We start from the raw sequence: 115,343 nt of genomic DNA, 5'->3' as shown, positions 1-115,343 counted from the left end.
TGTGTTTTTTCCATATCAATTGGGAATCGACATATAACAACCAGCGGAAAAGAACATGTCACTTCTTTCGTCTTCTCCCATAAGCCTACACAAAACACCTACCATTACTGACGCCGAATTTCGTAATTTACGGGATTTTATTTATCAGCGGACAGGGATTCATGTTTCTGAACGTCGAAAGTATCTTCTTGAGACACGGCTTGGGACCAGGCTCAAGGCACTTGAACTGCGCAATTTCTCGGAATATTTCCAATATTTGACAGCATCACCCCATCGCACAAAAGAGCTGGAACTGCTTTTTGAAAAGATTACCACTAATGAAACAAGTTTTTTTCGAGATATCAGGCAGCTTGATGTTTTTAAGACATATGCCCTCAAACCTGTTCTGGATGCCCAGATCAAGTCAGGCAACAAGGAGCTTAATATTTGGTGTGCTGGCTGTTCTTCAGGAGAAGAAGCCTACACCCTTTCCATCATGCTGTACGAGGTGTTGAAGATGTCCATCATTGGCTGGAAAATCAGCATCTTTGCCAACGATTTGTCCGCAGCCATGATTGCCAAGGCCAAGCGCGGATTATACAGCGAATATTCCCTTCGTAACACTCCCAAAGAAATCATTGATAAGTATTTCATACCCGAGCCAGGCGGTTTTAAGGTTCATCCCAAGGTACAAAAATTTGTCACCTTTCAGATGCTCAACCTTAACGACACCTTGGCTATCAAGCGGATTCCAAGATCACATTTTGTTTTTTGCCGCAATGTTATCATCTATTTTGATGATGTCATGAAACGCAAGGTGGTCAATCAGTTTTACGACAATCTTTTGCCCAAGGGGTATTTGATTATCGGTCATTCCGAAAGTCTTCACAAATACGCTCGTTTTTTTATCCCCCAGGCTAATCCCGGTGGGATCATATACCAAAAGGCAAAATAACTCCCACTTGCCAAGTTCGAAACGGAGGGCAGTTGTGCATAAGATCTGTACAGAACATCTCCAGCCTGAAATGGTCTTGGCCAAAGATGTTCCTGGTGCCGACAACAGTACTTTGTTTGCCAAGGGACGTTTGTTAAGCGATGACGATATAGTCATGCTGCGAGATTTGGACTTGGGGTACGTGTACATTGCATCACGAGGCAAACAAAAGGACCACGAAGATTTGTTGCGGCGTTGTGACGAATATACGTATCAATTTTTCATGTACGTCAATCCCGAGAGCAATCTTTTCAATGAATTGTATCGTCTTAGTTTGAGCAAGGTGCTTGCGGAGGCTTCTATTAATTGGAATCTTCCCTGTGCCAAGGATTTACGCGCAACCGATGTTGAATATATGCGCGATCTTTTTTTCAAGGGTGAAGGCGTTCCCGAAGACATTGTTAGGCATGAAACATCCCTGGTTTCGTTTCCAGACATTTATTTCAAGATCAAGGATCTCCTGGAAAGCCAGGACTGCTCGGCATCGGAACTGGCTAAGATCGTGTCCACAGATATCGGCCTTTCAGCGAAAATATTGCGATTGGTAAACAGCTCCTTCTACAATTTCAGTTCCACAATCGATTCCATAGACAGGGCTATTTCCCTTGTGGGCAACAGGGAAGTCAGCACCTTGGCTCTTGGTGTTTCCGCAATCAACTTCTTCAAGGACATCCCCCCGGAACTCATCGACATGCGCGTCTTCTGGCGGCATAGCTTGAGTTGTGCCATCTATTGCAAACTCATTGCCTTGGTCATGGGGCATTCTGGAGAAAGATTTTTCACGGCGGGACTGCTTCATGATGCCGGAAGATTGATCATTTTCAAGAATATGCCTTATGGTTCGGTTCAAACCTTGTTGACAGCACGTAGCGAGATGCTACCCTTGGTGGAGGCGGAAAGACAGGTTCTAGGCTACGATCATACTCAGGTGGGCGACCTTCTTTTTAGGGAATGGCAAATGCCTGAGTTTTTGCGGGATATTGTTGCAAATCATCACGATCCAACAAACGCTGGGGATCCTCAAAACGCAGCCATTGTCCAATTGGCCGACAATCTGGCCAATGCTATGGCCATTCCCTCAGGTTCCACGTTTGTTTTGCCAGGGATGCAAGAAAATGATTGGAAGCTACTGGGTTTACAAGGGAGCCAACTTCAGGAAATATGTAACGAGCATGACCGCTGCATTGAGCAGGTTTTGAAGGCGTTTCTCACAAATAGTTAAGAACAACTCTATTGTCACACGTAAATGACAGACCATGTCTTCTTATAATGTTAATTTTATAAATCCGTTGCTTGACGCCGTATTAAAGGTGCTTTCGACCATGGCAGGGGTCGAGGTCAAACCGGCTACCCCATATCTAAACAAGAACGGCAAAGCCGTTGGCGATATTACCGGGCAAATAGCCATTGAAGGATTTGCCCAGGGGGTCATTGCTGTCAGTTTGAGCAAATCCGTTATTTTGAAAATCGTCAACAATATGCTTTTTGAAAATTATACGGAAATCAACGACGACATTGCGGATGCCGTAGGCGAGTTGACCAACATGATTTCCGGCCACGCTCGCAGCAGTCTCTCTGAAATGGGCATGACCTTTCAGGCGTCAACTCCATCGGTGGTCACGGGCAAGGGTAAACCCATTGCCCATATTCCGGCTGCCCCCATCTTGAGCATTCCCTTTACTTCAGACGATGGTGATCTTGTGGTGGAGATCAGTCTGGCCGATCCCGAATAATCCCCTTTCCCTTCCCTGCTGACGTATCTGCAGTCCAGGTACGCTGTTTTTCCAGTCCATGGAAAAGCATGTCCTGTCCGCGATCCGGAAACATGACCGTCCCGCTTGCTTTGCCCTGAACACCTCTTGTCCCGGGCATCCCTGCCATGGCTGGCTGGGAACCCTGCCTTTTCCCTTTTTGCACTTCAGCTCTTGTGCCAAAGAGGAAGATTTGCCATAACCGGATACATGCATCCATCAGTCGCCAACCCCATCGGGCTCCCCATGCAACCCACCCCTTGTATTCTTGCCGCCGACATCGGCGGAACGTTCAGCCGATTCGGATGGTTCGCAATCCGCAATGGTTGTCTTGAATGTATCGAACATCTGCGGTTGCGTACCGCAGACAGCGCGTGTTTCAGGGATATGCTCCGGCATGTCAGTACTTCCGGTCCTGAGGGGGACATCCGGCTGGCCGCGTTTGCCGTGGCTGGTGCCGTTGAGCCCGGTGGTGGTGTGCATCCGCCCAACATCCCGTGGGACATGCACCGGGACATGATTGCCGCCTACTTTCCCAGGCATATTCTGCTCAACGATTTCCAGGCCCAGGCCTTTGGTTGCCAAACTCCCCTGGCCGACCATGCCATGTCCATCCAGCCGGGAGTACCCGATCCTGATGGCGTGCTGGCCGTGTTGGGCGCGGGTACAGGTCTGGGCCATTGTCTCCTTGTTCCCGACGGACATGGGGGCCACGTGGCGATTGCGTCCGAGGCGGGTCATGCCGCTTTTCCTCTGTATGGTCCTCATGAGGCTGACTACCTGGATTTCCTGCGTGCACAAACGGGTCAGGACTATCCGGTGGGCGACATGATTGTCTCGGGTTCCGGGTTGTCCATGCTCCACGCCTTTTTGAACGGCCCCCTTCTCTCCCCTGCCGAGGTGGCCCGGCATTTCCACCGGTTTCCCAACACCCTGGAGTGGTTTGCCCGGTTTTACGGCAGGGCCTGCCGTCAATACTGCCTCAATGTTCTGCCCACACGCGGGCTGTTCATTAGCGGAGGCCTGGCCGCCAAGCATCCTGAAATGATTGCCCACCCCGCATTTATTGCGGAATTTCTCCATGTCATGAATTATCGGGATTTTTTGAAAAACATCCCGATTGTGTTGAACCGTGATGAGGACATGGGTCTTTGGGGAGCGGCCGAGTGTGCACGGCAACAACTGCACAAGGAAGGCAATTCATGAGCGGACTGCCTGATACGACCTCGCATGCCTGGAAAAAATATGTCATTCTCGGAATAGGTGTTGTTGGGGTGGCCCTGTTTTTCGCCCTTGACCTCAACGACTATCTGACCCTGGAAACCCTCAAGCAGTCGCGGCAGACCCTGAGGGATCTGCAGGTGACCCATCCTTTTCTGGTGGGCATGGGCTATTTTTGCTTTTACATTGTGGTGGTTGCCCTCAACCTGCCTGGGGCTACGGTCATGACCCTGGCAGCCGGCGCGCTTTTTGGTTTCTGGATGGGCTCGATTCTGGTCTCTTTTGCCAGCGCCATAGGCGCGACCATTGCCTGTTTTGTGGCCAGATACCTGTTTCGTGATCTCATCAAGATCAGGTTTGCCCGGACCCTTGATAAAATTGATCAGGGCATTGTTCGTGAGGGGGCCTTGTATCTGTTCACCCTGCGGCTCATCCCTGTTTTTCCCTTTTTTGCCATCAACCTGCTCATGGGGTTGACCAAACTCCCCCTGTCCCGTTTTTACTGGGTCTCCCAGCTGGGCATGCTCCCGGGGACCATGGTTTACGTCAATGCGGGCCGGGAACTGGGCAAACTGGAATCCCTGCAGGGTATTCTTTCGCCTTCATTGATCATCGCCTTCGTCATTGTGGGACTGTTTCCCCTGGCAACCAAGAAAATCATGGCCTTTGCCCGCAAAAAGTCGCATGATGATACGTAATCCACTTTCTGACGGGTGGGTTCATGCCCAACTGGTGGGTAATCGAACGGAGGAACAATTATGGCATCGTATGATTATGATATAGGCATTATTGGCGGGGGCGCTGCCGGGCTGACCGTTGCCGCAGGTTGTGCCCAGGTGGGAGCCAAAACCATTGTGGTGGAAAAAGAAGCAGAACTTGGTGGCGATTGTCTGCACTACGGGTGTGTGCCCAGCAAAACCCTGGTGCATACGGCACGGGTCTATCACCTCCTCGGACAAACCCGGTCCCTGGGGTTGCCCGCACTGGACGTTCCTCCGGTGGATTTCAAGCGTATTGCCCGACGTATCAGGGAGGTCATTGAACAGATTCAAAAGCACGATTCCAGGGAACGATTCTGCAAACTGGGAGCTGCCGTGCACACGGGCAAGGCGACCTTTGCCGACGAGCACCAGATAATCCTTGAGGATGGAACCCGACTCTCTGCCGACAAATGGGTGGTGGCCACGGGATCAAGTCCTGCACGTCCGGATGTACCCGGACTGGATGAGGTGGATTTTCTCACCAACAGGGATCTTTTTTCCCTGGAAAGCCTGCCCCAATCCATGATCATTCTGGGCGGCGGTCCCATTGCCGTGGAAATGGCCCAGGCCTTTGCCAGACTCGGCACCAGGGTAACCATCATCCAGCGCAGTGCCCAGCTCCTTTCGCGCGAAGATCCGGACATGGCGGCCATCATCACCCGGTGTCTGGAAGAGGAAGGCGTGCTGGTGCGTACGGGCCTGGCCATAGCCCGGGTGAGTGCCGAGGATCAGGTCATCCGGGTCAAGGCCCGGGATGGGCAGGGGAAAAACCTCCTTTTTGAAGCTGAAAAACTCCTGGTGGCCCTGGGACGAACACCCAATATCATGGATTTGGGACTGGATCAGGCAGGGGTGGACTATACCTCCAAGGGCATCAACGTGGATCAGCGACTGCGCACCAGCCAGTCACATATTTATGCGGCCGGAGATGTCACAGGCAGGTTTTTGTTCACCCATGCAGCCGGGTACGAAGGAGGCATTGTGGTGTCCAATGCGGCCTTTCACCTGCCCCGCAAAGTCGATTACACGTTCATGCCCTGGTGCACCTATACGGACCCTGAATTGGCAGGGATCGGTTATACGGAAAATCAGGCCCGGGCCAACAATATACAATACAGGGTGATCACGGAAACCTTTGCCGCCAACGATCGTTCCCTGGCCGAAAACAACACGACAGGCCTGCTCAAACTTGTCCTGGACAGTAAAGATAAACCCATTGGCGTCCAGATCATCGGTCCCCATGCCGGGGAACTTCTGGGCGAGTGGGTGGCCTTTTTCAACGCAGGCATGAAGCTTTCCACCCTGGCCGCTTCGGTCCACCCCTACCCCACCCTGGGCGAAATCAACAAACGGGTTGCCGGGTCGTATTTAGCACCCAAGATTTTTTCAAAAACTGTAAGTAGAGCTTTAACTTTCTTTTTTCAATTCAAGGGAAGGGCGTGCCCCCTGCCCGAGGATAACTAGGAAACACGGGTAAGGGGACAACCTTTGTGCGCAATAGGAGGATGGCATGGATATAGGGATAGTCGGGCTTGGCCGCATGGGCATGAACATTGCCGGACGTCTTCTGGGTGCAGGACACCGAGTAGTTGCCTGGAACCGAACCCATTCCAAAGTCGAGGAAATCGTTACACAGGGGGCGATCCCCTGCGAACGACTGGTTGACTTGAAGACACTGCTTCCTGTTCCCCGTATCGTCTGGATCATGCTTCCTGCAGGGAATCCAACGGAACAGATCGTCAACTCCCTGGCCGAAATCCTTGAACCCGGGGATATGATCATTGATGGCGGCAATACCAATTATCAGGACGATCTCCGTCGTAGTCGGTCCCTGAATACGCAACAAATAGCCTATGTGGATATTGGTGTGAGCGGCGGCATTTGGGGGCGAAAACTCGGATTCTGTCTCATGGTGGGAGGAAACCCTTCGGACTTCGAGACCCTGATGCCCATTCTTGATGACCTGGCAGCCCAGGACGGCTACATGTTCTGTGGCGATCACGGCGCCGGGCACTTCGTGAAAATGATTCACAATGGCATCGAGTACGGGATGATGCAGGCCTATGCCGAAGGCTTCAATCTGCTTGAGCATTCCCCGTATGGGCCAACCCTTGATTACCAGGCCCTGAGTCATTTGTGGAACCAGGGCAGCGTGATCCGTTCCTGGCTTCTGGAACTCGCTGAGCAGGGTTTTGCCGATGATCCCAAACTGACCAAGGTGCGCGCCTTTGTGCAGGATTCTGGCGAGGGGAAATGGGCGATTCAACACGCCCTGGCCTCATCGACTCCGGCTCCTGTATTGACCATGGCCCTGATGGAGAGATTTAGGTCTCGTGAAGAAAACAGCTTTGCCGACAGGCTCCTGGCCACCTTGCGCAACCGGTTCGGGGGGCACGCCGTGTTCCCGGCTGATTCCGAAAAATGATTCCGGAGGTGCTCATGTCCAAACAAGCCACCGACATCACCTTTTCACAGGTGGTTTCCGATGGGACCAATCAGGACTGCATGCTCGAAACCGTCAAGGATCCGTTGATTCTGGTCATTTTCGGGGCAACCGGCGACCTTACCGCACGCAAGGTCTTTCCGGCCGTGTACAATCTAATGCGCACCCATACCCTGCCCCACCCTTTTCTGATTCTGGGCATAGGACGATCCGAGCTGACATCGTCCATGTTTCAGCACAACATGCAGGCTGCTCTGGCCAAAACGCACAAGGTGGATCCCTCAGCCTGGGAGGTCATGGCCCGGTCCATTTCCTATCTGCAGATGGATTACACCCGTCCCCAGGATTACGCCAAACTCAAACGCACCCTCAAAGCCCTGGATCCGGACGGACGGACACAAGGCAACATCCTCTTTTATCTGGCCGTGCCCCCGGACAGTTATGCACTTATTGCCGAACAGCTTGGCAAAGCAGGTCTGTCAAGGGAATACGTCAAGGGCAATGGGCGCATCAGCCTTGTTGTTGAAAAGCCCTTTGGCAGGGACCTCGAGTCGGCCAGAAAACTGGACAGGACCTTGCACACATGGTTTGAGGAGCATCAGATATTCAGGATTGATCATTACATGGCCAAGGAAACCGTGCAAAACGTTCTCATGTTCCGATTTGCCAACGCCATGTTCGAACCCATCTGGAACCGGAGCTATATTGATTACATTGAAATAACCGCCTGGGAGTCTCTGGGCGTGGAGCACAGGGCCGGGTATTATGACCGGGCTGGTGTTTTGCGGGACATGTTTCAAAATCACATGATGATGCTTCTGGCCCTGTGTGCCATGGAACCCCCGTCCCTTTTCGAATCCGAACGGGTGCGTGACGAGCGTTCCAAGGTTTACAGGGCGATGCAGCCCTTTCCCGTGGACAGAATCGACCAACGACTGGTACTGGGCCAGTATGCAGCAGGCATCATCAACGGTCGGCCCGTGCCCGGCTATGTGGAGGAACCCGGAGTGGATCCCCGATCTCTCACTCCAACCTATGCCCGAATGAAGGTCTTTATTGATAATTGGCGCTGGCAGGGCGTACCCATGTTCCTCACCTCGGGAAAACGCATGGCCGAAAAACGGACCGAGATCGTGATCCAGTTCAAGGAAGTCCCCTGTTCCATGTTCCACCGCATTCTCGGCGATCATATTACTGCCAACCGCCTTGTCCTGGGCATTCATCCCAACGAATGCGTTGACTTGACCTTTCAGACCAAGGCCCCGGGAACCCGCGTGTGCCTGCGGCCCGTGAACATGCACTTTGATTATGCCAAGGGATATGGAGGGCCCCTGTTCGACGACTATGAAAAAATCCTTCTGGACTGCATGCTGGGCGATCAGACCCTGTTCTGGAGACAGGATGCCGTTGAATTGTGCTGGGGGTTTCTGACACCCATTCTGGAAGAATGCGATTGTCCGGACCGCAGAAAGACCATTTATCTGTACCGGGCAGGGACCAACGGACCGCAGGAGGCCCAGCGCATTAAACCGTGATCATGCCTGCCCTCTGTCCCTTTTGGCCGGTGCCGGGGGTCTGACTTCTGCAGTCGGACAACCCGGCCCATCATCAGGAAATTTGGTATTGCTGAATCATCCCGGAGTACACCATGCGCATCCCCTCATCCTTGCAACGCCTTTCCTTTTCAAGCTCCGAGGCCATGGTCGATTTTGCCAGTGACCTCATTGCCAGGCGCGCCCAGGAACATGTGGTTGCCAACGGCATCTTCCGCCTGGTTCTTTCCGGCGGGACCTCGCCTCTTCCCTTGTACCGGCGCTTTGCTGATACCGCGAATCCTCCGGACATTCCCTGGGAGCAGACCGAAATTTTCTGGGGGGACGAACGCATGGTGGATCCGGAATCAGAACACAGCAACTACGGACTTGCTGCCTCGATTTTTCTGAACAAGGTGCGGGTGGCGCAACGGAATATTCATCGCATGCATGGCGAGTCCAAGCATCCCGAACTGGCCGCTCAGAACTACGAATACACCATTGCCGGCTCATTCGGACTGCCGGCCTTTCCGGCAGCCTGGGATCAAAGCGGCCCTCTCATGTTCCCCAGGTTCGACATTGTCCTTTTGGGTATGGGTCCGGACGGGCATACCGCTTCCATTTTTCCGGGTTCCCCGGCCCTTGATACGAGACGGTGGGTTCTTCCGGTATCCTGTCCGGAAATTCCTCCCCGTGTTCCCCGCCTGACCATGACCGCTCCCCTGCTTTCATCAGCCAGGACCGTGATCTTTCTTGTGGGGGCCAAGGGCAAGCAAGCAGCCCTTGAACGGGTCCATGCATCTTCGTCTGGTCAGCGAACATGGCTGCCAGCAGGATGCATTGGCGCGGAAAAGGAGCTCTTCTGGCTCATTCTGCGATAAACAAGCCGGATCTTGTCCTCCAGCAAGCAGGTGCACCGGCTCCATTCCCCCTTGCCATTGAACGTTTTCCCTTGAACGGCATGAACAGGGCCGTTTTGTCCGGTACCTGCTGCATGGGGTAACCGGACCCGGGCAGGCATTCCGGCCCGGTCATGGCGGCATGCTCGAACGTACACCTCCATGAAGCTTCCCTTTGGTGATGCGCTCCTGGGAGCGCCCTCACACCGCCAGATCCTGCAGCCCGCTGCTTGTTCAGCCCATAAGCTGCTGCATAAAGGCGCATGCCCGTTTTTCCATCCAATACACATTGTCCCTGCCGGGAAGATGAAAACCCACATGGCCTCCATATGGCGGTATTTCAAGATACAGGTTCGGGTTGTTGGTGGCGCATGCAACAGGATAGCAGGAAGGGGACATGAAAGGATCATCCCGGGCCTGAACCAGCAGACACGGGATGCGGATGGTCGGGAGAAAGGGCTTGCAGGATGCCTTGGTGTAATAATCAAGGGCATTGCGAAAGCCGTGGATGGGAGCCGTGTACCGATCATCGAACACGGAAAAGGTCCGAATGCTGTCCAGCCCTTTTGTGTCGATCATGCCGGGAAACATGGCCGCCTTGGTCCGAACTTTCTGCCTGAGCCCTTTCATGAAATATTCCATGTAGATCCTGTTTATCGGCCTGTCCATGACCCGGGCAGAACCCTTGAGGTCGCAGGGTACGGAAAAGACGACCGCCCCCCTGACCTCCTGGGGAACCATGTCGGGTTCTTCCCCGAGATACTTGAGGGTCTGATTGCCGCCCATGCTGAAGCCCACAAGCAGAACGTGCTGATACGTGCCCTCTGTGAGGGCATGCATGATCACGGTATGGAGGTCATCGGTCACCCCGCTGTGGTACATGCGCAGCAACCGGTTCGGTTCCCCGGAGCATCCCCGGAAATTCAGACACACGGCATCGTACCCCATGCGGTTCATGGCCCTGGCCATGCCCAGGGGATATTTCTTGCGGGCATTTCCCTCGAGTCCATGGCTGATGATGACAACGGTATCCGCAGGTTGGCGGGAACCACGGTGCACATCGATGTCCAGGAAATCACCATCCGGTGTTGCAATGCGTTTGCGCAAGGGCCATGTTTGTGGCGTGGGTCTGAACAGGGTGGGGTAAACCGTGTGAACATGGCCGTTGGTCAACGGCCAGACAGGCTTGTAGGCAGGAGTGGGTAAAAGAGGCATGGCAGGATGGGGGATAGAGATGAACGAAAAAGGGTTCGCATGGAATCAGATCCCATGCGAACCCCTGATGTGGTTGAAAACGCTACACCATCCCGGGAAGACTACCGTTTGGTACCCTTCATGAGCAGGTATCCAAGAACCAGAATCACCAGGGAAATGATCAGAAAATGCATGAACATGTCCTTTTGGATGGCTCCCCAAATAATGTAGAGGGAGCCGGCACCGGCCATGAGGGGGCAGGCGTAGCGGCTGAATCCGCCAAGATTGGTGAAGGTCCTCATGACCCATATGTAGATGGAAATGTAGATGACATAGAGAAAGGCAATGGGCAGTTCGGAAATGTCCATGAACTGACCCCACCATCCGGCAAAGTTACCGTACCAGACAACCAGCCACATGCTGGAGAGGATATACCCGAACAGGGCCGAATGGATGGTACTGTTGGTTCTGGGATTGACAACGCTGAAAAACTCGGATTTCGGCCCCAGATTCCGGGAGGCAATGGAGTACATGCCCCGGGCCGAACCCATGATCAGTCCATTGAGGGTCCCCAGACAGGAAATGATGACAAAGATCGTGAGCACGGTTCCGCTCAACCGGTCGAATATGAGGGCAATGACCCTGACGGGAGCGGCATCGCCTTCGGCCAGAACCTGGTCGTTGGTCAGGACCCCGGAGATACCCATGTAATAGAGCATGTAGAAACAGACCACGGCAATGGTTCCAACCACCAATGCCCTGGGAAGTGTTTTTTTGGCATCCTTGAGTTCGGCGTTGATGGACGTGGCAATGATCCATCCTTCATAGGCAAAGGCCGTGGACAAGGTGGCCACGGCCAACCCTCCTCCGCTGGAAACGGTTTGGGCGGCCTGAGCGAAATTGGCAATGGTCTGTCCACTTTCAATCCCGACAACTCCGCCGACCACGGCCACCAATGCCAGGGGAATCAGCTTGATGACCGTTGAGGTAACCTGCCATTTTCCGGCCAGCACGGGCGAATAGTAATTGAGCAGGAAGAATCCGGTCAGATATACGAAGGAAATCATCCAGACGGCCTGGGGCATGGCCAGAAGATTGGCGGTATAATTGGCAGAGACCCAGGCCAGAACAGCCACAAGTGTGGGATAATAGATAAAGGTCATGAACCAGGCGACCAGGTAGCCGGCCTTTTGACCGTAGGCTTCTTCAAAATAATCGACCACGCCATTGACCCGTTCGATGCGCGTGGCAATTTTCGAAAACACATACGCGGTGACGACCATGATTGATCCCCCGATCAACCATGCGAAAAGCGCCGTGGGCAGATCACCGCCCGAGGCCTTGAGAACGTCATCCGCCTTGAAAAAGACCCCCGATCCGATGACAATGCCCACAACCATGGCGGTTGCGGTCCAGAATCCGTACTTTTTCTTCAAATTTTGCATCATGCAGTCACACCTGTTGTTGGCCTGGACGACTTTCACTTCGGTTGTAGCAGCAACAGGACTGTTCCATTTCTTTGCCTGACACAAAAAATGTCAGTACCTGTATCGCATTTCCCGTGCGCCGAGCAGGGACAGGCAAGGGACACCAGTGTGAAACAAGCAATCCAGAGTGAGAGACAAACCAGAAAACGAATCGCTTACCCGCCTTGCTGATTACAACAAGGTCATAAATCGGACTTTTTGCGCTCATCCGGAAGGAATGTCCAGTATATTTTTCCCGGGACCATGTTCATGGCCACGGGTGCACGCGCTTGTTTTTCCTGTGAATTTCAGGAATTGCGCCTGATTTGCGTATCCGGAACCATCTTTACAACAGCGTGGCGTCATGGCATGTTTTTGCTTTGGCTAGGGGAGCCGCAAGGCTGAGAAGGGCAAGGCCCGACCCTTGGACCTGATGCAGGTAATGCTGCCGTAGGAAAGCCGGTTGAAGACATTTGCATGCCATGAACCGGACTTGTCGTCAGACAAGTCTTTTTTTTCGGAAGGTTCCGAAAAAATCGCCCCCCTGCCCTGTCTTGCACGACAGTTGTGGCCGCCCTGCTTCCTGCGGGTCGTTGGTGGCACCTCCTTTCCCGTTTCTCCTGAGCCATATCCCCCGTTTGTGCTGCACACCACCCAACCGGGCACATGTCCGTTCATCCCCGGCACCCGTGCAACAACCCATCCTCTCACTTTTCAGGAGTTTCCAATGAGCTTCACCACCCAAATGGACGCCGCCCGCAAGGGCATTGTCACCCCCCAGATGCAGACCGTAGCCGCCAAGGAAAAGGTGCCCATGGAAGATCTCATGGATCGCATGGCCAGAGGTTCCGTCATTATCCCGGCCAACAAGAACCACGCCAGCCTGCAGGGCGAGGGAGTCGGCGAGGGGTTGCGGATCAAGGTCAATGTCAATCTGGGCATTTCCAAGGATTGTCAGGATATGGAGGCCGAGCTTGACAAGGTCAGGACCGCCTTGAGCATGCACATCGAGGCGATCATGGACCTGAGCTGCTACGGCAAGACCGCACCATTTCGCAAACGGCTGGTGGACATGTCCCCGGTGATGATCGGCACCGTGCCTGTTTACGATGCCGTGGGCTTTTGCGACAAGAATCTGCGGGACATTACAGTGGATGACTGGTTCAGGGTTGTTGAGCAGCATGTGGTGGATGGGGTGGATTTCTTGACCATTCATGCCGGGCTGAACAGGGCCACGGCCGAAAAGATCAAAAAGCAGCAACGGATCACCAACATCGTCTCCCGCGGCGGTGCCCTGCTTTTTTCCTGGATGGAACTCAATGACGCAGAAAACCCCTTTTTCCAGCACTATGATCGTTTGCTGGATCTGTGTGAACAGCATGATGTCACCTTGAGTCTGGGAGACGGATGCCGTCCCGGGTGTCTGCACGATGCCACCGACGCCTCCCAGGTCCAGGAGCTGATCTCCCTTGGTGAGCTGACCAAACGGGCCTGGGAACGCAATGTCCAGGTGATGATCGAAGGACCGGGGCATATGGCCATGAACGAAATCCCGGGGAACATGATGCTGGAAAAACGGCTCTGCTTTGGCGCGCCCTTTTATGTTCTCGGCCCCCTGGTCACGGATGTGGCCCCGGGGTACGACCACATTACAGCGGCCATTGGCGGCGCCATTGCCGCCCAGCACGGAGCCGATTTCCTGTGCTATGTCACCCCTGCCGAACATTTGAGATTGCCCAGCCTGGACGACCTGAAGGAAGGGATCATGGCCACGCGCATTGCCGCCCATGCCGCAGACATTGGCCGGGGCATTCCCGGAGCACGCGCCTGGGACGATGCCATGGCCAAGGCCCGGGCCGACCTGGACTGGGAGACCATGTTCCAGCTGGCCATGGATGACAAACGTGCCCGGGAATACAGAAAATCCTCCATGCCCGAACACCAGGATTCCTGTTCCATGTGCGGCAAGATGTGTGCGGTCAGGAACATGAACCGGATTCTGGCAGGCAAGGATATCCAGCTTGACGATTGATCGGGAAAGAAGCCTGGAGAACAGGCATCATAAGTCCTGTACCTCTTTCAGGCCGTGCAGCGTGTTTGTCACTCATCGGATGATCGGCAGATTCACGGAATTGTGGCCATTTTGTGCTTGACCTGGGGTGCTGTCTTGGCTATCAGCTTTTTTCCGATTTTTGCCGGGCTAGCTCATCTGGTAGAGCAACGCTCTCGTAAAGCGTAGGTAGTCGGTTCAAGTCCGATGCCCGGCTCCAGAATACCGAAAAGGGTGCGATAATCTTATCGCACCCTTTTTTCATAGGTTTCAACGGAAAAACAGGAATGGGCTTGGCCGACCGGTTTGCGTATCGTACAGCAGGAATCAAAACGATGCAGGACCCGGCTGGTCGTTATCCGATGGGTTCTCCCGTGGCAAATGAGGGTTCGTGCAGGGGAATGAGGATGTCTGCCTGCTCCTTGATCTTCTTGACCATGTCATAGGCCGCATAGGTATTGATATGGGTTCCCGGGGGGATGACCTCCATTTCCATGCCCGTGATGGCCGGCGGCGGGAAAAAGTTTTCCATGATCAGACAAAAGCCCGTGATAACGGCCGTGCCCCTGGCCGTCTTGACGAACACGCTCATGCCTCCGGGAGTGTGCGCCGGGGTGTGGACCATGCGGATACCGGGCACGATCTCCCGATCCCCGGTGAGCACCTCGATCTGTCCGTTTGTTTCCACATCCTCAATATAATCCTCCAGGTATCTGAAATCCAGGGGATGGGGGTTGTGGATATGTTCGAGTTCCTTTTCATGGACATAAAAGCGGGCCTTTGAACACTTGTAGTCATTTTCGCAATGATCATTGTGCAAATGGGTGTGAAGGACCATGTCGATGTCCTCGGGCTTGAGATTGAAGCGCGCCAGTCCCTGTTCAAAGGTGTAGATGCGGCCGCCAATGGCCTCTTCCCGCTGGGCGGACTGGATGGGATGCATTTCCCCCGTGTCCACCAGAATCGTGTGCTCCCCGCCCTCCAGATACCACGCATAGATGGGGATGGTGAACGGCTTGCCGTAGTCATGCTGGTAGGTCATCATCCCCTTGTCAAACTGCTTGGTCCCCAGAACAATGGGATGGATGCGATAAACACTCATGAAACGCTCCTGGTTGTTGTGCTGATTTTGGATATTGGGCACCGGAATTTTTTTGTCGAGGAAAGAGCAAAATGGTTGAGGAGAACCCCCCTTGGTGCCCCCCTTTATTTTTGGGAGCATACAGGCTAGGAGAGCACGCTTTGCGCATGGCATGCCCCCCGGGTCCGTGCGCACGAGACTCTAGAATCAAGCAACCCATGGAGTGATCACGTGGCCTCGAAAGGAAAACGCAAACAGGAAAAAGCCTTAAAGCGACGTCTCCGCAAAAAAAACAACGCCATTCCGGTCCTTGACGACCTTGGTTCCTATTTTACGGAATTTCTCCTCAGATCCGTGTACCTCTACAGCCTGCGCCATGGCCAGGAGAGTATTCCCCAGGTGACCGCACGCATCAAGGAACTGGTCAGTGAAAAACGATTTGACAAACTTGCCCTTTTGCTCGGCGTGGACAAGATGCCCCGGGAAAAGGCTCAAATTCTGGCCTATCGGGCCATGGCCGCCCAAGATCCGTTGCGTGCCCGACAATTGATGCTCAAGGCATTGGAACTGGATCTGTCCAATATGGATGCCCTCATGTGGCAGACACGGCATGATTTTGAGACATCCCAAGGGGATTGTGCAGAAATCCTGGGAAGGATGCAAGCCATCGTTGATCTTGGGGCCCGCATACACGGTCCCCAAGTCAACAACATGCAGGGCAGACTGCATGAAATTCCCATTGCCCGCCCCTATCTGCGGGCCCTGAATACCCTGTTCACCACCCTGATGGATTGCAAACAGGGCCAGGAGGCCCTGGCGGTGGGTCAGCAGCTTCTTTCCCTGTGTCCTGGGGACATGTTTGATATCCAGAATCGCGTGAAGGCCCTCAAGGACCGGCTGGGCATGGCCCGAACCGATGCGGCAGAAGACGATGTGGAACGTCCGGTTGATGCCCCACCCTCTGGCACGCTTTCCTCCCTTGACCCGGAACGGGCCGTGGTACTCGAGGAGATCAGCGAGCTTTTGAAGGATTTTTGCCAGCACCGGGAAAACACGGATTTTACCGCCTTGACCCTGAAGGCAGCCTCCCTGTTGTGCCAGGACCCATCCTGCCCGGTGCACAGGGGCAAGCGTGCATCCTGGGCCAGCGGAATCGTGTACGCCCTGGCCCAGGTCAACGGCATGATCGGTTCATCAGGCCAGGAATCGTTTCAGCCCGTCCTGATCCATACCCATTTCAAGGTTTCCTCGTCCACGACAAGCAAAAAATCCACCCAGATTAAAAAGTTTTTGCAGATCGGTCCGGATAATCCCCAATGGCTGCTGGACAGCTAGCCCGTCTTTGCACAGCAGGTCCTGGACAGTCCCCAGGAAAAAGAGGCAGATACCCCTCTGCCTGCATGTGAAAGCAAACCATCTCCCTTTTGCGGCAGCCTGCCCAGGCATGATGTGCGGGCTGCCGCTTTTCCGTTCCCATCCACGGTCCTGCCGTCTGGTGACATTCCTGGCAAACTCCGATGACAAAATGGTAGTTGCATCTCCTGCCCCATGGGCATGCCACCCTTGTGACAATAATAAAAAAGGTTTAAAATCATTTAGTTGTCAATTTGTGGAGCATGCATTGATCGACTTGGTCAGTCCCTTGCTAAGTATCCATCTCATCATGCATGAACCTTTGTAAAAACCATCCTCCAGAGACCTCCATGGAATACCTGTCCTACCCCAAGGATATTTCTCCCCTCCTGAGCCAAAAAGCCTTTCTTGCCCTTTTCCATGCCTCGCCCTGCCCCATTGTGCTCCTGAATGAACCAGGCTGCATCCTGAAAGCCAATGAAGCCTTTTGCGCCCAGTTCGGCTTCACATCCACCGCCATCATTGGCAAGAATCTGAATTCCCTGTTTCTCACGGATTCCCAAAGGGAAGAGGGCGAACACGTGGACACCACCATTGCCCGGGGCATGCCCGTGTACAAGGAAACCATCCGGCACATGGCAGACGGCACGCCCCTTCAGGTCCACCTGTCGGCCATACCCATCATGCATGCTGGCAGGCTCATTGCCCGCATGGCCGTGTACTGGGATATCACTCCCTTGCGTACAGCCGAACGCAAGTACAGGGACATCTTTACCCATTCGGTGGAAGGGATCTTCCAGACCACCCCCCAAGGCAGATATCTGGAGGCCAATCCGGCCCTGGCCCGGATCTACGGGTATGACTCCCCCGAGGAACTGATCAACGATCTTCAGGACATCAGCAAACAGCTCTATGTGGATCCCGGCAGGCGGGATGTTTTTCTGGAACACATGCGTACCCGGGGCCGGGTTTCCCATTTCGAATCCCGTATCCGCCGTAAGGACGGAACCATCATCTGGATCGCTGAACACGCCAGGTCGGTATATGATTCGGAAGGAAAACCACGGTATTTCGAAGGGGCGGTCGTGGATATCACTCAGCGCAAGCATGCCGAGGCTCTGCTTCAGGCCAGTGAAGAGGAATACCGGACCATCTTCGAGACAACAGGCACGGCATCGGTGATCCTTGAAAAGGATGAACGCATCAGCCGGGCCAATTCGGAATTTTTCAGGCTGACGGGATATGGACCCGACCACATCTCCCAGGGGTTGTACTTTGAAGATATTGTGGCCCCGTCCGACAGAAAGCATATCCTTCATGCGGGAACAACCGGACCGGAATATTGCCTGACCCAGACAGGACCTCATGAGCTTTGCATCAGAACCATTGGCGGCGACATCCGGGATGTGGTGGTCACAGAAGCCACTCTCAGCGGATCCCACCGCAAGGTGGTCTCACTGCTGGACATTACGGAACGCAAGAAGGCCGAGCTCATGCTCAGGCATCAGGCCTTTCACGATCCCCTGACCAATCTGCCCAACCGCTTTCTGCTCATGGACCGTCTTGAACACGCCATTCGGCGCGCCAAGCGGGGAAACAACCATTTTGCGGTTCTGTTCATGGACATGGACCGGTTCAAGCTCATCAACGACAGTCTGGGCCATATCATTGGAGACAGGTTGCTGACCCACATGGCGGCCAAGGTCCGCTCCTGCCTGAGGGAAGAGGATACACTGGCCCGATTCGGGGGAGACGAATTTGTCATTCTTGCCGAGGACCTTCGCGATCCCCCGCAGCCCGTACGCATTGCCCAGCGCATTCTTCAAGGTCTGCAGACGCCCGTGGAGGTCAACGGCAACACCATCCATATCAGCACGAGTATCGGGATCGTCCTGGGCTCATCGCGTTACATGCGTGCCGAGCAGATCATTCGGGATGCGGATACGGCCATGTACAGGGCCAAGGCCATGGGCAAGGGGTGTTATGCCATTTTTGATGAAGACATGCACACCATGGCTGTCCAGCGACTGGACATTGAAAATGAACTCCGCAAGGGGATCAAACACAGGGATTTTGTTCTCTATTATCAGCCGATCATCAACCTGACCGACCAGTCCATCATTGGTTTTGAATCCCTTGTGCGCTGGAATCATCCCCGCAAGGGCCTTGTGGGACCCGACGAGTTCATTCCCATTGCCGAGGAAACAGGACTCATCGTGCCTTTGGGCGAATGGGTGCTTTTTGAATCCTGTCGACAGATGAACGACTGGCTGCAGCGCTTTCCCTCCCACCAGGAGATGCTCATTCATGTGAATGTTTCGGGCATCCAGTTGAAACAGGCCGGATTCCCGGACCGGGTCCGCACGTGTCTGCAGACAACCGGACTGCCTTCCCGTTGCTTGAAGCTGGAAATCACCGAAAGCATGCTCATGTCCCTTGAAGACAGGGCCGTGACCATTCTGGATGCCATCAGGAAACAGCACGTCCAGATCGGCATTGATGATTTCGGAACCGGGTATTCCTCCCTGAGCTACCTGCACCGCTTTCCCGTGGATACCCTGAAGATTGACCGGTCCTTTGTGCTGGGGTTGGACAAGAACAACGACAATGCCAAGATCGTCAAGGCGATCATTTCCCTGGCCCATGCCCTGGGCCTCAATGTGGTTGCCGAGGGTATTGAAACGGCCAGACATCTGACAATGCTTGGCTCCATGCGCTGTGAATATGGACAGGGCTACCATTTTTCCCATCCCCTTCCGGCGCATCAGGTAGCGGGAATGCTGGGCCGTGCATGAAGAAGGGTACATTTGTTTTGGGGATACCAGCACCTTCCTGCCAGCATGGCCCGGTTTTTTTCTTGCCCTTGGTCCCGGTGAGGACTAAAGAGCATGGCCACGTCAGCAGTACAGGGACACTCCGAGCCGGATGGGACCGACCCGCCGTGGCCTGTTCATTCCTATCATTCCTAACGACAAGGCCGTATCATGCGTAGAAACATAGAACACGTTGGATGGGGACAACTCAGCTATGAAATCAGGGGAATCGTTGCGGTTGCCCATGAGCTTCAGAGCATGGGCGTGACCATCACCTGGGAGAACATAGGAGATCCCATAGAAAAGGGGGAAAAACTTCCCGTCTGGATGAAGGAGATCATCAAGGGACTGGTGGATGAAGACCGAACCTATGGGTATGTGGCCACCGAAGGTGTCTGGGAAGCCCGGGCGTTTTTGGCCGAACAGGTCAACAAACGCAACGGATACACCATGACCCCCAAGGACATTGTTTTTTACAACGGTCTTGGAGACGCCGTGGCCAAGATTTTCGGCTTTTTGCGCAGGGAAGCCCGGGTCATTGGCCCCTCACCCGCCTACTCCACCCACTCTTCGGCCGAGGCGGCCCATTCCGGTTATGATCATCTGACTTACGAGCTCAACCCGGACAACCATTGGATGCCCGATCTCCAGGACCTGGAAAACAAGGTCAAATACAACGACTCCATTGCCGGGCTGCTTCTGATCAACCCGGACAATCCCACGGGCGCGGTCTATCCCCGGGATATTCTGGAGAAGATGGTCGATATTGCAAGACGTTATGATATTTTTGTCATCTGCGATGAAATCTACGCCCATATCGTGTTCAACGGTGCCCAGACCTGTCACCTGAGCGAGGTCATCGGCGAGGTTCCGGGCATGGCTCTGCGCGGCATTTCCAAGGAATACCCCTGGCCGGGTGCCCGGTGCGGTTGGATCGAGGTCTTCAACCAGGACAAGAATCCCGCCTTTCAGAAATACATAGCCAGCCTCTTGAACGCCAAGATGCTTGAGGTCTGCTCCACCAGCCTGCCCCAGTATTCCATTCCCCGGGTCATTGGCGATCCCAGGTATCTGGACCATCTGGAACGGCGCAAGAAAATATTCGAAGCCAGGGCCAACGAGGCCTTTGATATCATCAATTCCTATGATTACATCCATGTGACCCGTCCCCAGGGGGCCTTTTACATGGCCGTCCTGTTCGACGAGGGCGTGCTCAATGACCGTCAGACCCTTGAGGTGGCCAACCAGGAGATCAGGGATTTTGTGGAAGAAAAGGTCAAGAACGTGGCCGTTGACAAACGTTTTGTCTATTACCTTCTGGCTTCCGAAGGCATTTGCGTGGTGCCCTTGAGCGGGTTCTGCTGCCACAGAAACGGCTTCAGGATTACCCTTCTGGAAACCGATGATGACAAACGACGCTCCACCTGGCACCGCATCGGCAAGGCGGTCAAGGCCTATGTGGAATCAAGCCGTTAAACCAGATTCCCATAAGATACGTACAAAAAAAGGAGGCTCTCAAGCCTCCTTTTTTTGCATCTGTTGGTTCCCGGTGCCAAGGGGAGATAAACAGGCGTTTAAAATTTTTTGATGAGCACCACGCCCACAATGAGAAAGATGACCCCCAAAACCCGCCAGGGATTCAGGGTGTGCTCGGGAAATCCCAGAATGCCATAATGGTCAAGGACCAGGGAGGCGAGCATCTGGCCGGCAATGAGATAGGTGAGCATGTTCACCGCCCCGAGACGGGGAGCCACAACCACCGTGACCGTGACAAATATGGCCCCCAGAAGACCACCGGTCCAGTACCACCAGGGAACCTGGGCCACGGTGTGCATGGTGGGAAAGGCAAGACGGCATGCCAGGCACCAGCCGAGCAGGGCCAGGGTGCCCACGGTAAAGGAAATGAGGGAGGCCATGTACGGACCGCTGGTCACCTCGGCAAGCAAAGAGTTGATGCCGGGCTGAACGGGCATGAGACAGCCCGCAACAATGGTCAGAAAAATGTAGAAAAGATCCATGAAAAAAAGCGGGTTGAGGTGGGTAAACGTGCAATGATTCCTGCCGGGTCATGCACAAGGAAAACAAGCGATACAAGATCGCACGGCAGCAATCTGTCCACAAGGAGGCGTTACAAAGGCCGTGGCCCTTACTCTTTGCTCCCTGTTTCCTGCACCTTGCGTGTGCAGATGTCGATGAACCGTTGTGATCTCCCCGTATGCTCAAAGGGCAGGAAATGCTCCAGGGCCTCCTGGAACCGCCCCTGGTTCATCAGGGCAATGCCCATGCACTGATGAAGATTCTCATCATGGGGAAAATGTTGCAACCCCCTGGTGAGCAGGTCCATGCACCCGGCCATGTCCCCTTGCTGTTGGGCCAGCATTGCCAGACCGAGATAGGCCCGGGGTGAGGGGCCATAGTCCAGGGATCGCTGGTACAGGATGCGCGCTGTTTCCTGCTTGTCGGGCACGGCCGGGATGGCGGCGTAATCACCATGGGAAAAGGTCATGGCCAACCGGGACAGGAAATCCGCATGAAGGGGGCTCAATTCCCTGTTTTCCCGAACCTGCAGGGAAAGGGCAAATTGGGGCAGATGGGTGTGAAAGGCGTTTCTGAGCTTTTTGCCCCAGGCCAGCACCATGTCCCGGGACATGGCGGGATCGCTTTCAAAATAGAGCACATCCTCCATGGGTTCATTCCAGATCTCGTCGCCCAGGTGATGGCGGGCCTGCCATTGTTCATACATGGCCGTGCCCGGAAAAAGGTGCATGATATAAAAGATGACGCTTAAAGGCTTGATCCGCTTGATGAGGCGGATGTGTTCTTCAATGGTGGCCTCGGTCTCCCCCGGGCAGGCGTAAATGAAATAGGCCCTGGCCAGAATACCAAAGGATTGGGTCAGGTCAAAGGCCCGGATGATCTGTTCCTCGGTGATGTTCTTGTTGAGCAGATGGCGGATCTTTGCCGATCCGCTCTCCACCCCGAAACTGATCTGAATGCATCCGGCCCGGCGCATCCAGTACAAGATGTTCTCGTCCACGCAATCCACCCGGGAAATGGCGTACCAGGAGATATCCAGCTTCCGGTTCACAATCTCCTGACACACCTCAAGGACCAGAGACTTCTTCATGGTAAAGGTGTCGTCGGACACATAAAAGAAGCGAACGCCCTTGCGATACAGCATTTCCATCTCGTCCACAAAATAGCGGGCCGAATGAAAGCGCACCTTGCGCTGCCAGAACCGGGGGGAACCGCAAAAGGTGCAATTGCCCGGGCAGCCCCGGCTCAGGGAAAGGTGGTCATAGGTGAAATAGCGGGCCGCCATGGGCAGGGAATCAAGATCCCGGATAAAGGGACGGGGTGGTGTTTGCACAGGCCGCCCCTGGTGTCTGATGGCCAGTCCGGGAATATCTTTCAGCCCGGCAGAACACGTGCCGGCTTTGGCGCCTTCCAGACGATCAACCAGGGCCGCAAAGGTGACTTCCCCTTCTCCCAGGACAATGCAATCAAGGGCCGGACACTGGTCCAGCAGATGCTCCCAGAGAAAGGTGGCTGCCACCCCGCCAAAAACCGTGGTACATCCGGGAAGAACCTCCTTGGCAGCCCTGGCCCACTCCATGGCCCCGAACCTGTTGGCATTGAACACGCTCACGCCCATAATGTCCGGCTGTTTTTCCTGAAGGACCTTTTGGGGGGTCATCCTGGAGGGATCAAGATCGTACTCATTGACAACCGTGACTTCGTGGCCCTGTTCCATGAGCACGGCACCAATGGAAAAGAGCCCCATGGGAACCACGGTATCGTCATGGCTGGAAACCCGTTCCTGCAGGCATCTTGGATAGACAAGAAGAATGTTCATGGCAAAGAAACAGGCCGGACAAGGGAACATGTTGCACCTTGTCCGGCCCGGGGTGGTGTAGGGAATTTACATGCTGAATCGGGCCTTGAGGGCTGCAACCTCCTGAAGGGAACAGGGGGACCGATGCCAGTGCGTGACCCGGTGATTGGCGCAGACCAGATCCACCCGGGTATGGATCCCTGTCATGGGGTTGTACTCGAGCCAGATCATGGACTCGGGTTCGTAGCCATACCAATGGTACAGGGTCTGGGCAATGACTCCCGGTCCCTGGCTCACCGGGAGACCGGTTGTCTCATTATCCGGGCGCTCCGTGGCCACAACCAGGGTTTCATGGTCTGTTGCCAGAATATCCACATCGCATTTGCTGGCCACGGAGAATTCCGGAGACACCCAGGTCATGGGTTTGATGGCTATATGCCGGGCACTCATCAGGAATTGTTTTTCCTGTTCATGGCCTGCTTGAGCAGATCCCCCAGGTTGCCCAGGGACGAGGTGGCTGCCGGTCTGGAAAAGGATTTCCATTCGCCGGTTTCCTTCCCTTCGCCAGGGGCCAGGCTGATCTTGCGGTCTGCGGGATTCACGGCTTCAACACGCACGGTAATGGGTTCACCCACCTGCTTTTTTTCAATATCTGCGGCATGCTTGGAGGCACGCAGCACCGACTGGGGCAAGAGACCGGTGATGCCGGGTTCGAGTCGGACAAAATAGCCAAACGGCTCCTTTTTTTCGATAACGCCCTGCACCGTCTGTCCCTTGGCATACTTGTCCGCAACATCGGCCCAGGGATCGCCAGGGGTTTCCCGGATGCTCAGGGAGATGCGTCGTTTGTCCGGGTCAATGCTCTTGATGGTCACGGTAACGGCCTCGCCCGGGCTGACCTCGTCCTCGGGCTTGAGGACCCGTTTGGTGTAGCTCATTTCGCTGATGTGCACGAGACCTTCAACTCCGGGTATCAGTTCCACAAAGGCACCGAACGGAGCGCAGCGCATGACCTTGCCGACAACCTTGTCCCCGGGCTTGAAGCGTTCACTCACCTCGTCCCAGGGATCGCCCATGGCCTGTTTCATGGACAGGGAAAGTTTGAGCTGGCCATTATTCAGTTGTTCGCTGCCCAGCAGGCGGACTTTGACCACGTCATCCAGGGCAACCACGTCTTCGGGACGGGCAACGCGGGACCAGGCCAGTTCGGAAATATGCACCATGCCTTCCACACCGGGCACCAGTTCGACAAAGGCGCCAAATTCCTTGATCCGGACCACCCTGCCCTGGAGGATGTCCCCCACGGCCACGTTTTCCATGAATTCCTTGGCCGCTTCCTTTTGCTGCCGCTCCAGAAGTGTGCGCCGGGAAACCACGATGTTGCGACCCTTTTCCTCGAGCTTGGTGATCAAAAATTCATAGGTGTTGCCCACAAAAGCCTCGGTGTCTTCCACATAATGGGTATCCATCTGGCTCACGGGACAAAAGGCCCGGCGCTGCATCACCTGGACTGTGAAACCGCCCTTGCAGGTAGCCGTAACCTTGCCCTCCACAGGAACCTGGCTGGCAAACGCATCCATGAGAAGATTGAGGCCTCCCACACCGGAAATGGCCTTGGACAGAACGATTTCGTTTTCCGTACGCTTGACCACAAACAGGGTCAGGCTTTCGCCAACGGCACAGGTCAGATTGCCTTCCTCATCAAGGAGTTCGTCCCTGTCCACGACACCATCGATCTTGGTTCCCGTGTCCACGAACACGCTTTTTTCTCCAATGGAAATGACCGTTCCCTGCAGCTGATCCCCGATCCGCACGGTATCACCGGCACCTTCGGTATAGGATTCGAACAGCTCTGCAAAATTTTCCTCCGGCTGGACGGGGGTCTCGTTCTTTGTGCCCTCAGACATGGATTCTACCTCTATCTGGCTTTTTCTTGAAATGGTTGCGTGCAAACAGGTCCTTGATCCTTGGTCATGGCGGTTTCCCGCCATGATGAGGCAGGTAGCACCACCCGGGACATGACGTCAAATGGAATTTATTGAGAAAATTCCAAAAATCGACTAGGTGATGCATACATTGGTGCTTGATGCGCACAGAACGGTCACACAATCCCGCGAGAACATGATATGGCCCCAAGACTCCTGCATATTTTCCGCAATACCCCCATGGGACGGGAGACATTTCTCCAGTCCTTGTACTTCTGCCGGCAGATGCACCTGGACATCGACATCTATATTCCCCGGCAAAAGCAGTTTCTCATGTACTTTGATCATGAGGCTGTTCAGATCAATCTGGACGATTCCTATCTTTTTGCCCCGGAAACCGCCAGGGAGCATGCCGAATCTCTGGTCAGGCCCAAGGAAATAGGATACCGGTTTCTCCAGCCCGAGGAACAAACCGCTTCCACCCTGCCGGATATCCCGTCTGATTATGCGTTCATGTGTCTGCCCCGCAGCGTGAGCGACCGGACGTCCAAGATCGGACTGGGTCACCTCGGTCCCAAGGTGAGGGCCATCCTGCGGGCAGCCCATTTTCCCGTTCTGATCCCGAGTGCGGTCCTCAAGAAATGGAACAAGGTGACCGTGTTTTTCGGCGGCTCGGCCAATGCCCTCAACGCCCTGCGGGTCGGAATGGCCGTCAACCAAGTCACAGGAGCGCCTCTGACCATTTACATCCAATCCGAGGGCAGACCTCTTGATGCGTACAGGTCCATCATTGAAGATGCCAGGCTCCTGGAATCCCTCAACCATTGCCAGGCCAGGTGGGCCTTTTTTTCGGACACCGCGTTTGAAAACAATTTGTACACGGTTCCGCACGACGCCCTGGTCATTGCCGGTGCATACGGCCATGGCATGATCAAGACCGTCATGTTCGGCAGCAAGATGGAATTGTTGCAGTCGACTCTTCCCAACAATCTTCTCATTGTCGGACCGGGGTATACCCGATGAAACCGGCCCATGTGGACTACCGCGTGTATCTGGTCACGGATCGCCCCCTGTGCCTTGGGCGGGATCTTCTGGATATTGTCAGACAGGCCGTGCATGCGGGTGTCGGTCTGGTGCAGCTCCGGGAAAAACAGGCCTCAACGCGGGCATTTGTGGAACTGGGCAGGTCGGTACGGGCCATTACCAGCAAGGCCTCGATTCCCTTGCTGATCAACGATCGGATCGATGTGGCCCTGGCTGTGGGAGCTGACGGGGTGCATATCGGGCAAAGCGACATGCCCTTTGCCGACGCCCGAAAGATTCTCGGCCCGGACAAAATCGTCGGTCTTTCCATTGATACGTGGGAACAATTGCTCCAGGCCAATCAACTGGATCTCGATTATCTGGGCATCGGCCCGGTTTTCCCCACAACCACCAAGACGGATACCTCCGGGGAATGGGGCATTGCCGGCATCACCAGGGCCCGCGCAGCATCCGTGCACACCCTGGTGGGCATCGGCGGCATTACCAAGGACAATGCCGGTCAGGTCATTGGGGCAGGAGCTCATGGAATCGCTGTTGTTTCGGCCATTTGTTCAGCTCCTTCACCCGCCAGAGCAGTGAAGGATCTGCGCACGGCAGTGGAGCAAGGAAGAAGGTCGTATCAAACAAGGTTATGAACTTCCTGTCATACATGGCATGTACGAAAATCGATTTGCATCGGTCTGACAACGGTCACGACTCCCTGTTTGCTCAACCCCTTAAACCCTTATGCAACGTCATACATCTCCTGTCCACAATAGGGTGTTCCATCCAGGGTCTTTGGTCCTGGCCTTTTTACTTTTTATCCTGCTTGGCGGACCTTCCACGGCTGGATCCCGGGAAATCTTCCTCGGCATGTCGGCCGCGTTTACCGGACCGAGCCGCGACCTCGGATGCAAGCTCTACCAGGGGGCCATGACCTATTTGCACCATGTCAATCAACAGGGAGGTGTGCACGGCAACACCATTGTCCTGCTGACCCTGGATGATGGCTACAATCCCGAACCAACCATTGCCAACACCATCCGTTTTGTGGATTTTGACGATGTATTCTGCCTGTTCAATTACGTGGGCACACCCACAGTGACCCGCATGTTACCCCTGCTGAGCAAGTACGTCTCCCGCCCCCTGTACCTTCTCTTTCCCTTTACCGGCGCCCAACCACAACGAAAACCTCCCTACGAACATCTGGTCTTTGATTTCAGAACGTCCTATCAGGCCGAAGTAAAGGCCCTGACCGATTTGTTCAGACAACGCGGGTACTCGCGTTTTGCCATCCTCTATCAAGCCGACGCCTATGGGCGTTCAGGCTGGCAAAGCATGAAAAACGCCCTGGCCCACCACGATCTCACATTTGTGGGGCAGGCGTCCTATCGACGAGGGCAGGCCTTTGAGGATTCTTTTGAGCCCCAGGTCACGGCCCTGGCCGCCACCAGCCCCGAGGTGATCATTTCCATTGCCGCATCCGAGGCGGCTGCCGGATTCATCAGGGATGCCCGTGACACGGGCATGAACGTCCCCATTGCCAATATTTCCTTTGTGGACCCCAATACCCTCATCAACCTGCTAGCGCCCCTGCGTTCACCACAGGGCACCAATTATTTTGCCAACCTGATCAACTCCCAGGTTGTTCCCTTTTTTGCCGATCCCGACCTACCTGCCAGCCGGGAATACATGACCCTAATTGCCGCCAGTCACGATATTCCCTCCCGACCCGGTTGCAAAATGCCCATCAACCATTACATGCAGTCCGGGCCCATCAGTTTCGAGGGATTCCTGAACGCCAAGCTCCTGGTGCGCATGCTGGAAACCATGGGCTCCTTTCCCGACCCCAAGGATCTGCCCCGGGCCTTTGCGGCCCTGGACGGCGAGGATATCGGCATTGGCCATCCCCTGCGTATTGAACCCGGGCACAGTCAAATCTCCAATGCCGTGCATTTCATCGCGTTTTCCAACGCAACCATGTTCCCGGTGGATGCCCAAACATTTCAGGTCACCGAGCCATGATATCGACCGTCAAATCCAAACTCTTTCAAAGAACCCTGATCATCATGGTCTTTGCCTTCGGGATCATTGCCGCGGCCTGCTCCATTGTTGCCGGCTGGATTCTGTACGATCATCTCACCAGCGAGTACGAATCCAAGGCCATTGCCATCGGCAACAGCATCACTACCTCCCTGCCGGAAGTCTTTCTCAAGAACGATGCGGCAACCGACCAGTCCATCATTGATCAGTATCTCTCCATCAAGGGGGTGGCCTATGCCCTTGTCAAAACAGCTCAAGGCGAGATAATCGCCCACACCTTTTCGCCGGATATTCCCGAAGACATTCTGGAGATCGTTGAGGCCAATACGCCCTCGGTGGATCCCCGTACCGGGCTCGTGGAAACCCGTTTGCTCCAGACTCCATCCTATATTGATGTCTGTTCACCCATTCTCATGGGCGAAGCCGGATACGTTCACATCGGCATGGACATGAGCATGATCAACACCTACATCTTTGACGCCATCGTCAAGATGCAGGCCATTTTGTTTGTTGTTCTTCTCATCTGCGTGATCATCGCCTTCTTTCTCATCCGGCGGATTTCCCACCCCCTGACCACCCTGACGGAATATGCCAATCAACTGGCCAACCACCATTTTGACGCCATGGTTCCCATTGCCTCCAACGATGAGCTGGGATTGCTCGCCCGGACCATGCAGGGCATGGCCCAACGCATCAACGGCCTGATCCAGGGTCTTGAGGCAAAGATCCAGAACGCCACATCAGAGCTTCAGGATACCAACCTGTATCTGTCCACCTTGGTGGACAATATGGCCGACGGCCTTCTGGTGACCAATGAAAAGGGCGAAATTCTCAGTTTCAACCCGGCCATCCAGAATATCTTTGGTTTGGAAGCCAATAATATGGACATACACTCCCTGACGGAGCTGCTGGATCCCGAGGCCATGCATCATCTGGAGCAGCAGGGCATTCTCGACTATACGTCCCAACTCCGATCCATGGTCTTTACCCCCGAAACCCTGCGCAAGGGCGTTGTTCAAAGCGAACTGGCCACCCATACCCAAGATGGCACGGCCATATGGCTTGAATTTTCCTTGCGCTCCATAACCCTTAAATGCGGTGTTCAATGTATTCTGGTTATTCGGGATATCACCGCGCGCAAACAGGCCCAGACCGAACTGGAGACATTAAACAACGAACTTGAGGCTCGTATCAAACGCAGAACTCACAAGCTCGAAGCCTCCAACGCCCTGCTCAGGAAAGAGGTGCAAACCCGCAAGGCAGCCGAAGACGCCTTGCAGGTGGAAAAGGAACTGTTCGGGACAACATTGCGTAGCATTGCCGACGGCGTGATCACCCTGGATAATCAGGGCAAGATTCTTTTCATCAATCACGCCATGGAACAGCTTGGAGGATGGTCCGCCAAAAAGGTTGTCCATACCCAATTTTGCACTCATTTCAATGTGATGATCAACGGCCATCATCCCCTGTACCTGAATCGTGATTCCCAAGACCGGATGATGCTCAAACGTTTGGAAACGGAACAAAACGCCCTGTTCACCACCCATGACGGTCGTGTTCTAGAGATCGCCCTGCGCGTCTTGCCTTTGTATGACAAACAGAGCAATATTAAGGGGCAGGTGCTCATCATGCGCGATATTACCGATGTCAAACGCCAGGAAAAGGAACGCCTCAAAACGGAAAAACTCGAATCCATTGGCATTCTGGCCGGAGGTATAGCGCATGATTTCAACAATATTCTCACAGCCGTGCTCAATTACATCCTGCTGGCCATGAAACATCCCATCCTTGACACTATTCCCTATGAGTATCTCAACAAGGCGCACAAGGCGGCTTTAAGGGCCCAGCAGCTGACTCAACAGCTGCTTACCTTTTCCAAGGGGGGAGCGCCCATTGTGGAGCTCACTGGTATCAAGGATCTCATTACTGACTCGGTCACCTTTGCTTTACACGGTTCGAACATCAAAACATCCATTTCCATCGCCCCGGATATCTGGAACGCGGAAATCGATACGGGCCAGATCGCCCAGGTTTTGGAAAATATTGCCATCAATGCCTGTCAGGCCATGCCCAAGGGAGGTACGCTTACCATTACGGCCCATAACGTCATGGTTGGCAACCGCTCGACACTTCCCCTACGGCCCGGCAAGTACATCAAGATCATGCTCGCAGATAACGGCCCTGGTATTGCTTTGGAAAACCTTGAAAAAATATTTGATCCTTATTTCACGACCAAAAAAACCGGCAGCGGCCTCGGGTTGGCCACAAGTTACTCCATCATCAAAAACCATCACGGTCATATCGGAGTGACCTCTAATCCGGGCCAGGGCACTACGTTTTCCATTTTCCTCCCGGCCATCGACACCGAAATCTGTACATCAATCCCCCGCACGCCGCTCCAGATCGGTGAGGGGCGCGGTACGATTCTCCTCATGGATGATGATGCCTCCATTCGGGAAGTCATGGAGGAAACTCTCGGTTTTTTGGGATATGAAGTGATCACGACACCCGATGGTGCTGCAACCATCGAAATCTACAGGCAGCATCTCGCATCGGGAAAACGTATTGATTTAGTGATTATGGATCTGACCATTCCCGGCGGCATGGGCGGCAAGGAGACCGTGGGTAAGGTGCTAGACCTTGATCCCGATGCCAAAGTCATTGTTTCCAGCGGTTATTCCCAGGATCCGATTATGGCCGATTACGAATCCTACGGGTTTATCGATATTCTGGCCAAACCATACAGTCTCGAAGAGGTGGGCAAGAAGATTGCGCACATTCTGGGCCGACCAACCACATCATGACCATGAACCATTCGCGCAACAGACAATCTTCACCACCATCCCCGCAGGGGCCTTCCGTCCGGATCAACAAGGCCATTGCCCAAGCAGGAGTGTGCTCCCGGCGCAAGGCTGACGAGCTCCTTGCCCAAGGACGGGTCAAGGTCAACGGGCGTACGATCACCTCGCCGGGTCTACAGGTCGATCCATCCAGGGATACCATCTGTGTTGACGGCAAGCCTGTGTCCCCTGCCGGACAGACAAGCCGCCCGGTCTATCTTCTTTTGCACAAACCCATCCGCACGGTGACTACCCTCAGGGATCCCGCAGGGCGGCCCACAGTGATCGACCTGCTCCCCCCCTTTTTCAGAAAGAAGCGTGTTTTTCCGGTGGGCAGGCTGGATTATTATTCCGAAGGCCTTTTGCTCCTGACCACGGACGGGGATCTGACCCAGAAGATGACCCATCCCAGCTACAACCATCCCAAGACCTATGAGGTGGAAATCCTGGGCATGCCCACCCGGGGCATGCTCCATGTCATGCGACAGGGCATGACCCTGGCCGAGGGAGAACGTCTCAGGCCGGTGGACGTGACCATCCTTGGCACCCGCGGCAACAGGACCACCCTGTCCATGGTCCTGCGTCAGGGGGTCAACAGACAAATCCGGCGCATGTGCAGGGATCTCGGCTTCAAGGTGCTCAAGCTCAAACGAACCAGTCAGGGCCCCCTTCACCTGGGCGATCTCAAACCCGGCGCTTTCAGGGAACTCACCCCGGAGGAAGTCCGACAGCTCAAAAAAAGCGTGCAGCAAAAAAGGGATACCCCTGTCAAAGACTAGAGGTATCCCTTGAAGACGACATCCTGCAGGAGATGATCACCCTTTTACGAAGAGGAGGCATCCTCCACATCGACCCCTTTGGGGGGCGTAAAGGTGAAAATCGCGGGATCAAGCGCTTTGTTCATGACCATATTGCTCAACTCCAGCTCATTGCCGTTGCCAAAGAAGTCCACGACAAGCACCTTGCCGAGCATGTTTGTTGTCGGCTGAACCCAGATGTAGGCCAGCACCAGATTGGTCTCCGGCTCCCTGGGAATCAGCTTGAGCTTGATCAGCCCGGCATCATCCCCTTGATTTTCAATGACGAAATCTTCTTGCAGATTGGCCTCTCCCGAAATGAAGCGCAGCATGGTCTTGGACTGCAGAACCTGCTCCACCGCATATTTGTAGGCCACGTTTTCATCGGGAAAATAATCCCAGACAACATCCCTTCCCACCAGCAGCAGTTCCTTTTCCGGCTCCGTGGTTTCCCACCTGATCCGCCTGGGTTTGGCAAAGGTGATCGTGCCGGAACGAACCTCCACCTCCTTGGTCGCGGCATTGGTCAATCGTTGGACAAAGGAAGAGGAAAAGGATTCAAGATCCTGATATTGTTTCTGAATATGTGCGCTTATCTCCTCGGCAGCCCCTGTCAGGGGCACCAGGCAGAGCATCACCACCATGAGACACCATTTTTTCATCATACGTACAACCTGTTGCTTGTTGTCGGTCGTATGCCTGCCAGCCATCCTGGACATACGGTCTGGATGAGTAATTTCACGTGCTCGTGCAGGCATTTTTTCCAATGAAAAACAGGGAACCCGGCAGGCTTTCGCCGCCTCTGTCCCCTACTCGAAACTGTTCCAGGGCAAGGCGGTCAGGGGTTCATATCCCTCCTGCTGTGCCTTGATATCCAGGGGAATCAGGCCGATGGGTGCAATGTTCATGTTGGGCTTGGCCGCCATTTCCCGAATATCAATGGTCAGAAGATATTTCTTGCAGGTATGGCAGACATAGGCACGTTCGTGCAGCCTGTCGTCCACATAGAAATACTCAAGGCCCTTGGCCGCGTTGTCCCCGCAGGCAGGGCAGATCTGACGCCTGAACCGCCAGTCATGGCCACATGTTGAACAGTGCAGCCAGCGCTTGCCGCCTTCACCCGCGAGATAGGCAACCGAAGGCATGGATCCGCACACGGGACAATAGCCCTGCGTCCACCCGGACAGGTCGAAATGCGCAGCCAGGGCCTTGGACTGGCTGCGGAGCAGCGGGGCCACAAGTTGGGCAAGCACGAACGCAAAGCCATAGGGAGTCACCCCCTTTTCCCGGGCCGTTGCCTCAAGGGCTTGTTCGTCCCCTTCCAGCACATGACACATGGATGCATACAATCCGTCCTCACTGGCAACAAATTCCTTGTCCTGCATGATGTCCACAACAGGACCAAGGGTGGAGAAACTCTTGGCCAGCACCGGAAACATGACCTCGCTTACCTGGGGGACCCGGGACGCAAAATCCGTCAGCGGCAGCATTTCCAGCAGGCTTTTTCCCTGGACAAACTGATTTTTGTCCATTTCCAGCCCGCTCATGTCCCAGGGAGCCGATTGGGCCTCAATTGTTTCAAAGGCCTCGAACAATCCGACAAACGAGGTCAGGACATCGTGCAGATCAGGCTTTTCAGCTTCAATGGCAGTTGCGGTCTTTCGGACGGACTGGAAAACAAGTTCTTGGGTATCGTTTGTGAGCATCAAATCCTCCTTGAATAGAATCCCGACCTGGTGGGGCTCAACCTCCGATGGTGGACATCATCCTCGAACAGACATGCACGCCCTGCCGGGCTTCGAGAGCCTGCAACAGCATGTAGCCCATGGGTTTCTTCAAGGTCACATCGTGAAGAAACCGGACGATTTCCTCCTTGTTTCTTTCATCTTTTCGCAGCAAGGGCAATACGGGATATTCTTTGTCGGAAAAGAGACAGGGTCTGATCCTGCCGTCGGATGTCACGCGCAGTCGGTTGCAGTCTTCACAGAAATGGTCACTCATGGCCGAAATGATCCCGATTCTGCCCAGGCCTTCGGGCAGGGCGAACATGCGGGCCGGCCCCTGTGTGGCCTCGTGGCCGGGTACCGGTACCAGTGGGGTCAGTTTTTTCAGGGCGTCACGAATGTCCCTGGCCGACCAGTAATGCTCCTTGTCCCAGGGGCAGGTTCCACCAATGGGCATGAATTCGATGAACCGCAGATCCAGGGGGTGTTCCCGGGCAAAGGTCACGAAATCTTCCAGTTCATCGTCATTGACCCCACGCAGGGCAACCACGTTGATCTTGGTGCGCAGACCAGCTGAGAGGGACTCATCAATGGTCTTGCGGACATCCGCATAAAAATCACGTCCTGTGATCTGCTTGAACCGGTCCCGGCGCAAGGTGTCCAGGGAGATGTTCAGTCCGGCAAGGCCCAGGTTTCTGAGCAGGTGAATCTTGTTCTTGATCAGGGTACCGTTGGTGGTCACATGGATGGCCAGATCGGGATAGGTCCCGGCCAGTTTTTCCAGAAAGGGGATGAAATCCCGCCGGGCAAAGGGTTCTCCTCCGGTGAATCGGACCTTGCGTACACCCTCGTGCCACAATATATTGATGAGATAGTCCATTTCCTCGTATCTCATGATCCCCTCGTGGGGGATGAAATCCCAGTCCTGCACCGAACGGCAGTACAAACAGCGCAGGTTGCACCGGTCGGTAATGCTCATGCGAACATAGGTAACCTTTCTTCCAAAATGATCTTGCAGCACGAGGCAAAGCTCCTTGAAGGTATGGGGGTGAACACGGTTCTTCACATGATGGCCGGTCGGCTGCTCGGCACAGTAACCGCATGTTTCAGGTAGTGCTTAAACGGTGCGATGACAAGAGTTCCGTTCCTTTTGGTTGCAAAATATCTTTTGTGGTGGAAAAATGCAAAAAACTCCTTGCATACTTGACAGAAATGTCCCATAGAAAAAAAAGTTTTTTTGCCAATGTGTGGCTTGCAATCATTTGAGGAGGAAGAGTTTCCATGAGTTATGAAGGAACAGTGAAGTGGTTCAATGAAAAGAAGGGATTTGGTTTCATCGAACAGGCGAACGGCGGTGAGGACGTTTTCGTGCACTACTCTGCCATCCAGAAACCAGGTTTCAAGACCCTTCGCGAAGGTGAAAAGGTAAGTTTCGATATTATTGAAGGTGAACGCGGAACAAAGGCCGAGAATGTTGTCACGGTCGAGTAATATTCGACCCTATACTATTTGCCCACAAAATAAACCTTCGGTCTGAACAGGCCGAAGGTTTATTTTGTGGGGGACTGATCACCGGCACAGCAGTGGATCACCGGTGTTTGTTTTCAAAAAAAGAGTCGTACACCTCAGGGCGTGATGTCCAGCCTGCATCCGTGTTCAGCAGGCGAGGTGACCCGCCCGATGCGTGCAGCCAGCGCGCCACCAGCCTCCAGCATGTTCACGGCAGCATCCACCTTGGCCTCGGGCACGCTCAAAATAAGCCCTCCTGAGGTCTGGGCGTCAAACACGAGGTCCACCAGCAGGGGATCGCATCCCGAAGCGACCTGCACCAGGGATGAACAAAAATTTCTGTTGGCAAAGCTGCCCGCCGGGATCATGCCCATGCCGGCCAGTTCCACGGCCTCGGGAATGAACGGGATGGCTGCCAGGGAAAGGGAAACCCGCACACGGGAGGCCCTGGCCATTTCCAGCAGATGGCCTCCCAGCCCGAACCCGGTCACGTCGGTTGCCCCGATGAGGCCCAATTCCCGGATGACCTCGCCCCCTGCTTTGTTGAGCATGCCCGCCCATGTATACAGAAGATCCTCAAACCCATCGGCCCCGTCCCATCCGGCCTTGATGCCCGTTGCCAGCACTCCGGTCCCGATGGGTTTGGTCAAAACAAGCTGATCGCCAACGCGCAGTCCCTTGTTGGACGCGAACCGGTCCGGATCAACAATCCCGGACACGGCCAGCCCGTATTTGGTTTCCTCGTCCTCAACACTGTGCCCGCCTGCTAGAACCGCCCCGGCTTCCCGGATTTTGTCCATGCCGCCATGCAGGATTTCACGGAGCATTTCCTTGGGATATTTCTTGATGGGAAAGCAGACAATGTTCATGGCCGCATAGGGAACCCCGCCCATGGCATAGACATCGGACAGGGCATTGGCCGCAGCGATCTGGCCGAACCGGTAGGGATCGTTCACAATGGGCGTAAAAAAATCCACGGTCTGCACCAGGGCCTTGCCCGCAGGAAACCTGAGAATGGCCGAATCCTCGTTGTCCGAAAGGCCGGTCAGCAGTCGGTCATCCTCCTGGTGCAGGCAATCAGCCAAAACATCCTCCAGGTCCCCTGGAGAAATCTTGGCCGCTCAGCCGGCCGCCTTCACTGATTTGACCAGTTCTATCTTTTCCATTGAATCCTTCCTTGGTTGATGCCCTGCACGCATGCACGCCCAACGGCTTGAGCCACGCAGGATACGAGATCAGATGCTCAGCACCTTGTCGGCCAGCTGCATGCTGGTGACCACATCAAGCATGTTGGTTGTCTCTCCGACCTTTTTTTGTTGCAAAAGATCGAAAAAATCCAAACAGGTACCGCAAACCAGGATGGAAACCCCCTGTGCCTCCAATGCCTGGAGGTTGGCAAGAACCGGGCTCCCCTCAACCGCCAGCTTCACCCCGGCATTAACAAGGATGATCCGCCAGAGATCATCACCCAGTTCGGGCAGAACGCTGATGAAATTTCCCATGAGCTTGTGGCCGAGCTCATCGTCTCCCGAACCCATGCAGGAGGAAGAAATAAACACCAGGGTCCTGTTCCCCTGCTCTGTCTTCTCCTTGGCCACATGCTGGCTGCCGGTTGCAACACCCGTGGTCATGCCAGCACCCGGGCGGGCCATAATCTTCCAGACAGCTCCGTCCTTTTCCGCGGACACGACTTCATATCCTTTGGTGCCCACAAACCGCGTCACATTTTCCTTGGCCGCATCATTGTCAACATACACGACCAGTTCCACCCCGGGTTCCTTTTCAATGGCCTGCTTGCATTGCAAAACAGGCTGCGGACAGGGCAATCCCTGACATGTAAGGGTACAACAACTCATAAATCAACTCCTTGTTGGCTTGGGGATGCGCACAACATGCCTGCCCCTGTTTCCTGGCAGGCGGTGCAACGTCACCATGTAAAGGCAATCATCTGATCGGACGCCATGAGGGCGGAGGTATTGTCCTGCCAGATCCTTGTCATGACATGGCAATCCCGATCGGCTTATCCGCCTGAAAACTATGGAACCGGGGTAGTAAAAAATCCAATCGATTATACTGATACACAAATTGGATGTTCATGGAAAAAGCCTATGACAAAGCAGGCTGTCCTCTGTCGCCGACAAACTTTTCAGCATGCCGAATTGGTATTTTCCATGTAAAATCAAATGATTGAAATAAAAGCAACCTTCAGGTGACTTGCCCCTGCTGCCTGCGCATGAATGCAGCCAGTGTCATCTCTTCCCTGCCCTGGAGTGGTGCCGCCCGCACCATTTCGTTGGCCTGGTGCGCGTGGTCAAGACAGAAACGATATACCGATTTATTGTGACCAAAGCTTGCGGTTCATAAGAAGATTTGATTATACTCACGGGAATGTATCAGAATACTCTATATTGCACCATCATTTCAATTGTTCACCCCAACCCATGAGGAGGCTGCATATGGCTGAAGAAAAGTCCATAAACTGCGCTCGCCCCACGGGCGGCCTTGTCGGAGAAGCCCCCGTGGAAAACAACACCCCAACCCCATCACCAACCGTACAAGGAGATGTCCCTATGGTCACTGTCGGCAAAAAAGCTCCCGATTTCAGCTCACCCGCCTTTTTTCAGGGGGAATTCACCTCTGTCAAGCTGTCCGACTATCTGGGCAAGTGGGTGGTGCTCTGCTTTTACCCGGGTGATTTCACCTTTGTCTGAGCCACGGAAGTCTCGGCGGTCGCCGAGAAACATGCGGAATTTGAAAAGCTCGGGGTTCAGGTGCTTTCCATGAGTGTTGACAGCATGTTTGTCCACAAAATGTGGGTTGATCATGAACTTTCCAAGATGATCACCAAGGGCAAGGTCCCCTTTCCCATGCTCTCCGATGCCGGGGGCAAAGTGGGTCAGGCCTACGGTGTTTATGACGAAGACGGCGGCGTGGATATCCGCGGCCGGTTCCTCATTGATCCGGACGGTATTGTACAGGCCATGGAAGTGCTCACGCCTCCTGTTGGCCGCAACGTGAACGAGACCCTGCGCCAGATCCATGCGTTCCAGCTGGTGCGTGAGAGCAAGGGAACCCAGGCCACGCCATCGGGCTGGAAACCCGGCAAGATCACCCTCAAGCCCGGCCCCGATCTGGTGGGCAAGGTCTGGGAGGCCTGGACCGTGGACAAGGCCTTTGATTAAGCTGCCACGTTGCTGTAACCGATGCATACCAAAGGGGATTGGACAGGGATTCGATCCCCTTTTTTCTGTTCAGCACAAACCCCTTTTCGTGACCATGAATATCCAACTCATCCAGGGCGATATCACCCGGGCCCGGGTGGACGCCATTGTCAATGCGGCCAATTCCCGCCTTGCCGGCGGGGGCGGGGTCGACGGAGCCATTCATCAGGCGGCCGGACCCGAGCTTCTGGCTGCTGGTCAGGCCCATGTGCGTGCTCACGGTCTCCTGCCCCCGGGCAAGGCCATGATCACCCCGGGTTTCAATCTTCCGGCCCGGTATGTCATCCACACGGTGGGTCCCATCTGGCATGGCGGTAACGACCGGGAACCCCTTTTGCTTGCTTCCTGCTACCGGGAAAGTCTGAATCTGGCCCGGGAGCACGGGGTGCAATCCATTGCCTTTTCCGCCATCACAGTTGCGGGGTGTACGGGTATCCCCCGCACAAGGCCGCCCGCATAGCCCTGACCACCCTTGCGGAAAATGGGCCCTCATCTGGGATCAGCACCATCCAGGTCTACCTCTTTACTGCCTCCATGTTCACCATCTGGAACACAACCCTTGGGACAATTTCCCCTTCACACGCGTCAACCAAGGGGTAGTCTGCCGCTGTGGGTCCATTGACAAGGGGTCATCATCGCGTCTATCCAGATCGTTCGCTAGGGGAGTTGGTAACTGAGAGTCCGTTTTCGGACGACCCTTTGAACCTGATCCGGGTAATGCCGGCGGAGGGAAGCGCAGATCATAGCGGCACCGTGCCCACACGTGACGGCACAACGTTGCTGTATCCTCCCCTGTGGCTGCCCTTTCCTTGTGAAACGGCGGCTTTTTTCATGGCTGCACGCTGGGCTGCCGTGCGCCACCCCGGGATCAATGACCACGGAGCATGACCAATGAACGCAACGGACGGATCACAGGCACACGCGGCTGTTTCTTCTTCCACCGGCCTGATCAGCCGGTTCGGCCCGGCCTGGGTCATCAGCGCGGTGGCAGCCGGACCAGCAACCATGGCCTCGGTGGCCATGGCCGGAGGAACCTTTGGCTATTCCCTGTTGTGGGTCGTGGTCCTGAGCGGATTGCTGGCATGCGTCAACCAGTACATGGCTGCCAAGACCGGGATCATTGCCGGCAAGGGGATCATCCGCATTGTTGAGGAACGCTGGGGAAGGACCTGGGCCATGATTCTCATGATCGACGCCCTGGTTGCCACCTGGCTGGCGGCAGCAGCCCTGATGAAGGCCCTGGTGGGAGTGACCGGGCTGGTCACCGGATGGTCCACACCCTGGTGGGGACTGTTCTGGACAAGTCTGCTGGGTTTTCTGCTTGTGCGGGGCGGATACGGATTACTGGAAAGGGTGAGCAAGGTTCTTGTGGCCCTGGTGGTTCTCTGCTTCATGATCACGGCCATCACCATCCGACCGGATCCCATGGCCATGCTTGCCGGACTTGTGCCCTCCCTGCCGAATCAGGATCAGGCCGCCCTGATGATGGCCGCCATCATGGGCGGAGCCGTGCACATCACCATCATTGCCATGCACTCCTACACCGTGAACCAGCGGGGTTGGCAGACCAACAATCTTCCTCTGGCTGCCCTGGATACCTTTCTGGGCATGTTCGTGGCCTTTGGCCTGTACAGTACGGCCATTTTCATCACCGGAGCGGCCTGGCTCCATCCCCGGCATATGGCCATCCACAATGTTTTTGATCTGGCTCACGCCCTGACCCCGGTTCTCGGCCCCCTGGCAGGTCCAGTCTTTCTGGCAGGGCTGCTGGCGGCCGTGCTTTCGACCATCACGCCAACCTTCATGGCCGGCGGTTTTTTTATGGCCGACACCTTTGGCTGGAAGGCCAGCCGGGAAGACAAGCGGTTCCATCTCGCCATTCTGGCCGGATGTCTGGTCAGCCTGGCCGGTCCCCTGCTGCCGGGCGGCTGGCTGATCATGCTCGTGGTCATGCTGGCCATGGGCCTGTGCGGCACTCCGCTGATCATCGCCATGAACCTGATCCTGCTGAACAGCCCGTCCTGGGCCGGCAAACACACCAACGGCTTGACAGTCAATCTGCTCGGGGTGATCAGCCTGATGCTGACCCTGTTTCTGGCCGGCCGGTGGATTCTGATCAAACTCGGGGGCATGTCATGATCCCGGACTGGCCCCCGGCCAGGCTCATGGGCAGGCGAACCCTCATCACCGGCGAGGTCAACACGGGCAAGACCACCCTGACCGGACGCTGGGCCGATATGCTATGGGCGTACCTGGACACGCCCCGGCTCACTGTTGTGGACATGGCCCCGACCATTCCCGTAAACCTGCAAAAACGCACCGGTTCACAGGGCATTGGCGGGTTTGTCACGTTTTCGTCCGCCATCCCGGACCTGGTCTTTCGAAACGGCATCCTTCCGCCCCGGCTCATGGGCCTGTCACAAGAACATGTCCTGACCCTGGCCCGAAAAAACCAGAAGCGCATTGAAACCTGGTTTGCGGCCGTTCTGGCAGCTCCAAGGCCTGATCTGCTAGTCATCAATGACATGAGCATCTATCTTCAGGCCGGAAGGATCAAAAACCTGCGCGCCGTGATGCAGCACGCCCATACGGTCATTGCCAACGGGTACCAGGGACAGACCCTGGGCACGGACGAGCTGAGCCGGACCGAGTCATGTGCAATGGAAAAGATCACCGCGATATTCCAGAACTATGTCCGCCTGACGCATCCCCTAACAGGCCCCTGGGACTGATCTCTCCCCTTTACTCCTCTCCTTCAAGGGCGTAATTTGCTGCGCTTGTTCACTTTGCAACCTGCCAGGCATTGTCATATGCGCATTTATCTTCTTTTGATCGGATCGGTGGCCATCTGGGGCGCGACCTGGATTTCCGGACGGATCCTGGCCCAGGACATAGGGCCGTTTTCAGCGGCCTTTCTCCGTTTTCTGGCCGCCTCCGTGTTCCTCTTTCTTTGGTCCTGCCGGATGAACCGACGGCTGCCCGTCTGCAGCCGCGATCACTTTCCCGGCCTGCTCCTGCTGGGGGTCAGCGGAGTCTTCTGCTACAATTTCTTTTTCTTTTCCGGGTTGCAAACCGTTGCCGCAGGTCGGGCCGCCCTGATCATCGCCTGCATCCCGGTAATCATCTGCGTGGCCTCGGCCCTGATCTTCAAGGAACCCCTGACCCGGAAAAAGATCGCGGGCACGCTTCTCTCCCTCACCGGCGTGGCCATTGTTCTGGCCAAGGGGAATCCCCTGGTACTTCTGCAATCCCCCCTGTCCAGGGGAGATCTGTTCATTCTCGGATGCGTGGCCAGCTGGACCGTCTATTCCCTGGCCGGCAACCGGGTCATGCGGCACATCAATCCCCTTGAGGCCGTTACCTGGTCATGCATCCTGGGTGATATTCTTTTACTCCCCTTTGCCCTGTATCACGGTCTGGTGCACGACATGGCCAACGCTCTGCCCAGGGACTGGGGACATGTCCTCTTTCTCGGGGTCATTGCCACGGGGTTGGCCTTTACCTGGTACTATCAGGGGATCAAGGCCATTGGTCCGTCCCGGGCCGGGATCTTCATCAACCTGGTGCCGGTTTTTGCGGTTCTGCTCGGGTTTGCCATTCTCAAAGAGCCTGTTTCCCTTGCCCTGCTTGGCGGGGGCAGCCTGACCCTGACCGGGGTATGGCTGACCAACCGATAACACCTGCCCCTTCTAGTTCCTCCTTTTTATTGCAAAGCAGCAGATTTTTATGGACAAGCAGTGCAATTCGTTTCATAGGATCAATATATTTCCTGCCACATGATTTGGTCCCATTACCAAGGAGGAAAGTACATGAACCTTTCGTTGCATCTCCTGGTGGCTGCATTGTTGATGATGGTCTTGACTGCTTCGGCCCAAGCCATCATGCACTATCCTCCCATCATGGAAGGCAAAATAGCCCAATACCCGGGATCCGAGATTGTCCAGACCACGTCTGTTGAAGTCTCATCCCAGGTCATCCTGCAAACCAATGATTCCATGGACAAGGTGACGGCGTTCTATAAACGGGAACTGTTGAACAACGGTCTGAAAACGGAAATAGAGACCAGCCATGCAAAGGGGTGGAATGTTTTTTTCAGCCATAACGAGGCCGGAGGTATGATCGGTGTTACGCAGCAGAAACCAGGAAAGATCATCATCACCATAGTCTACAGTCTGCAATGAGCCCGTGCGTGGCTGCATGCCCCAGGAAAGACCGGGAATGATCTCCAAGGGGCCAACCGGTTACTGTACTGGCGACCCCAAGGAGAACAAACCCTTTTGCTTACAGGAAAGCCTGCATCAGATCTGATGCAGGCTTTCCTGGTTGTGACGAGGAGCATGGATTCAGATCATGGTGACTAAATGCAATCCCTTCAAGTCGGGACAATGATTCAGATAGGGGCGCTTGCTCAGATAATTGTCTAATACGTTAGTAAAGTATCACGCAGGAGTTGAAGAAAACTCGTAAACCATAAAACCAAAAAGGGCCGTTCGCATGAACGGCCCTTTTTGGGCAATCTATTGACTAACCAGCCTAGATCGCAAGGAAATATGTGGTGGGCAATGCAGGATTCGAACCTGCGGCCTCCAGCTCCGGAGGCTGGCGCTCTATCCAACTGAGCTAATTGCCCACAAAGGAGGATTTCTCTAGTCCCTTCTTTTGCATGTTGTCAAGTGATCAGTTTGGGGGTAGACGTTTTTTTCTCGTTGTCAGGGAGTATGCATTGCACATCGGGCGTATCCCCTGCTTTTCCCGTGCCGGCCATGTGATTCAGGAATTCATCCCCAAACAGCGGCCCTTTGCCTGCATGAACGGCTGGCCACCACTACCTGTTGACCTCCAAGACCTCCAACAAGACACTTTCATGCCATCATCCGCCCGTCCTCGTTGTCATGTTCTGGCTGTTACCGGAGCCAGTGGCATGCCCTATGCCCTCAGGCTGGCCCAGGTCATGGGCTCGGATTCCCTCCGGGAACTCCATGTCATTGTTTCCCAGGCCGCCCGCCTTGTTCTGGAAACGGAGACAAAAAACGGCCTCGCCCTGCTTACCCGGTACGCCACGGCTGTTTGGGACGAAAAGGATATTGGCGCACCCCCTGCCAGCGGATCCTGGCGCCACAACGGCATGGTGGTGTGCCCGTGTTCCATGGCATCCTTGGGGGCCATTGCCCACGGGCTTGCCTCCAATCTGATCCACCGGGCCGCTGACGTGAGCCTCAAGGAAAAACGTCCCCTCATCCTGGTTCCCCGGGAAACCCCTTTTTCACGCATCCATGTGCAGAACATGCTCACGGTCATGGACGCCGGAGCAACCATCATTCCCCCCTGCCCGGGATTTTATGCCCGCCCCCAAACCATTGCCGACCTGGTGGACCAGGTTGTCGGGCGCATTCTGGATCATCTGGGCATTGACCACGGGCTGACCTCCCCGTGGACCGGGGTATAAAAGCCTTGCCCGGCCAACGGGTCCATGATAGCCGCTACGTCCATGTTTAACGAATCTTTGGCGCATATCATACAGCAGATCGCCATCTATGCGATCCCGCTTTTGTTGGGCATCATCTGTCATGAGGTGGCCCATGGCTATGTATCCTGTCTTCTGGGAGATCCCACGGCCAAGAACGCCGGACGGCTGACCCTCAATCCCCTCAAGCATCTTGACGTCATGGGCACCCTGGTTTTCGTGCTCACCCGGATGATCGGCTGGGCCAAACCCGTGCCCATTAATCCCAGATATTACAAGAACCCGCGCAGGGATATCGTTCTGGTCTCCCTGGCCGGTCCGGCCACCAATTTTGTGCTCGCGGCCCTATTTTATCTTCTCTACCGGGTCCTTGCCGTGGTCATCATGACCTCTTCCCCGGCAGTGGCCACCTATGTCATTTTTCCGGTCATCAATATTGCCGCGGCCGGTACCATCGTCAACATCATTCTGGGAACGTTCAATCTGTTTCCCATTCCCCCTCTGGACGGGAGCAAGGTCCTGGCCGTGATGCTGCCCCCCCACATGGCAGCCAGCTACATGAAGCTGGAACGTTACGGGTTCATCATCCTCATTGTCCTGGTCATGACAGGGATGTTCGAACGTTTTTTCCAGGTGATCATCGGTTCGGTCTACACCCTGCTCTTCTGAGAACATCGCACCACCCCAGCACAAGGAATCATCATGAACAAGGAAATCATTCTCACCGGTATTACGCCCAGTGGCACGCCCCATCTGGGCAATTATGCGGGCGCCATCCGCCCGGCCATTGAAAACAGCAAACGGGACAATGTCTCCTGCTTCTATTTTCTCTCGGATTATCACGCCCTGATCAAGAATCAGGATCCCGAGCTCCTCAAGCAGTCCACCAGGGAGATCGCAGCCACCTGGATCGCCCTGGGCCTGGATACGGACAAAGCCATTTTCTACCGCCAGTCCGACATCCGTGAAATCCCAGAACTGACATGGATTCTTACCTGCATGACCGCCAAGGGGCTCATGAACCGGGCCCATGCCTACAAGGCCAAGGTGGCTGAAAACGAGGAAAAACGGTCCAAGGATCCGGACAAGGGCATTACCATGGGTCTGTTCTGCTACCCCGTGCTCATGGCCGCGGATATCCTCATGTTCAGCGCCAACAAGATCCCGGTTGGCAAGGATCAGATCCAGCACATCGAGATGGCCCGGGACATTGCCGCCCGGTTCAATCATCATTACGGCGAGATCCTAACCCTGCCCGAACCCCTGGTGAGTGATGATTCAGCCATTCTCAAGGGTCTTGACGGCCGCAAGATGAGCAAAAGCTACAACAACACCATCCCCCTGTTCGGCCCCGAAAAAAAGCTGCGCAAGATGATCATGAAGATCAAGACGGATTCTTCGGAACCGGGCGAACCCAAGGAGACCAAGGACAACACCCTGTTTGACATCTACAAGGCCTTTGCCACGCCCGATCAGGTGGAAGAGATTCGCAAACGGTATGCCGAGGGCATTGCATGGGGGGAGATGAAGCAGATCCTGTTTGACTGCATCAACGATCATCTGGCAGAGCCCAGAAAGCGGTACAACGAGCTGATGAAACATCCCGGGGATATTGAAGAGATTCTTGTGAAGGGAGCCCAAAAGGCGCGCGCCATCAGCGGACCGTTTCTGGACAAAATCCGCCGGGCCGTAGGGCTGGTTCCTATTCGATAGTCTCGAGCCATTGTTCAAGGGTTGGAGGTGTTTCCACACAACTGAACACGGGCTGTCGCCATTGGCATTGAGCCGTGAGTTCAACGCCATCCTGAACAACCGATACCGGTCGGTCTGAAGAGACCACAACGGCGATCATGTTGGCGTGTTCTGCCGTGAACCTGAGTGCTGAATTGAACCGGGCCCCTCGGGCCCGGTTTTCGCCTGTTACGGCATGGCCATCCAAAAGACAGGCAAACCCGTGCAGACAGAGATCCGAACCAATGTGCAGGGCTCCGTCCACCCGAGAAAGGGATTTGGCAAATTCCCGGTTTTCGGGATCGCGCAAGTCAAGGATGGTATCCAGATGCTGTCCGGCAATGGTTCTGGGAACCGGGTTCAAATCAACCACCAGGGTACACCCGAATTTCTGTTCTTCGGCATTGTGCACCAAATCGGATACTATCTGGAACAGATCTGTCTGCTCTTCGGAAGGCAACCCGGTTTCAAGAAGGATTTCTTCCACCTGAACCAGTTTGGCCTTGCGCATGGATGAATGGAACATGCCATCGGAAAAACTGCATACAGGCATGTCGTCCAAATGGACGAATCCGTACTCCCCACGATAATCGGCTATGACCGAGCAGCAGGGAATAACGCCTCCCCTGGCAATGCCCACAATGCGCCGCCCTTCGGAAACCAGAATCCTGGCCGAATGTTCCACTGCCAGCAACAGCTTGCGTACGTGCCTGTAATTTTTAAGGGATGGCCGTTCCTGCTGGGCAAAGCAGGCCAAAAAATCAACCTCTGCCAGTTTGGATGGGTCCACAAACACCAGTCGGCCCCGGGGCCAGGCTCCTTCCTCTCGGGTTTTGGATATAGCCAGTATGGCGTCCAGAACCGGATACACGCGCAATTGGGTATCCAGGCCCATGATCTCGGCCCGCTTGTCCACCAGGAAGTCGCGGACCGCATGGGTGGCACAATTCTGCAGCACAAGTCCGGAAGTACCGATATACAGGGGGCTGTTGGAGGCGATATCCTGACTCAGCAGCCAGGCTGCATGTTCCAGCCACCGCTCTGTGGGACCCGTGGAACACATGTCCGGATGCTCCTCGGTGAACCACATCTGATAGAGCAGGGAATGGGACCGCCCCCCGAAACTGACAATCCCGGCCAAGGCCAGAGTATCTGTTTTATCGTGTTCAAGAACGCGTATATGCTTGGGACATTGCACCTTTTTTTTCCACGCGTCTGATGCAAGAAAATGATTCTTCAACTTGACGGCATGGCCCTGGAGAAGATGCTGAGGATCACAGATGCGAAGAGGGGCGTGCTCGTCCAGTGCATAGATCAGGGCGGCCCGGCTTGGCTGGGAATAGTGCGATAATCCCTGTCGCAGGCCGTCCAGTACATGGTAGATGCACAGATTGATGAAGGATGCATCGCGCACAGCAATCTCCCTTTTGGAATGCCCACGGCGATCCCGGATCATGGTGTTTTTGGGTTGTCAGGTCAGGCGGAGAGATCTGTCTGATTCGTCTGGACCCCCGCTCTGCCCGGTATGAGAATCATCCAGGGGAAAGAGCACACAAATGGCAACACCCTCCCCCGGACTGGAATGAACACGGAATTCACCGTGAACAGCTTCCGCCCGTTCACGCATTCCCGAAAATCCCATGCTCAACAGTTCGATTTCGTCACGCTCAAGGTCCATACCCTGACCATCGTCTTCCACCCGTACCTCGAGAACATGGTCGTCCGACTTGATGGTAACCATGATGCAAGAGGCATCGCTGTGTTTGACAATATTTTTCAACGCTTCCTGAACAATGCGAAACACGGCTGTGCCGACATCCTCGGGGATGGGAACGTTCGGCGTGTCCATGTCAACAGATAAGCGAAATTGAGCGTACGTTTTCGAAAATTCGCGACAATACCATTCCAGGGCCGGGATCAGACCGAGATCGTCAAGAATGGCCGGTCTCAGCCCCATGATGATCTCACGCAATTGAATGATGGCCGTGTTGATATAGGCCAGGTTCTGTTCGAATCTTGCCAAATCCATTCCCGGATGACTTCGTTGCAGCGCGCGGATAGCATTTTCCTGGTGCAGTTTCAATCCGACCAGATCCTGTACTACGCTGTCATGCAGATCACGGCCAATCTTCTTGCGTTCCTCCTCCAGAACGGTCATCATCTTCGATGATAACGCCTTGAGGGAAGATTCCTTTTTTTTAAGCTGGAGTTCGACATCTTTCCTAGCCTGTACTTCACGAATCATTGCGTCACGGGAAACAGTAACAACCCGGAGTTGATGGGCCATTTCCACGAACGATCGGGTAAAATCACCGATTTCATCATGGGAAACGACATCCATGGTTAAGTCGAAATCGCCCTGCCCAATCTGTTTGGTCTTTGCCGCTAACAAATTCAGGGGAAAAACAATATTTTTTTCAATGAACCAGAACGCCCAAACAAGAGAACATGCAAAAAAAACAACGACAAGTACTATGGTAGACTCACACCATTTTTCTACTTGATCTACTTTTTGCAACGACGCATCAAGAAGAATATCGCACGATGTTGAAACATTTTTTAAAATAACATTAATATTATTTATGTTGTTTTTATTGGTGTATGTTTTGCCGTATGATTTAATGTGTTTTTTTGAAAAAGATTTGATGATATCATCTGCTCTTTGTATATCAACGAGAATATCAAGGATGATGCGTTCTGTCTTGTTATCATTATTGTCAATATGATAAAGATTTTCTCTTACATGTGACAACAAGACATCCCATTGATTGAACACTCTGTTTTGATTGATCTCATTGATTTCATCAGCCAACTGGATGAGCTCGGAAACATTCTTCACGATCGTATAAACACGCGCGTTCTGCTCAATAGACCGGTTTATATAATTCACTGTAAAGAAAAAAATACCTATGACTAATGCATGCTCTAAAAGAAGCAAAACATACGCCATAAGTATTTTTGATGAAATTTTCATCGATTTTCCAATTTTTTTCTTGTCATGAAAACGGACATGCCCATCACTCCTTGCGTATGATAGTCACACGGCCGGGATCCATCTGTTCCAACAAGGAGTAATCTATCAAATTCAAGGAGTCGGGCGCGTTTTCCCTCTCCCCCAAGCCCGCAGAAATGGCCCAGAAAGTTGCATACTCTATTTTGAGAAGTAGGGACTGGGAGAGGCCAAGACCCCTGAAATTGAAGGTATGCTCGAGGAAATGACAGGCATTCTCTTTGGAAATGTTTTTTCTTCGGGAAAGAATTTCCACGCATTCGTCAAGATGGTCTTGCATGTACTGCCAGGCGTCGGTAATGCCGCGAAGTACAGCCTTGACCTTTTGGGGATGGGCCTTGATGAATGGCGTTCTAAAAAGCAGGACCGTTATTTTTCGGGTCAATGCCTTTTCCTCAAATTCAACGGTCTGGTTGTGCAGGGCCTTGCGCACCTTCTCAGTCACGGGCTCATGCTGACAAATGGCGTCCACGCGTCCCTGGGCAATGGCCTTAACCATTTCCTTTTTGGACAGGAAAACCACATCAACCATATTGACCGGAATATTCCATTTTTCCAGATAGCTCGTGAGAAAGAAATGGGCCGTACCTCCCCGTGGGACGGCAAGCCTCTTTCCGATGAGATCCCCTGGGGAAGTGATCCCCCTGTCCGTTCGGGCGATGATGGTATCCTGGTTGTCGGTAAAAGCCATCTCGGTAACAATTTTGAAGGCATGGGGATGGGAAAACGCCTCAAGCGTGGCCACAGTGGCTCCGCCAAGAGCGCCATCGCACTGATCCCGGATCATGCCGTCCCTGATAGCCAAAATGCCGCGGTTGTAGGTATGCAAGGCAACCTCGACCCCGTGCTTGACAAAAAAACCCTTTTCTTCGGCCACCACCAGCAGTACGCTCAAAGGCCCCTTGCCTTGAGCGATATTCACACTGGCGGGCTCCTGTGCTGCCCCGGCCAGATGCACGCCCACCAACGCGAGGTAAAGGGCTAGGGTAACGATCATGCGAACAATTTGCATGCTATTCTCCTCAGACGGTATCTCGTCTGATCATTGAAGGGCCTCTGCCCCATCCTGTGTGTCAGGCTTTACCTGGTTGGCCAGCCGGTCACTTTTGCGCTCCAAAATTCACTGGAAAACCATGAAGGGTCGTGATACTGAAAAGTCATACGAATTCTGCATGATTTCATGACGTGTCGAATATCCCCCACATACAGAGCATGTACCCCAACCAAGGTTGCGTTTCTCATGACCAATCAACATTCAGCCATGACCTCGGCCCCGTATTCGATACTCATTGCCGATGACCACGAAATCGTCAGGGATGGCCTCAAGAGTATGCTGGCCATGTTTGATGAGTTCAACGTAGTGGGTGAAGCAAAAGATGGCCTGGAAACCATACAAGCCTTTGATTCCCTGTGCCCGGATATCCTGCTTTTGGATCTTTCCATGCCCGGACTCAACGGGGCCCTGACCACCAAGAAAATCATGACCGACCATCCGGATGCAAAGATTCTCATTCTCACGGCCCATTATGCCGATGAGTATCTTTACTCCACCCTGGAGGCCGGAGCCATGGGATACATTCTCAAGGAACAGCCAAGCGATGAACTGATCCACGCCATCAAAACCGTGCTCAAGGGTGAACCCTACCTGAGCCCCAAGATATCATCGCACATCATCTCGAGTTTTGTGGCGGCCAAACGGGAGCAGCAATACTCCCCGAGTTTTGCCACCTTGACGGTACGCGAACGCGAGGTATTGTCCCTGGTCGCTCTGGGCAAAACGAGCAAAAGCATTGCCGAACAGCTCCATCTCAGCGTCAAGACCGTGGAGAAACACCGTTCCAATCTCCTGAAAAAAACAGGCCTTCACAATGCATCGGCCCTGACGGAATATGCCATCAAGCATGGCCTGGTCATCAAGACCCAGAAAAACATCATGGAACTGTAGACAGACCCGGTCTCTGCAGACCGGGTCCCACTTCATGACAGATAGAGTTCCTGCAAAATCCTTCTCCCGCCTGCATCCAGAATCACATCGGCCAGTTCCCGGCCCATCTGTTCCCCTTGGGCAACCGGTCCTGTTGTCGAACGCAGGATGCATTCCCTGCCCGTGACGTCGGCCACCATGCCCGTGATCCTCAACTCCGAACCATGCATCACGGCATGGCAGGCAATGGGAACCTGACAACCGCCTTCCAGCCGGAACAGAAAGGCACGCTCCGCAAGCACGCATACCCTGGTGGGATGGTCATCCATAAAGGCCAGTACAGAGGCAAGATCGGACCGGTCGGCCCTGAACTCAATGCCCAGGGCGCCCTGGGCCACGGCAGGCAGGAATCTGTCCGGGGCAAAGGTGTGCATGCAGGGGGCACTCAGATTCAGTCTGTTGAGCCCGGCCCTGGCCACGACAATGGCGTCAAAATCTCCCCGCTCAAGCTTGCCCAGCCGGGTATCCAGGTTGCCGCGCAAGGCAACGATGTTCAGGTCTGGACGCATGTTCAAAAGCTGCGCCTGCCGGCGCAGACTGCTCGTTCCCACAGTGGCCTTTTCAGGCAGCTCGTCAAGCCCGGTAAACCGCATGGAAACAAGACAGTCCTCGCAGGCCTCACGCTGGGGAATGATTCCCAGCATCAGTTCCTCGGGAAGTTCAGTGGGCACGTCCTTCATGCTGTGGACAGCAATATCCGCCCTCCCGTCCAAAAGGGCCTCCTCGATTTCCTTGACAAAAAGACCCTTGCCGCCCACCTGGGCCAGAGGGACATCCTGAATCTTGTCCCCCTTGGTCTTGATGATTACCAAACCCACCTTCATGTCCGGGTAGGTTGCCTGCAGAAGTCCCTTGATATGCTCGGCCTGCCACAGGGCCAGTTTGCTTCCTCGGGTGGCTATGCGAATCTGATCCATTGATTCCTCGTTCATGGCGCATCCATGCAGTCCTGCATCCCCCATCGGGGATGGTGCCCCCAAGGAACACCACAGATGCTCGCCGTTGTTTCGGGTTGCTCCCATGAAGGGATGCATTGAAGCGGCAATACTCTGCGCCTATTTCACACCACACGTTGCACAGCTCCCGCCCCGGCAGGAGGCACAGGGGCTGGATCCCCTGGTGGTGATGGCGCTTGAACCGGCTTTGCCCATGACAATGGGGCCACCCGTGACAAAGGACCCTGTTGACATGAGCTTTTTGACCTGGCTCGAATCGCAATGGGGGCACTTGATCTGATCACTGTCTCCAAGAACCACTTCTTCAAACTGACTTTTGCATTTCAAACATTCAAATTCGTAAATAGGCATATGCGTCAAACCTCAAACTGGTTGTATGTTGGCATGCTGTCCCGGGCTGTACCACAACGTGTTCGTCCGGCTCCAAGGGATCATCCACCGAGATAGGGCTGGATCAGGGCGACATTTTCAAACAGATAATAGTCCACCAGCCTGCACAGGAGATGTCCGGCAGCTATGTGTATTTCCTGAATAAGCGGCGTGTTCCTGTCCTCAACAAGGAGGAGATAATCGCACAGGGGGGCCATGGCACCCCCATCCCGACCGCTCAGGCCCACAACAACGATCCCCATTTCCCTGGCAGCCTGCACCGCATTGACAATATTGGCACTGTTTCCAGATGTGGATATGGCCACCAGCACATCGCCCGTACGCCCGAGGGCACGCAGCTGTTTCTCGAAAACCTGATCAAATCCATAATCATTGCCAATGGCGGTCAGGGCCGAGGTATCCGTGGTCAAGGACAAGGCTGGCAGCGGAGGCCGTTCAAGAAGGAATCGATTGGTGAATTCGGCGGCAATATGCTGGCAATCCGCCGCACTGCCGCCGTTTCCGCAAAGCAGGATTTTGCCTTCACGCGCCATGGTCACGGCCATGGATTTGGCAATTTCGGCCAGAAGATCGGCGTTGCGTTCAAAAAAACGCTGGCGAAGGGTTGCGCCTGCTTCGGCATGTTCCTTGAGAATCGTCAGGGTACGATCTTCCATGCACCATCCTTGGGGGCTGAAATGATGAACCGTTGGCCGAGTATATCCTCACGGTCACGGGAAAGACTCATGTGGTTATCCAATTTCCTGATAAACTTCAAATTGAGAATGCGCTTTTCATTTTTGACACTTTTGTGTACGAAACCACTACCTGTTTTATTTCATCCAACTCGAGGAGGCGCCCGTGAAAAAATGGTTCGCAATGTTGGTTGTGGTCTTTGCTGCATCAGTCCTGTGCCTGACAGCCTGTTCCAAAAAAGACAGTGCAGCCCCCAAGGAAATCAAGATCGGTTTCAACATTCCCCTGACCGGCGACATTCCCAAGGTTGGCGAGGAATCCAAGTTTGCAGGCGAGATGCTCAAGGAGGCCATCAACGCGGCCGGAGGATTGGAAGTCGGCGGCCAGAAGTACAAACTGAATTTTGTCTACGCGGACAACGAATCCAAGGCCGAGTCAGCCGTGTCCGTGGCCCTCAAGCTCATTGAAAAGGACCAGGTTCTGGCCATTGTGGGTCCCAATTCAAGCAAGCAGGCGGTTCCTGCCGGCCAGGCCTGTGACGACAACCGCACCCCCATGATCTCACCCTGGTCCACCAACCCCGACGCAACCCTGAACCGACCCTGGGTTTTCCGGGCCGCCTTTCTTGATCCCTTTCAGGGGCCTGTTGCTGCTGATTTTGCCATGGAACAGTTCGGCGCCAAAACAGCGGCCGTGCTCTTTGCCTTGGCCAACGACTACAGCAAGGGACTGGCCGAGATCTTTCAGGCCGATTTTGAAAAAAAGAACGGACCCGGTTCGGTGGTGGCCTTTGAAAGCTACGGCGACAAGGATCAGGACTTCAGCGCCCAGCTGACCAAGATCATTGCGGCCAAGCCCGATTTCATCTTTTTACCCAACAACTATAATGAAGTGGCCCTTATCGTGAAACAGGCCCATGACCTTGGCTGGACCGGTCCCTTCATGGGTGCCGACGCCTGGGGCAACTCCGAACTCATGACCCTGTGCGGCGATGACTGCAAGGGCCAGTACTTCTCCACCCATTACGCTGCTGCCGGAGCCACCGGTGCCACCAAGGAATTCATCGACAAGTACACGGCCAAATACGGGTACGAACCCGCCGACGTGGCTGCCCTGACCTGGGATGCCACCAACATTCTGCTCAAGGCCATCCAGGACATGGGTTCCCTTGGTAACGACCTCAAGGAAAACCGCAAGAACCTGCGTGACGCCCTGGCCAATGTGGCCGAATTCCATGGGATAACCGGAACCATGAAGTTTGATGCCCAGGGTGATCCCATCAAATGCGCCGTGGTTGTCAAAATCAATGACAACGGCAAATTCGAATTCACCAAGTCCGTCTGCCCCTAAAGGTTTCCCATTGCGCGTCCCTGTCCCCGGGTCAAAACCATCCGACCCGGGGACAATACCTTCATCACCCAGGTGCGCCTGCCAATCACGACTCTTCAAGAGGGGATTTCTGTGCTCGCAAGTATTCTTCAAAACATCATCAACGCCCTGCAATGGGGGAGCTTCTATTCCCTCATCGCCCTGGGATACACCCTGGTGTACGGTGTCCTGCTGCTCATCAACTTTGCCCACGGCGACATCTTCATGGTGGGGGCGTACATCGCCTTTTTCGTGGCCACCTTTTTCCTGTCCATGACCACCCTGCCGGGATGGATGGTTCTTGCCCTGACCATTCCCTTGGGCATGATCCTCACGGCCCTGGTGGGAGTCTCCCTGGAACGCATTGCCTACCGCCCCCTGCGCCGCAAGGGCGCTCACAGGCTCTACGTGGTCATCACCGCCCTCATGTGCGGTCTTGTGCTGGAAAACGGCAACCTGGCCCTGCTGGGCGCCAGCCGCAAGAGTTTTCCCGAGCTCATTGACAAGGTGGTCTATACCGTGGGCACCGTGACCATGACCAACCTCAAGGTGGCGGTTATTCTTTCGGCCCTGCTGACCTTTGCCATCCTCCAGTTCATCGTCACCAAGACCAAGATCGGCATGGCCATGCGGGCCATATCCTATGACAAATTTGCTGTCCCCCTCATGGGCATTCCCATTGACACGGTCATCGTGTTCACCTTTGTGCTGGGATCGGCCTTTGCCGGGTTGGCCGGGCTCCTCTTTGCCCTGTCCTATCCCATTCTCGACCCCTATATGGGAGCCATGATCGGCTGGAAGGCCTTTATCGCGGCTGTTGTGGGCGGCATCGGCGACATCCGGGGCGCCTTTTTCGGCGGCTTTTTGCTGGGATTCGTAGAAATTCTGGTGGTGGCCTTTTTCCCGTCCACCTACCGGGATCTCATCGCCTTTTCCATTTTGCTGGTCATTTTGTGCATCAAACCCACAGGGCTTTTTGGCGTGGCCAAGACAACCAAGATCTGATGCCGCACCTCCGTATGCGAAACATGATCTTCGTATTCACCCCTTAGCAGGAAACAAGTAAGGTCTATGCAAAAGTATTCAGTTCCATTTCTTGTGGTTGTTCTTCTTGTCGGCCTTGTGGCCTGTGCACAAACAGGATTCATGGATCTGTACATCCAGTCCATTGTCCTGTTCATGGGCATCAACATCATCCTTTCCAGCAGCCTGAACATCGTCAACGGGTACATGGGAGAATTCGCCTGCGGCCACGCAGCCTTCATGGCGGTTGGGGCCTATGTGTCCTCCACCCTGAACGTATGGCTGTTCACCCAGGACAAGTTTTTCGGGCCTCCGGTGCTTTCGCCGGATCTGGCCCTGTATTTCTTTCCCGTGGTGCTGCTGGCAGGCGGGGTTGTGGCCGCCCTGGCCGGCATTCTCATTGCCATCCCCTCGTTTAAAACCAGAGGCGACTATCTGGCCATCATCACCATTGCGGCCAACTACATTGTCACCAGCACCATCATCAACATGGACAGCATTGGCGGGGCCAGGGGATTTATGGGCATGAAGAAGATCCTCTTTGCCATGTCCGATACCGTGGATCTTCCCTGGATCCTCATCTGGGTGGTTATCAGCACGGTGTTGACCATCTGGATCATCCGCAGGTTTGTCAGTTCCACCTATGGCAAGGGCATCATAGCCATCTGCCAGGACGAGGTAGCTGCGGAGATCATGAGCGTGAACACCAACAAGATGAAGCTCATCGCCTTTATGCTCTCCTCGGGACTGGCCGGCATTGCCGGAGGACTTTACGCCCACATCCTGGGGTACATCAATCCCGGTTCCTTTGGCATTCTCAAGTCCACGGAATGCCTGGTCATGGTTTACCTCGGCGGCATGGGCTCCCTGAGCGGGTCGGTTATCTCGGCCATTTTGTTCACCCTGCTCCTGGAAGTGCTCCGGTTTGTCATCCCCTGGATGGATACGGTGATGCACTGGGCGTACCTCCTTCCCGACGGGTATCACCTGAGCCAGGTCTGGAAATGGGTGTTCATCCCCATGATCCTGATCCTGCTCATGCAGTTCCGGCCCGAAGGCATCATGGGCAACCGGGAATTGTCCGATTTTTTTCCAAAATTGAAAAAATTCTATTCTTTCAAGTAATTTTGGATAATTGAGAACGTGCAGAGATGGCGGAATAGCCAGCAAACAGGATACAAGGAAAGATAATGCCATTATTGGAAATACACGAGTTAACGCAGTATTTCGGCGGGCTGTGCGCTGTTTCGGATTTTTCCGTGGCCCTAGAATCCGGTGAACTCGTCGGACTCATCGGACCCAATGGCGCAGGCAAGACCACGGTATTCAATCTTGTCAGCGGATTCTACAAGCCGACCCAGGGAAAAATCATCTTCAAGGGCTCGTCCATTGCCGGGCTCAAGCCCCATGAAATAACCGGCCGGGGCATAGCCAGAACCTTTCAGAACATCCGGTTGTGGAATCACATGACCGTGCTGGAAAACATCTGCGTGTCCCAGCACTACAACATGGGATACAGCCTCATGGACGCCCTGCTGCGCACCAAAAGATATCTCAAGCAGGAAAAGCGTATTGTCACCGAGGCCATGAACATCCTGGAAGCCCTGGATCTTGCCCGGTACGCCGATGAAGTTCCTCCCAACCTTCCCTATGGTTTGCAGCGCAAGGTGGAGATCGCCCGGGCCCTGTCCATCAAGCCGTCCCTGCTTCTGCTGGACGAACCCGCAGCCGGCCTCAATTCCGCCGACGTCAAGGACCTCATCAGCCTGATCCAGCGCATCCACCGGGAATTCGACATCACCATCTGGATGATCGAACACCAGATGACCGTGGTCATGACCCTGTGTTCCCGACTCAAGGTCATTGATTTTGGTGCGACCATTGCCGATGGAACCCCGGACGAGATCCAGAACAATCCCGACGTGATCAAAGCCTATCTTGGAGACGATGCAATCTGATGCTGCTTGAAATCAAAGACCTTTACGTACGATATGGCAATATCGAGGCACTGCACGGCGTTTCCCTCACCGTTGACAAGGGCGAAGCCGTGACCCTTATCGGCGCCAACGGCGCCGGCAAAACCACCACCCTCAACACCATCACCCGCGTTCCCCCGCCCGAAGGCCCCAAGGTCTCCGGCGGCGACATCCTGTACAATGGAGAGAGCCTGCTGGACATCGAGGCCCACACCATTGTCCAGAAATACAAGATCGCCCTGGCTCCCGAAGGGCGGCACATCTTCGGCAACCTCACGGTGGAGGAAAACCTGCAGCTGGCCACCTATGCCCGCAAGGATACCGAGGCCATCAAGGCCGATTACAAGCGGGTCTATGACCTCTTTCCGCGGCTGGTGGAACGCAAGAAACAACGCAGCGAATCCCTAAGCGGCGGGGAACAGCAGATGCTTGCCGTGGGCCGGGCCCTCATGACAGGGTGCGATTTTCTGCTTTTGGACGAGCCCTCCATGGGTCTGGCCCCCCTGCTCATGTACGACATGTTCCGGGCCCTCAAAAAGCTCAACCAGCAGGGCATGACCATTTTGCTCATTGAGCAGAACGCCCGGTTGGCCCTGCAATTTGCCCACCGGGGCTATGTCATGGATACCGGTGAGATCGTGGCCCATGGCACGGCAAAGGAACTGAGCGAAAACCCCGATGTCAAAAAGGCCTATCTGGGCGGGTGATTGACGCCATCCCGTTTAGCCTGTCCCCCATCATCTAAAGCCCGAAATTTCGTGCAGGAATTTCGGGCTTTTCATTTGCCGGGAAAGTGTTTAATCCACAACCGTTCCTGTTTGATCCCAGACCTTCCGGCATCAAACCGCTTTCCCCAATCTTCAAAGGGTTTTCTGGCATGTCTGCACTTGTTCAGCCTGCAACACATACGACTCGTTCCCTTGTTCTCATCGGCATGGCCGGTGCCGGCAAGTCCACCCTTGGCAAAACATTGGCCAGGACATTGGGATTCGCCCATGTGGACACGGACCACCTGCTCGAGGCCTGGTGGGGCATGGATTTGCAGACCCTGGCTGATACCCTTTCCAGAGAACAGTTTCTCAATGCCGAAGCCCGCCTCATCCAGTCCCTGGACATCAGGCGAGCGGTCATTTCCACGGGGGGAAGCGTTATCTATGACCCGGCATCTGTCGCGCATCTCAAGGAGTTGGGCATCTGCATCTACCTCAAGGCTCAACTATCGACCATTGAGCAACGCATTGCCCAAAACCCTTTGCGGGGATTGGCCATGGCCCCGGGCCAGTCCATCAAAGACCTGTACAGGGAAAGGGAGGCCCTTTACGAACAGGCCGCAGACATGATTGTCCGTACGGACACGCAGAGCGTCCAGGCCTGTGTGGCGACCATTCTTGACCGCCTGCCAGCTCCCCGGACCGACACCACCACCTGATGCGTCAGATCCTGGCCGGCCAGCCTCACCAACCATCAACATTGATGAACCGATCATGAAAACACACAAGGAAAACAGATCCGCCGTGTTCAGGAAACTGGCCGCATTGTATCAGGACATGGAAGATGCCTACAGCCATGTGGCCAGAAACATGGGATTGTCCTGCAAGAATTGCGAGGACAACTGCTGCACCAGTTACTTCATGCACCATACCTATGTGGAGTGGGCCTACCTGTGGAAAGGCATGAACACCCTGCCCCAGGCTGACCGGGACATGTTCCTGGACAAGGCCCGCGCCTATGTGGCCAGGGCCAATCTGGATCTTGCGGCAGGCAAGCGGCCGCACATCATGTGCCCCCTGAACCAGGACGGCCTATGCGGACTCTATTCCCACCGGCTCATGATCTGCCGGATGCATGGCGTCCCCAACAGCATTACGACCCCTAATGGCACCACACGTTCCTTTCCGGGCTGCTTCAAAAGCCAGGAACGCATCCGAACCATGGCATCCCCTCCCATCCTTGACAGAACCCCCCTGTATATCCGTCTTGTTCAACTGGAACAGGGATTTGTGGGTGCCAAGCGATTGCGAACCCTTCCCCGGGTGAACATGACCCTAGCGGAAATGCTTGTACAAGGACCTCCAAAGATGTAATGGCGTTGCATGTACTCTCGAAAAGCCCTTTTTCCTGTTGTTTTTCTTGTCGCCTGCATCTTTCTCGGGGGATGTTCCACCCTGAACGTCAACCATCTTTCTCCCAGACCATGGCAGGCTGACACCCCCACACGAGTGGCCCTGAAATTCTGGACCATGGATTATTCCTGTGCCCGGGACGGCAACCGCTTTGTCATCACAGGCACGGCCCTGCCCAGAACCGAACGCTTTCCCGCCTGGTCATCCTGGATGTCCGAGCTGGTCATTACCGCCTATATCAGTGATCCTTCCGGCAGGGTCCTTCTCCGGCAGACATTCAAACACCCCCCCATGTCGTTTCCACCGGCAGCAGGGATTCCGTTCACCTTCACATTGACCACGACCAGGCCCGTGGATACCCCTGCCATCACCTTTGGATACAGAATGATCCTTTTGGCCCAACGGCCTTCTACGGAAAAGCGCAATCCCCTAAAGTCCCAGAACGCCCAGGTCTTTTTCGCCAGCCAGGAAGCCCTGCGCCAATAACCGCCCAGCCGGTTCCCCCTTCCGAAAGCTCCCTTGTGCCTTGCAGGCCAAGGAATCCGCATGCCTTTTTTCCCGCCCTATCTCCAGACACCAACAGGACTCCCGTGTCTCCCTGTCCCAGACACCCGGTGACGCCCGGTCAGAGGCGTACACCGCATGGGGTGAGAGCATACCCGAGTGCCGTACACGCGAAAAAAGGGATGGTCCCTGCGGGGACCATCCCTTTTTTCCGACTCGACCTGAACGATGTGAAAAATCAATGGACCGTTGACGAGGAGTCATCTCCTCCTGCAGTCGAACCCGATTCCATGGAAAGCAGAACTTTTTGTCCCTGTTCCGAATTCTTCCATGCTTCGTAAAGTCCGATCCATTCATCATATCCAATGATCTGTTCACCAAGCTGCGTGTCGTGCAGTTCCAGCCACATATTGAAAAGATACATCTCCGTGGAGAAGTCCTTGCTGTCCAATGCCTTGTGGATCTGCGTGGACTTGTACTCCTGGCCGTCAAAATGATCTCTGATGAAATCGAGAATCAGGCGCTGAGATGTTTGGGGGGTCATCTTGACCAGGCACATGGCTTCAGCAAGCTCGTAATATTCGGCGTATAACGTCTTGATTCTATTCATATGCTCGGGTTCCGGTGCGATAATCAAATCATCTCCATCCTTTTTGATGAAGTAGAAACGCATCCATTGTTCAAATTTGACCACGGACGAGAGGTCGCTCACAATTTTCTTTGTCGGTGCCATGTACGCTCCTTGCATTGAGTAATGTATTCGATTCAATAAAATGTGATGATTCAAAAATAAAAAGCATTGACAATTATTTTTCAACAAATTATTCTTATAGATGTTTTTGTGATACTACAATATCATGGAGGAAATAATGGAAGATTATCTCAAAGAAGCTTTGGAGATTGTAAAGGCTCAGGCGAGTGTGCGGACCATGACGGAAGAAGAAATTACATCCATGGTCCAGTCTTTGTCCAAAGGAATTCGCAATATTGCCGAAGACAACGCAGAAGTTGCCACCAATGTGGAACCCCCTGTTGATCCCAAAAAGGCCATCAGGGAAAAAAGCGTTATCTGCCTCGAATGTGGCAAAAGCTTCAAGGTGCTGACCAAAAAGCATCTGGCTTCTCACGGCCTCACCCCTGAAGAATACAGAGCCAAATGGGGTTACAAAAAGGGCACGTCTCTTGTGGCCAAAGCCCTTGCCCGTGAACGCCGCAAAAAGATGAAAGACATGAAGCTCTGGGAAAAAAGACGAACGCACTCCAGCTAGATGATCACAGACAGGATTCTTCATGGCTGACCACAATCAGCCATGTCTTGTACCTGCAATGCAGGATAGGAGGCCTCTTAACAAAGAGGTTACTCCTATCTTGTATTGCTCTCTTTCTCAAGCTTTTCCTCTGCCACTCCCCAATTTCTTCCCTGTCTCACTCCCTCCTGTTGGCCGGCAGGGAAACATCCTGGGCTGTTCAAGCTCAAATACTCCAGCAAATTTCCGTGTGTTTTCACTCCGTATTCACCCCTATCCCTGCCCGCATACATGAAAAAAGCATGTGGCAAGATGCAAGTTCCTCTGGTGCAGGCAATCATTCTTGTGACACACCATTGCAACGCCCAGGTATCACATTCCTTTTCAAGAAACTTGGCGCAGGAACAGGTCGCATGGGACGAACATCCAGCTCCTGATTGCCCTTCCACACCACTTCAATGGCACCATGCATGCCCGTGCTCAACACCGGGACACCGCGTTCAATGAGTGACGCAACCACCTTGCTGGAAGGAAAACCATACCTGTTGTTCCACCCGGCCGCGGCCACGGCCAAGCGGGGACTGACCCGATCATACAGGGCTTCGGACCAGCTTGATGCGCTTCCGTGGTGGGGCAGGATCAATACATCGGCCTGAAGATCGTCATTTTTGGCCAGCACCTCCTCGATCCCCCGGGCCTCGATATCCCCCGGAATGAGCAGCACGCCCTTGCCGTCAATAAGAAAACGCAGAACCAGGGAACCGTTGTTCCTGGACATGGCGGCTGCGTCCCGAGACGGATGCAGAACCTCTATCTCCACGCCTTCTCCCATATCCACACGCATTCCACACCGGACCTGATGCACAGCCATCCGCTTGCTGGCAAACACATCTTCAAGCAACTGCCTGTCCCACGGGTTGCGGGGAAACTGCCCATTCCAGTACATGGCGCCCACCGAACAGGTGGCAAGGGGATGAAAGAGGCCACGCAAATGATCGCAATCACTGTGGGTCAAAAAAACCGCATCAAGCCTTGGCGGTCGGCCCCAGGTGAGAACCGGGGTGACCACGGCCTTGCCCATGTCGAAATCCCTGTTCCACGACCCTCCCCCATCCACGAGTACCCGTTGATTTCCCGGCAGTTCCACATACACGGCCTGACTCATGCCGGTATCCATGACCAGAATCCTGGATGAACGGGTTGTCAGGGAACTTTCCGTTACCATGGCAGGCAGAACCAGCAGGCACAAGGCTGCCCCCCAGGCTGCCATGCCCAAACGCCGGGATGTAAGTCCCTGCTTCCAGATTACAAGGGCGAGCACGCCCATGGCATAGAACCCGAGCATGGTGGGCCATCTTGGCCGCACAACCTGGATCATCTCCAGCCAGCCATGTTCCTGGGCTATTCCAAGCGCATGACACCACAGGTTCATGACATGATTGACCGCAAGCAAGGCCCCTGATCCCAGCCACTCCATGCCGGGGACCAGCGACAGCATCAGGCCCATAAACCCCAGGGGAAGGAGCACAAAACCCAGCAGGGGAATCCAGACAACATTGTAGTACTGATGCAGGGTCAAGGTGCCAAAGTTCCAGACCTGGACCGGCAGGATCGCCAGACTGGCCACCCAGCTCACAACCATGAGCATGGCGGTCGAAACAACCAGTTTTTTGCAAACGCTTTCACCGGCCCAGGCAGCACAACGCGACTGGATGGGCGGGACCAGAAGAACAATACCTGCAACAGCCAGGACCGAGAACTGCAGACTGAGGGAAAAAATCTCCTGGGGTGACCAGAGTACAATGACCAATACGGCCAAAAACAGTCCATCCAGAAGAATCCGTGTCCTGTTCAGAAGAAGCAGCAGTCCCCACGATCCAAACATGATCCCGGCCCGCAACAGGGACGGGGTCCACCCGCCTATCCACATGTAGAATACCACCAGGGGACTGGCCAGGATGACGGCCAGTTTGGGACGGGCAATGACCAGATAAACATTCGGCCAGAGCCATCCCACACCCCGGGCCAGAACCCACCCGAAAAAGACCATGAATCCCAGATGAAGGCCTGACAGGGCCAGGGAATGCACAATGCCCGCCCGCTGCAACACTTCGTACAGCTTGTTGTCGAGCTCGGAACGTTCTCCCAGAAGCAGAGCCAGCGTCAGGGCCCTGCCTTTTCCCGGAGGCAGCGTGCTTCGGATGCCATGTCGCAGCTCCCGGCGCAGGGCCTGGAGAGCATCAACCTTTTGGGGTTCAAAGGTAAGACAGGACAGATCATCAATATACGTCCGGAACCAGATGCCCTTGCGTCCCCAATAGGCTTCACCATCCCAGCACCCCGGATTTTTGAGTGCATGCACGGATCGCAACCGGACCTGTCCATGAAACCGTTGCCCCAAGAGAGGGGCACTCTCCGCATGGCGAACCGACACAAGGAGCCTGCCCGGAAGAACAGGACCATGTTCTCCGGCAACCCGTACGTCCCGGGCCACAAGGTACAACCGGTTGGCAAAGCGCCATCGGGTATCATGGACCTGCCCCGAAATGAACACCCGTTTTTTTGTATCCAGGTGCATCTGTTCCATGGACGGAGGATGGGGAATACGCCACCAGGCATAGACAAGGCCAAGACAGGCCACAGCAGCGATCACCAAAAGTCCCGGTGTCCGACTACAACTTCGCAGCAGCATGTACGCGAGCACGGCTCCGGAAACAGCCGGGACCGGGTAGGCATGGCCCAGACATCCCACGACAAAAAAAATCAGCAGTATATGCCAGGGAAGCAGGGAGCAGCTGGATTCCGAGGCGTATTTTCCCAATCTATCTCTCCGGAATTGCAATCAAAATAGACATATATCATTCATTTACATTCTGTAAAATTTTCTGACATGTCACATTTTTTTTTCGTTCCATAACGTTTCAACTGGGGATACCTGTACCTGTTTTTAATTTGATTTCAAGGGACTGCGAAAAATCAAATCAACAAAACGTTTTGGCACGGGCATTGCCCTTTGTTTTGAAACAGGTATAGGCAAACAGCGTTTAGCTCTCGACTTCGTTCGATTTCCCCGGGCCTTGGCCGGGACAGGGCGCACAGCCCGGGAGTTGTACTCCAGCAAGGTCGGGCAAGACCGGAGAACCGAGAGAACATCAGGAAAGAGGACAGGACATGAACTGCGAAGAAATCACCCACGATGAAGCCTATTATCACAATCTTACCAGGAATCTTGTCATCAAGATGATCATTGCCTCGTTCACGCCGCTCATCCTGATCACCTTCATAACCTCGTACAAGTACAACAATGCGTACAAAGCCAAGGTCATTGCCCACATTCAGGAACTGGTGGAGAAACACAAACAGAATATCGACAATTTCCTCAAGGAAAAACTGGCCAACATCCTGTTCCTTTCCAAAACCTGCTCCATCCCGCAACTGGATGACGAAAACGCATTGCAGTCCAAACTTGAACAACTCAGAGAGGAATACGGCCCCTTTTTCGTGGATATCGGGCTGATCAATGACGAGGGCATCCAGACCGACTATGTCGGCCCCTTCAACCTCGGCCGTGTCAACTACTCCCAGGCCGAATGGTTCAGGGAGGCCATGGAAAAGGAGTTCTACATCAGTGATGTCTTTCTGGGCATTCGGGGACTACCGCATTTCATCATCGCCATTCGGAAGACAGACGGCACCAGGAACTGGATCGTGCGGACAACCATTGATTTTGTCCTGTTCAACGAACTGGTCAAAAACATCCGCATCGGCGAGACAGGCCGGGCGTTCATCGTCAACCGTAAGGGAGAGCTGCAAACCAAGCTGCAGGCCAATCAGCCCGATACCGAGACCATCAAGAAGCATATTCTCAGTAAAAACATTCCTGCTGAAGGCGTCGAGGTCTTCGAGGGCTCCTATTCCGCTGACCACCAGTCCATATATCTTGTTACCACGCTTAACAACGGCAAATGGGTCCTGATCTTCCAACAGGATGAAAAGGATGCCTTTTCCGATCTTTATCAGACGCGCAATCTGGGCATTGTCATCTTTTTCCTGGGCAGTTGCAGCATTTTTGTCATGGCCATCTTTCTCTCCCGCAAGATGGTCGATCAGATCAGAAAGTCCGACCAGGAAAAGGAATTGATGAACGAACAGATCATCGAGGCCGGCAAACTGGCGTCCTTGGGCGAGCTGGCCGCAGGCATCGCCCACGAAATCAACAATCCGGTGGCCATCATGGTGGAGGAAGCCGGCTGGATGGGCGATATTCTCGAGGAGGAAGAGTTCAAGAACAGCGACAACTTCAAGGAATACCAACGCGCCCTCAACCAGATCAGGAATCAGGGCATCAGGTGCAAGGAGATTACCCACAAGCTGTTGAGCTTTGCCCGCAAGATCGATTCGCGCATCCAGGATGTCCAACTGAACACCATCATCGAGGAAGTGGTGGGATTGTCGGAAAAAAGGGCCCGGTTCGGCAATGTGGAGATCATCAGCAATCTTGCCGCCAACCTGCCCACCGTGCATGTTTCCCCGTCGGAAATGCAGCAGGTCTTTCTCAACCTGATCAACAACGCCGTTGATGCCATAGATTCCAAAAAAGGTGGATCCATCACCCTGTCCACCCGTCTGGAAGACCAGATGATTGTTGTTGATATCGAGGACACGGGTTCGGGCATTGCCCCGGCCAACCTGCAACGGATCTTTGATCCCTTTTTCACCACCAAGGCCGTGGGCAAGGGGACGGGCCTCGGGCTGTCCATCTGCTACGGGATCATCAAAAAAATCGGCGGAGAAATTTCAGTCAACAGTGCCGTGGGCAAGGGAACCGTCTTCCACGTACACATTCCCGTGACCCGGCAAGATACATAAGGAGAGGAGGCATACATGGCGACAACAGTTCTTTTGATCGACGATGAAGAAGGCTTTGTTCAGACAATGGCCAAACGGCTCGGCAAGCGGGAAATGGAGGTGATCAAGGCCTTTAGCGGCCAGGAAGCCCTGGATGTCCTGGCAGGGAACAACCTCATCGACGTGGCCGTGCTGGATGTGAAAATGCCCGGCATGGACGGCATTGAAACCCTCAAGGCCATCAAAAAGGATTATCCCCTGGTGGAGGTGATCATGCTCACCGGTCATGCAACCGTGGAATCGGCCATAGACGGGATGAAGATGGGGGCTTTTGATTACCTGATGAAACCCTGTGACATCGACCAGCTCATAGCCAAGATTGACGAGGCCAAGACCAAAAAACTCAAGCATGAGGAAAAGATCATTGACGCCCAGATGCGGGAAATAACCTCAAGACAGTCCTGGGATTGAACCATGAAACAAGAACCATCAGGTGACCCCATCTCTTTGCTGCTCGTGGACGACGAAGATGGATTCGTGAACGTTCTGGCCAAACGCATGGCCAGACGGGGTATCGAGGTTACCGGGGTGTTGACGGGCACCGAGGCGTTGCAGGTGCTACGAAAAAAGGACTTTGATATCGCGGTGCTCGACCTCAAACTCGAGGACATGGATGGAATCGAGGTGCTCAAGATCATCAAGAAAATGGCCCCGGACCTTCCTGTGATCATGCTCACCGGGCATGGCTCGGAACAGGCGGCTGAAGAAGGTCTCAAGCACGGAGCCATGGATTATCTGACCAAACCCTGTGACCTCGATGAATTGATCGCCAAGATCAACAAGGCCATCCCGGCCGGGAGGTGACAGCCATGGAACGCGATTTTTCCGTACTGATCGTTGATGACGAGGACGATTTCCGCTCAACCCTTATCAAGCGACTTGCCAAACGCAAAATCGACATTGCCGGAGCCTCGGGGGGTGAGGAGGCCCTGGCCATGATGCGCGAGAATCCCCGGGATATTGTCGTGCTGGACGTGAAGATGCCCGGCATGGACGGCATCGAGACCCTGACAGCCATCAAAAAACAGCATCCCCTGACCGAAGTGATCATGCTTACGGGGCATGCCAACATAGAAGCGGCCCTGGAAGGGATGGAATTTGGTGCCTTTGACTATCTCATGAAGCCCACGGACATAGACGATCTCCTGTTCAAACTGGAGGACGCCTATCACAAACGTCTGCTTCACGAGAGAAAAACCCTGCAACTCAAGAAGGAGGCAGAACGCAAAAAGATGACCACATGAAGACCACCCCATGTTCGATACGATATAACGTTTTGATGCTTTTTCGCATTTCCAAGGAGGAATACGTATGGCTTTTGGAAAAAGAATCTATGATGCTCTCATGGCGGCTACTACCGCGCATGCACGCTGGGACTATGAAACGTCCATGTCCATTTTGCACAACAAGAAAAAACTGCGCTTGCTCGCCTTCATGCTCGTTCCGATCATCCTCGCGTCCATCGCCTTTGCAGCGGCCGATCCCGCTGATCTTCCATCCATTCTCGGCGGCAAAAAGGCCTATGCCCCGGCCTTCTACACCCCGGGAATCTTTATCGCATCCATGCTCATCGGCCTGTGTGCCGGTCTGATTACCGGATGCATCGGAGCCGGCGGCGGATTCATCATCACCCCGGCCCTCATGAGTGCGGGTATCAAGGGTATCCTGGCCGTGGGCACGGACCTTTTTCACATTTTCGCCAAGGCCATCATGGGCACGACCATCCACAAGAAACTCGGTAATGTTTCCGTGGCCCTGGCCATTGCCTTTCTGGTCGGTTCCATGGGGGGCGTATTTGCCGGCGGTATCCTGAACCGCTGGATCTATGAACTCAATCCTGTCATGAGTGACACCTTCATCAGCATTATCTACGTGGTGCTCTTGGGATTTCTGGGGGCCTACGCCCTTATCGACTTTCTCAAGCTGCGCAACGCAGAATCCAAACCGGCAGCATCCAAGGGAAAAGGCGCTGCAGAAGGAACCGGTCTTCCCGCCAAGCTGCAGTCTGCCGTCATCCCTCCCATGATCACCTTTGATGAGGATCTTTTTCCGGGCGGCAAGAAAATCTCGGCCTGGTTCGTGGCCCTGTGCGGTGGCCTTGTCGGCTTTCTGGCCGCCATCATGGGTGTGGGCGGTGGTTTCGTGACCTTTCCCATGTTCGTGTACGTGCTTGGCGTATCCTCGTTCACCGCTGTTGGAACGGATATCCTGCAGATCATCTTCACGGCCGGATTTGCTTCCATCAGCCAATACGCCATTTACGGATTCATTTTCTATACCCTGGCCATGGGCATGCTCATCGGATCCCTGCTCGGCATCCAGGTGGGCGCCCTGACCACCAAGGTTGTCAAAGGTATCTACATTCGCGGATTCTATGCCACGGCCATTCTTGCCGGGTTCATCAACCGATTGTTCGCCCTCCCCGGAAAACTGGGAGAGATGAAGGTCATCACCATTTCCGACACGACCACCTCCCTGCTGGCCAATGTCGGAAACTGGGCTTTCTTTGTCATTATCGGGTTCTTTGCAGTCTGGGTCATCGGCAAATTTCTCGTCAATATCAAATTGCTCAGAGGGGAGGTCTAACCATGCTTGTTTACGACAAGAAACACTTTTCCATGGGAATTATTCTCACTATCATATTCTTTAGTGTTCTCACGTACATGTTTTCTCCTTCCTTCAAGGGAGCACATGGAGAAATGGTAAACGCCTTCCACGCTTCGGACAACCTGTTCAATTCCATTGCCAAGGGATCGACCAATTATTTCCCCCGGCTCAAGGAAGGCAATAACGCATATAAGGGACATACCATCGATCTGACCCTGCACCTGGGCACCGAAGACTTGGCTGAAAAAAGCGCCCTCATCCTGAATCAGGCCGGCATGATGGCCCAAAACCAGGGAGCATCCGTTGTTGTCAACGGGGATCTGCACACGGCGATACATCAGGCCATCGAGGATGCCCAGAACATGTTCAACAACAAGGACGACCTTCTTGAAGCCCAATACGGGATGTCAGGCAAAGAGGCCCTTTATGTCTGGTGGAAGACCTTCACGACCATGGATGTGGAGCTCAAGCATGCCAAGGACTTCAAGGCGGCCAAGTTTGTCTCCGAAGTGGTCAAGCGGGGCATTGAGGTGGGGTACAACTTTTTTGGAGTCGTTCCCCAAAGTTCCACCAGCAAGGCAGGAATGCTCGTGTTTTCGCTGACTTTTTACGTGATCTACACCCTGCTATGGGGATTTGCCATCTTCTACCTTTTCGAAGGCATCGGATTGCAGATGAGCTCGGGCAGCAAGAAGGAAATGTAGCAACCACCACCAACCAGATGCACAAAGGCCGGTTCGGGTATCCCGAACCGGCCTTTGTGCATCATTGTCTGTCTGGTCACTGGGAAGATGGCAGATGCATCAACGGGGTGTGCCCTTGCCACGAAGGTGATGCCGTGGACGTTTTGTGCGTGCTTTGCAGGCTGAACCGGGGGTATGCTTGTGCATGCGGCGATCTGATGGTTGGGAAGGAACCAGAATGCGATGCTGCCGGATACGCTCGGCATCGGTTGTGGCAACAGGGATCCGGGTGCCGTCTGGGGCACGCCGGGTGTAGAACATGGCCGTTGCAACAGCACCGGGAATGGGAATGAAACATTGCACCTGTCGGGGTCGCCAGCCCCGCTTGGCAAGCCAAAGGGCCAAGGCGTGCATATCCTTGTCCGTTGTACCGGGAAAACCGCTCATGAGATAGGGAATCACATACTGCTTTTTCCCTGCCCTGGCAGCCTGCCGTGCAAAAATATCCAGAAAACGCTCGAACAGGACATGTCCTGGCTTGCGCATCAGCCGCAAGATATGGTCGCAGACATGTTCGGGGGCGATCTTGAGCTGCCCCCCCACAAAATCATCCAGATAGCCGGTCAGGGCCTGCAGGTCCTTAAGGGCGAGATCGAACCTCACCCCGCTGGCCACGCGAACATTGCGGATGCCGCGACGTTGTCGCACCGACCGAAGCAGATCAAGATGGGCCTTCTGATCCACCCGGAAATGGGAACACAGGGTCGGGGTCATACAGCTGGAACGCTGGCACGGCCCCTTTGTCCGGGTGCACCACCCTCCCCACATGTTGGCGCTTGGCCCGCCCACATCGGAAATGTTTCCCTTGAATCCGGGCATCCTGGCCATGCGATCGACTTCGTGCATGATGGATGCACGGCTGCGAGAGGAAATTCGCCGCCCCTGATGCAATGCCAGGGTACAAAACGAGCACCCCCCGCCGCACCCCCTATGACTGGTGATGGAATCCCTGATCATGGCCTCGGCCGGAATGTTCTTCGAGTACAGAGGATGGGCCTTTCTGGCATAAGGCAGGGCGTAGAGCCCATCCATTTCCTCCTGCTGCAGAGGAGCTGCAGGTGGCGCCAGCACCACGGTGCGATTGCCGACCTTTTGAGTGGCCCATTTGTTGCCCTGATGAACCAGCCGTTCCATGGTCAATGTTGCCTGCATCAGCAAGAACGGATCCGCGAGCATGGCTTCGTGAGAGGGCAGTTCCTCACACTCCACCCCCTCGGGCACGGGCTCATCAACCATGACCGTCCCGCATATCCCTGAAGGATCAACCCCCTGCTCGAGCTGCCGGGCAATCTTCACCAGGGCTCGTTCACCCATGCCATAGACAACCATGTCTGCCTTGGCATCAAGAATGATGGGTTTACGCAATTTGTCGGACCAGAAATCATAATGGGTGATGCGCCGCAAAGAAGCCTCAATGCCGCCCAGCACAACAGGAAGTCCGGGAAATGCCCGATGCACGAGATTGGTGTATACGATGCACGCCCGGTTGGGTCGGGCACCGGCCAGACCTCCTGGCGTATAGGCATCGTCGGAGCGTTTCTTGCGAAAGGCCGTGTAATGAGCGAGCATGGAATCCAGGGCACCGGCCCCAATACCGGCAAACAGCCGTGGCCGGCCCATGACAAGCAGATCCCGGGTGGTGTCCCACCTGGGCTGAGTGACAATTCCGGTTCTGAAACCATGGGCAATGAGAAGACGCCCGAGCAGGGCCATGGCAAAGGAAGGGTGATCCACATAGGCATCACCGCTGACCAGCAGAACATCAAGTTCATCCCAGCCAAGCCGGTCCATTTCCACCCGGGTCATGGGCACAAATCGGGGTTGCTCAAGGGAAGGGGATTGCGAAAAAAGAGAGGACATGCAGGAGGTATAGACGCGGGTGACGCCGGGGGCAAGGGGTAAAGTCCACAGGAACCCGTTTCTGATACCGTCATGACTTGCACACATGGTGTAAAAGCATTAACAACGGGCTCATCGTATGAAACAGGCAAGACCCGTTGGGTGCATGGAAACCATGCTCCGGGTTCAAAAAAATGCAGCCGGGAATACAGGATTACTGTCCATTTCCTGGCAGGTACATCACGATGATGTTCAAAAGGATCTCCCATGCCCAACCGTTCAACGTTGATCTCCTACCTTGTGCTGTTCTTCTTTCTGGTTCTTTTCATCCTTGGCATCAATCTCGGGGAAGTGGACAGCGTCTTTGAAAAGGGCGTGGCCATCTGCCTGAGTTGCATCGGGATAGGGTGAGCCATATGACCCGACGAATCGTCCAAATCCTGGCCACGTTCATCACCAATGCCTACTGGCTTTTCCCGCTGGGCCCCCTGGGCATCTACACGGGCAAGCTCAAATCCGTGTGTGTTCCCGGGCTCAATTGCTGGTCCTGTCCGGCTGCAGTGGGTGGATGCCCTGTGGGCGCGATCCAGAACTTTCTGGCCTCCATCCGACTGACATGGGCCAGCGGCCAGTACCGATTCGGCTTGTATGTTGTCGGATTTCTCGGAATCATTGGCAGCCTGGTCGGCCGCATGCCCTGCGGGTGGCTGTGTCCCTTCGGGTTGTTCCAGGATCTGATGCACAAGATTCCTTCCCCGAAATACGGGATCTGGAAACCCCTGACATGGATCAAATACGCGATCCTGGCCCTGTTCGTGATCATCCTGCCGCTGGTTGTGGTGGATGAATTCGGTTTTGGTTCCACCTGGTTTTGCAAATATATCTGTCCGGCAGGCACGCTGGAAGCGGGTATTCCCCTTTTGGCCATGCGACCGGACCTGAGGGCCCTGGTGGGTGGACTTTTTTTCAACAAAATGACCATCCTGATCCTGCTTCTGATCTGGATGGTCGTTACCAGTCGGCCCTTCTGCCGAACCATGTGTCCTCTGGGGGCCATCTATTCCCTGTTCAACAAGGTCAGCCTCTTTACCATGCATTGGGACAAGGACGCGTGCACCCATTGCAAGGCCTGTGAAGCCATCTGCCCCATGGGGGTCAGCTTTTACGAGACCCCCAACAGCCTGGAATGCATCCGATGTCTCAAATGCTACCAGGCGTGTAAATTCGATGCGATTTCCTTTGAGATCAAGGGGATCGATCAACCCGGCCTCGCCCGCAACCAAGACAGACGGCCCGCGTCCCTTTCGTGAGGCACGGGAAGTTTCTTTCCCTGACCTAGTTTCCCTGATCCCCTGACGATCCCAGCGTCTCCGGACAGACATCCCGGACGTGCTGCCGGCACCGCTCGCACTCCTTTTTTCCCAATTCCCGACAGATCTCCTCGGGAGTCATGGCTGCATGCCAGACATACAGGCCGTAAAAATCCACATCACTGCCCAGGGAATCCTGACAGGATTCCCTGACAATGCGTGTCTGCAATCCGGGAATGATGGCAACAAGCCGCTTGGCCAGGGCTTCGGCATCGGCCCGTTGACTTGCGCAGCAGAGCTGAAAGGGGGTGTTCACCTCTCCCATGGCCGGCTGCCCGGTCTGCTGGGCCATGCAAGCGCATGACCAGAGCATGCACAATATCCCGCTGATCCCCACACAAGCATGGCGCCACATTGTCATGACTCTTCTCCCTTGGCATCGGCATCCAGCAATGACTGGATCACTTGGTTGAGGGTGTCTTTCGGTATGTATCCCACGTGACTGGCCCGGAGCTTGCCATCGGCAAACACGAGCAAACGCGGTATGGCCGTGACATTGAAGGCCGAGGCAATCTCTCCCCCATCAAGATAAATGGGATAGTTGAACCCCACCCGGTCCGAGAAAAACCGTACCGCTTCGGCATTGTAATCCAGAGAGATGCCCATGAGCAAAAGATCCTTGTCATCATACTGATCGCGCAGCGCCATCAGAGAGGGAAACTCCTGCCGACAGGGCCCGCACCACGTGGCCCAGAAATTGACCACAACCACCCGTGCCGTGGTTTGGGTGACCATATCCACAAACTGCTCGCCCGAAAGCGTTCCCCTGTACTCGGCCCGGGCCGTATCAGGAACGGCCCAGCCAAGGCACCCGACAACCAGCATCGTGATAATCAATGAGCGTATCAATCCAGTGTCCTCGCATGTTGTAAGCCCGGATGGCCGGTCATGGCGATCCGAACGGTTCGCATTCCCGTCTCTACCATCCAAAGGGCCATCCGTACAAAAGCCGTCGGGTGAAGGCAAGACAGATCATGTCACTGCAATCCTTCCAGGGCCTCGATGATGGGCTGCAGTTTGGGCCGGGAGTTGATGTCATGAACATCAATGTACCGGATGATGCCCTTGACATCGATGATGAAGATGGCCCGTTCCGAGATCCCGCTCGATCGGAGAACCCCGTACATGCTTGCCACGGCCCCATGGGGCCAGAAGTCGGACAGAACCGGAAACCACAACCCGCCCATGGCCGTTGTCCAGGCATACAGACTGGGTATATTGTCCGTACTGATGCCCAGAATCATGGTATTGTGACTTTCGAATATCTCCTGGATCAGATCATAGCCCGGCCACTGATCCGAACAAACCGGGGTGAATGCTGCCGGAACAAAGGAAAGCATCACGTTTTTCCTGCCGCGATAGTCTCCCAGGGAAACCCGGCTGCCATTGGTGGACGGAAGGGTGAAATCAGGTGCCATCTGCCCGACCTGAACCTTGAGAACGCTATCAAGCGGTTCGAGCTGGCCTGTCTTGTACACCGGATGTTTGGGGAACTGGGCGGCCCATCCCTGAACGCTCCCGGCAATCAGCATCAGACAAATCATCAGGGTTGCGCAACATTTCATGAACGTCTCCATACGATTGAGGATGCATGCGGCCATCTTGTGCCGTGTCTACAGGTATTTTTTGACCTTCATCAAAAACCACGAGGCACTGTCAATTCTTCCGATGTGGGTGAAGGCCACCTTGCCCACGCCTTGATCCAGGGTGACAAAGACAAAATAAGGGGTACCCACCTGCCCGACCTCCGCATGCCAGATGTAGTCTTCATCCGCAAAAAGAGGAAAGGGAATCTCGAATTTTTCTTGGAAAATGCCCACTTCATACGCGGAATTACCAATCCCGATTCCCATCATCTTGACCTGCGCGTCCAAGCCTTCCTTGCGAAGAAGGTCATACAGGTCGTTCAACAAGGGGGCCTCGTGCTGGCAGTGAGGGCAGTACATGCTGAAAAATTCCACCACGATCAGATCAGCCTTGATCTGGGAAACGTTGAATTCCCTGACCCCGTCGGCAAGACCAAGATACGCAGTCATTGCCTGTTCGCTGGGTCGGGGCAGAAGAAGACCGGGAAAATCCTGACCGATCTCCAGCTCTCCTCCGGCAAAGGCTGAGGGAACGAACAAAAACATGCAGAAGACCAACCACCATTTTTTCATGAATGCTCCCTGGGCTGAAAAGTCTTTGTCTCGGCATCCCGAACGCCTGCACAACGTGCAACGCGCAGTCATGCTGCTCACGAAACCTTGCGGCCTGTGTTCGGGATGCCGTCTCGGAATTTCTGCCTCTCTATCCTGAAAACCTGCATCAGGTATTGCTTTTGGCCATCTGACATGCCTTGTCCCATTCAGGACAGGCCTCGGCCATGTTGGCCTCGTATTCGGCCTGGCATGCATCACAGGTCATGTGAATGTTGGGGGCATCCCCATACCGTTTTTTGATCTCTTCCTCGGTCATAACAGCCGCTGCGCTGCAGCCGCATTGGGGACAGGCAGTCTTGATGCGATACTTTGTGTCGGACATGGCAACCTCCTTGGTTGATGGAGTGGATGCTTCCAGATCACAATGATTGACAAGGGAACCGTTTGCCATTTCACTGGAGGGAGCAAACAATTTGCAGATTGGTCTTCCGTTATATCAAACTGACGCATAACGCAATGCACGGCATGTAAATATGCACTCTCCTGCCAACAGGTTGCCCCATGATCGACGATTACATCTCCAGGCTCAAAAACTATCCATCCCTTGCTCCCGACCTGGTTCACCATGCCGTTCTGCCGGCCAAGAACGCCATCTACGCCGATCCCGAGCGTCCCTGGCATCCGCAGATCAACGCCATGCTGGCCACACTGAAACTGGACAGGCTCTACACCCATCAGGCAAGGGCCGTTGATCTTGTTCGTTCGGGCAGGCATTGCGTGGTTGCCACGCCCACAGCCAGTGGCAAGACCCTCATCTATGCCCTGCCGGTTCTGGACACGTTACTCAGAAAACCGCAGGCCAGGGCGCTGTTTCTCTTCCCCCTCAAGGCCCTGGCCCAGGACCAGCTCAAGAATCTGCAGAACCTTGCCGGGCATCTCATGGGATTGCCCCATCCGCTGGCAGCCATCTATGACGGGGACACCTCCTCCTGGCACCGGGCAAAAATCAGAAACAATCCACCTGGCGTGCTGGTGACCAACCCGGATATGCTCCATCTGGGCATCCTTCCCCACCACACTACGTGGCAAACCTTTTTCAAAAATCTGGATTTCGTCATTGTGGACGAGGTACACACCTATCGCGGGGTCATGGGTTCACACATGGCCTGGGTGTTCAGAAGGCTGCTCCGCATCTGTGCGGCCTATGGAAAGCATCCGACCTTTATTTTTTCCTCGGCAACAATCGCCAATCCGGGCGAACTGGCCTCGGCCCTGACAGGCCTGGATGTGGAGGTCGTGGACAAAAGTGGAGGACCATCCTCCAAGCGGCATGTTGTCTTTCTTGACGGCCAGAGCGCAGGCGCATCCCAAACCGCCATTGTTCTCCTGCAGGCGGCACTGGCCCGCCAACTCAGAACCCTGGTCTTCACCCAGTCCAGAAAAATGGCCGAACTCATCTCCGTGTGGGCCGCCCAGAAAGCGGGAAAACTTGGCAAACGGATCAGTCCTTACAGGGCCGGGTACCTGCCCGAGGAACGCAGGGCCATTGAGGCGGATCTGGTCAGCGGTCGGCTCCTGGCCGTGGTCAGCACCAGTGCCCTGGAACTGGGTATTGACATCGGCTCCCTGGATCTGTGTATCCTGCTGGGATATCCCGGATCAATCATGGCCACCTGGCAGCGGGCCGGTCGGGTCGGCCGGGCCGGGAAAACATCCGCGGTCATTCTCATCGGCCACGAGGACGCCATGGACCAATACTTCATGCGCCATCCCGAGGAATTTTTTTCCATTCCCCCTGAAGCAGCGGTGATCAATCCCTTCAATCCGTTCATCATGGCTTCCCATATCACCTGTGCCGCAGCAGACATGCCCATTGCAAGGGACGAACCTTTTGCCGAATCTGCACGTGTTCAGACCACCCTGCAGAAACTGGAACGTCAGGGAAAACTCCTGTGTTCGGAAGATGGTGCCACCTGGTATGCCGCACGCAAATACCCGCAGCGGGAGGTCAGTCTGCGCGGCTCGGGACACGGTTTTTCCATTGTGGACGCCGTCTCGGGCGAGGTCATGGGCCAGATCGACAAAATGCGGGCCTTTCACGAAACCCATCCCGGTGCGGTCTATCTGCACAACACCAGAACGTATGTGATCGAATCCCTGGATCTTGAAACCTCAACGGCCTTTGCCACACCCCGCAAGGTGGGATTCTATACCCGTCCCCACACGTCCAAGACAACGGAAATCCTTCAGGTCAGGGATCGCAAATCTATCTGGTCCACCACCCTGTATCTGGGACGGCTCAGAATCACCGAACAGGTCACGGAATATGAAAAACGTTCCAACAACGGCACCTTTCTGGGCACGATCCCCCTGGACCTCCCTCCCCTGGTTTTCGAGACCGAGGGCATCTGGTTTGATATTCCCGACCGGGTCAGACAGTCCTTGGAACAGGACAACCTGCATTTCATGGGCGGTATCCATGCCTGTGAACATGCGGCCATCGGCATTTTGCCCCTGCTGGTTCTCACGGACCGCAACGACCTGGGTGGCATTTCCATCCCCCTGCATCCCCAGACAAACCAGGCAGCCGTATTCATTTACGACGGCACTCCCGGAGGAGCCGGGCTATGCAGGCAGGCCTTTGACCGAGGCCGGGAACTCCTTGCAAGGACCCTGCAGGTCATTGAATCCTGCCCCTGCAAGACAGGCTGTCCGGCCTGCGTGCATTCGCCCAAATGCGGATCAGGCAACCGCCCCATAGACAAACATGCGGCCCTGGAGATCCTGAAACGTTTGCGCCGGGGTCCTGCCAGGGAACCGGGCAAGGTGAACATCCTGCCCCAGGATCAGCCCGTGCACGTTTCAATGCCCAGCCCTCACCCCTCAACAGACCACCAGTCCCCAAGGGAGGAATCCCCCAGGCATCACCCTGTGCACTATGGCGTCCTGGATGTTGAAACCCGGCGTTCGGCCCAGGAAGTCGGCGGCTGGAACAAGGCCCACAAGATGGGGGTCAGTTGCGTGGTGGTGTATGATTCCCTGAAAAAAGACTATACGGCCTATCTTCAGGAAGACATGCGATCCATGGTTCACCATCTGCAAACCATGGATCTGGTGGTGGGATTCAATATCAAACGCTTTGATTACAAGGTGCTTTCGGGACTCGTGGATTTTGATTTTTCAGGGTTGCCCACTTTGGACATTCTCGAACACGTCCACCGGCAACTGGGCTACCGCCTTTCCCTGGACCATCTGGCCAAGGCCACCCTGGGCGAACAAAAAACCGCCAATGGTCTGCTGGCCCTTCAATGGTGGAAGCAGGGAAAACTGGACAGGATCATCAAGTACTGCACCCAGGACGTTGCCGTGACCAGAGGGCTGTACCGATACGGACGCGACAACGGGTATCTTCTTTTCACCAACAAAGCCCGGCAAACCGTGCGCCTGCCCGTTGATTGGAATAAGGCATAAGCACACCCCTGACCATGCCCCTGAACCGACAATAAGTGAGGAGGAACACCATGCAACGCACCCTGATCATCATGGGCGTGATCATTGTAATCCTTGGCCTTGCCTGGCCCCTGGTGAGCAAACTTCCCCTGGGTAGACTGCCCGGGGATATCCTCATCAACAGGGAAAACGTGAAAATATGGTTTCCCATCACCACGTCGCTGGTGATCTCGGTGGTGGCCTCCCTGATTTTCTGGCTGATGAAAAGATGAATGCATGCCGCGCTGGTGGACGTCACCTGCACCAGGGCGACAACAGGATGCAGGATCAGACACCAGTCTGGTCTTCATGTTTCTGCCCCCCGGGACATGGATGGCCGCCCTTTTCCTGTCCTGACCCAATTCCTGTCCTGACCCAAGGAATCATTGTGCGGTACAATAGATATCTCCGTAATAGGCCGTTACATGGCCACCGCCGTTGTCCGTATCGGTCATGATGGCCACGCCATCGATCTGGTCGGCATCAAGATGCAGATAGGTTTTCAGATCCTCAAGAACATTGCGTTTTTCAAACACGACCTGACCGGTTTCCGCCGGACCCGATCGGACAACCAGCATGCGCGCGTTGGAGAGAAAGGCGTTGGGCCATGAGGCACCCTTGGGCATGGAGCTCGACCACACATAGTTGAGTGCCCTGGTTTTCCAAAAGGCGATTCCCCCGCTCACAAGCACATATACACGGGCCGGATAGTCATCGCCATCCTTGGACGTCTCATTTCTGGCCGACAGGACGGAATCCACCCGCCACGACCAGTTCAGATACGGTGTTCTGGTCAGGTCGACCTTGATCTTTCGGGTCAATCCCGAAGCGCTTTGGTTGCTTTCGGCCTTGAGCATGATGTTCCCATCCACGCTGGCAAAGCTGTATGCCGTTTGGCCGGCAAAGGATTTTGCCTCCCATCCCTGCAGGTTTTCGGAGGAAAAATCTCCTATCATGACCATGTTGCCGGCCTGAACACCAACACTCTGACTCAACAAAACAACAAGTCCGGCCACAAGGCGCATGAGTCCCGGAAAACGGCAGTACCTATTTAGCATGTGATGGATTGCTCCGTTTTAAATGGTGAAAGGAATTGACTTTCCTACCCCCAATGATTGACAATTTCAACATGATACCAACGCGGTGTCATTGTTTCTTTTTCCCAACAACCAACCGGCAGACAGCGCCCCAAGGATGCACCATGACAGCACACCCCGATGGAAGTCGCATAACCATCCATTTTGAAGGAAAACTCAGCGACGGCGAGATATTTGAATCAACCTTTGCAAGCGACCCCATGTCCGTTTGCCTTGGCAATCACGAAATCCTGGAAAAACTGGAATCAACCATCCGGACCATGGACAAGGACGAGACCCGAACCATTGAGGTCAGTCCGGAAGAAGGATTCGGAGAATACCGGGACGACAGGCTCCTCACCATTGCCAAGGAGGCCATGCCTCCTTTGGGGCCCATCACTCCGGGACAGGAAATCATCCTGCGAACCCCTGAGGGTGAAGAACTGCCAGGAATCATTCTGGACATGGATAACGACATCATCACCATTGATGCCAATCATCCCCTGGCAGGCGAAACACTTCAATACACCATCACCGTGGTGGACGTCACCCCTCCGGAATCCGGGCCTGCCCCTGACAAGGCCTGATGGGCCTGCCAATCATCTTTCAGCAGATACTGCCCGGGTTTCTGTTCTTTTGTCTGGTGCCAAATCAGGTAGGTAATGAGATCTTTTTGAATCATCGTCCCCAACACCTTCCCCAATCCATCTCCCGTGATTCTCAATACATCATGGGAGATGGAAATTGAATGCCAACAACAAAATCCATTCCTTTTTCGCCTTCTTCACGAACCCAGCGAACTTTCCCCCCGTACCATTCGTAGGAATTAACCCCCTTGCGTCCAGGATGGTATTCTTTCATGCGAATGTAGACATTATTGTCCAACTTGAAAGGTTCACTGGTCTCAATACACATCCCCTTGTTACTGTAATTGCGCATTTGTCCATAATGGATATCCCCCTTGTTCTCATACCGTACTTCCACAGGTGTTTTGTACGGATATCTTTTGAAACTCCTTCGATCTTTTGACCCTGGCATGGATCTACCTCCTGGTACCATGTTTGTTCATCGTGGCATCTGAAGAACAAGAGATGAAAAATTCATGCCATGTGCAACAGACCAATATATCGCTCATTTTTGGCGTTGACACGGTTTTCTCCTGGAAACATGGACAAAAACCTCCAACAAATCCAAGACTGTTTGCAGAAAACAGCGCGCAAGAGCATGTTTTTTCGCCACCACCGCCATGGCTGCTCCATCCGGGATCGGCAATATTCTTTTACCCGACATCCTGCCCAATCGGCATGAGAAACCCCTTTTTGACAAATTTTCTTTGCAATACCCTTTCAAATTATGTAAATGGGAATGTAGTCTTGTCATCTCATGACGGCAGGCCGATACCGGTGCACACACCTTTCAGCATGCAACACCAGGAGGTACATCCATGTTCGATGTCAGCGCTCTTTTGACCGTGCTTCAAAACATGCTCACCCTGTACGGTCTCAAAATTCTCGCGGCCATCTTTATTTTCATTATCGGGCGGTGGGTAGCCAAGATGCTCAAGAAGCTCCTTGGACGGATCATGACCAAAGCCGGCGTGGATGCAACCATCATCCCCTTTGCCCTCAACATCACCTATACCGTACTTCTGCTCGTGGTCATCATCGCCGCCCTGGGCGCCCTGGGCATCCAGACCACCTCCCTCATCGCTGTTCTCGGTGCCGCCGGCCTGGCTGTCGGTCTGGCCCTGCAGGGGTCGTTATCCAATTTTGCGGCAGGCATATTGATCATCCTCTTTCGTCCCATCCGCGTGGGCGATTACTTCGAGGGTGCCGGCATAGCAGGCACGGTCGAAGAGATTCAGGTTTTCTCCACCATGGCCAAGACACCGGACAACAAGGTCATTATCATCCCCAACTCCAAACTGCTCTCTGATAATATCATCAATTATTCCATGAAAGACATTCGCCGTGTGGACCTGACCATCGGCATTGGCTATGGAGATCCCATTGACAAGGCCAAGGCGGTTTTGGCCGATATTCTGGCCAAGGATGCACGGATTCTTGCCGATCCAGCTCCGACCATCGGACTGGCGGAACTGGCCGACAGCAGCGTCAATTTTGCCGTGAGACCCTGGGTCAAAGCGGCGGATTACTGGGATGTGTATTTCAACCTTCTGGAAACCATTAAAAACCGTTTCGATGCCGAGGGGATCAACTTTCCCTTTCCCCAGCAGGATATTCATGTATACAAGGCAGAACCGTCCGCGGTAACGAATTAATCAACCCTACAACCCGATACAAACTCAAAAAGGAGGTTTACTCATGCGGAAAACACTATTTTCCCTTGTAGTTGCAGCAATGATTCTCATATATGGCGGTCTGCATTCCGTTTCTGCCATGGACCTGGTTCCCAAAATCGACAATTTCATCTTTCTTGTGGACAGCTCCGGTTCCATGGGCTGGGAGTACAAGGAAACCGGCAAGACCAAGATCATGCTGGCCAAGGAGATCCTGTCCCAGCTCAATCGTCACATCCCCGAACTCGGCTATGTCTCCAGTCTGGAAACCATGGCACCGCTCAAGACCTACGCCCCGCCAACCGTGTACGACACCTCGTCCTATGGACAAGCCATCGACATGATTCCCACAGACATTCTCACCTGGGGATTCATCGGCAACCCGACCCCTCTGGGTAAAGGTCTTTCGGCCATGGACTCCATCATTGGCTGCATGCCTGGTTCCAAGGCCCTCATTCTCGTTACCGACGGCGGCCACAACCAGGGCAAGGAACCCATCATGGTCGCCCAGGCCCTGTATGAAAAGCATTATCCCGACCTGTGCATCCATGTGGTCAGCCTGGCTCAGACGGCCCAGGAGCACCAACTGGTGAACCACATGGCCTCCCTGAGTTCCTGTTCAGCGAGCATAACCTACGAAGAGATGCAAAATCAGGCCAAGCGTGCTGCATTCATCCAGAAAGTTTTCTATGATATGGCCACAGACAGCGATCATGACGGTGTTATCGATACCGCTGACCACTGCCCTGACACACCCATGGGTGTTGCCGTGGATGACAGGGGCTGTCCCTTTGATTCGGATGGCGACGGTGTCTACGATTACATGGATAAATGCCCGGATACCCCCGAGGGCGTGCAGGTCAACGCGTCCGGATGTCCCCTGGATACCGACGGTGACGGCGTGTACGATTATATGGACGCATGCCCGCAAACCCCTGCCGATTTTGCCGTGGATGCCAGGGGATGCCCCCTGCCCATTAAAATCGATCTGGGGATCGAATTTGATCACGACAAGGCCATCATCAAGCAGAAATATCACCACAAACTGGAAGAAGTGGCCCTTTACCTGAAGCAGCATTCCGGGGTCACCGCAACGATCGAGGGGCATACCGACAATCGCGGTGCGGCTGCCTACAATCAGCAATTGTCCCTGAAGCGTGCCCAGAACGTTGCCTCCTATCTCACGGAACAATTCGGTGTGGATCCGTCCATCCTCAAGACCCGTGGCTACGGCGAGGATCGTCCCATCGCCAGCAACAAGACGGCCGAAGGACGACAGAAAAACCGACGCGTCCTGGTTGTCATTTCAGAAGCCTATCAGGCCCGTTAGTTAGCGGCTGAAACCGGTTACCCGTGTACAAAAGGCCTTCCAGATCATTCTGGAAGGCCTTTTTGCGTTGCAGGATCAGCTTTTTGCGCTCCTCTGTTTTCTTGGACAAATGCAAAGGTTGCGGCTATGTCACGTGATGCACTTTTCTTGCAACCCATCAACTTTTCACGAGGCAACGGTCATGTTCTGGAAAACGCTTGTTTTGTTTCTTCTTCTGGCGATCCCGTGCAACCCGACGTTTGGACAAAACACGACCATGCCCCTGGAGAATACCCGGCAATCCGACATCCTTGAAATGCAGAATCAGCTGTTTGCATTTCAGAAGATTTCCCGATCCCTGCAACAACAGGTGGAAACCCTGTCCATGAACCTTGAAGAACTCCGGCAGGCCTCCTCCACACACGGCCAGGATATTCTCAAGGCTCTGGACGCCATCAACGGGCTGAATGCGTCCATTCTGGAAATCAATGAAACCGTCAGCCAGGAGCTGGCGGCCATGAAAACAACACAAACCGCCCACGCCAAGCACTTCGCAACCCTGCGCACCGGGCTTGAGGCCCAGAAAAAGGAACTGCTGGCGGCCATTGACAAGCAAAAAAATATGGTGGTGGCCAACAAGGATCTGCTGATCCAAAAAAACGCGGCCCTTGAAACCACGATTGAGCAATTGCAAAAGACCACTGCCCATCAGGACGAACAGATTGTCACCTTGCAGAAAAAAATAGTGCTCCTTGAAAACGGACTGACCGGGCAACAGCAAGCCATCGGCGAGATCGAGGCCTTCATCACCTCCCAAAAGGCCAAAACCCTTGGCCATCTTTCGTCCCTTGAAAACATCAACGCCACTTTGTCCGGTCTGCAGCAGCAATCCAGGATGGAATTGGAAAACATTCACCAATCCCTGACCCAGGTGGTCATCTACGGATTGCTGACCATTGTCGGGGTAACCTTCTTTCTTGTTGTCATCCTGATCATCATGCGCCGCAAATCCGCATTACCTCCCCCGACTGATGCCGGAGAAGCTGCTCGGCCAGCCCCTGTACGCGAAGAGGATGACGAAATCCTTGACTGGCTCAAACAAAAAGACCGGGAATGATCATTTTCCTTGTCCCCTCAAACAAGCAAACGCGGTTTCATCAGACGATGAAACCGCGTTTGTGTATGCATTCCCTGCGAGAACCTCAGGCAATAATCACATGATCTGCCGCTCCTTTACCATGGTAAAATGCATGGGCGACAAATGAGGACACACGGCCATGAGCAGATTCAAGGGATTGGTGTACCCTTGTGCCCAGTCAAAGACCACCTTGACCCTCTCCCCTTCCATACTGCTCGAACGGACAAAGGATCGCAGATCAACCTGCACCACCCTGCCTCGCTTGTTGGTTCTGTCAATCAAAAACGTATCCCTGGAAATGAAATCCTGCCACGCCTGCATGGCCCGGGCTTGGTGTTCCTCTGTGCCCTGGAAGCAAATGGAATACTCCTCGGCAACGGCTTGGGGCTGTTTCTTGCCCATGCTCAATGGCTGGGCCGCCAGAACACGCATGCCCTGGGGTAATTGTCCGTCCATGCGCGTCAGGATGTCCTCTTCGCTCAATTCCTCCCGAAAATAGATATTCACCCACTCGGCCTGACTGCCGACCCCCACGGGCAGGGCCATGCCAAAGGACATGAGGGGCATGGGATGAAATCCGGCGGAAAAGGTTGTTGCCAACCCGGCCCGACGCAGGGCCCGCTCGAAAATTCTCTGCAGTTCAAGCTGGCTCAGATAAATGGACAATCCCATTTTCCGATACCACACCCGGTAATGGCAGGCCTTGTGGATCAACTTCTCCTGATCCGGGTTGGGCACATCTTCGCACGGTTCCTCATGGTGTTGATCCCTGTCCGCATTGTTCAGAATCGGTTGCAAGGGGGATTCGGTCTGGGTGAGGATGGATGCCTGTCCGTCCATACCGCACACACCGCAATGACGGCAGGGGTTGTACCTGCAGTCCGGGGAAGATTTCTCCCCCAGGGCCCTTGCGCGTTCCGTGCGTAAAAACCGTTTGCTCACCCCGGCATTGATATGATCCCAGGGCAAAGCAGCTTCCAGGTCACGACCCCCGATATATGCCTCGGGATCACACCCGCATTCGTCCATGGCCTCCAGCCAGAGGTCCAGACAGAGGTGATCGGACCAGCTGGAAAACAAGGCCCCCTTGTGAAACGCCCTGGCAATGACCTGCGCCAGCTTCCTGTCACCTCGTGAAAAAATGCCTTCCAGAAAACTCATGTGCGAATGATGCCATTTGAGGTGCAAAAACCCGTAGGGCTTGAAGATCTCTCTGAGGTATTGGAGCCGTTCTTCAATTTCCTGCACGGTTATCTGGGGTTCCCACTGAAACGGGGTAAAGGGTTTGGGCACAAACGGGGAAATGGCTGCCGTGATCTGCATGCGTTTGGCCTTTTTCCCGGCCGTATCCCGCACTTTCAGACAGAGATCCAGGATCCCGTCCAGGTCTTCCCTGGTTTCCGTGGGCAGACCGATCATGAAGTAGAGCTTGATGCTCTGCCACCCATGGGCAAAGACCATGCGGGAATGCTCCAGAATTTCTTCCTGGGTGATCCCCTTGTTGATAACATCCCGGAGTCGCTGGGTTCCGGCCTCGGGAGCCACGGTCATGCCCGTATGCCGGATCTCGGCCATGCGGGTGAGAAGGGATTCGTTGACCGATCCGGCCCGCAGGGATGGCAGGGAAATGGAAACCTGCTGGCTTCTGCACTGGGCAAAGGTCTGCATGAAAAGCTTCTGAAATGCGGAAAAATCACCCGTACTGAGCGAAAGAAAGGAGATCTCCTCATACCCTGTTTGTTCAAGCCCCTGGTCGATAATGCGTTTGAGCTCGTCCAGGGAGCGCTCGCGCACCGGCCTGTACACCATGCCCGCGTGACAGAAACGGCATCCCCGGGTACATCCCCGGGCGATTTCCACGGTCAATCTGTCATGTACCGGTTTCCCGTAGGGAAGAATCTGTTTCACGGGAAAATCAATGGTATTGATATCCGCCACACTGCGCCTTTCCGGCATGGGCAGATCCGGATAAAGGGGACGCAAGGGCTTCCCCGGCCCCTCGTCCTGGAAAAAGGCAGGAATATACACCCCGGCAATGGATGCCATTTCCCGCAACATGGCTTCACGGGAAAGTTGGTTTCTTTTGCCGCTTCGAATGACATCCATCAGATCCATCAGGGTCTCTTCACCATCACCCAGAACCATGACATCACAAAACGGGGCCACGGGTTCGGCGTTCAACGTACACCCACCACCGGCAATGATCAGGGGATCTCCATCGCCACGATCCCTGGACCACAGGGGAATACCGGCCAGATCAAGCATGTACAGGATGTTCGTATAGCAAAGTTCATGGGTGATGCTAAAGGCAATGGCATCCAACTCCCCCAGGGGGGTATCCGACTCCAGGGACGCCAGGGGTGTCTGGTGCTCCTTGAGAATGGCAGCCACCTCTTGGGTGGGCGCAAAAACCCGTTCCGCCCAGACATCATCCCTCTGGTTGGCAATCTCATAGAGAATTTTCTGGCCGAGATAGGACATGCCCACATCGTAAAGATCCGGAAAAGCCAGGGCAAGGTGGACCGCGACCTTGTGTGGATCCTTGTGCACGGCATTGATTTCGTTGCCAAGATAATGGCTGGGCCTGGGAAACAGGGGCAGGAGTTCTTTCATGGTAGTGACGCTCGATAAGTGACGGTTGGCAGACACGCAAAAGGCACAAAGGAGCGGCAAAATTCCTTTGTGCCTTGGGAAGCCACGAAAAACAGCAAACAACTATTTTCTGAAAAGATCACCAATATTGGAGACGTTGCCGCCTCCCTGACCGAGATTTTCAAGGTTGCGAAGATCATTGGCCGTGGAAAGGGTCAAATTGCTGGATGCCTCGAGATATTTGGTCTTGAGCTCCTCGGGAACCGATTTATACTGGTAAAGGACATGCTCCATGGAGATTTCGCCCTCGATTTCATTGTCAAAAGGATAGCCAAAAGGCAGGAGCATCATCTGCACTCCACCCTGCTGGGTGGGTATGGTCTGCAAAATGGCTGGGTCCTGAATTTTGTTGTTCTCGACATCCCATTTGCCAATGACCATATCGCCATTGATAAGTTTAACCAGACGGATTTCAAGGGCCATGAGTTTCTCCTTGGAAGGAAGTATGTTCAAAGGTTGATTGTATACGCAAAAACGATCATGCAAATTATGTATTCATCCAGAGACTGTCAAGGCAAGGCCCTGAAGCAAGATTGTTTCACAGGCAGGAAACAGCCCAACTTGTCCCCATGGCAAACCAAAACCAGGAGCCATAACCATCTTGAAATCCCTTCCAAAGGATGCCAGACTTGACCCGGTACAACCTTCATGCTGCATTCCAAACAAGGAGAAACCTGTATGCTCAAGCCATGTCGCCTGCTCCTTTTGCTCATGTTCTGGTCGATGTTTTGCGTTTTTGCTCCTGCTGGTCCGGTCCTTGCCGTTATTTCGGAAGTGACCCTGTTTCCGGATTCGGCAACCATCAAGGAACAGGGAACCATTACGGTAACCACTGTCGGGGATAAGCGTTTGGGGGAGATCATACTCCCTGGACAGGCTGATCCCTCTTCCCTGACGTTATTTCCCCCCAAGGGGGTTGCCTTGACCGATTTGTCTCCAACATCCGTTGTTGTAACAGATTCCCGCCAACTCGCCGAACTCAGGAAGGAATTACAGGCTCTTGATGCGCGCAAGGGACGGCTTGAAGCCCGCAACAAGGCGCTTGGGGCACGCATCGATTTCTGGCGGTCACGTCAGAATACCACGCAGGGATCACTTGATGCATTCAGAAAAATGGCCTTGACCATGGATCAGGAAATAGAAAAGGCCATGATCGAAACCCATCATATAGCCAACGAATTGAAAAAAAATGCGCAAGACATCGAAAGAATTCAAAAACGCATGGCCGCCATTCAAGGGTCCCAAACCAAAAACTGGAAAATTCTTCTTGGATTTTCACCCGGCCCCCGAACCGCTCTTCCCTGCTCCTGGTCATACTCGGTCAAAGAATGCGGTTGGAACCCTCTTTACCGTCTTGAAGCCCTGCCAGCCCGCAACAAGGTCCTTTTCACCTGGCAAGCCCTTGTGCATCAGGGGACGGGCAGGGATTGGAACAATGTGCAACTGTCCCTGGCAACGGGCAAAACCCACATGCATTCCACGCCGCCGCGCATCAGACCGTGGATTCTCAAACCGCGGCAACCCGTGGGGATTGACAGCAGGTCGTACATGCTGGAAGAAGCAGCAATGCCTCGTGCGGCCATGCAGCAAGTTACCAAGGCGGCTGCCAACCAGGCCGTGGAACAGCGCAAGGGAACCTATTCCACCTGGGATCTCGGATCCCGAACCATTGTGGCGGGCGACCATGTCCGGCTCGGCATCAAGGAAGCTGTCTGGCCCGCGTCATTTGCCTATATCATCCGACCAAGCGTGAGCGGCTTCGGATTCCTGCACACCCGGATCACCCCTCGCACAGCCCTCGACCTTCCCCGTGGCGAGGCCATGTTTCTGGTAGATGGCGCATTCCTGCATAAACAGGCCTTTTCCTTTTCCGGAAAGCAGCTCGACCTTTTTTTCGGACCCGATCCTCTGGTCCAGGCCAAATCCGTGCTCCGGGACAAACAAACCGGAAGCACCGGTGTATTCTCCCAAAAAGCAACATGGACATGGGACTGGGACCTGCTCATCACCAACAACAAGTCCCAGGCCATCAAGGCGATGGTCGAGGAACCACGGCCCATTTCCCGCGACAAGGATATCGTCCTGACCGTTTCCGGCACGCCGGCGCCTGCCAAGGAACATGATGCACCGGAAATCATGCACTGGTCCCTGGACCTTGACCCTGGAACCAATGCCACCCTTTCCGTGCATGTCGAAGCCAAGGCCCCCAAGGACATGATTGTTGATCCGGGATGGCGCTGGTAATCCCCCACAATGCGATGCATTGTGTCGAAGAACGGGAAAACCGGCCAACACGGTTGCCCAACCCGTACGGCTTCCCATGTCAGGAAGACAAGGGATCTTTCTCATTTAACCAACAAGGAAAACATATGCGCGACGTGAACGTCAACGATGTAATCAAGGAATTCAACCGCTATTATCTGGATGCAACCCTGGAAGAAGAATTGGCCATTCTGGGCATTGGCCCGCACCGTACTTTCAAACGGGAACAATTTTCCGAATTGTACAAGCCCCTGTTTTTGACCTTGTGGGTCCATGCCCTGGACAAGCTTCACCAGGATGTTTCGGACACGGTCAGGGACGCCTATCTCAAGGGACTGAAGGAATGCTTTCGCAAACAAAAAGGAGAATACGAACGCATGGTTGGCCTGGTCATGGAATATGAAGCCATGCTCGCCGATTTTTCCCCAACAGCCTTTGAGTTCACGGCAACGCAGATTGTCAATAAGATCTCCAGAAACAAAGATGCCAGGGAACAACAGGCCCAACAGCTTGCGGTAAGAATGATGGAACGCCTTGCTGCCTTTGAAGCCATGCTCAGTGACCTGTCCATTTCCCCGGCCTCCTGATCATCATGCCCTTTCCGGCATGTGCCAAAGATCCAAAACACCAGGGGCCGTGTCAGATTTTTCTGACACGGCCCCTGGTGTTTTGGCAGTCCGGCTCTTGCGGGAGCAAATACTGATCACACGACTATGATGCCGAATTGCTCGCCGATGAGGTCGTGGTGGACGAGGTCGTGGAGGAGGTGGAGGACTTTTCCTTGCTCCCGTTGCCCGAAGAACTGGGTGACGAGTGTTTGTTGCAATAATCCGTCACATACCAACCACTCCCTTTGAGGACGAACGAGGTATGGGAAACAATCCGTTTGGAATCACCCGTACAAATGGGACAGGGAAAATGTTTTTCCTCAAACCCGCTCTGCCACTCTTCGAAAATGTGACCGCAATCTTCACAGCAATACTCGTAAATAGGCATTATCCTACTCCATTGTATTCCGGATATTCATGGAAATACCCGGGTTGACCCTGACAAAATATCTGAACACCCGCAAAGCGGGTGTTACACCTAACGGGGCTGCATCCTTTACCCGCAAAAAAGGCCAACAAGCATGGTACGCGCGGACACCCCGAGACACGCCCAACCTTGCCAGCTCCTGTGATAAACGGACGGGTATATATATTGAGCAGAATTTCCTTCTGTCAACCTCAAGGGAGCACTTTTTCCGTCTTCTTGAACATGACAGCAAAATGCCCCAGGGCCGTCAGAGCAAGGACAACCGCTGGAAACACAGGTACAAATGGCGGCTGACCCAGGCATCGGTGGCCGCATAAACCTGTTGTTTCCGGGTCAGGACCGATCGACCCCAATTACTGCGTTGCGCCCCTTTGCCAATGCGAAAGCCCAGAAAATTGGCAGACATGTTCCTGAGACCGCGGGTCATAAAACCATGCTGGTTGCTGATGACACTCAAATCCACAAACCCGCCGGCATGAAAACACCTGTGCGCATTAAGGCCTTTGATATCATCACGCACGGCAACCCCGGCCTTGACGATGGACTCATCTGTCAGAAGGGAAACAAGGGGATCCACAAGAGATGTCTTGGTGAGCTGAAAAAGATACACGCAATCACTGCCTGCAAGCTGCAAAAGGGCCGGCCGAAAGGACTGGCCCTTTTTAAAGGCCGGTTTGGTTTCCGTATCAAAACCCAGGACCCTTTCGCGCGATAAGCACGCGCACGCATAACCCACATCCTCTGGATCGGTCACCAGGGTAATGGGACCATCATAGTGGCGCAGGGGAAAATCATTGATCATCTCCCTGGGCAAACGCTTGCGCGTGGGAAAAGATGCAGGTGTCATGGCAGACATCCTCCCCCTTTGATCGCGTCATTGCCTCCTGCCCCTATCAAAGCCCCCCACGGGGCATTTCGTTTTCCCATGTGCATCAATCTGTGCATATCCTTTTCAAAGTTACAACAACCACACGAAGCGTGCCTTGGAGGAGGCATCGTATCACCCGGATGCCCCGGCTGCGTGCATCAATAAAACGATCAGTCAAAACCTGTCCCACTCCACCCTGACGGAGGGGCAGGACAAACAGCCCTATCTGGTCAGATGCCTGTAGCGGATTCGCTTGGGAATCTCGGCATCCTTGCCCAGTCGTTTGCGCTTGTCCCTTTCGTATTCGGAATAGTTGCCCTCGAACCAGACCACACGGCTGTCGCCTTCAAAGGCCAGGATGTGGGTGGCAATGCGATCCAGAAACCAGCGATCATGGGAAATGATCACCGCGCATCCCGGAAAGTTCTCGATACCGTCTTCCAGGGCCCGGATGGTGTTCACATCAAGATCGTTGGTCGGTTCATCCAGCAGGAGCACATTGGCCTCCCTGGTGAGCATGAGGGCCAGGTGCAAGCGATTTCGTTCCCCGCCCGAGAGCATGCCCACCTTTTTCTGCTGGGCCGCTCCGGAAAAATTGAATTTGCCCACATAGGCGCGGGAATTGATCTCACGACCGCCGATAGTGAGGATATCCGATCCGCCTGAAACCATTTCCCAAACGGTTTTTTCCGGATCAAGGCGTTCGCGTTCCTGATCCACATGGGCCAGGCGTACGGATTCACCTACCCGGATCGTTCCCTTGTCCGGTTGTTCCTGTCCGGTAATCATCTTGAACAAGGTTGATTTCCCGGCGCCATTGGGTCCAATGACCCCGATAATGCCACCGGGAGGCAGCAAAAAGCTCATATCCTCCACCAGAATCGTGTTGCCATACCCCTTGGTGACCTGATCCGCCTCAATGACCATATCACCAAGACGGGGACCCGGTGGAATGAACAGGCTCATGTCGTTGATCTGTGCGCGCTTGCCCTGCCCAAGGAGCGACTCGTAGGCCGTGATTCTGGCCTTGGATTTGGCATGCCGTCCCTTGGGAGACATGCGTATCCATTCAAGTTCATTTTTGAGGGTCTTCTGTCGGGCGCTTTCCTGTTTTTCCTCCATGGCCAGGCGTTGCTGTTTCTGCTCCAGCCAGGAGGAATAATTGCCCTTCCAGGGAATACCCCGGCCACGATCAAGTTCCAGAATCCACCCGGCCACATTGTCCAGAAAATATCTGTCATGGGTCACGGCAATGACCGTTCCCGCGTACTGCTGGAGATGGTGTTCCAGCCAGGCCACGGACTCGGCATCCAGATGGTTGGTGGGCTCGTCCAGGAGAAGAATATCGGGTTTCTGGAGCAGCAACCGGCACAGGGCGACCCGCCGTTTTTCGCCGCCCGAAAGAACCCTGATGGGGGTTTCGGGCTCGGGACACCGCAGGGCATCCATAGCCATTTCAAGACGGGAATCAAGCTCCCAGGCATCGCATGCGTCCAGACGTTCCTGGACCTCACCCTGCCACTCTATGAGTCTGGTCATTTCATCATCGGACATGGGTTCGGCAAACCGGGCATTGATGGCATTGAACTCCTCAAGCAGGGCAACGGTTTCCCCCACGCCCTCCTCCACGATCTGCCGGACATTCTTGTCCGGATCAAGACGTGGTTCCTGCTCCAGATATCCGATGGAATACCCGGGAGAAGCCACGATCTCCCCTCCGAAATCCTGATCTTCTCCGGCCATGATCCGTAGCAACGTGCTTTTTCCCGCTCCATTCAAACCGAGCACCCCAATCTTGGCCCCGTAAAAAAAGGAAAGGGAAATGTCTTCGATGATTGGCCTTTTGTCGTGGTGTTTGGTCACCCGGACCATGGAATAGATGATCTTGTTGGGTTCGTCGCTCATAAATGATGTGTTTCCGGTTGGTTGATGGTTGGATTGTCCGGAACGTCGGGAGTGACATCCGAACAAAGCGGTTTGTGAAGCATGATCACGTCCTTGTCCACCCTATTCAGGCGCGCGGACAGATGCGTTGCCAGCCAGATAAAAGTCGGATGGGAGAAAAAACTGATATGGGTCAGATCGCGTATATAATGCCAGTTGGCAAAGGCCTGTTGGTCCAAAACCAGCTTGGTCATGATGGCCAGTACTCCGCCGGGACGCAAACAGGCCCATAACCTGTCGAGTTCCCCGGCTGGATCACTCAGGTGCTCCACAACTTCGGTTGCAGTAATGAAGTCGTATGTCCGGGTGAGCAGTTCTGGCCTGCAGGCGTAATACTTGTCATAGATGGCAACCTGGTAGCCCATTTCCTCAAGCATGACCGAAAGAGTCGGTCCCGGCCCGGAACCAAAATCGAGCCCCTGGCATCCAGACGGCACCACTGCCTGCAAGGGTCGGGCAAGCCTGGACAGGAAACAACGATACCCCTCATCCGCGGGATCATTGCGGTGGGTGTCGTATCTTGCCTTTTCCGCCGAAGGATCAAGATGAAACCGCAACGGCACATGAACGAGCTGACATCGGGAACAGCAATAATATTCCCGAACCCTGTCGGCAAAAAACAGGCTCACCTCATGGTGACCACAAAGGGGACAATGCATGGAGTTCAAGAAGATATCGGGGTAACGCTATAGGCTGCAAGCAGGAACGTTATGACGAACAAACAAGCTCAAGGGCGTTTTCCACCGTATCCATGATGGAATCCACGACCCTGATCTTTTTCCAGGTCAGAAAACGGTAGTACTCCTCCTCTATACCGTTGCAGGCGACCACATCAATGCGTTCAGTAAGGATGAGGGAACACAGGTCATCGGCCGAGGCCTGGGGCAGCACCATGGTACGGGTGGCAACGACAGTGTTGTTGTCATCGGTTGTGACAATAAGGACTTCGGGCGCCATATCAAACCGGGGGGCCACCTCGCCACCGGAAACAGGTACAAGAATCTTCATGGATGCGTTCTCCTCCAACGCACAGGCATGCAACCCAATCCCGCACAACCAGAGCTATGCCCAAAAGCACAAGAACAGGAACGCTCCAGGTAGGTTTGCGGCTTACGACAGAGGGAATATGCCAAGGATTGCATACAGCATACAGTCCTGGAAGTCCTGTCATGATAACCAGATCGGGGTTTCAGAAAACTAGTCCAGCTGGTGCTTTTTCATTTTACGCCACAACGTGGACCGGCCCCACCCCAACATGTCAGCTGCCCGGGATTTGCGTCCGCCGGCACGGACCAGAGCGTCCATGATCATTTGTCGTTCCATAACCTCCCAGTTCTCCACGGCATACACTGACTGGAAATGGCTCTGGGAAAGAGGGGACTCAACCGGCTGGGGGGAAGAATGCTCGGTCTCAAGGTCACGCACATACGCGGGCAAGTGCCGCATACCCAGCTCCTGGCCCTGACATACTGTGACTGCATACTCAATAATGTTACGAAGTTCCCGGACATTGCCGGGAAAGGAATAGGAAGCGAGCCGCCGCATGGCCTCGGCATCAAATCCGATGATATTTTTCTTGAGCTGTTCGGCCATCTGGCGAACAAAATGGTTGATCAAGAGGGTCAGATCCTCACCCCTGTCACGCAATGGCGGCATTTCCACCCGAATGACGTTCAGCCGGAACAAGAGATCCTGACGGAACCGGTGGTCCCTGACCATGGCTTCAAGATCCCGGTGCGTGGCGGCAATGACCCGGACATTGACCTTTCTTCCGCGGGTACTGCCCAGAGGGTAAATGACCTTGTCATCAAGAAAGGTCAACAGCTTGACCTGTAGGGCCATGGGGAGATCCCCCACTTCCGTCAAAAACAAGGTGCCGTTGTGGGCCAGCTTGAACCATCCCGGCTTGTTTTCCACGGCACCGGTAAAGGCACCCTTACGGTGACCAAATAATTCCGATTCAAGCAGATTTTCCGGCAAGGCGCCGCAATTGACCTTGATGAATGGCCCCTTGGCCCGAGCCGAGTGCTGATGGATGGCCTCGGCCACAAGATCCTTGCCAGTGCCTGTTTCTCCGGTAACGAGTACCGATGAATCCGTCTGGGCAATGACCGGAAGAATCTGAAAAACCTTGTCCATGGAAGGACATTGACCAATGATCTGCTTGTATCCCGAGGACTCGATCTTGGTCTCTTCTACGTGCCGAGCCGGACGAAGATCTTCAACCGCATCCATGTAACCCAGCAGGGTGCCGGCCTTATCCCGAATGGTGGCAAGGGTATGCCGCGTGGGAATCTTCTGCCGATTCTTGTCCAAGATATTGCCGTCAAGACAGATGCTTTCCGTCCCCACCTCGTGATTTTTCACCGGACATTGTTCCATGCACAAATTGCCACGGCACACATGATAGCAGGGTTTGCCCTGAATGGCGCTTCGGTTGAATCCGGTCAGGCCTTCCATGGCCGTATTCATGAACAGAATCTGCAAGTCCGGAGAGATGACGGCGACCCCGACAGGCAACGGATCAAACAGGACGGCCAAATGCCGTGGCGATGCAAATATCCTGGAAAGTTCTACGGGGAAAAAAGTCATCTCTCTAGATACCCGGTCAGCTAATACAGCCCATGATTTCTGCCACAACAACAATCATGTCATAATATACGTCACAAACGTTCACGAGGCAAACATGCCGGACACGATGATGGCCTGTAAAACATTTGTCAAATTATTTGCCGTGCGATTCGCCTGTTCCAGGATGGCATCATGGGAGGTTTGGGCCATACAATCCGGGAGATTCTTGTTTGTCAGACACGAAAGGCCTATGACCTTGACACCCATATGATGAGCAGCGATTGCTTCCATAACCGTGGACATGCCAATGGCGTCCCCACCCAAGAGACGATACGCCCGCGTTTCAGCCGGGGTCTCCAGACAGGGGCCATGAACGCCGACATACACCCCTTGCTCCAACCTAACGCCCACATCCAGAGCCACATCCAGTACCTTGTCACGCAAAACAGGGCAATACACCTCGGTCATGTCCGGGAAACGCGGTCCCCAGGCATCCACATTGGCTCCCACCAGAGGGTTGGTGCCCATAAGATTGACATGATCCGTAATGAGCATGATGCCCCTCACTTCAAAAAGTGGGTTGAGGGCACCAGCTGCATTGGTTAAAATAATCGTGTTCACGCCAAGACCGGCCAGCACCCTGGTTGCAAAGCAGACCTCATCAGGGGAATAGCCCTCATACAAATGGTTGCGCCCCTGGAGAACTAGGCAATCTGTTTGTCCATGCCGAACAATACCCAGGCGGCCGGTGTGGCCCTTGACGGTCGAGCGGGGAAATCCCGGAATGTCCTCAAAATCAAGCCACAGTGCCGATGAGAACATGTCCACGAAGCTACCCAGCCCACTTCCCAGAGTAATGCCGAGCACAGGAGAATAACCAGGAGCAAATCTTTTTTGAATATGATTGACAGCGGTCTGGACTTTTTTGCTTTTTTGCATGAAGATTAAACCTTTAGGTTGAGGTAAACTGTCCAGGCAATATGTCAAACTTGCCTGCCAGATCACTTTGCACAACGAACTTTAAAAAAATAAAAAAAACGAATGGATATTGCAACTCTTTTTGGGATCATCATTGGTTTTTCGTTGGTCATCGGAGCAATTGTACTGGGAGGTACAACAGCTATTTTCATCAATATCCCCGGCATGATGATCGTCGTGGGGGGAAGTTTTGCAGCCACGTGTGTCAACTTCCCGATGGGAGAAATTGTCCAATCCATCAAAGCGGCCATCAAAATTTTCAGTTCAAGAAAGACAACAACCAATGAAGTTGTCACCACCATGGTGCGCATAGCCGAGATAAGTAGACGCGAAGGCTTGCTGGCCCTTGAAAACATCAAGACGCAAAATCCTTTTCTCAAAAAAGCTTGCCTGCTCATTGCGGACAATGCTGATTCTAACGTCATCAGGGATGCTCTGCGCATTGAAATCGCCTCCATGAAAAAACGTCATGCCATCTGTCAGGATGTTTTCAAAAAATTAGCAACCTATTCCCCTTCTTTTGGCATGATCGGTACACTCATTGGGCTTGTACAAATGCTTTCAAGATTGAGTGACCCCTCAGCCATCGGACCGGCCATGGCCGTTGCGCTATTGACTACCTTCTACGGCACCATTATGTCGACACTCATCTTTCAACCTTTGGCTGGAAAACTCAAAAGCAGGAGTCTCCACGAAAGCCTTCATCTTGAGATCATTTTTGAAGGCGCAAAATGTATTCTCGAGAACAATAACCCTCGTACTGTCTACGACAAACTCTCATCATTCGTACCCCCACAGGAAAGGCGCTATGATAGATGACCTCAACGATTTCAACCAGAACGACGAAGAGGAAGAGGAGCTCCAAACCTGGCAAACAACCTTTGCCGATCTGACCACCCTACTTCTGGTCTTCTTTGTCTTGCTCTATTCCATGTCCTATATAGACAAAGGAAAATATTTGGCTTCATTTTCATCCATCAAGGCAGCTTTGGGTACGGTCACGGGTAGTCCCATTGTTCTCCAGAATGATGCAAACGGCGTCTTCATGGATGAAGTCCAGAAATACCGTCAAATCATGGCGGAACAGGAAAACAACTTCTCCAGCTTTCAACAGTTCAGCACAGAACATGGTATTGAGGGTATTATCGGAGCGAATCTCGAATCAGGCATCATTACTCTCAAAGCTCCGGCAGATACCCTTTTCAAATCCAATTCTGCCACATTGACCCCGGAAGCCATTCGGGTCATAAGTTTACTTAAAGACTATTTTCTGATTCATCATGACCTCAAAATCAATATCAAAGGGCATACAGACGACCTGGTGCCTGCACCAGGAGGCCGCTGGAAGGACAACTGGGAATTGTCGTCCATGCGCGCGGTAGCCGTTCTCAAACTGTTACTCAAACTCGGCATCAAGCCCCAACGGCTGACGGCCACAGGAATGGGTTCCTTTCAGCCGGCATTTCCCAACAACACTCCGGAAAATCGCGCCAAAAACAGACGAGTCGAGTTTATTCTGGAAAAAATGATTGGAGGAGGGACCCTGCCGTGAGAACAAATGATTTCACCATTGAGTACACGCCGAGCTCGCAACGAAAAACCCTGCGGGTCACTCCACGTGGTCAATTATCCATTCGCTTGGGACCATCTGGCCAGCTTTTTCCCATTCGCAACATCAGCGCAGGAGGTATCAGCATTGCCAAGAACAGTCAGGATGCACCCAAAATCGCTCCCAATATGATCCTTGAGATTGCCATCATCCAAAACGGTAAGGTGCTCATTGACAAAGTGGACATGCAATGTGTGCATATAACGCCTTCAAGCCTTGGCGGAGCTTTTATTAATCTCCCCCCACGCACGGAAATCCTGCTCGACAAATTGATACTGGAAATTCAAAAACAACAGATCAACGAAAAACAAAGAAGCCACTATTGTGATACGCAAAAAACATAAAATACTCATCGCCAATCGAGGTGAAATCGCTGTGCGCATCATCCAGGCATGTGTCAAGCTCGGCCTGGATTTTGTCTGCGTGCATACCGAGGTCGACAAACACTCACGTCATTGCAGTCTGGCCCGGGAATTGGGCAAGGGAAAAAGCCTTTATGCCATCAGTTCCTATCTGGATGCCAATGAAATGTTTGCCGTGGCCGATGCCTCCGGAGCTACGGCCATTCACCCCGGTTACGGTTTTTTTGCCGAGGATTACAGGTTTGCCAGACGCGCGGTCCAGCGCAAAAGAAAACTCGTTTTTATCGGCCCCTCATGGCAGGTCATCCGCGAGCTGGGAGACAAGATCAACACCAAGCGACTGGCGCGCCGGCTGGGTATCCCCACGGTTCCGGGATCAGATCGTCCCATGCACGACGAGATTGAGGCCGAAGAACTGGCCAAAAACCTCTTTGCCTTCCAAAAAGAACAGGGCATTGCCAATCCCGTTGTTCTGGTCAAGGCATCGGCTGGCGGCGGCGGTATGGGCATTGAGGAAGTTGATGACTTCGACAAATTCAGAACCGTGCTCCGTTCGATCAGAAACTACGCCAAACGCCAGTTCCGGGATGACGGCGTACTCATTGAACAACGCATCTTTGATTTCAACCATCTCGAGGTCCAGATCGTGGCGGACCGAAGTGGCAAGCACATTGTGCACTACGGCACCCGCAATTGCTCTATCCAGAGCACAGGACGCCAAAAACGTCTCGAAGTTGCACCGGGATTTACGCCACAGCAGATTTCGTACGCATTTGACGCCCAAAAAGTCATGGCCGACATCACGGAATATTCATTGCGCATGGCCCGTGAAGTCGGCTATGATAATGTGGGAACCTGGGAGTGGATTGTCAGCCCCACGGGAGAACCATTCCTCATGGAGGTCAACACGAGAATCCAGGTTGAAAACGGGGTTTCAGCGGCCATTGCCCGGCGTCGCAATGTCAAGAAAGTGGACATCATAGCTGAACAGATCCGGCTTGGGCTGGGCGAACCCCTCGGGTACACCCAAAAGGATGTTTCTTTTGAAGGCGTGGGGATCGAGTACCGCATTATTGCCGAAGACCCGCACAACGGATTTGCGCCTTGGGTCGGGACCATTGAAAAATTTGCGTGGGAACAAAAACTGTGGGCGGACGTATACACCCATGTCCCCCTGCATACCACCTATGAAATACCGACGGAATACGATCCCAATCTCGCCCTGGCGATCATTTGGGGAGCCGACCTGGAACAAGCCAAACAACGCGGCATAACCTTTCTTGAACAATTGCAGCTTGAAGGGCGCAATGCTTCGGGAGAACCCCTGCGCTCCAACGTGGAATATCTCAAGGAAATGACCGCGAACATTCTCCTGTTTTGAACATGCCTTCATGGTGGCAACCGCTGCTTCGCAACAATAAACACTCCAACTCAATTCGGATTGTATGGATATAGAAAAGCAATTGCATGAACTCCAGGAACGGCTGACATATATCAAGGATGTCTTCGGTTCCAAAGAGAATGAAAACATACGGCTCTTGGACTCCAAACTAACGGAATTCATGCATAAACAGCATGATCTGGCTTCCAAGGATGCCATCAGGCATTTCCGGTCGCTGGAAGACCTCTTCACGTTTCTGGAAAAAAAGCTTGAATATCAACTAACCCCCATGGACAAGGTCCGCATTGTCCGCCATCCGCAACGCATCTGCCTCAAGGACATCCTGGAAAACGTTTATGACAATTATACCGAAATCGGCGGTCAGGATGAGTGCAGTATAGATCCCAGCATGCTGATTGCCAGGGCCTACATCACTCGGCGGCGAGGGAAAAAAATCTATCACCAGCCTGTCATGGTCATTGGTCAGGAAAAGGGACACGGGCAGGAATTTCGCAATGGCGGCTCGGTCAAGCCGTGGGGAAACGCCAAGGCCCTTCATTACATGAAGGTTGCCGAAACCGAAGGCATCCCCATCCATACGTTCATCTTCACTCCAGGGGCCTACCCTCTTGAAGACTACCCGGGTGCGGCCCAGCAAATTGCCAAGAACCTTTATGAAATGGCCGGGATACGCGTACCAATTATCTCCGTCATATCAGAGGGAGGATCGGGTGGAGCCGAAGCCATAGGCCTGGCTGACACCCGCCTCATGCTTTCCCACGGGTATTATTCTGTCATCTCTCCCGAAGGAGCTGCTGCCATTGAGGGAAGACTGCGTGCGGGAAAACGAGCCACGCAAGGGTTGATTGAAAAATGCGCCAGCCAACTCAAAATCACGGCAACCGACAATCTCGCCCTAGGTACCATAGATGGGATCATCAAGGAACCTGATCTTGGGGCAAGACCAAATCATTTTAATTTTTTCAAGGAGTTGCGTCGCCAGATTATCCGTAGCACCGATGAACTCGTCCTTGACGTCAGGGGCATGAAGCTGTTGCGCAGTCTGGCTCTGCGAAAATTAGAAAGCGATGACGTTTATGTCCGCTGGGGATTAACGTCCAGGGCCAAAGATCGTCTGATATGGAGACGATACAAGAAATACCGTAAAATGACCCAAAAGGCCTTCAAGGACAAGCGGTCGGTCTGGCGCAAGGGGTACGATGGTATTTACGACTTTGGATGGGGTATCTATTCATTTTTCCGCTATGATTTCTTTGCCAAGCATCAACGAAAAGTGTCCCGGCTGGCTGAAGATGTCCAGGCCGAACTCCAGGTGCTTGTTGATCGGTCGGAAAAATACTGGCGCAAACGCCTCAAGGACAAACTTCCATTTATTCATCGCAAGGACAAGGAAATCAAGGAAGAACTGACCACATTGTCCTCATGGGAAGCACGGCCCGGCAATACCGGCAACGGGTGGGCCTATGTCAGCCCCCAGGCCAAGCGGGACCGGACCATAACCTGTCCCAACAGCTCGCAGCATGGCTGTCTGGATCAATGGGCACCGGATCTGTTTGATGAAAATGCCGGCGTTTGCGCTTTTTGCGGCCATCACTTTCCCATGGAATATGAATGGTATCTGTACAACGTGTTTGATCCAGGCTCCATCTTCAAATTCAATCAGCAACTTGAAGCCGGCAACCCCTTGCATTACGAGGGACTTGACCTCAAACTGGAAGAGGCCAAAAAAAAGACCGGCCAAAAAAGCGGATGCATGACCTTTGAAACCCGCATCAAGGGGATTACCTTGAATGTGGCCATGTTCATGGCCACATTCAGAGGCGGCAGCGTGGGCGCTGCCGAAGGGGAAAAGTTCATCCGAGCCATTGAATTGGCTCGCAAGCGCCATCTGCCCTTTCTTGCCTATGTACATGGCACGGCTGGCATCCGCATTCAGGAAGGCACCAACGGCGTCATCCAGATGCCCCGGTGTACCATGGCCGTGCGCAGATATCTGGAATCCGGTGGGCTGTACATTGTTCTTTATGACAACAACTCATATGCTGGCCCTGTTGCGAGTTTTCTGGGATGCTCTCCCTATCAGTTCGCGGTTCGATCATCCAACATAGGATTTGCCGGTCCCGGAGTCATCAAGGAAACAACAGGCCTGGACATCCCCCCGGACTATCACAAAGCCTACAAGGCCCTCTCTCGGGGGCATATCCAGGGTATCTGGGATCGCAGAGAAATCCGCAGCAATCTTCACCAGGCCCTGCTGACCATGGGTGGACGCAATCTTTACTACCGGTAGCCCGGTCTACATGCAGGACCCACCATCAAGAGGATTCAAGCCTTGCTCAATATAAAAAATCTGTTGCATGAACTCAAAGAAGCCCCCTATGAGGAGATATCCGTCAAGGCTCCTCATTGCGGCATCGTGGAGACCATTATCCAGGAAACCGGAACTCGCGTTCACGGAGTTTCAGGGACATGGAAAGAAAACCCAGGCACCCTGCTGGGGACCATCAATCGGGAACACAACAAGAAACCCATTTATGCGCCCCAAAATGGAATGATCGTTGAGATTGCCGATGTTCACAATGCGTTTGTGGAAGCAGGAACCCCCATCTTCCGCATCCGCCATTTTCTGACCAAGGATGAGGTCATCCAGCGCATTCTCAAACAAGCCCTGCACCTCTTTCGGGCCCCGGAAAAGGGAAAATATTATTTCAGCCCTGAAATAGACACCAAAATCAAGGCCAAGGGATGTCGGTCGGTTGTTGTTCGACCAGGCGATGACATTTTCATTCTTTCACGCATGAAACGTGAAACCAGCATCCCCTATCAGGGGCAGGAAGGCTTTATCTATACCATTTATTTCGAGCCAAGCAAAAGTGTGAACAGCAACGAACCCCTCATCGGAGTTTGTCCCCAACAAGAACTTCCCTCGATTCGCGAAGTTGTGGCTCGCATCCAGAGCGAATGGGAAGAGGAGGAATAACCTATGGGCCGATTTCTGCAGATACGCGTCATGGCGTATACCTATGACAAAGAGGACATGGCCAAAGCCTGGCCCAAACTGCATGCACTGGCCTTTCCTGCAACACCATCACCATCCCTTGGCATGCCCCGCAAAAAGGGTGTTCTGGAACTTGTCGACAGTCTGGTCGATCAGGTACGGTTTGACATGATCGATGCTTCTGTACAAAACGTCCTTGGTCCGCGCATGGAACAAGCCAAACATCTGAAACAGGAACTTGAACAGGCCTTGGCCGATTGGAATCCCCAAAAGGCAAATACCCTTTCGGATAAGCTGGAAGAGCTTCTTGACGAACTCGAGAAAGAAACTCCCCTCCCCTAGCCGGATGGGAGGCTGAGGCTATCAATACATTGCGCATCACAACAACGATTTCACAAGAGGAGTGACTCTCATGGCCGGCAGTTTGAATAAGGTAATGATTATCGGGAGAATGGGAAAAGATCCTGAGATAAAATACACCCAGTCCGGAATGGCCGTCTGCAATATAACCGTGGCCACGGATGAAGGGTATGTCAAAGATGGTCAGAAGGTCGATCGGACGGAATGGCACCAGATTGTTCTATGGGGAAAACAGGCCGAATTTTGCCAGAATTATCTGGCCAAGGGGCGACTTGTTTTTGTGGAAGGCAGCTTGCAGACCCGCTCGTGGGAAGATCAGCAGGGAAACAAACGCTACAGGACGGAAATCAAGGCTTTTCGCATCACCCCGTTGGATCCCAAGCCTCAAAATGCCGGAGGCGGTGGCGGCTACGTCCAGGCACCTCAAACAGGATTCACGCAACAATCCATGTCCACTCCAGAAAGCATGCAGTCGGAAGATACCGGACCCATCTTTCCTTCAGAAGTAAGCGAGATGGATGATACGCCATTCTAGTAACAACGAAGCATGATTGCGTTACCGACGAAAAAAGAGTCCCCATAGGGACTCTTTTTTTATGCTTTGAATATGACACCACCACGTTGCTAACCTGCAATCTCCTTGAGAAGTTTGCGGGCAATATGCTTTTCAGGGAAACTGTCTTCAGCGTTAACGGCTTTGTTCAGCCATTCCCTGGCAAGATCTCCTTGCCCGTTCTGCAGGTAAGCCACTCCAAGATGATAGCATACCAAGGGAGAAGGTTCTGACTGGGCAACAATGGTTTTCAGGAGGGCTATGGATTTTTCAGTGTGTCCGAGCTGGGCATAAACCCATCCCAGGGTATCCAGAAACGGCGTGTCCGCGGAGAACCCTCCCTGCTTGAGAAGCGTTAGTGCCGCTTCAAGATTCTTCTTTGTTGGAAAATGATTGGCATAAAGGTAGGCAAGATTATTGACCGCAGGGAAAAAATGAGGATTTTTTTCCAAAGCGAGTTGATAAAACTGGCGGGCCGAGTCATATTGATTCATTTTTTCATGAAGATATCCGAGTAAAAACGCTAGGCGAAAATCATTTTCATGTGACTGTATATACGTAGAAGCAAGTTCTATTGCCTGAGCATACTTTTCTTCTTTTGTATACACATGCAATAATTTCATCAAAACAGATCGTCTGTTTTTTAAATCGAATGATTTTGAATACATATCAACTGCTTCGTCAATCTTTTGTTGAGCCGTAAAAAGATTCCCGTACAAATAATACTGCAAAGATTTGTCGGCAACTTTGTTGTCTATATATGCACTTGCTTTGGAAAATTCATTTTTTGAGATAAAAATACCAATTTTTTGTTCCAACAATAAAGAATTATCGGCATTTTTATCTATGTATTTGTCCAAAAACTCATGAGATTTAATCGTATTACCCTGTCGCGCAAAAAGTTTTGCCAATGTCAGAACGGAAAATTCCTGATAGGCCTCCACGCTTAAAGCATCAACAAGGTTTTGTTCTGCTTGAGAAAAATGTTTATTTTTTATCTGCAACCGAATCAATTTCTGAAACAGCTCCAGACGCGATGAAAAAATACCTGGAATAGACGTGAGTTGCTGAATGGCATCATCCAGTTGATTGTTTTTTTCGTAGAGTTGAGACAATAAGATGCGGGCTGCGGGGGAGTTGTTGTTTTGAATGCAATCCATGAGAATCTGACGCGCCATGGTCTCGTCGCCACGAGATAAATAAAGCCTGGCCAGGGCCACAAAGGCACGGTCTTTATGAGGCTCAAGATGGATTACTTGTCTGAACTGAAAAATACCCTGATCGATATCTCCATCCAACAAAGCTGCATTTGCAAAATAAAACAAAGCATCGCAATCAGAAGGATCATCTTTGATGATATCCTGCATGTATTCATGAACTTTGGGTTGATTCTTCTTAATATTAAAAATGGTTACAAGCAATTTTCTATACTTATTCTTGGTATGCAAAGAATCTGCACCATACATTTCATTATAAATTTTACTCAGAGCCTTATCAAATTCATTATGCATTATATAAAATTCTATCAAAAATATTTTCAATTCATCCTTATCCTGATATTTTTTTTCATAATCAAGGATGCACTGCTCAGCATTGCTGAGGTCATTTTCAGCAATAAAAATATTTGACAACGCCTTGAGGGCATCAAAATCATATTTTTCCCGGGCTAATTTTCTTAAAACTTCCTGAGCTCGTTGATGTTGACCTGTTCGCACATAGAATCGGGCCAGGGAATATCGGTAGGCTTCATTCTGTTTTCCCTGAATGGCAAGATATTCATAATGGACCGAGGCATTTTCAAAATCCTGCATGGATTCATAGACCATCCCAAGAGCAAGATGCAGGGACATTTTTCCACCTGGCGCATCAAGCCCACGCGTAAGGATGTTCAATGCATCGTCAAGTTTATGAAGTTTGATATAGTTTTGGCCCAGAAGATAATACTCCGTGGTTGTGCGTTTGGATTCGGGGAGAGAAGACACTACCTGCAAAGATTCATCAAAGCGACCCTCACGATAATAGATAATTCCTTGCAAAAATTTTACATCGTCATTATCAGGTTCCAATCGAAGAACATTATTGATGTATTGCTTGGCATTTTCATGCTGGTTAAGATAAATAAACGATTTTACAAGACCGAGATTGGCCTCCAGCGAATCAGGTTCACTGGCAATAGCCTTTACAAAATTATCTTTTGCTTGGACAAAATCACGTTTCTCAAGAGCGATTTTTCCCACAAGAATATATCCAGGTGCAAAATGAGGATCAATTCGCAAAGCATTCTTGATGTGCACCAATGAATCATCGTATTGTTTATCTTCAAATGTTTTTTGAGCAAGGTTATAAAATTTATCCCTATCCTCATTGTGATCTGAACAAGCAATACACATACAACATACCATCAGAATACACGCAAAAGATATCCGAATTTTCATGGTGACCTCAAAATGATTTATGCAGCAATGGCTTTAACAATAAATACAAAAAATAAATAAATCATCAACACGGTAACATATTTCATGTTGCGTTCGAATCTTGAAAAAATGAGATTGATAAAAAAACTCATGAGAACAAATCGTAACAACATCTGAAGAAAATACAACATACTTGATTCATATGCTGAAACAAAAATGAGAAGAAAAAGTCCGATAAGCATCAAAAAATCAATTGAATTGACAGGCACTTTTTCCGACGTAAGACTTATACAAACGAAATATAAGAAAAAAATGGATATGATAAACACATCGATCAAGCTTATGGAAATCAATCCATTATTCATCTCAAAAAGGTAATGGTCATTTGAATATATCAATATAACCATATTGAAAAAATAAAACATGATTTTATAAAATACTATATAATCATATTTGCAAACAATGCATAGAAACAAAGATAGCAATAAGACAACAACAAAAACAGAAAGCAGAGAAACATCAATTGTTGTCATGGTTGCGGAAAAAAAAACATAGTAACAACTCAAAAAAGCAAAAAAAAGATGCCAAAAAAACCGTGAAATAGAATAGCGGGACAAGGTAATCGAGGATTGTCCTATTCGAATTTGAAATACAGACAGATGGTGAATTTTTGAAAAAAAGTTCAATACGCCGGAAAAATTGATTCTATTCAATCCAAAAAGAGAAAGAAACGCAAAAAGAATATAGATGAAGATAATGAACAGCGGCTCCAACCCACGCATGGCCAATCCGAAACCCAACAGGACAAAATGGGCCACATACATACAACCAACAGCCTGGTATTGCGTCAAATGCATTGCCACCAGTTTATGATGTATATGATTTTTATCTGGCAAAAAAGGATTTTTCCTTTCAAGTAGTCGCAAATAAATGACATTTAGTGTGTCGAGAAAAGGGATACCAAGAAGAAACGGAATAATGCCGATATTGAGTACCGTAAAATTGTTGGTGCAAGAAAGGACAACAATACATGCACCCAATGTGAACCCGATAAATTGACTCCCTGTATCTCCCATGAAAATTTGGGCTGGAAAAACATTGAATCGCATAAATGCCAGCATGGAACTTATCATCAGGATGGCAATACTCAAGATATCGCTGCGCTGGGACTCATAGGCGATAAAAATAATGACAAAAAAGGATATGATGGCCAGTCCTGAAGCAAGAGCATCCAATCCGTCAGACAAATTGATGATATTTATCGCCCCGATAATAAAAACAGATGTGATGAAGATGTCAGCATAAACAGACAGTGGACCTTCAAAACCAAATAATGTTTCAAGAAATGGAATATGCATTCCCGAAGCGACAACAAAAAAACATGATGCCACTGCTTGAGCAATAAATTTATATCTGTAATTCAAACAAACACAATCATCTATCAGCCCAGCAATTACAATCAGACTTCCAGAAACCATAAAAACATATAAGAACAATGATTTTGAAGATATGAAACAAAAAACAAGCAATACACTGATCGCGATGACCACACCACCAATGCGAGGGATCGGATTGGAGTGAACCTTTCTGTATCCAGGAAGGTCTACAATACCCATACGATACGCGGCCTTGATCGCAAAAGGCATAAGCAGAGTGACAACAAAAAATTCAAGATAAAAGGCTATAAGATAATTCATATGCCTACGTGTTGTTAGCGACATACACGTCAAGTAAGGGAAGAAGTTGCTGCATGAAATTTCTCATTCTCGCCTCAGCAGAAGAAACATCTCCGTCAATAATGGGCGTGATAATGCGCACCAATGATCCATCAGACCTTCCTGAAAGCAACCGATCCCAAAAGTTGTAAAATTTCAATTCCAGAGCATTGGTAAGATTCCTCCCTCTACAGATAAACCAAAAATACGATAATACCTGCTTTTCATTATTAGCCAAAATTGATCGATTGGCATAATGGCCTTTGGCGACTTGCACACGATCAGTCTGTACAAATTGCCACCCCCCTCCTCGAAAACATGTTTCTGGAGAATGAATGGAACTTCCCTTTGTTTGATGAGTATAATGTATGATATAAAAATTGATTGCATCACCTGCATTGTTCTCATAATCAACAAGAGCATAATTTGATGAATTCAATTCATCCAGCATATCCAGAGGAATGACAGATTTTTTCCCATGCCATGATCCAAGATGCAGGGGAAATGAGTTAAAAGATACTTTATCGACATAATGTTCATTGTTCACAGTTTTGAAAGACAGGAAAACAAACAGAAAAAGAACAAGGCAAAGAGAAAGAGAAGCGAACAGATCATTGGGGTATCTCAGATCAATATTGCCAAACCCTTTCAATCCAAACGTCATCGTACTTTCGTGATCCGTCGAGACCTTGGACGAATCCAGCATGGACATGATGACAAGCAAAACAACAATTGAAAGACCGAAAAATACCCACCCTATCAAATCATGATAAAATCCTTCAATCGCCCACAGCCCCTGTGCCCTGCTCAAGTACCCGGTAAACGCCAGGCGCAAACCATTCATGCAAATCGCCAGGGGAACAGACAAAACCATCAACAGGATTTTGGGCGTCCTTTTTTGGGTATCCATCAAAAGAGACATGGTGAATGAAACGATAAAAACAGGAATCAGGTATCTCAATCCGCTACAGGCAGCCACGACCTGGATCTTGGTTGTCCCGACATCAATAATATTTCCCTCGCGATATGCCGGAATACCAATAAAATGAAGCATTTTTTCAGCCAACACGGAAGATACGATCTGCATTTTGAGGGTCATGCGAGCGTACAGGTACTCGGGCGGGGGAAACATGGTAAGCAGCAAGAGAAAACATGGCAACAAACGTCTTGTTTTATTCGAACCCCACAGGGTCCAGAAAAAACCAAGAACCAAAAGCCACAAAGCCAAATACGATAGCAGATATTCACCTGCAAGTTCACCAACAACTGACAGGAAAGCTCCCAATCCGATTACAACTAATCCTGATATGGACGGGATAGACGGAATATCTGCAATATAAAAACGTTTTTTGAAAAGGATAACCATAAAGATAAAAGGAACCAATATACAATAGTCAAAATCTGTTCTATTCCAGTCAACTCCAATCAAATACAAAATATTATTGTAGTGGATACAAAATACGACAATAAAATATACCATAAAAAAAACAACATTTTTATAGTATATGTCGATAACATATTTTTTAGACATTGGACGAAGACCTCAATAGAGTCGAAAATTGATACAATTTTCTCATAGGCTTACAAAATGTTGTATACGTACACGAATGCAAACCGTTCTTTTCCCATGCGGCCATATCGCTTTGATTGGCTGCCAGGCGAGCTTTCAAACTGACGTTACTGGCGCCGCCTGTTTGCATGCACACCAAAACCTTGGGAATATACGTACATGAAATGCGGTGGCGTACCAAAAAACGGACCATCAGCTCATAATCGGCTGCAGTACCAAAGGAAGCGTCAAACCCTCCGTAACGATCAAAAATCGATTTCTTGACAAAAAAGGTCGGGTGAGGCGGCATCCACCCCCAATACAGCTTGTTGCGCCGAAAAGCTCCTGATTTCCAGTGGCGCACAGGTCGGTATCTTGTATCCACATAAATGAGATCACCATAGCATGAATCGCAACCAGTCTCTTGAAATGCAGCATATACATTTTGAAAAACACGCGAATCATGATAAAAATCATCAGAGTTGATAAAACCGATTATTTCACCTTGGGCTTCATGAATACCCTTGTTCATAGCATCGTATATGCCATCATCTTCCTCTGATATGAATGTATCAATGTGATTTTGATATTTTTTTACGATGCATGGAGTCTTGTCTGTAGAATTGCCGTCAATAACAATATATTCAAATGGTTTGTTTTGCGCCAATACACTGCAAATACATCTTACGATGACACACTGCGAGTTGTAACTTACTGTAATTACAGAAATTTTCATATTTATTAATGGTCAAAACGAAAAATATAGTTATAATTTTTTTGGTGAACAATGTAACCAATCCATAGCGGCAGGCAAAGACCACAAATAAATCCAAGAATAATATGTAAAAAAATATTTTCAATTCCTAAAAAACGATATAAAAATATTCGTGAAGAAGCCAAAGACATCGAGTGCAATATATAAATTTGCAACGAATATTTTCCAATAAAATTTATCATATTTGATTTTAAAATTTTATCCAGAAAGCATGAACACATAATTACATTAAAAATTCCAAATAAGCTAAAGAAAAAAAATGAAATATTATCTCTGTAATAATTATAAACAATAAAGAACAGCATCATATGGACCAAAGCCAAAGATAAAATCTTAAAAAAATTGATTTTCTTTTTAATTACAATCAAAAAACGTTCCAAATCAATTTTTGACGATAGTGCTCCGATCATAAAAAACACAAAGAATACCTTTATTTTTTGCAGAACTCTGATATCTGAAGAGAAAGGTAAAAAAAATAACACAATTGCTGTTACAGACAATAAAACAAGAGAAAATCTATTTGTATAGAAAAAAGCCATAATGACAAAAAAAACAAACAACACGTACAAAAACCAAAAATGTTGATTGGGAAGCGGTCTATAGGGTATCTTGAGTATATCAGCAAAAGAAAGACTGCTATTGACGTATGCACCCATGATTACTTGCAACAATCCCTGGACAAGAGACCATAAAAAATAAGGATAAGCAATCATCCTGACCTTATGCATCACAAAAACACGTCGATTTCGTTTCTCCAAACTTTGTATGGCAAACATTCCTGCCAAAAAGAAAAACAGGTGCATGTGAAAAGACCAGATAAAGTCAAAAGAATTCCGGAAAAAAACAGGTGAAATTTTGATCTGCGAACTATGAAGGCCAACAAGTACATGGCCGTAGACAACCAAAATAATACCTATCCCTTTTGCAGTATCAACCCATTGTTTTCTCGTATTTGTTGTGGTCATGGTCTATTTGTAAAGAATCACATTTCCCTGTTGCAGTTTTGAAGCCACAAACACGTTTCTTCGACCCCATCCTCCTGGCTATAAGGCAAAGAAGGACATAAATTTTTAATATGCGAGGTGTTCACGACATTATCAGTAGTCATATTTTTCAACCGAAAGGTATTCATTGGCATTTTTTTACCGATAATAACTTCTGCAATGTCGCCACAAACAGCTGCACACTTCATAAGTGGATATGGCAATGAGTATGCTTTTTTCCCGATGAGCCGTTCGGAAAATGCATTCACCCACTCATGAAGCTTAATGGGTTCATCAGCAAGATATATTGTTTTTTTATGTACTTTTTCTTTTGCAGAATTAAAAATTTCCTGTATTTGATAAGCAGTATTTTTCACATAACCATATGATTTCAAGCATTCATTTTTTCCTGGATGAAAATAGATTTTTTTTTGCAAGATAGTAAAAAAACCATTTTTCAGTCCATGATGATACGGCCCCCAAATGGTTGTCGGTCGGACGATTGTCCATGTGCATGGCATGCTCGCGTGCCTTGTAATCAATTCTGTTTCGACCTTGCTTTTTGCATATAAATTCCCAGGAGAATATTCATGCGAAGATTGTGGTATATGTCCGACCTTACAAACCAGCATACTTGAGGCAATAACAACTCGTTCGAGTGCCTGAACTTTTTTACCTGCCTTAAGTAGATTACGGACCCCATCAATATTGGCGGCATACCCTGCAATACTTTTTTTTTCATCGAGATCCGTTCTTGCAGCCAAATGGAGGATATGGGTCGGCTGAAATGCGAGCAAAAAGGATTCGAGTTTCTCATAATCCAACAAATCGATATCATGCCATAGATCAGCCTGTTCGTTCAACATGGGCGGCTTAAAATCTATATTTGCCATTTCATCGTATGCAGATCTGTATAATGCAATAAAATGAGTCCCAATAAACCCAGAACCTCCAGTTACTACAATTCTTTTCATATTTACAACACCCATTCTTTTTATTTTAAAATACTATAACATTTTTTTCAAAAAATCATTTATTATATTGCAAATACTATTTCTTGAATCATAATCAATATGTTTTGCATAAGCATTTTGAATTTTTTCATATAACTGATTAATATCATATACAGCAATTATTTTTTTATCTTTTTCAAGTTCTCTTACCAACTCTTCTTGTATATCTTGAGATTCGCCAAATCGAGGTTGTCTAGGAACAGCAACAACAGGCTTTTTACATACCAAAGCATCATGTATACTCCCAAATCCTCCATGAGAAACAATAACATCTGATTCCATTATTTTTTGCAATAATATCTTTCGTTCAACAAATCTATCATATTCACAAAATCGAGGAACCAACTGTGTATTACCAAGCTGAACATAAAATTGCATACTATGGTTAGAAGCAATTTGATCAACTTGCCTGATTAACCTTTCAAAGGAATAAGGATTTGTGCCCAACAAAACGGTTATCAAATCAACACACCTCCATAAACGGCGTTCGGATAATACTGTAGCAGGTTTGACCACTGCACAATAAACAAATCGGAAAACCTGTATAAAAACTTGCCGGTCCTTGAAGGCGTTATCACTCGTGCCCCGGATTCGATAAACACAAGTTTGGCACCCAAAAGCTTGGCACAAAGAGAACAGGCTATGGAGATTCCTCCACCCGTATTGATAACCACGCATGGTCGTATTTTTACTACCAGAATCAGACTTTGAATTGCATTAAAAAAAAACTTTAACAAATTTTTATGTGGATCGACGACAAAATAACACACTTCATCTTTTAATGATATTGAAGTATGAGGTAATTTAAAAGTAACAATTACACGAGGAATAATCAAAGATTCAGTAGCAAGAAGAGCCTCAGTCAAATGTCCTCCACCGGCTCCTATAACCATTGCTTTTTTTGTTTTAAATATTTTTTTCATCTTATGAAATGATTTCCTTGAATCTTTGAAAGGACTGTGTTTCAGGAAGGATATGTTTCAAATTTCCATTTGAGTTATAAAGAGATACGGGGTGTTCATTTATGACATCCATTTTCTCTCTTATTTCCTTTTCACAAGCAAACATATACGTATCAATGGGAAATCCTGCCATCAATGCATGCAACCGTTCTTTGAAGACTAAATGAGACGATTTGATTCCGTTCCAGAAACCTGGCTTTGAAATGAACCTGACATCCAAATCCGATGTTTCTCGGAAAACCCCTCGAGCGAGTGACCCAAAAAATACAACTCCTTCAATATATGCAGGCTGCAAGGCATTCATCCGCTGGTACATGTCATCCAGGTATCTCAAAAACTTTCTTTTATCCTTATAAAGACTAAACCAGAAGAGATCATGGGCCATCATGGCAAACACATGACCATTGAAAAAAAAAGAGCAACTATGTGCCAAAATAAGTGATGTTACAACAGCATAAGGCATATCCAATACAATCATTAAGGCAAAAATGACTCCAAAAAAGATCGCTTCCAAACACAACCGATGTATTCGTTCAATATTATTCATAAACAGCATTCCCTGAATAATCCAGTAACGAATAATAATAACAACAGGCCAAATCCGCCATCCACTGCGTACTGGTTTCATGTATTCCTCAACTTTCAAAAATAATTTGTTGAATTTTTTTTTGCGTTTTTTCTAGTGGACCATTGTTATCGACTATATGCCATGATTTTTTTTGAGCTAATTGCTCATACATTTTTATGCGAAATGGCAATTTTTTATCATACACCAATTCTGGTCGAGTACGTATGATATTCTCATAATTTCGTCTGATATATATAACCTGGGTGTCTTTTTTGACCTGAAAACAAAACAGGCGTTCAAGATTAAAATATTTTTTGGTATTTAATCGTGTATCAGCAAGAACATCGACAAAAGTATCATAAGGTCCTCTTTCACAAATGGTGAGCATTTGATCGTTTACCTTTCTTGTCATGCGGAAAAATGTCGCAATATTTACGTCTATTATTTGCAGGAAAAAAAACAGTTCCCTGAGAACAGGTAAATTTTCATAATCATGAAACCCCATAGGTTTGCCCATGATCATTTTGTAATAACAATGGCCTGAAAGCTTCGTGACACCAATCACTGGCAATGAAAAATAATTATTGAATCGTGACCATATATTTTGACAAGGGATATTGTTTTCACGACAAATCCTCACGACTTCATTTGTAATCGTTGTTTTCCCTGAACCATCAACACCAACCACAAAAAATAATTTATGTGCCGGAGGTTTCATACGTGTCGTTTCAATGCTTGTTCCCATAGCTTCCCAATATCGTTCCATGATTTCATGTTGCTTCTTTGATGGTGACATGCGTCATGCAATCGTTTTTTTTCAGCAACGTTCTGGTGAAAATGGAGCATAACCTTGCTCAGACCGGCTATATCGGCATGGGGAGCAACCAACCCTGCCCTACCCACTGCATCCGGCAGGCCGTCTATGTCGGTGACCAGCACAGGTGTCCCACTGGCTATGGATTCCATGAGCGTGACAGGAAGCTCTGCGGGAACCAGGACAAAAGGAAGGGTTAGCAGATCGGCATGCAATAATTCCTTGTTGAGGGTTGCCCGATCGATCCAGCCCCCAACCAAAGAAACCTTGTGTCCAAGCTTCTTCTGCCGAATATATTTTTCAATGCAATGCAGAGCTTCTGGCTCTGTACCTCGGGCCAAAATTTTTAAACGAACATTTTCTTGTGAAATCAAGCTAAAGGCTTTTAATAACGTATAGAACCCTCTGATTTTTTTGGGAGATCCCGTGTATAAAAACAAGGTTTGATCTGAAAATGTTTTATTCTCGTATTCCCAGTCTTCCAAAACAATGCCTGGATCTATTTTGTATATTATGAAATCTTTTAAATGCCTTTTAACACGATTATAAGTCCGATTTGATTGACATACGGCAAAATCAAATTTTTTTGATAATATTGAAAGAGAAAAATGAGTAGGAATGATTAACTCTCTCCCAAATTCAAACCTATTTTTCAAATTAATAAACTTCAAAGATTTTAATATTTCTTTTTTTGTATAAAGAGAATATGAAAAAAAAGCGATTTTTTTAATACCATTAAGTTTATCATACCATGTATTAAACAACAAACTAAATGGAGTAACACTTACAACAATATATTCAGGGTCGATAGAATCAACAATATTGATAATTTCTTTTGAATTGTTACTCAATAAGCTTTTTACGATATGAATATTTATATTTTTTATGTTTTCAGGATTTTTAACATCTGTGATAATATGTATGTCAAATCCATTGTTACTTAAATATTGTGCTACGTTATATATTGTCAGCCATGGCTGAAGATTCGACGTACTGGTACTCATATTTGATATACAAAATATAATTTTCATAAATATTAAGATTTGCCTGCAAAAAGTAAAAATGTCGCTCACAGTAAACGGAAAGACTTAAGCGGATAATTTCATGATGTGAGCACAAAATTATTCCCGGC

The 115,343-nt window shown here is 52.3% G+C and carries 110 protein-coding genes, 2 tRNA genes and 2 riboswitches; of the genes, 63 read left to right on the top strand and 49 right to left on the bottom strand.

Translation table 11 applies throughout. The features are described from left to right. Positions 1–55 precede the first annotated feature (55 nt). The 9 genes from DPF_RS09775 (at position 56) to pgl (ending at position 9,562) form a co-directional block, all read left to right on the top strand. Positions 56–934 (top strand): CheR family methyltransferase, encoded by an 879-nt coding sequence (locus tag DPF_RS09775; protein ID WP_069859493.1) that lies wholly within the window; start codon positions 56–58, stop codon positions 932–934. 34 nt (positions 935–968) lie between these two features. Next, positions 969–2,195: an HDOD domain-containing protein gene (locus DPF_RS09770; RefSeq protein ID WP_083254623.1), complete on the top strand. Its 1,227-nt coding sequence runs from the start codon at positions 969–971 to the stop codon at positions 2,193–2,195. Between the two features lie 34 nt (positions 2,196–2,229). Continuing rightward, a complete protein-coding gene (locus DPF_RS09765) occupies positions 2,230–2,706 on the top strand; it encodes a chemotaxis protein CheX (protein WP_069859492.1) in 477 nt (158 codons plus the stop codon). A 264-nt stretch (positions 2,707–2,970) separates the two neighbouring features. After that, the gene (locus tag DPF_RS09755; RefSeq protein WP_069859779.1) at positions 2,971–3,930 is read left to right on the top strand and encodes a glucokinase; all 960 of its coding nucleotides are present in this window, start codon (positions 2,971–2,973) and stop codon (positions 3,928–3,930) included. Beyond that, complete coding sequence (locus tag DPF_RS09750) at positions 3,927–4,643, top strand: TVP38/TMEM64 family protein (RefSeq protein WP_069859490.1); 717 nt, start codon at positions 3,927–3,929, stop codon at positions 4,641–4,643. The genes DPF_RS09755 and DPF_RS09750 overlap by 4 nt, the downstream gene beginning before the upstream one ends. A gap of 60 nt (positions 4,644–4,703) precedes the next feature. After that, positions 4,704–6,170, top strand: coding sequence for a dihydrolipoyl dehydrogenase family protein (locus DPF_RS09745; RefSeq protein WP_069859489.1), 1,467 nt, complete (start codon positions 4,704–4,706; stop codon positions 6,168–6,170). 46 nt (positions 6,171–6,216) lie between these two features. Next, entirely contained in the window at positions 6,217–7,131 is a 915-nt protein-coding gene (gene gnd, locus DPF_RS09740; protein ID WP_069859488.1) for a phosphogluconate dehydrogenase (NAD(+)-dependent, decarboxylating), read from the top strand. A 14-nt stretch (positions 7,132–7,145) separates the two neighbouring features. Next, a complete protein-coding gene (gene zwf / locus DPF_RS09735) occupies positions 7,146–8,684 on the top strand; it encodes a glucose-6-phosphate dehydrogenase (RefSeq protein WP_069859487.1) in 1,539 nt (512 codons plus the stop codon). Between the two features lie 113 nt (positions 8,685–8,797). Then, entirely contained in the window at positions 8,798–9,562 is a 765-nt protein-coding gene (gene pgl, locus DPF_RS09730; protein ID WP_069859486.1) for a 6-phosphogluconolactonase, read from the top strand. 252 nt (positions 9,563–9,814) lie between these two features. On the opposite strand, the gene DPF_RS09725 is transcribed toward pgl, so the two are convergent. Both DPF_RS09725 and DPF_RS09720 read right to left on the bottom strand, forming a co-directional pair. Continuing rightward, positions 9,815–10,795, bottom strand: a complete 981-nt coding sequence (locus DPF_RS09725) for a YheT family hydrolase (protein ID WP_069859485.1) — start codon at positions 10,793–10,795, stop codon at positions 9,815–9,817. 101 nt (positions 10,796–10,896) lie between these two features. Next, positions 10,897–12,222: an APC family permease gene (locus DPF_RS09720; protein ID WP_231702166.1), complete on the bottom strand. Its 1,326-nt coding sequence runs from the start codon at positions 12,220–12,222 to the stop codon at positions 10,897–10,899. Positions 12,223–12,616: 394 nt separating this feature from the next. Further along, positions 12,617–12,714, top strand: a riboswitch (TPP riboswitch). A gap of 253 nt (positions 12,715–12,967) precedes the next feature. Between DPF_RS09720 and thiC the strand changes: the two genes are divergently transcribed. Continuing rightward, complete coding sequence (gene thiC, locus DPF_RS09715; RefSeq protein ID WP_069859777.1) at positions 12,968–14,272, top strand: phosphomethylpyrimidine synthase ThiC; 1,305 nt, start codon at positions 12,968–12,970, stop codon at positions 14,270–14,272. Between the two features lie 162 nt (positions 14,273–14,434). Then, positions 14,435–14,510: transfer RNA gene (locus DPF_RS09710), tRNA-Thr, on the top strand. A 135-nt stretch (positions 14,511–14,645) separates the two neighbouring features. Here the strand turns inward: DPF_RS09710 and DPF_RS09705 are convergent. After that, complete coding sequence (locus tag DPF_RS09705) at positions 14,646–15,392, bottom strand: N-acyl homoserine lactonase family protein (RefSeq protein WP_069859484.1); 747 nt, start codon at positions 15,390–15,392, stop codon at positions 14,646–14,648. Between the two features lie 210 nt (positions 15,393–15,602). Here DPF_RS09705 and DPF_RS09700 point away from each other — a divergent pair, with 210 nt between their 5' ends. The 3 genes from DPF_RS09700 to DPF_RS09690 all read left to right on the top strand — a co-directional run bounded on the left by DPF_RS09700 (position 15,603) and on the right by DPF_RS09690 (position 21,013). Beyond that, on the top strand, positions 15,603–16,706 hold the full coding sequence (locus tag DPF_RS09700) for a DUF6398 domain-containing protein (RefSeq protein WP_069859483.1): 1,104 nt from the start codon (positions 15,603–15,605) through the stop codon (positions 16,704–16,706). Positions 16,707–17,074: 368 nt separating this feature from the next. Further along, on the top strand, positions 17,075–19,519 hold the full coding sequence (locus DPF_RS09695; protein WP_069859482.1) for a sensor domain-containing protein: 2,445 nt from the start codon (positions 17,075–17,077) through the stop codon (positions 19,517–19,519). A gap of 189 nt (positions 19,520–19,708) precedes the next feature. After that, a complete protein-coding gene (locus DPF_RS09690; protein WP_069859481.1) occupies positions 19,709–21,013 on the top strand; it encodes a pyridoxal phosphate-dependent aminotransferase in 1,305 nt (434 codons plus the stop codon). A 98-nt stretch (positions 21,014–21,111) separates the two neighbouring features. On the opposite strand, the gene DPF_RS09685 is transcribed toward DPF_RS09690, so the two are convergent. The 4 genes from DPF_RS09685 to DPF_RS09670 all read right to left on the bottom strand — a co-directional run bounded on the left by DPF_RS09685 (position 21,112) and on the right by DPF_RS09670 (position 25,279). Further along, entirely contained in the window at positions 21,112–21,555 is a 444-nt protein-coding gene (locus tag DPF_RS09685) for a DMT family transporter (RefSeq protein ID WP_069859480.1), read from the bottom strand. 128 nt (positions 21,556–21,683) lie between these two features. After that, positions 21,684–23,423 carry a B12-binding domain-containing radical SAM protein gene (locus tag DPF_RS09680; protein WP_088178333.1) on the bottom strand — a complete coding sequence of 580 codons (1,740 nt, stop codon included), beginning with the start codon at positions 23,421–23,423 and terminating at the stop codon, positions 21,684–21,686. A gap of 36 nt (positions 23,424–23,459) precedes the next feature. Next, a complete protein-coding gene (locus tag DPF_RS09675) occupies positions 23,460–23,822 on the bottom strand; it encodes a hypothetical protein (protein WP_069859479.1) in 363 nt (120 codons plus the stop codon). After that, positions 23,822–25,279 (bottom strand): 30S ribosomal protein S1, encoded by a 1,458-nt coding sequence (locus DPF_RS09670; RefSeq protein ID WP_069859478.1) that lies wholly within the window; start codon positions 25,277–25,279, stop codon positions 23,822–23,824. Before DPF_RS09670 ends, DPF_RS09675 begins: the two co-directional genes overlap by 1 nt. A gap of 219 nt (positions 25,280–25,498) precedes the next feature. On the opposite strand from DPF_RS09670, the gene DPF_RS09665 reads away from it, so the two are divergent. The 5 genes from DPF_RS09665 (at position 25,499) to DPF_RS09645 (ending at position 31,982) form a co-directional block, all read left to right on the top strand. Next, a complete protein-coding gene (locus DPF_RS09665; protein WP_069859477.1) occupies positions 25,499–26,320 on the top strand; it encodes a universal stress protein UspA in 822 nt (273 codons plus the stop codon). Next, positions 26,317–26,976: a thiamine phosphate synthase gene (gene thiE / locus DPF_RS09660; protein WP_069859476.1), complete on the top strand. Its 660-nt coding sequence runs from the start codon at positions 26,317–26,319 to the stop codon at positions 26,974–26,976. Before DPF_RS09665 ends, thiE begins: the two co-directional genes overlap by 4 nt. Positions 26,977–27,067: 91 nt before the next feature. Next, entirely contained in the window at positions 27,068–28,345 is a 1,278-nt protein-coding gene (locus DPF_RS09655; RefSeq protein WP_069859475.1) for an ABC transporter substrate-binding protein, read from the top strand. Continuing rightward, positions 28,342–31,167, top strand: a complete 2,826-nt coding sequence (locus DPF_RS09650) for a hybrid sensor histidine kinase/response regulator (protein ID WP_069859474.1) — start codon at positions 28,342–28,344, stop codon at positions 31,165–31,167. Before DPF_RS09655 ends, DPF_RS09650 begins: the two co-directional genes overlap by 4 nt. Beyond that, on the top strand, positions 31,164–31,982 hold the full coding sequence (locus DPF_RS09645; RefSeq protein ID WP_231702165.1) for a pseudouridine synthase: 819 nt from the start codon (positions 31,164–31,166) through the stop codon (positions 31,980–31,982). Before DPF_RS09650 ends, DPF_RS09645 begins: the two co-directional genes overlap by 4 nt. Before the next feature lie 44 nt (positions 31,983–32,026). Here DPF_RS09645 and lolA read toward each other — a convergent pair whose 3' ends face one another. From lolA to moaA, 3 genes are all read right to left on the bottom strand, one after another. After that, a complete protein-coding gene (gene lolA / locus DPF_RS09640; RefSeq protein ID WP_069859774.1) occupies positions 32,027–32,665 on the bottom strand; it encodes an outer membrane lipoprotein periplasmic chaperone LolA in 639 nt (212 codons plus the stop codon). 144 nt (positions 32,666–32,809) lie between these two features. Next, positions 32,810–33,706, bottom strand: coding sequence for a formate dehydrogenase accessory protein FdhE (locus DPF_RS09635; protein WP_069859473.1), 897 nt, complete (start codon positions 33,704–33,706; stop codon positions 32,810–32,812). Between the two features lie 37 nt (positions 33,707–33,743). After that, entirely contained in the window at positions 33,744–34,745 is a 1,002-nt protein-coding gene (moaA, locus tag DPF_RS09630; protein ID WP_069859472.1) for a GTP 3',8-cyclase MoaA, read from the bottom strand. Between the two features lie 260 nt (positions 34,746–35,005). Between moaA and DPF_RS09625 the strand changes: the two genes are divergently transcribed. Beyond that, positions 35,006–35,215: a cold-shock protein gene (locus DPF_RS09625; RefSeq protein ID WP_069859471.1), complete on the top strand. Its 210-nt coding sequence runs from the start codon at positions 35,006–35,008 to the stop codon at positions 35,213–35,215. Between the two features lie 134 nt (positions 35,216–35,349). Here the strand turns inward: DPF_RS09625 and selD are convergent, their stop codons facing one another. Then, a complete protein-coding gene (gene selD / locus DPF_RS09620) occupies positions 35,350–36,399 on the bottom strand; it encodes a selenide, water dikinase SelD (protein ID WP_083254620.1) in 1,050 nt (349 codons plus the stop codon). A 69-nt stretch (positions 36,400–36,468) separates the two neighbouring features. Then, a complete protein-coding gene (yedF, locus tag DPF_RS09615; RefSeq protein ID WP_069859469.1) occupies positions 36,469–37,089 on the bottom strand; it encodes a sulfurtransferase-like selenium metabolism protein YedF in 621 nt (206 codons plus the stop codon). A gap of 600 nt (positions 37,090–37,689) precedes the next feature. Between yedF and prxU the strand changes: the two genes are divergently transcribed. The 6 genes from prxU to DPF_RS09580 all read left to right on the top strand — a co-directional run bounded on the left by prxU (position 37,690) and on the right by DPF_RS09580 (position 42,635). After that, positions 37,690–38,415, top strand: coding sequence for a thioredoxin-dependent peroxiredoxin (gene prxU / locus DPF_RS13765; RefSeq protein WP_083254619.1), 726 nt, complete (start codon positions 37,690–37,692; stop codon positions 38,413–38,415). Positions 38,416–38,509: 94 nt separating this feature from the next. Then, complete coding sequence (locus DPF_RS09600) at positions 38,510–38,914, top strand: macro domain-containing protein (protein WP_369689594.1); 405 nt, start codon at positions 38,510–38,512, stop codon at positions 38,912–38,914. Positions 38,915–39,103: 189 nt separating this feature from the next. After that, positions 39,104–39,203: riboswitch (TPP riboswitch) on the top strand. 142 nt (positions 39,204–39,345) lie between these two features. After that, entirely contained in the window at positions 39,346–40,593 is a 1,248-nt protein-coding gene (locus DPF_RS09595) for an Nramp family divalent metal transporter (RefSeq protein WP_069859466.1), read from the top strand. Then, positions 40,590–41,186, top strand: coding sequence for a hypothetical protein (locus DPF_RS09590; protein WP_069859465.1), 597 nt, complete (start codon positions 40,590–40,592; stop codon positions 41,184–41,186). The genes DPF_RS09595 and DPF_RS09590 overlap by 4 nt, the downstream gene beginning before the upstream one ends. 78 nt (positions 41,187–41,264) lie before the next feature. Further along, complete coding sequence (locus DPF_RS09585) at positions 41,265–42,131, top strand: DMT family transporter (protein ID WP_069859464.1); 867 nt, start codon at positions 41,265–41,267, stop codon at positions 42,129–42,131. A 132-nt stretch (positions 42,132–42,263) separates the two neighbouring features. Further along, positions 42,264–42,635, top strand: coding sequence for a hypothetical protein (locus tag DPF_RS09580; protein WP_069859463.1), 372 nt, complete (start codon positions 42,264–42,266; stop codon positions 42,633–42,635). 372 nt (positions 42,636–43,007) lie between these two features. On the opposite strand, the gene DPF_RS09575 is transcribed toward DPF_RS09580, so the two are convergent. Then, positions 43,008–43,084 (bottom strand) — tRNA-Arg (locus DPF_RS09575). 234 nt (positions 43,085–43,318) lie between these two features. Between DPF_RS09575 and DPF_RS09570 the strand changes: the two genes are divergently transcribed. From DPF_RS09570 to DPF_RS09560, 3 genes are read left to right on the top strand one after another with little or no spacing between them, the layout of a single operon-like run. Continuing rightward, positions 43,319–43,900 (top strand): UbiX family flavin prenyltransferase, encoded by a 582-nt coding sequence (locus DPF_RS09570; RefSeq protein ID WP_069859773.1) that lies wholly within the window; start codon positions 43,319–43,321, stop codon positions 43,898–43,900. A 24-nt stretch (positions 43,901–43,924) separates the two neighbouring features. Further along, complete coding sequence (locus DPF_RS09565) at positions 43,925–44,587, top strand: site-2 protease family protein (RefSeq protein ID WP_231702164.1); 663 nt, start codon at positions 43,925–43,927, stop codon at positions 44,585–44,587. A 33-nt stretch (positions 44,588–44,620) separates the two neighbouring features. Next, positions 44,621–45,631 (top strand): tryptophan--tRNA ligase, encoded by a 1,011-nt coding sequence (locus DPF_RS09560; protein WP_069859461.1) that lies wholly within the window; start codon positions 44,621–44,623, stop codon positions 45,629–45,631. On the opposite strand, the gene DPF_RS09555 is transcribed toward DPF_RS09560, so the two are convergent. Genes DPF_RS09555 through DPF_RS09545 form a run of 3 tightly spaced genes read right to left on the bottom strand, consistent with a single transcriptional unit; the run spans position 45,621 to position 49,671 of the window. Beyond that, positions 45,621–47,063 carry a DNA integrity scanning protein DisA nucleotide-binding domain protein gene (locus DPF_RS09555; protein WP_088178338.1) on the bottom strand — a complete coding sequence of 481 codons (1,443 nt, stop codon included), beginning with the start codon at positions 47,061–47,063 and terminating at the stop codon, positions 45,621–45,623. The two genes, DPF_RS09560 and DPF_RS09555, sit on opposite strands and share 11 nt — an antisense overlap. A 57-nt stretch (positions 47,064–47,120) precedes the next feature. Next, positions 47,121–48,623, bottom strand: coding sequence for a sensor histidine kinase (locus DPF_RS09550; protein WP_083254618.1), 1,503 nt, complete (start codon positions 48,621–48,623; stop codon positions 47,121–47,123). A 43-nt stretch (positions 48,624–48,666) separates the two neighbouring features. Continuing rightward, complete coding sequence (locus DPF_RS09545) at positions 48,667–49,671, bottom strand: ABC transporter substrate-binding protein (protein WP_069859458.1); 1,005 nt, start codon at positions 49,669–49,671, stop codon at positions 48,667–48,669. Between the two features lie 228 nt (positions 49,672–49,899). Between DPF_RS09545 and DPF_RS09540 the strand changes: the two genes are divergently transcribed. After that, positions 49,900–50,604 (top strand): response regulator, encoded by a 705-nt coding sequence (locus DPF_RS09540; RefSeq protein WP_176724226.1) that lies wholly within the window; start codon positions 49,900–49,902, stop codon positions 50,602–50,604. A 32-nt stretch (positions 50,605–50,636) separates the two neighbouring features. Here DPF_RS09540 and hemC read toward each other — a convergent pair whose 3' ends face one another. The 3 genes from hemC to DPF_RS09525 form a co-directional block, all read right to left on the bottom strand. Continuing rightward, on the bottom strand, positions 50,637–51,560 hold the full coding sequence (hemC, locus tag DPF_RS09535) for a hydroxymethylbilane synthase (RefSeq protein ID WP_069859771.1): 924 nt from the start codon (positions 51,558–51,560) through the stop codon (positions 50,637–50,639). A 138-nt stretch (positions 51,561–51,698) separates the two neighbouring features. Further along, the gene (locus tag DPF_RS09530) at positions 51,699–51,950 is read right to left on the bottom strand and encodes an FmdB family zinc ribbon protein (RefSeq protein ID WP_069859457.1); all 252 of its coding nucleotides are present in this window, start codon (positions 51,948–51,950) and stop codon (positions 51,699–51,701) included. An 80-nt stretch (positions 51,951–52,030) separates the two neighbouring features. Continuing rightward, positions 52,031–52,645, bottom strand: a complete 615-nt coding sequence (locus DPF_RS09525) for a D-sedoheptulose 7-phosphate isomerase (RefSeq protein WP_069859456.1) — start codon at positions 52,643–52,645, stop codon at positions 52,031–52,033. A 202-nt stretch (positions 52,646–52,847) separates the two neighbouring features. Here DPF_RS09525 and DPF_RS09520 point away from each other — a divergent pair, with 202 nt between their 5' ends. The 8 genes from DPF_RS09520 (at position 52,848) to DPF_RS09485 (ending at position 59,640) form a co-directional block, all read left to right on the top strand. Then, positions 52,848–54,014 carry an ABC transporter substrate-binding protein gene (locus DPF_RS09520; RefSeq protein ID WP_069859455.1) on the top strand — a complete coding sequence of 389 codons (1,167 nt, stop codon included), beginning with the start codon at positions 52,848–52,850 and terminating at the stop codon, positions 54,012–54,014. 111 nt (positions 54,015–54,125) lie between these two features. Next, positions 54,126–55,037: a branched-chain amino acid ABC transporter permease gene (locus DPF_RS09515; protein ID WP_069859453.1), complete on the top strand. Its 912-nt coding sequence runs from the start codon at positions 54,126–54,128 to the stop codon at positions 55,035–55,037. Between the two features lie 66 nt (positions 55,038–55,103). Next, the gene (locus tag DPF_RS09510) at positions 55,104–56,180 is read left to right on the top strand and encodes a branched-chain amino acid ABC transporter permease (RefSeq protein ID WP_069859451.1); all 1,077 of its coding nucleotides are present in this window, start codon (positions 55,104–55,106) and stop codon (positions 56,178–56,180) included. Positions 56,181–56,245: 65 nt separating this feature from the next. Further along, complete coding sequence (locus DPF_RS09505) at positions 56,246–57,013, top strand: ABC transporter ATP-binding protein (RefSeq protein WP_069859449.1); 768 nt, start codon at positions 56,246–56,248, stop codon at positions 57,011–57,013. Continuing rightward, complete coding sequence (locus tag DPF_RS09500) at positions 57,013–57,738, top strand: ABC transporter ATP-binding protein (protein ID WP_069859447.1); 726 nt, start codon at positions 57,013–57,015, stop codon at positions 57,736–57,738. Before DPF_RS09505 ends, DPF_RS09500 begins: the two co-directional genes overlap by 1 nt. 170 nt (positions 57,739–57,908) lie before the next feature. Then, positions 57,909–58,460, top strand: coding sequence for a homoserine kinase (gene thrB / locus DPF_RS09495; protein WP_069859770.1), 552 nt, complete (start codon positions 57,909–57,911; stop codon positions 58,458–58,460). Positions 58,461–58,515: 55 nt separating this feature from the next. Next, complete coding sequence (locus DPF_RS09490; protein ID WP_069859445.1) at positions 58,516–59,115, top strand: hypothetical protein; 600 nt, start codon at positions 58,516–58,518, stop codon at positions 59,113–59,115. 9 nt (positions 59,116–59,124) lie between these two features. Then, the gene (locus DPF_RS09485; protein ID WP_069859443.1) at positions 59,125–59,640 is read left to right on the top strand and encodes a hypothetical protein; all 516 of its coding nucleotides are present in this window, start codon (positions 59,125–59,127) and stop codon (positions 59,638–59,640) included. Positions 59,641–59,896: 256 nt separating this feature from the next. Here DPF_RS09485 and DPF_RS09480 read toward each other — a convergent pair whose 3' ends face one another. Next, a complete protein-coding gene (locus DPF_RS09480; RefSeq protein WP_069859441.1) occupies positions 59,897–60,391 on the bottom strand; it encodes a hypothetical protein in 495 nt (164 codons plus the stop codon). Between the two features lie 136 nt (positions 60,392–60,527). Here DPF_RS09480 and DPF_RS09475 point away from each other — a divergent pair, with 136 nt between their 5' ends. Next, on the top strand, positions 60,528–60,926 hold the full coding sequence (locus DPF_RS09475) for a Ros/MucR family transcriptional regulator (RefSeq protein WP_069859439.1): 399 nt from the start codon (positions 60,528–60,530) through the stop codon (positions 60,924–60,926). A 316-nt stretch (positions 60,927–61,242) separates the two neighbouring features. Here the strand turns inward: DPF_RS09475 and DPF_RS09470 are convergent, their stop codons facing one another. After that, the gene (locus DPF_RS09470; RefSeq protein WP_069859437.1) at positions 61,243–63,726 is read right to left on the bottom strand and encodes a DNA internalization-related competence protein ComEC/Rec2; all 2,484 of its coding nucleotides are present in this window, start codon (positions 63,724–63,726) and stop codon (positions 61,243–61,245) included. Positions 63,727–64,076: 350 nt separating this feature from the next. Between DPF_RS09470 and DPF_RS09465 the strand changes: the two genes are divergently transcribed. The 6 genes from DPF_RS09465 to DPF_RS09440 all read left to right on the top strand — a co-directional run bounded on the left by DPF_RS09465 (position 64,077) and on the right by DPF_RS09440 (position 69,124). Beyond that, positions 64,077–65,774 (top strand): sensor histidine kinase, encoded by a 1,698-nt coding sequence (locus DPF_RS09465; protein ID WP_069859435.1) that lies wholly within the window; start codon positions 64,077–64,079, stop codon positions 65,772–65,774. A 15-nt stretch (positions 65,775–65,789) separates the two neighbouring features. Then, positions 65,790–66,224 carry a response regulator gene (locus DPF_RS09460; protein WP_069859433.1) on the top strand — a complete coding sequence of 145 codons (435 nt, stop codon included), beginning with the start codon at positions 65,790–65,792 and terminating at the stop codon, positions 66,222–66,224. Positions 66,225–66,227: 3 nt separating this feature from the next. Then, entirely contained in the window at positions 66,228–66,617 is a 390-nt protein-coding gene (locus tag DPF_RS09455; RefSeq protein ID WP_069859431.1) for a response regulator, read from the top strand. A 5-nt stretch (positions 66,618–66,622) separates the two neighbouring features. Next, a complete protein-coding gene (locus DPF_RS09450) occupies positions 66,623–67,057 on the top strand; it encodes a response regulator (RefSeq protein ID WP_069859429.1) in 435 nt (144 codons plus the stop codon). A gap of 67 nt (positions 67,058–67,124) precedes the next feature. After that, complete coding sequence (locus tag DPF_RS09445; protein ID WP_069859427.1) at positions 67,125–68,399, top strand: sulfite exporter TauE/SafE family protein; 1,275 nt, start codon at positions 67,125–67,127, stop codon at positions 68,397–68,399. Positions 68,400–68,401: 2 nt separating this feature from the next. Next, on the top strand, positions 68,402–69,124 hold the full coding sequence (locus tag DPF_RS09440) for a hypothetical protein (RefSeq protein ID WP_069859426.1): 723 nt from the start codon (positions 68,402–68,404) through the stop codon (positions 69,122–69,124). Positions 69,125–69,223: 99 nt separating this feature from the next. Here DPF_RS09440 and DPF_RS09435 read toward each other — a convergent pair whose 3' ends face one another. Then, entirely contained in the window at positions 69,224–71,023 is a 1,800-nt protein-coding gene (locus DPF_RS09435) for a YgiQ family radical SAM protein (protein WP_069859769.1), read from the bottom strand. A gap of 246 nt (positions 71,024–71,269) precedes the next feature. Between DPF_RS09435 and DPF_RS14090 the strand changes: the two genes are divergently transcribed. Beyond that, positions 71,270–71,413: a CD1871A family CXXC motif-containing protein gene (locus DPF_RS14090; protein ID WP_176724225.1), complete on the top strand. Its 144-nt coding sequence runs from the start codon at positions 71,270–71,272 to the stop codon at positions 71,411–71,413. Positions 71,414–71,418: 5 nt separating this feature from the next. After that, positions 71,419–72,312, top strand: coding sequence for a 4Fe-4S binding protein (locus tag DPF_RS09430; RefSeq protein ID WP_069859424.1), 894 nt, complete (start codon positions 71,419–71,421; stop codon positions 72,310–72,312). A gap of 25 nt (positions 72,313–72,337) precedes the next feature. On the opposite strand, the gene DPF_RS09425 is transcribed toward DPF_RS09430, so the two are convergent. The 5 genes from DPF_RS09425 to DPF_RS09405 all read right to left on the bottom strand — a co-directional run bounded on the left by DPF_RS09425 (position 72,338) and on the right by DPF_RS09405 (position 74,895). Next, positions 72,338–72,733, bottom strand: a complete 396-nt coding sequence (locus DPF_RS09425; RefSeq protein ID WP_069859422.1) for a hypothetical protein — start codon at positions 72,731–72,733, stop codon at positions 72,338–72,340. After that, the gene (locus tag DPF_RS09420) at positions 72,730–73,221 is read right to left on the bottom strand and encodes a TlpA family protein disulfide reductase (protein ID WP_141721105.1); all 492 of its coding nucleotides are present in this window, start codon (positions 73,219–73,221) and stop codon (positions 72,730–72,732) included. Before DPF_RS09420 ends, DPF_RS09425 begins: the two co-directional genes overlap by 4 nt. Before the next feature lie 128 nt (positions 73,222–73,349). Next, positions 73,350–73,937 carry a peroxiredoxin gene (locus DPF_RS09415; RefSeq protein ID WP_069859417.1) on the bottom strand — a complete coding sequence of 196 codons (588 nt, stop codon included), beginning with the start codon at positions 73,935–73,937 and terminating at the stop codon, positions 73,350–73,352. 48 nt (positions 73,938–73,985) lie between these two features. Next, the gene (locus tag DPF_RS09410; RefSeq protein ID WP_069859415.1) at positions 73,986–74,531 is read right to left on the bottom strand and encodes a peroxiredoxin family protein; all 546 of its coding nucleotides are present in this window, start codon (positions 74,529–74,531) and stop codon (positions 73,986–73,988) included. Positions 74,532–74,679: 148 nt separating this feature from the next. Then, entirely contained in the window at positions 74,680–74,895 is a 216-nt protein-coding gene (locus DPF_RS09405) for a hypothetical protein (RefSeq protein ID WP_069859768.1), read from the bottom strand. A gap of 179 nt (positions 74,896–75,074) precedes the next feature. Here DPF_RS09405 and DPF_RS09400 point away from each other — a divergent pair, with 179 nt between their 5' ends. Both DPF_RS09400 and DPF_RS09395 read left to right on the top strand, forming a co-directional pair. Next, positions 75,075–77,984 (top strand): DEAD/DEAH box helicase, encoded by a 2,910-nt coding sequence (locus DPF_RS09400; RefSeq protein WP_069859413.1) that lies wholly within the window; start codon positions 75,075–75,077, stop codon positions 77,982–77,984. A 50-nt stretch (positions 77,985–78,034) separates the two neighbouring features. Continuing rightward, entirely contained in the window at positions 78,035–78,235 is a 201-nt protein-coding gene (locus DPF_RS09395; RefSeq protein ID WP_069859411.1) for a DUF2905 domain-containing protein, read from the top strand. A 150-nt stretch (positions 78,236–78,385) separates the two neighbouring features. On the opposite strand, the gene DPF_RS09390 is transcribed toward DPF_RS09395, so the two are convergent. Continuing rightward, the gene (locus DPF_RS09390; RefSeq protein ID WP_218069978.1) at positions 78,386–79,060 is read right to left on the bottom strand and encodes a DUF3047 domain-containing protein; all 675 of its coding nucleotides are present in this window, start codon (positions 79,058–79,060) and stop codon (positions 78,386–78,388) included. 143 nt (positions 79,061–79,203) lie between these two features. Between DPF_RS09390 and DPF_RS09385 the strand changes: the two genes are divergently transcribed. Further along, the gene (locus DPF_RS09385) at positions 79,204–79,665 is read left to right on the top strand and encodes an FKBP-type peptidyl-prolyl cis-trans isomerase (RefSeq protein WP_069859408.1); all 462 of its coding nucleotides are present in this window, start codon (positions 79,204–79,206) and stop codon (positions 79,663–79,665) included. A gap of 133 nt (positions 79,666–79,798) precedes the next feature. On the opposite strand, the gene DPF_RS09380 is transcribed toward DPF_RS09385, so the two are convergent. Then, on the bottom strand, positions 79,799–80,116 hold the full coding sequence (locus DPF_RS09380) for a PilZ domain-containing protein (RefSeq protein WP_069859406.1): 318 nt from the start codon (positions 80,114–80,116) through the stop codon (positions 79,799–79,801). A gap of 406 nt (positions 80,117–80,522) precedes the next feature. Between DPF_RS09380 and DPF_RS09375 the strand changes: the two genes are divergently transcribed. From DPF_RS09375 to DPF_RS09365, 3 genes are all read left to right on the top strand, one after another. After that, the gene (locus DPF_RS09375; protein ID WP_069859404.1) at positions 80,523–81,359 is read left to right on the top strand and encodes a mechanosensitive ion channel family protein; all 837 of its coding nucleotides are present in this window, start codon (positions 80,523–80,525) and stop codon (positions 81,357–81,359) included. A 43-nt stretch (positions 81,360–81,402) separates the two neighbouring features. After that, positions 81,403–82,707: an OmpA family protein gene (locus DPF_RS14395; protein WP_069859402.1), complete on the top strand. Its 1,305-nt coding sequence runs from the start codon at positions 81,403–81,405 to the stop codon at positions 82,705–82,707. A gap of 181 nt (positions 82,708–82,888) precedes the next feature. Continuing rightward, positions 82,889–83,803 (top strand): coiled-coil domain-containing protein, encoded by a 915-nt coding sequence (locus DPF_RS09365; RefSeq protein WP_069859400.1) that lies wholly within the window; start codon positions 82,889–82,891, stop codon positions 83,801–83,803. 96 nt (positions 83,804–83,899) lie between these two features. On the opposite strand, the gene DPF_RS09360 is transcribed toward DPF_RS09365, so the two are convergent. Both DPF_RS09360 and DPF_RS09355 read right to left on the bottom strand, forming a co-directional pair. Further along, positions 83,900–86,437 carry a TIGR03960 family B12-binding radical SAM protein gene (locus DPF_RS09360; RefSeq protein ID WP_069859398.1) on the bottom strand — a complete coding sequence of 846 codons (2,538 nt, stop codon included), beginning with the start codon at positions 86,435–86,437 and terminating at the stop codon, positions 83,900–83,902. Between the two features lie 102 nt (positions 86,438–86,539). Beyond that, entirely contained in the window at positions 86,540–86,899 is a 360-nt protein-coding gene (locus DPF_RS09355; protein WP_069859396.1) for a hypothetical protein, read from the bottom strand. A 255-nt stretch (positions 86,900–87,154) separates the two neighbouring features. Between DPF_RS09355 and DPF_RS09350 the strand changes: the two genes are divergently transcribed. Further along, positions 87,155–88,720, top strand: a complete 1,566-nt coding sequence (locus DPF_RS09350) for a DUF4139 domain-containing protein (RefSeq protein WP_176724224.1) — start codon at positions 87,155–87,157, stop codon at positions 88,718–88,720. 125 nt (positions 88,721–88,845) lie between these two features. Continuing rightward, positions 88,846–89,325, top strand: a complete 480-nt coding sequence (locus tag DPF_RS09345) for a hypothetical protein (protein ID WP_069859392.1) — start codon at positions 88,846–88,848, stop codon at positions 89,323–89,325. Positions 89,326–89,449: 124 nt separating this feature from the next. On the opposite strand, the gene DPF_RS13760 is transcribed toward DPF_RS09345, so the two are convergent. The 7 genes from DPF_RS13760 to DPF_RS09310 all read right to left on the bottom strand — a co-directional run bounded on the left by DPF_RS13760 (position 89,450) and on the right by DPF_RS09310 (position 96,095). Then, positions 89,450–89,734, bottom strand: a complete 285-nt coding sequence (locus DPF_RS13760; protein ID WP_083254612.1) for an FmdB family zinc ribbon protein — start codon at positions 89,732–89,734, stop codon at positions 89,450–89,452. A gap of 286 nt (positions 89,735–90,020) precedes the next feature. Further along, positions 90,021–90,620 carry a 3'-5' exonuclease gene (locus DPF_RS09340; RefSeq protein ID WP_069859767.1) on the bottom strand — a complete coding sequence of 200 codons (600 nt, stop codon included), beginning with the start codon at positions 90,618–90,620 and terminating at the stop codon, positions 90,021–90,023. Positions 90,621–90,863: 243 nt separating this feature from the next. Beyond that, positions 90,864–92,546, bottom strand: a complete 1,683-nt coding sequence (gene ettA, locus DPF_RS09335) for an energy-dependent translational throttle protein EttA (RefSeq protein WP_069859390.1) — start codon at positions 92,544–92,546, stop codon at positions 90,864–90,866. Further along, a complete protein-coding gene (locus DPF_RS09330; RefSeq protein ID WP_069859388.1) occupies positions 92,543–93,244 on the bottom strand; it encodes a class I SAM-dependent methyltransferase in 702 nt (233 codons plus the stop codon). Before DPF_RS09330 ends, ettA begins: the two co-directional genes overlap by 4 nt. 49 nt (positions 93,245–93,293) lie before the next feature. After that, positions 93,294–93,593, bottom strand: a complete 300-nt coding sequence (locus tag DPF_RS09325) for a NifB/NifX family molybdenum-iron cluster-binding protein (RefSeq protein WP_069859386.1) — start codon at positions 93,591–93,593, stop codon at positions 93,294–93,296. A 189-nt stretch (positions 93,594–93,782) separates the two neighbouring features. Then, positions 93,783–95,177: a sigma-54 interaction domain-containing protein gene (locus DPF_RS09315; protein WP_069859382.1), complete on the bottom strand. Its 1,395-nt coding sequence runs from the start codon at positions 95,175–95,177 to the stop codon at positions 93,783–93,785. A gap of 81 nt (positions 95,178–95,258) precedes the next feature. Next, positions 95,259–96,095 (bottom strand): purine-nucleoside phosphorylase, encoded by an 837-nt coding sequence (locus tag DPF_RS09310; RefSeq protein WP_069859380.1) that lies wholly within the window; start codon positions 96,093–96,095, stop codon positions 95,259–95,261. Positions 96,096–96,197: 102 nt separating this feature from the next. Between DPF_RS09310 and DPF_RS09305 the strand changes: the two genes are divergently transcribed. The 8 genes from DPF_RS09305 (at position 96,198) to DPF_RS09270 (ending at position 103,400) form a co-directional block, all read left to right on the top strand. Then, positions 96,198–96,953 (top strand): motility protein A, encoded by a 756-nt coding sequence (locus tag DPF_RS09305; RefSeq protein WP_069859378.1) that lies wholly within the window; start codon positions 96,198–96,200, stop codon positions 96,951–96,953. Then, positions 96,943–97,686 (top strand): OmpA/MotB family protein, encoded by a 744-nt coding sequence (locus tag DPF_RS09300; protein WP_069859376.1) that lies wholly within the window; start codon positions 96,943–96,945, stop codon positions 97,684–97,686. Before DPF_RS09305 ends, DPF_RS09300 begins: the two co-directional genes overlap by 11 nt. Beyond that, complete coding sequence (locus tag DPF_RS09295) at positions 97,683–98,087, top strand: PilZ domain-containing protein (RefSeq protein ID WP_069859374.1); 405 nt, start codon at positions 97,683–97,685, stop codon at positions 98,085–98,087. The genes DPF_RS09300 and DPF_RS09295 overlap by 4 nt, the downstream gene beginning before the upstream one ends. Further along, positions 98,068–99,486, top strand: coding sequence for an ATP-binding protein (locus DPF_RS09290; RefSeq protein ID WP_069859372.1), 1,419 nt, complete (start codon positions 98,068–98,070; stop codon positions 99,484–99,486). Before DPF_RS09295 ends, DPF_RS09290 begins: the two co-directional genes overlap by 20 nt. 64 nt (positions 99,487–99,550) lie before the next feature. Next, entirely contained in the window at positions 99,551–101,797 is a 2,247-nt protein-coding gene (locus tag DPF_RS09285) for a carboxyl transferase domain-containing protein (protein WP_069859370.1), read from the top strand. A 42-nt stretch (positions 101,798–101,839) separates the two neighbouring features. Beyond that, a complete protein-coding gene (locus tag DPF_RS09280) occupies positions 101,840–102,487 on the top strand; it encodes a biotin/lipoyl attachment domain-containing protein (RefSeq protein ID WP_069859368.1) in 648 nt (215 codons plus the stop codon). A gap of 3 nt (positions 102,488–102,490) precedes the next feature. After that, positions 102,491–102,847 (top strand): hypothetical protein, encoded by a 357-nt coding sequence (locus DPF_RS09275; protein ID WP_069859366.1) that lies wholly within the window; start codon positions 102,491–102,493, stop codon positions 102,845–102,847. Between the two features lie 109 nt (positions 102,848–102,956). Next, positions 102,957–103,400: a single-stranded DNA-binding protein gene (locus DPF_RS09270; protein WP_231702163.1), complete on the top strand. Its 444-nt coding sequence runs from the start codon at positions 102,957–102,959 to the stop codon at positions 103,398–103,400. A gap of 89 nt (positions 103,401–103,489) precedes the next feature. Here DPF_RS09270 and DPF_RS09265 read toward each other — a convergent pair whose 3' ends face one another. The 11 genes from DPF_RS09265 to DPF_RS09215 are packed head-to-tail and all read right to left on the bottom strand — an operon-like array spanning position 103,490 to position 115,215. After that, entirely contained in the window at positions 103,490–105,853 is a 2,364-nt protein-coding gene (locus tag DPF_RS09265; protein ID WP_083254611.1) for a tetratricopeptide repeat protein, read from the bottom strand. A gap of 17 nt (positions 105,854–105,870) precedes the next feature. After that, on the bottom strand, positions 105,871–107,529 hold the full coding sequence (locus tag DPF_RS09255) for a glycosyltransferase family 4 protein (RefSeq protein WP_176724223.1): 1,659 nt from the start codon (positions 107,527–107,529) through the stop codon (positions 105,871–105,873). A gap of 4 nt (positions 107,530–107,533) precedes the next feature. After that, complete coding sequence (gene xrtD / locus DPF_RS09250; protein ID WP_083254609.1) at positions 107,534–109,078, bottom strand: VPLPA-CTERM-specific exosortase XrtD; 1,545 nt, start codon at positions 109,076–109,078, stop codon at positions 107,534–107,536. Next, positions 109,071–109,832 (bottom strand): glycosyltransferase family 2 protein, encoded by a 762-nt coding sequence (locus DPF_RS13755; protein ID WP_083254608.1) that lies wholly within the window; start codon positions 109,830–109,832, stop codon positions 109,071–109,073. Before DPF_RS13755 ends, xrtD begins: the two co-directional genes overlap by 8 nt. Before the next feature lie 5 nt (positions 109,833–109,837). After that, positions 109,838–110,836, bottom strand: a complete 999-nt coding sequence (locus tag DPF_RS09240) for an acyltransferase family protein (protein ID WP_069859352.1) — start codon at positions 110,834–110,836, stop codon at positions 109,838–109,840. 17 nt (positions 110,837–110,853) lie between these two features. Next, on the bottom strand, positions 110,854–111,828 hold the full coding sequence (locus DPF_RS09235) for an NAD-dependent epimerase/dehydratase family protein (RefSeq protein ID WP_069859350.1): 975 nt from the start codon (positions 111,826–111,828) through the stop codon (positions 110,854–110,856). A gap of 33 nt (positions 111,829–111,861) precedes the next feature. Next, on the bottom strand, positions 111,862–112,329 hold the full coding sequence (locus tag DPF_RS13750; RefSeq protein WP_176724222.1) for a glycosyltransferase: 468 nt from the start codon (positions 112,327–112,329) through the stop codon (positions 111,862–111,864). Then, a complete protein-coding gene (pssD, locus tag DPF_RS09230) occupies positions 112,326–112,790 on the bottom strand; it encodes a PssD/Cps14F family polysaccharide biosynthesis glycosyltransferase (RefSeq protein ID WP_083254605.1) in 465 nt (154 codons plus the stop codon). Before pssD ends, DPF_RS13750 begins: the two co-directional genes overlap by 4 nt. 1 nt (position 112,791) lies before the next feature. Continuing rightward, positions 112,792–113,457: a nucleotidyltransferase domain-containing protein gene (locus tag DPF_RS09225; protein WP_069859347.1), complete on the bottom strand. Its 666-nt coding sequence runs from the start codon at positions 113,455–113,457 to the stop codon at positions 112,792–112,794. A gap of 7 nt (positions 113,458–113,464) precedes the next feature. Beyond that, positions 113,465–114,163: a hypothetical protein gene (locus DPF_RS09220; RefSeq protein WP_141721103.1), complete on the bottom strand. Its 699-nt coding sequence runs from the start codon at positions 114,161–114,163 to the stop codon at positions 113,465–113,467. Next, entirely contained in the window at positions 114,112–115,215 is a 1,104-nt protein-coding gene (locus DPF_RS09215; RefSeq protein WP_176724221.1) for a glycosyltransferase family 4 protein, read from the bottom strand. Before DPF_RS09215 ends, DPF_RS09220 begins: the two co-directional genes overlap by 52 nt. Positions 115,216–115,343 lie beyond the last annotated feature (128 nt).

Source organism: Desulfoplanes formicivorans, from assembly GCF_001748225.1.
Classification (GTDB): Bacteria; Desulfobacterota; Desulfovibrionia; order Desulfovibrionales; family Desulfomicrobiaceae; genus Desulfoplanes; species Desulfoplanes formicivorans.
This window is presented reverse-complemented; position numbering and strand designations above follow the sequence as displayed.

Bases quoted from the DNA above. Each gene is read 5' to 3' on its own strand.
- DPF_RS09775 (WP_069859493.1), top strand. From the start codon at position 56: ATGTCACTTCTTTCGTCTTCTCCCATAAGCCTACACAAAACACCTACC.
- DPF_RS09765 (WP_069859492.1), top strand. From the start codon at position 2,230: ATGTCTTCTTATAATGTTAATTTTATAAATCCGTTGCTTGACGCCGTA.
- DPF_RS09755 (WP_069859779.1), top strand. From the start codon at position 2,971: ATGCAACCCACCCCTTGTATTCTTGCCGCCGACATCGGCGGAACGTTC.
- DPF_RS09750 (WP_069859490.1), top strand. From the start codon at position 3,927: ATGAGCGGACTGCCTGATACGACCTCGCATGCCTGGAAAAAATATGTC.
- DPF_RS09745 (WP_069859489.1), top strand. From the start codon at position 4,704: ATGGCATCGTATGATTATGATATAGGCATTATTGGCGGGGGCGCTGCC.
- gnd (WP_069859488.1), top strand. From the start codon at position 6,217: ATGGATATAGGGATAGTCGGGCTTGGCCGCATGGGCATGAACATTGCC.
- zwf (WP_069859487.1), top strand. From the start codon at position 7,146: ATGTCCAAACAAGCCACCGACATCACCTTTTCACAGGTGGTTTCCGAT.
- pgl (WP_069859486.1), top strand. From the start codon at position 8,798: ATGCGCATCCCCTCATCCTTGCAACGCCTTTCCTTTTCAAGCTCCGAG.
- DPF_RS09725 (WP_069859485.1), bottom strand. From the start codon at position 10,795: ATGCCTCTTTTACCCACTCCTGCCTACAAGCCTGTCTGGCCGTTGACC.
- DPF_RS09720 (WP_231702166.1), bottom strand. From the start codon at position 12,222: ATGATGCAAAATTTGAAGAAAAAGTACGGATTCTGGACCGCAACCGCC.
- thiC (WP_069859777.1), top strand. From the start codon at position 12,968: ATGAGCTTCACCACCCAAATGGACGCCGCCCGCAAGGGCATTGTCACC.
- DPF_RS09705 (WP_069859484.1), bottom strand. From the start codon at position 15,392: ATGAGTGTTTATCGCATCCATCCCATTGTTCTGGGGACCAAGCAGTTT.
- DPF_RS09695 (WP_069859482.1), top strand. From the start codon at position 17,075: ATGGAATACCTGTCCTACCCCAAGGATATTTCTCCCCTCCTGAGCCAA.
- DPF_RS09690 (WP_069859481.1), top strand. From the start codon at position 19,709: ATGCGTAGAAACATAGAACACGTTGGATGGGGACAACTCAGCTATGAA.
- DPF_RS09685 (WP_069859480.1), bottom strand. From the start codon at position 21,555: ATGGATCTTTTCTACATTTTTCTGACCATTGTTGCGGGCTGTCTCATG.
- DPF_RS09680 (WP_088178333.1), bottom strand. From the start codon at position 23,423: ATGTTCCCTTGTCCGGCCTGTTTCTTTGCCATGAACATTCTTCTTGTC.
- DPF_RS09675 (WP_069859479.1), bottom strand. From the start codon at position 23,822: ATGAGTGCCCGGCATATAGCCATCAAACCCATGACCTGGGTGTCTCCG.
- DPF_RS09670 (WP_069859478.1), bottom strand. From the start codon at position 25,279: ATGTCTGAGGGCACAAAGAACGAGACCCCCGTCCAGCCGGAGGAAAAT.
- DPF_RS09665 (WP_069859477.1), top strand. From the start codon at position 25,499: ATGGCCCCAAGACTCCTGCATATTTTCCGCAATACCCCCATGGGACGG.
- thiE (WP_069859476.1), top strand. From the start codon at position 26,317: ATGAAACCGGCCCATGTGGACTACCGCGTGTATCTGGTCACGGATCGC.
- DPF_RS09655 (WP_069859475.1), top strand. From the start codon at position 27,068: ATGCAACGTCATACATCTCCTGTCCACAATAGGGTGTTCCATCCAGGG.
- DPF_RS09650 (WP_069859474.1), top strand. From the start codon at position 28,342: ATGATATCGACCGTCAAATCCAAACTCTTTCAAAGAACCCTGATCATC.
- DPF_RS09645 (WP_231702165.1), top strand. From the start codon at position 31,164: ATGACCATGAACCATTCGCGCAACAGACAATCTTCACCACCATCCCCG.
- lolA (WP_069859774.1), bottom strand. From the start codon at position 32,665: ATGATGAAAAAATGGTGTCTCATGGTGGTGATGCTCTGCCTGGTGCCC.
- DPF_RS09635 (WP_069859473.1), bottom strand. From the start codon at position 33,706: ATGCTCACAAACGATACCCAAGAACTTGTTTTCCAGTCCGTCCGAAAG.
- DPF_RS09625 (WP_069859471.1), top strand. From the start codon at position 35,006: ATGAGTTATGAAGGAACAGTGAAGTGGTTCAATGAAAAGAAGGGATTT.
- yedF (WP_069859469.1), bottom strand. From the start codon at position 37,089: ATGAGTTGTTGTACCCTTACATGTCAGGGATTGCCCTGTCCGCAGCCT.
- DPF_RS09600 (WP_369689594.1), top strand. From the start codon at position 38,510: ATGAATATCCAACTCATCCAGGGCGATATCACCCGGGCCCGGGTGGAC.
- DPF_RS09595 (WP_069859466.1), top strand. From the start codon at position 39,346: ATGAACGCAACGGACGGATCACAGGCACACGCGGCTGTTTCTTCTTCC.
- DPF_RS09590 (WP_069859465.1), top strand. From the start codon at position 40,590: ATGATCCCGGACTGGCCCCCGGCCAGGCTCATGGGCAGGCGAACCCTC.
- DPF_RS09585 (WP_069859464.1), top strand. From the start codon at position 41,265: ATGCGCATTTATCTTCTTTTGATCGGATCGGTGGCCATCTGGGGCGCG.
- DPF_RS09580 (WP_069859463.1), top strand. From the start codon at position 42,264: ATGAACCTTTCGTTGCATCTCCTGGTGGCTGCATTGTTGATGATGGTC.
- DPF_RS09570 (WP_069859773.1), top strand. From the start codon at position 43,319: ATGCCATCATCCGCCCGTCCTCGTTGTCATGTTCTGGCTGTTACCGGA.
- DPF_RS09565 (WP_231702164.1), top strand. From the start codon at position 43,925: ATGATAGCCGCTACGTCCATGTTTAACGAATCTTTGGCGCATATCATA.
- DPF_RS09560 (WP_069859461.1), top strand. From the start codon at position 44,621: ATGAACAAGGAAATCATTCTCACCGGTATTACGCCCAGTGGCACGCCC.
- DPF_RS09550 (WP_083254618.1), bottom strand. From the start codon at position 48,623: ATGAAAATTTCATCAAAAATACTTATGGCGTATGTTTTGCTTCTTTTA.
- DPF_RS09545 (WP_069859458.1), bottom strand. From the start codon at position 49,671: ATGCAAATTGTTCGCATGATCGTTACCCTAGCCCTTTACCTCGCGTTG.
- DPF_RS09540 (WP_176724226.1), top strand. From the start codon at position 49,900: ATGACCAATCAACATTCAGCCATGACCTCGGCCCCGTATTCGATACTC.
- hemC (WP_069859771.1), bottom strand. From the start codon at position 51,560: ATGGATCAGATTCGCATAGCCACCCGAGGAAGCAAACTGGCCCTGTGG.
- DPF_RS09530 (WP_069859457.1), bottom strand. From the start codon at position 51,950: ATGCCTATTTACGAATTTGAATGTTTGAAATGCAAAAGTCAGTTTGAA.
- DPF_RS09525 (WP_069859456.1), bottom strand. From the start codon at position 52,645: ATGGAAGATCGTACCCTGACGATTCTCAAGGAACATGCCGAAGCAGGC.
- DPF_RS09520 (WP_069859455.1), top strand. From the start codon at position 52,848: ATGTTGGTTGTGGTCTTTGCTGCATCAGTCCTGTGCCTGACAGCCTGT.
- DPF_RS09510 (WP_069859451.1), top strand. From the start codon at position 55,104: ATGCAAAAGTATTCAGTTCCATTTCTTGTGGTTGTTCTTCTTGTCGGC.
- DPF_RS09505 (WP_069859449.1), top strand. From the start codon at position 56,246: ATGCCATTATTGGAAATACACGAGTTAACGCAGTATTTCGGCGGGCTG.
- DPF_RS09500 (WP_069859447.1), top strand. From the start codon at position 57,013: ATGCTGCTTGAAATCAAAGACCTTTACGTACGATATGGCAATATCGAG.
- thrB (WP_069859770.1), top strand. From the start codon at position 57,909: ATGTCTGCACTTGTTCAGCCTGCAACACATACGACTCGTTCCCTTGTT.
- DPF_RS09490 (WP_069859445.1), top strand. From the start codon at position 58,516: ATGAAAACACACAAGGAAAACAGATCCGCCGTGTTCAGGAAACTGGCC.
- DPF_RS09485 (WP_069859443.1), top strand. From the start codon at position 59,125: ATGTACTCTCGAAAAGCCCTTTTTCCTGTTGTTTTTCTTGTCGCCTGC.
- DPF_RS09480 (WP_069859441.1), bottom strand. From the start codon at position 60,391: ATGGCACCGACAAAGAAAATTGTGAGCGACCTCTCGTCCGTGGTCAAA.
- DPF_RS09475 (WP_069859439.1), top strand. From the start codon at position 60,528: ATGGAAGATTATCTCAAAGAAGCTTTGGAGATTGTAAAGGCTCAGGCG.
- DPF_RS09465 (WP_069859435.1), top strand. From the start codon at position 64,077: ATGAACTGCGAAGAAATCACCCACGATGAAGCCTATTATCACAATCTT.
- DPF_RS09460 (WP_069859433.1), top strand. From the start codon at position 65,790: ATGGCGACAACAGTTCTTTTGATCGACGATGAAGAAGGCTTTGTTCAG.
- DPF_RS09455 (WP_069859431.1), top strand. From the start codon at position 66,228: ATGAAACAAGAACCATCAGGTGACCCCATCTCTTTGCTGCTCGTGGAC.
- DPF_RS09450 (WP_069859429.1), top strand. From the start codon at position 66,623: ATGGAACGCGATTTTTCCGTACTGATCGTTGATGACGAGGACGATTTC.
- DPF_RS09445 (WP_069859427.1), top strand. From the start codon at position 67,125: ATGGCTTTTGGAAAAAGAATCTATGATGCTCTCATGGCGGCTACTACC.
- DPF_RS09440 (WP_069859426.1), top strand. From the start codon at position 68,402: ATGCTTGTTTACGACAAGAAACACTTTTCCATGGGAATTATTCTCACT.
- DPF_RS09435 (WP_069859769.1), bottom strand. From the start codon at position 71,023: ATGTCCTCTCTTTTTTCGCAATCCCCTTCCCTTGAGCAACCCCGATTT.
- DPF_RS14090 (WP_176724225.1), top strand. From the start codon at position 71,270: ATGCCCAACCGTTCAACGTTGATCTCCTACCTTGTGCTGTTCTTCTTT.
- DPF_RS09430 (WP_069859424.1), top strand. From the start codon at position 71,419: ATGACCCGACGAATCGTCCAAATCCTGGCCACGTTCATCACCAATGCC.
- DPF_RS09425 (WP_069859422.1), bottom strand. From the start codon at position 72,733: ATGACAATGTGGCGCCATGCTTGTGTGGGGATCAGCGGGATATTGTGC.
- DPF_RS09415 (WP_069859417.1), bottom strand. From the start codon at position 73,937: ATGAAATGTTGCGCAACCCTGATGATTTGTCTGATGCTGATTGCCGGG.
- DPF_RS09410 (WP_069859415.1), bottom strand. From the start codon at position 74,531: ATGAAAAAATGGTGGTTGGTCTTCTGCATGTTTTTGTTCGTTCCCTCA.
- DPF_RS09405 (WP_069859768.1), bottom strand. From the start codon at position 74,895: ATGTCCGACACAAAGTATCGCATCAAGACTGCCTGTCCCCAATGCGGC.
- DPF_RS09400 (WP_069859413.1), top strand. From the start codon at position 75,075: ATGATCGACGATTACATCTCCAGGCTCAAAAACTATCCATCCCTTGCT.
- DPF_RS09395 (WP_069859411.1), top strand. From the start codon at position 78,035: ATGCAACGCACCCTGATCATCATGGGCGTGATCATTGTAATCCTTGGC.
- DPF_RS09390 (WP_218069978.1), bottom strand. From the start codon at position 79,060: ATGCTAAATAGGTACTGCCGTTTTCCGGGACTCATGCGCCTTGTGGCC.
- DPF_RS09385 (WP_069859408.1), top strand. From the start codon at position 79,204: ATGACAGCACACCCCGATGGAAGTCGCATAACCATCCATTTTGAAGGA.
- DPF_RS09380 (WP_069859406.1), bottom strand. From the start codon at position 80,116: ATGCCAGGGTCAAAAGATCGAAGGAGTTTCAAAAGATATCCGTACAAA.
- DPF_RS09375 (WP_069859404.1), top strand. From the start codon at position 80,523: ATGTTCGATGTCAGCGCTCTTTTGACCGTGCTTCAAAACATGCTCACC.
- DPF_RS14395 (WP_069859402.1), top strand. From the start codon at position 81,403: ATGCGGAAAACACTATTTTCCCTTGTAGTTGCAGCAATGATTCTCATA.
- DPF_RS09365 (WP_069859400.1), top strand. From the start codon at position 82,889: ATGTTCTGGAAAACGCTTGTTTTGTTTCTTCTTCTGGCGATCCCGTGC.
- DPF_RS09360 (WP_069859398.1), bottom strand. From the start codon at position 86,437: ATGAAAGAACTCCTGCCCCTGTTTCCCAGGCCCAGCCATTATCTTGGC.
- DPF_RS09355 (WP_069859396.1), bottom strand. From the start codon at position 86,899: ATGGCCCTTGAAATCCGTCTGGTTAAACTTATCAATGGCGATATGGTC.
- DPF_RS09350 (WP_176724224.1), top strand. From the start codon at position 87,155: ATGCTCAAGCCATGTCGCCTGCTCCTTTTGCTCATGTTCTGGTCGATG.
- DPF_RS09345 (WP_069859392.1), top strand. From the start codon at position 88,846: ATGCGCGACGTGAACGTCAACGATGTAATCAAGGAATTCAACCGCTAT.
- DPF_RS13760 (WP_083254612.1), bottom strand. From the start codon at position 89,734: ATGCCTATTTACGAGTATTGCTGTGAAGATTGCGGTCACATTTTCGAA.
- DPF_RS09340 (WP_069859767.1), bottom strand. From the start codon at position 90,620: ATGACACCTGCATCTTTTCCCACGCGCAAGCGTTTGCCCAGGGAGATG.
- ettA (WP_069859390.1), bottom strand. From the start codon at position 92,546: ATGAGCGACGAACCCAACAAGATCATCTATTCCATGGTCCGGGTGACC.
- DPF_RS09330 (WP_069859388.1), bottom strand. From the start codon at position 93,244: ATGCATTGTCCCCTTTGTGGTCACCATGAGGTGAGCCTGTTTTTTGCC.
- DPF_RS09325 (WP_069859386.1), bottom strand. From the start codon at position 93,593: ATGAAGATTCTTGTACCTGTTTCCGGTGGCGAGGTGGCCCCCCGGTTT.
- DPF_RS09315 (WP_069859382.1), bottom strand. From the start codon at position 95,177: ATGACTTTTTTCCCCGTAGAACTTTCCAGGATATTTGCATCGCCACGG.
- DPF_RS09310 (WP_069859380.1), bottom strand. From the start codon at position 96,095: ATGCAAAAAAGCAAAAAAGTCCAGACCGCTGTCAATCATATTCAAAAA.
- DPF_RS09305 (WP_069859378.1), top strand. From the start codon at position 96,198: ATGGATATTGCAACTCTTTTTGGGATCATCATTGGTTTTTCGTTGGTC.
- DPF_RS09300 (WP_069859376.1), top strand. From the start codon at position 96,943: ATGATAGATGACCTCAACGATTTCAACCAGAACGACGAAGAGGAAGAG.
- DPF_RS09285 (WP_069859370.1), top strand. From the start codon at position 99,551: ATGGATATAGAAAAGCAATTGCATGAACTCCAGGAACGGCTGACATAT.
- DPF_RS09275 (WP_069859366.1), top strand. From the start codon at position 102,491: ATGGGCCGATTTCTGCAGATACGCGTCATGGCGTATACCTATGACAAA.
- DPF_RS09270 (WP_231702163.1), top strand. From the start codon at position 102,957: ATGGGAAAAGATCCTGAGATAAAATACACCCAGTCCGGAATGGCCGTC.
- DPF_RS09265 (WP_083254611.1), bottom strand. From the start codon at position 105,853: ATGAAAATTCGGATATCTTTTGCGTGTATTCTGATGGTATGTTGTATG.
- DPF_RS09255 (WP_176724223.1), bottom strand. From the start codon at position 107,529: ATGAATTATCTTATAGCCTTTTATCTTGAATTTTTTGTTGTCACTCTG.
- xrtD (WP_083254609.1), bottom strand. From the start codon at position 109,078: ATGTCTAAAAAATATGTTATCGACATATACTATAAAAATGTTGTTTTT.
- DPF_RS13755 (WP_083254608.1), bottom strand. From the start codon at position 109,832: ATGAAAATTTCTGTAATTACAGTAAGTTACAACTCGCAGTGTGTCATC.
- DPF_RS09240 (WP_069859352.1), bottom strand. From the start codon at position 110,836: ATGACCACAACAAATACGAGAAAACAATGGGTTGATACTGCAAAAGGG.
- DPF_RS09235 (WP_069859350.1), bottom strand. From the start codon at position 111,828: ATGAAAAGAATTGTAGTAACTGGAGGTTCTGGGTTTATTGGGACTCAT.
- pssD (WP_083254605.1), bottom strand. From the start codon at position 112,790: ATGAAAAAAATATTTAAAACAAAAAAAGCAATGGTTATAGGAGCCGGT.
- DPF_RS09225 (WP_069859347.1), bottom strand. From the start codon at position 113,457: ATGAAACCAGTACGCAGTGGATGGCGGATTTGGCCTGTTGTTATTATT.
- DPF_RS09220 (WP_141721103.1), bottom strand. From the start codon at position 114,163: ATGGAACGATATTGGGAAGCTATGGGAACAAGCATTGAAACGACACGT.
- DPF_RS09215 (WP_176724221.1), bottom strand. From the start codon at position 115,215: ATGAGTACCAGTACGTCGAATCTTCAGCCATGGCTGACAATATATAAC.